The sequence below is a fragment of the Pseudomonas sp. PA-7-1E genome (assembly GCF_021605325.1).
GTDB lineage: Bacteria > Pseudomonadota > Gammaproteobacteria > Pseudomonadales > Pseudomonadaceae > Aquipseudomonas > Aquipseudomonas fluorescens_BV.
Map to the genome: position 1 here is coordinate 57672 of NZ_WKFA01000004.1, position 115343 is coordinate 173014.

Below are 115343 nucleotides of genomic sequence, written 5' to 3' on the forward strand. Positions count from 1 at the left end.
CACTGCGAAAATCCGCGAGCAGGTCCAGAGCCTTTAAACACCTGTAGGAGCGAGCTTGCTCGCGAAAAACTCACCGGCGCCGCGTTTATTCAGGAAGTACGCGTTATCGTTGACGTTTTTCGCGAGCAAGCTCGCTCCTACAGGGGGCGGCGTCGGTTCAGTTCTTGAGCGGCGCCAGATACAACCGCACCAGCCCGCGCAAGGTCTTGCGCCCCCAGAACTTCAAAGGGATCTGCTTGAGCACCTCCCGCGCCAACGGGCGGTCGCGGTCGGCGGTCTTGAGAAACATCGAGTTCAGGAAGTTGTAGCGAACCGCGTCATAGGCCGGGTGCTCGCTGAACTTGGCGTAGGTCTTGAGGATGTTCTGGATCATGTAGCGGTGGTTCTTGTACGTGTTGCTGGCGTGCTGGCGATACTTGGCCATCACCACGTCAAGGGCGTCGATGGTGTAGCCCGCCGCCGTGATCTTCAGTTGGATCAGCAAGTCTTCCAGGGGAATCTGCGGGTCGAAACCACCGACCTCCTCCAGCACTTCGCGACGAATCAGCATGGTCGGCGCCGGTGGAAACGGCTTGCGGTCCAGGAACAGGTCATCGAAGTCCAGACGGCGAAACGGCACGTCGCGACGCTGTTTCTTCTCCGGGTGCAGGTTGCCATCCCCGTCGATCAGCTCGATATTGCCAGCACACATGCCCACTTTCGGCTTGCCGTCCATATACGCCACCTGGGTGGCAATACGGTCCGGCAACATGATGTCATCCGAGCCGAACGGTGCGATCAGGCTACCCTTGGCGCGAGCGATCGCACCGTTCAAGGTCGCGCTGAGCCCTTGGTTCTGCTGCACCTGGAAATCAAAGCCGTGCTCGGCCTGCAAGCGCTGGATGCGTTCGACGCTGTCATCCTTGGAGCCGTCGTCGACTACCAACAGCTCGATATTGGGGTAGGTCTGCCCCAGCACGCTAAGAATGCTTTGCTCGATGTACTGGCCATGGTTGTAGGAAGCGATGATCACCGAGACCAGGGGTTGTTGCTGATTCATGCTCTACCTACTTCACGCAAACCGGTTTCAATCAGGGTCAGGTACTTGTGCTTGAACTCGTCGAGGGTGTGGTTGGCCTCCAGATAGCGGAACACCTCCTCCCCCTTGGCGCGCAATTGTTCATCGTTCAAGGCCAGGTAAGTGTCCAGGGCCGCAGCCAATTGTTCGACGTTGCCCGGATCATGGGACAAGCCGCCCGCACCCTGCACCAGTGGCAGCATCGCCGGGCCGTTGGAGGCGATCACCGGAAGGTGGCCGCTCATGCCTTCCAGCAAGGCCAGGCCCAGGCCTTCGAACAGCGACGGCATGGTCCAGATATCGAAGCCGCGCACGTACTTCATGCCGTCTTCGCGAAAGCCCAGCAAGTGCGCACGGCCGGTCAGGCCGAGGCGCTCGATGTCGGCACGCAGGTCGGCTTCGGCACGGCCAGAACCAATAATCCCCACCTGCGCCTCAGGGTATTTGTCCTTGAGCGTGGCGAAGGCCTGCAGCAGATGGGTATGCCCTTTGATCGGCACGAGGCGGCCCAGGGCGCCGATCATCCGTGCATCCATCGGCAGGCCCAGGGCCTTGCGTGCGTCTTCACGGGACAGCTGCAAAGCCTCTGCCTGGGGAATGTCGATCGCGTTGGTGACGTAGGTGGTGTTCTCAGGGGTGAACCCGCAATTGAGGTCTACCAGGTAGTCCTTGACCGCTTCGGACACCCCGACAAAACGCCACGCCGGGCTGACCCAGCGCTGGGTCTGACGCCGACGGTAACCACGGGCGTACTCGCCAAAGCCGTGGGAGATGCCGATGCACAGCGGGATCTTCAACCAGCGGTTGAGCGACAGCATCATGTTCACCGACTTGAAGCGGTTACAGATGACCACGTCGAACTTCTGCTCGCGGCAGTACTTGTAGATCTGCCACATGGCGCCAAAGCGAATGCCCTTGAGGGACTTCTCCGGCAGCTCGAAATAATGGGAGTGCTCGGCCACGCTCAGGGGCTGGCCGGGCAGCGGGCGCCCACTGAGAAATCCGGAGGTCACCTCGAAGCGCTCGGCCGGCAGGGATTTGACGATTTGCTCACCCAAGTCCGCGAAGTCATGGGTCTTGACGTTGTAGTCCGGCTGTAACTGCAAAACCTTGAAACGAGGCTTCATAACTCTCCATGCAGCGATCTGGCTACGGGCATGCAGCCCGGTAAAAAGGGCGACAGGCGCATAACGGCCTGCCTTCAATCGGCTCTCAGTCCTGCTTCAGGACCCACAACAGCTCGTGACGGCGCACGGCCTTGCGGAAGAATTCGTTCTCGCCATAGGGCGATGGACTACGGCCCGCCAGCAGTTGCTGCAACCACCTACGCACTCGACGCTTGAACGGCGCTGGCGGCTGCAGGTCGTGCATCATGCCCAGGGCCATGGCCTTGTCCTGCTGCTGGCTCAAGGCGAGAGCGAAACTGCACGGCACCAGTTCCACAGCACCATCGAAACGTGGCGGCAGCGCCACGCCAGCGCCGGAATCGCCCATTGGCCAGCGGTCGTTATCATGCAGGTGATTGGCGTAGCCGAGCAATGTGTCGGGCTGCCACTCCAGGCCCTGCAAGGCTTCCAGCACTGCCGCGTGGGCGCAGATATGGTCGGCGTGAGGGTCAAGCAACGGCGTGGGCAAGACGATGACCTGGGGCCGCGCCTTGAGCAGCAGCGCCCGCAGGTCGGCGATCAGGTTATGCCAGGTCGGTGCACCATCAGCATCGCCAGGCAGGGCAAAACCATTGAACTGGCGGAACAGCCGCGTATCGGCCAAACCGGCTTCGCGGGAGGCTTGAGGCTGATCTGGCGCGGCCTGCATGGCTTGCAATTGCATGCAGAAGTACCCCAACTGCACGCACTGCGCCTCGGGCACGCCCGCCCAGCGGGGCACGGAGACGCTGTCCCAGGCCCGCAAACGGCCCTTGAGGCGCGCAGCTTCAGCCTTGGGCAGGCCCATGTTCTGATAATGCTCAGCTTCGATTTCACCGGCCGTCAGCGTGACGATCCAGCTTTCAGTCGCCTGGCTGTAAAGGCTGAACGCAGCCAGCTCGGCATCGTCGGCATGGGGCGCGATCACCATCACACGTTGCTGGCGATAGTCCGGCTGGCGAAAGCGCCACAGCGTCGGCTGCCCCTTTATCCGGCAAAAACGCCCGCGCAATTCGAGCTTGCCCGCGGCCAAGGCTTCGGCGGCGCCGGTCAGGTTCAGATAACGCCGCCCAGCGACGCCGCGCTCGAAGGCTTGCCGGTCCGGGCTTTGCAGGCCCAACAGGTCCACCGCAGGGTCGAAGAAACGCCCCAGCCAGGTACTTTTCAACTCAATGCCGACGATCAGGGTTTCATCCGCCGCCAACGGCGCATCCAGCAACAGCCGGCCCGCCTCCAGGCGCAAGCCGGGCTGTTCGCTGCCGGCCGGGAACGCGTACTCATAGCTGTCTTTGGGCGAGTAAAACAGGTGATCGGCAAACCAGGCTTCATGGGCGGCCCACAGCAGCACCGCAAGGATCAGCGGCAACCACCAGGCGACCAGTACGCCGGTGGCGACCAACACCAGCACGCCGATCAATAGCGCAATACGCTTGTTACGCCGATGGCGCTTGAGCAGTTGCTGTTTACGGCTCATACACTGAACACCGGCACCGGGTTGCACCAGCGCTCCTTGTATTCACGGTCGGAACGCCCGAAGGAGAAGCGCAGCGACTTGTTCGCCACCCGCGCCTGCTCCCAGGCACCTTGGGTATTGAGAAAACTCAGCACGCTGCCGGGGCTGAATGCACGGGTTTCAGGGTCGACGCCGCCATTGACATATTCGGCACTGAACCACTCGTTGGACTGCACCTGATACACCAATTGCACTGCAATCGGCGCGTCGTTCAGAAACAGCACCGAGCCGAACAGGAATTCCTTGAGCAACTCCAGCACCTCGGCCAGACGCGCCGCGCCCGCCGCCGGGAAGCCCCAACGACGCTGGAACAGGTCGCAATAGATCGCCGCCAGTTCTACACTGGAAAACTCACTGACCGCCCTTACCAAGCCGCCCGCCTCTTCCAACAGGCGCAGTTCACGCCGCTGGTTGTAGCGAAACTTCTTCGACAGGTCTTCGGGAGTACGCGCCATGGCCAATTGCTCGGCCTGGGGCTTGAGGGTGCTCACGCGCCCTTGATTGAGCGTCGACAGGTAGCGCGCACGATGACGCAACGGCAGCTGCGCATCGGCAGCAATCGGCAGGATGATCTCGGCGTTGCCCAGGTCAAACAGGCCTTTCTTGCCGCTGCGCTTGAGCACATCCTTGGACAGCGCCAGGTCGCGTCCCCAGGTGGCGATTGCCCCCTTGAGTTCACCACCGTGCTCCCAGCCCAGGTAGCGCACAGGTATCTGCGCCAGCCCGGCCAACCGCTCAATCACCTGGGGATGGGTCGCCACACTGCCGCCGTAACGCTGCCAGGCCTGGGCGTAAACCTCGGCCTCGACAGGCGCCCAGCCACGTTCACGCCAGCCCTGGAAGCGGTTCAGCATTTAAACCACGGCGTCATAAGGGTCCACGCCATCCTTGACCACCAGGATGTCTTCCATGATCAGGTACTGCAGGTCCGAGCCGAAGAACATGTTCAGCGCGTCGGTCGGCGAGCAGATCATCGCTTCGCCACGACGGTTGAGCGAGGTGTTCAGGGACACGCCGTTACCGGTCAGCACTTCCAGCTCTTTCATCATGTCGTAGTAGCGCGGGTTGTACTCGCGCTTGAGCACCTGGGCGCGGGAAGTACCGTCTTCGTGCACGACTTCCGGTACACGGGTCTTCCACTCTTCGGCGACTTCGAAGGTGAAGGTCATGAACGGCGCCGGATGATCGACCTTGATCATCTGTGGGGCCACGGTGTCGAGCATCGACGGGCAGAAAGGCCTCCAACGCTCGCGGAACTTGATCTGGTGGTTGATGCGATCCGCCACGCCGGTCGCACTCGGGCAACCGATGATCGAACGACCGCCCAAGGCACGCGGGCCAAACTCCATGCGGCCCTGGAACCAGGCCACCGGGTTGCCGTCGACCATGATCTTGGCAATGCGCTTAGGCATGTTCTCGATCTTGCGCCAGTTCGGCTTGCTCTCGTGCTTGGCGCACGCGGCGATCACGTCTTCGTTGCTGTAGGACGGGCCGAGGTAGACGTGTTCCATCTTCTCGACCGGTACGCCACGAGCATGGGACACGTAGGCCGCCGCACCGACGGCGGTGCCGGCATCGCCGGAAGCCGGCTGTACGAACAGCTCTTTGACGTCGTCACGGGCAATGATTTTCTGGTTCAGCTTGACGTTCAGCGCACAGCCGCCGGCGAAGGCCAGCTTGCCGGTGTCCTTGAGGATGTCGCCCAGGTAGTGGTCGATCATCTGCAAGGCCAGTTTTTCGAACAGCGCCTGCATGCTGGCTGCATAGTGGATGTACGGTTCGTCGGCGATGTCGCCTTCGCGTTTCGGCCCCAGCCACTCGATCAGTTTTGGCGAGAAGTAGAAACCCTTGCCCTTCTCTTTGTAGCGGCGCAGGCCGATGACGTTGGCGTAGTCGGTGTTGATCACCAGTTCGCCGTTTTCAAAGGAGGCCAGGCGCGAGAAGTCGTATTTGCTGGCATCGCCGTACGGCGCCATGCCCATGACCTTGAACTCACCGTCGAGCATTTCGAAACCGAGGAACTCGGTGATTGCGCCGTACAGGCCGCCGAGGGAGTCCGGATCGTAGAATTCCTTGATCTTGTGGATCTTGCCGTTTTCGCCGTAGCCAAAGAAGGTAGTGGCGTACTCGCCCTTGCCGTCAATGCCCAGGATCGCGGTTTTTTCCTGGAAGCCCGAGCAGTGGTAGGCGCTGGATGCGTGAGCCAGGTGGTGTTCTACCGGTTCGATCTTGATTTTCTTCGGATCGAAGCCCAGTTGCTCCAGGCACCAGACGATCTTGTTGCGATAGCGCTTGTAGCGACGGTTGCCCATCAGGATCGCGTCAAGGGCGCGGTCCGGGGCGTACCAGTAACGCTTGGCGTAGTGCCAGCGCGCCTCGCCGAACAGGCTGATCGGGGCGAACGGGATCGCCACCACGTCAACGTCCGAAGGCTTGATGCCAGCCTGCTCCAGGCAGAACTTCGCCGACTCGTAGGGCATGCGGTTCTTTGCATGTTTGTCGCGTACGAAGCGCTCTTCTTCGGCGGCCGCAATCAGCTTGCCGTCGATATACAGGGCTGCGGAAGGATCATGGCTAAGGGCGCCGGACAGGCCAAGAATCGTCAATGCCACTGGGGTCTAGCCTCTTTTAGTCTGCATGCAGGCGCATCGCGCCTGAAAAAAGTGTGTTTCCCGCCGGGGCGGGAAACAGCTAAAGGGCGGGATTATAGCTTAAAAGCAGTAGGAAGCTGTTAGCGCAGCTCGATGCTGCCGTCCGCGCTTTGGCGGTAGATCGTGTAGGGCAGGACGAGCGTGTCCAGGACAGCAGAAACGGGCACATCAAGAATGCCCCAGGGAATACCATTCAGCGAGAGATCACTTGCGGAGTTCGGCGGTCCATGCAAGACACACAAGTCATAAACCACGCCGCTATAAACACGCGGAACAGAGTTGCAGTACGTTTTCTTCCTCTTGAGGTTCAGAACAGTGACGTCATCGCCACGCAGTACCGTGGTCGTAGTGCCGCAGCCGCCCATGAGCAACGATATTCCCAGCAATACCAGCAACCTCAGAATAGGAGTCCGCATAGTCGATTCTTCTTGTTTGTTAATAAAGACCGAAAACCTAACACCACAGAACCAAGGCTTCAGGCTTACGCAGTCGACGCTAAGCGTAGGATGCATCCCATTGCGCCCAGCGGTAAGGATTTCGGCAAATCAGAGGGCGAGTCGTTAAACTTGTAACATTTTCGCCTACGCCCCTCACTTGCGCGCTACCAACCGGCCTTTTCATGACTCCTTCTGCCCCAACCTGCCTTGCCTTACTGCTGGGCCTGTGTAACACCGCCCAGGCCGACAATACGCCCCTGATCCTGGACCCCAGCGTGGTCACCGGCTCGCGCAGCGCCAGCCCGACGTTCGATTTGCCCTATTCCGTGGACGGCATCAACCGCGAGCAGATCAGTGACGGCCAGCTCGGCATCAACGCCTCCGAAGCCCTGTCCCGCGTGCCCGGCCTGGTGGTGCAGAACCGTCAGAATTACGCGCAAGACCTGCAGATCTCGTCCCGAGGCTTCGGCGCCCGTTCAGCATTCGGCGTGCGCGGCATCAAGCTGATCGCCGACGGCATCCCCGCCAGTACCCCGGATGGCCAGGGCCAGGCCGCGACGTTCAACCTCGACACGGCCGAGCGCATCGAAGTGCTGCGCGGCCCGGCGGCGACGCTGTATGGCAGCAACGCCGGGGGCGTGATCCAGATGTTCTCCCGCGACGGTGAAGGCCCGCCGCGTATCGGCGCCGAAACCCTGGTGGGCAGCGACGGCCTGAACAAGAACCACCTCAGCGCCGAGGGCGCGGCGAATGGCGCCGGGTTTGTGCTCGACGCCTCGCGCATGGACACCAACGGCTACCGCGATCACAGCAGCGCGCGCCGCGACCAGACCTTCGCCAAGCTCAATGTCGAGCCCGATGACAACAGCAAGCTGGCATTGATCTACAGCAGCCTGGAGCAGAACGGTACGCAGGATCCGCTGGGGCAAACCTGGGCAGCGTACAAGGCAGACCCGCGCTCGGTAAGCGCCAATGCGCTGAACTACAACACGCGTAAAAGTATCGATCACCAGCAATTGGGGATGAATTACGAGCGGTATTTCGGTGGCGCGACCTTGCAGGTCAATGCCTACACCGGGCGGCGCAGTGTGATTCAGTACCTGTCGATCCCCAAGGGCACGCCCGCCAACGAACGCGGCGGTGGCGTAGTGCAATTTGATCGAAAGTTCTACGGCGGCAGCGTGCGCTGGCTGCAGCCCATCGAAAGCGCGCCTGGCGAGCTGATGATCATCACCGGCCTGGACTTCGACCAAAGCGAAGACAGCCGCCATGGCTATCAGAACTACAGCGGCAATGCCCTCGGCGTGAAAGGCCAACTACGCCGCGACGAAATCGACACGGCTCGCAGCCTCGACCCGTATATCCAAGCCAACTGGGCCCTCGACCGCTGGACCCTGCAAGCCGGCGTGCGCCACAGCACGATGCAAATGGACGTTGACGATCAGTTCCTGAGCAATGGCGACGCCAGCGGCAACAAGACCTACCAGAAAAACACCCCTTCGATGAGCGTGATGTACGCGTTCACCCCCGACTTGCACGCCTACATCAGCGCAGGCAAAGGCTTTGAAACCCCGACTCAGGCCGAGCTGGCCTATGCACCGGGCAACGCCGAGGGCTTCAACTTCGGCTTGAAGCCGTCTGAAAGCACGCAATATGAAATGGGCGTGAAAGCGCAACTGAACAACACGCGGATCAACGCCGCCATTTTCCAGATCACCACCGAGGACGAACTGGTGGTGCAGCAATCCATCGGTGGCCGTACCAGCTACCAGAACGCCGGTCGCACGTTGCGCCGCGGCTTCGAACTGGGTGTTGAAAGCCAGCTGAGCGACCACTGGAGCACCAGCCTCGCCTACACCCGCCTGCACGCAACCTACGACAGCGACTTTACCAGCGGCGCCAACACCATCGACAAAGGCAACTACCTCCCCGGCGTGCCACAAACCACCCTGTTCGCCGAACTGAACTGGAAACCACGGGACTGGGTCAGCACCGCCATCGAAGGCCTGTACCGCAGCAAGGTCTACGTAGAAGACACCAACCAGCAACACGCCGCACCGGCCTACAGCGTCTTCAACTGGCGCGCGCGGTTTGAGCAGAAGGTAGAGCACTGGACCTTTCACCAGACCTTGCGCCTGGATAACCTACTGGATCGTCAGTACGTGGGGTCGGTGATTGTGGGGGATGGCAATAACCGCTATTACGAAGCGGCGCCGGGGCGATCGTGGTATGCGGGGGCTGGGGCGCAGTACCAGTTCTGAATGCAGCGCCTGGACGGGCGCCATCGCGGGCAAGCCCGCTCCCACATTTTGACCGCGTTCACAGATCAAGCGTGGGAGCGGGCTTGCCCGCGATAGGTTTAACTGCCGACACCCGCCTCTTTGGGTAACCGCTGATCAAACACCCGATACAACGCACTGTCTTGCGGCCAATTACGCATAAACCTTGCACGGTCTTTGGCATAGGCCGGCGCAAAGCTGGCAGCGGAAGAGTGCTGGCACATCGCATCCAGATCAATCATCGCCCAGTGCCCGTCGCTCCAGAACAGGTTATGGCCTTTGAAATCCCCATGGCTGATGCGCTCGCGGATCAAGTCGGCAAACAACTGGTCCAGCGCCTGCAACTCGCTCTCGGGCGCCTCGCCGCTCTCCACATACGGCGCAAAGCGCTCGATGATGTCCGGCCCAGGCAGGTATTCGGTGACCAGGTAGGCGCGGCTGCGCAACCACAGGAATCGTTTCTCCAGCACCGCCAGCGGCTTGGGTGTGGCGAAGCCCAGGAAGGCCAGGCGGTTACCTTCGCGCCAGGAGTGCCAGGCGCGGCTCGGGCGCCAGAAGCGCTTGAGCCAATGGGCAAAACCCTTGATGTTGTAGCGCTTGATCACCAGCGGCCGGCCGGCCACGTCGACCTTGGCCACGCTCGCCGCGCCACCGGTCTTGTACAGGTGACCCTGGTCGAGCAACGCATCGGCCTGCTCAAGCACCGGCACCATGGCGGCTTCTTCTTCGCGGCGGATCGCACGCAAGCCAAAAGCGCCGCGCACCACACTGAACAGCGTGCATTCGCGGCCGGTCTTGTCCAGGTAGTCTCTCAAGCGCCAGGCGCTGACTTTACGCACCTGTTTTTCCAGGGCTTGCATTGGCAAGGCGTGTTCGCCGTTGGCCAGCAAGTAATACACCAGCAACTCCTCGGTAAAGGGCTCGAGGTTTTTCGGCAGTTGGGCGAAGAACACACCGAGGTTCTCCAGCACTCGATTGCGCGATAGCGCCTTGCCCGCCTCTTCGACACGAATGCCGGCGCCATCGATCAGATACAGCTTGCCATCCTTGCGTAGCAAGTTGTCCATGTGCAGGTCTTCTTGCCACAGGCCCTTGGCATGCATCTGGGCGATCGCGCCCAGCGCTTCGGCGAGCACAGCGGTTTGTTCGTCCGCCAACGGCGGCAGGTTTTCGACGGCGAGCCAAGCGTCGGACAGGCTTTGGGCCCCCTCGATAAATTCAAACAGCAGCCAACCACCCTCGCCGTCCTGCAAGCCATCGGCCAGCAGCAACGGCGTGGTCAGGCCTTGCTCAGCCAACAGACGCACACCCGTGAGCTCACGCTGAAAATGCCGCGCCGCCTTGCTGCCCACCAACAACTTGGCCAACACCGGGCGACCACGCCACACGGCGGCACCCACGTAGCGCTGCCCCGGCAACACCCGCAGCAGGCTCAGCAATTGCAATTGCCCAGGGCCGGCGGCATCCGCCAGGTCGAGGGTCAGTGGCAGGCTGGGGGTACGCCCAGCCGTTTTCAGCTCGGATAAACGCATCAGCGGTTCTCCTTGTGGCTGCGGCGCGCGGTCAGGCGCTGGTGCCAAGTGGACACCAGGGCACCGTCCTCGGGCTGCTCAAGGTACGCCGCCAGCAGTTGGCGCACCTGCGCATCCGACCATTGCGGCGCACGGCGCAGCAGCGGTTCCAGGTCCTTGACCCGGTCACGCCAGCCAAACAACAGCGGGCGGGTTTTCTCCAGGTCGATCAACTGTGCGGCATACCCCTCACCGGCAGGCTGCAGGAAAATATGCTTGGGGTAAAAACAGCCATGCACCTGCCCGACGCTGTGCAGATGACGCGCCAGCTTGCCGCAGGCCAACAGGATCGCACTGTGCTGGGCTGCGCTTAATTGCGCCCACTGCTCCAGCAACGAATCCAGGTCATTCCAGCCATCCAGCGCACGGGTGAGCAGCATCGCCCGGCGCTCACCCTTGACCTTGCGCTCTCCGAAGAACGCCGCTTGCAGGGCCGGGATGCCGAGCTTTCGATACAGGCTGATGTTGCGAAACTCGCGGGCAAAACTCGGCTCGCCAAACGGCCGGTGCAAGGTGCGTGTGAGGTAGTTGCTCTGGCGCTTGAGGTAGTAGCCTTGCCCCTCAAGCTCCAGGCGATACACGCTGCTCCAACCGTCGCCGCTGGTGTTCGGCTCGTCCACCGCATCCAGTTGCTTGGCCCACAGGGCGTCGAAGGTCGCCAGGCCGTTGCGCTCAAGCAGAGCGCGGTCTTCAGCCGCCAGGAAGTCACTCATTCGCGTCCCTCGAAAAACTTCACCACATGGCGAATTCGCTGTTTGTCCGACGCGGTCAGGTGCGCGCGCTGGCGATATTGCAGGTAGAAACGCAGGCGCTGGGTGGCCGACAAGTGATACTTGGCGACTTTGTCCAGGCAGGCCAAGTCCTTGGTGATGCGGTACTTGAGCCAGAAGCCGCGCCAGAAATCACCGTTGGGGCAGTCGATCAGGTACAGGGTGCGCTGATCGTCCACCAGCAGGTTGCGCCACTTCAAGTCGTTATGGGTGAAGCGGTGATCGTGCATGGTGCGCGTGTATTCGGCGAGCTGGCGGCTGATGCCATCGACCCACCGGGGGTCTTTGAGGCGCTCATCGTGACGCTCGGCCAGCACCGACAGATCTTCGGTCTTGGGCAGTTCACGGGTGATCATGGCGCCACGGTTATAGGCCAGGCCCTTGCGGTCCAGGCCCCAGGCCACCACGTCGGCGGTGGGGATGCCCCACTTGGCGAAACGCTTGAGGTTCTGCCATTCGGACTTCACCCGCGGCCGACCCAGGTAACGACGCAGGCCCTTGCCGGCACCTACGTAGCGCTTGACGTAATAATTGACCCCGTCACGCTCCACCCGAATCACTTCCGACAACGGGTCGCGGGTCAGCCGCTCGCCTTGCAAGGCGAACACCGCGTCCAGGCTTCCAAAGTCATCCGCCAGGGCGGCGTAGGCAGGTTCCAGATTCCAACCCGCCATCAGATCGCATCCCCGTATCGTTGTTTACGCGCATACAGCTTTGCTGCCATGCGTTCCAGCGCAGACAACAGCGCGGTTTGCTCCGCCAGGATCTGGCGCAGCGGCTGCTGGAAATAGGCCTTGAGAAAACGCAGCTTGTCGCGCTGGGTCAAGCCGATCTCCAACGCGGAGTAATACAGGCCGGCCAAGTCTTTGTTGCGCCAGCGCACGGGGATCGTCGCACGCACCTGGGCACGGTGCAGGTCGATCACCGACAGCTTGAGGTTGTCGACACTGATGGGCCGGTCGGTGTGCAGCAGGAAATGGCAGAGGTAGCAGTCACGGTGGTTGACGCCACCGCGGTGCATCGCGCCCACGGTACGCGCCAGTTCAAGGGTCAAGGCATGCTTGATCGCCGGTACGGGCGGTTGCTTGACCCAGTCGAGGGTCAGGTCTTCCAGGCTGATGATGGGGGTCAGTTCCTGGGTGATGATGAACGAGTGCTGGTCGGCCGGGTTGCTGCCTTTTTCACCGAACGCCACGGCGGTCATGGTCGGTACGCCAAGCGCCTGCAAGCGCTGGATCGCCACCCACTCCTGGCCCGCGCCCAACACCGGTAATTTGGCAGTGACCAGGTTCTTGAGGATTTCGCCCCAGCCGATCCCACGGTGGATCTTCACAAAATAAGGCTGGCCCTCGACCACCGTACGCAACGTACGGCGAGCGGCCAGCTCGCGGAACACCTGGCCTTCCAGCTTCTCGACCTCGGCGAACGCATCGCGTCCGGCCCAGAGGGTCTTGAAGGGTTCGGCTAGAATCAACTTCATCGGTTTGGCTCCGCCAGAATCAGGTCCGCAGCGTACTGCGGCATGCTAAAGAGGTCGGCCGTCTCGGCGAAGGCCAGACCATTGCGACTCCAGGTCGCACGCGCTTGTGGGTCGTCGAGCATATCGACCAGATACTGGTTGAGCTGGGTTTGCTCGAACGGCTCGTCCAACACCCGGCCGCTCTGGGCCTTGTCGATGTAGAACGCATAGCCGCACACCTGGCTCACCAGTACCGGGAGGCCGGCGACCACCGCTTCGACCAGCACCATGCCGGCCGCCTCGTTGTATGCGGGGTGAATCAACAGGTCCGCCCCCAGCAGGAAACGCGGAATATCATTGCGGCCCTTGAAGAACTGCACCTGGTCGCCCAGGCCCAGCGCCGCGCTCTGCAATTGGAATACTTTGGGGTCGTCCTGGCCGATTACAAATAGCCGGGTACGTTTCTTCAGCCGCGAAGGCAGGGCGGCCAGCGCCTTGAGGCTGCGGTCGACGCCCTTGGTCTTGAACCCCGAACCGATCTGCACCAACAGCAGATCATCCTCGGCCAAGCCGAATTCAGCGCGGAACTCGGCGCGGATCTCGGCAGCGTTCGGCGGCGCGCGGCGGTCGCGGGCAATACCCGGTGGCAACAGGTGAAAACGCTCGGCCTGGGTGCCGTAATATTGGGTAAACAGCTGTTGCTGATGCTCGGACAACACCATGATCTGCGTCTTGGCGTTTTTATCGAACACGGCGCGCTCGTATTCGGCAAAGTGCTTGTAGCGCCCGAACCAGCGATACATCGGGTTGCGCAGGGTCTGGGCCTTGTCCTCGAACACACCGTCGGCGGCAAAATACAGGTCCAACCCCGGCATCTTGTTGAAGCCCACCACGCGGTCCACTGGGCGCTTGGCCAGGTCGGCCTGGATCCAGGCGTAGAGCTTTTCGTTGCGGCGGTGGTTGACCAAGGCCTTGACCGGCGCCACCAGCACCTCAAAGCCTGGCGGGATATCGCCTTCCCAGATCAGGGTGTACACCCGAATGCTGTGGCCGCGCTGCTGGCATTCCAGGGCGATGCGCATGAAGTCGCGCTGCAGGCCACCGAAAGGAAAGTACTTGTACAGAACAAAAGCCAGTTGCATCAGTGCTGCTCCTCGGCCAGTAACAACGTGCTCAGCCGGCTTGCGACACGCTCAGGGTTCAAGCGCGTGAAGCACAGGGGCGACTCGCGGGCGATGTCGAACCGCCGCAGGTCGTCGGCAGTGGGTTGATAAGTGCACTGTTTTTGCAGGCAAGGCGCACACGGCCAGTCGCTGGCCAAGTGAATCTGGCCCTTGCCGTAGGCACCGGTGAGGCCTGGGTTGGTGGGGCCGAACAGGGAAATGGTCGGCACGTCCAATGCCGCCGCCAAGTGGCCAAGGCCGGTGTCGACGGCCACGCAGGCACGGGCGCTCGCCAAGACACGGGCAACGCCCGCCAGGTTGAGCTTGGGCAACACTTCGGCGTTGGGCAGGCCGAGGGCCAGGCGTTCGGCCCGCGCCTTTTCGGCGGCGTTGCCCCAAGGCAGCTTTACGTCCACGCCCAAACGGCCCATGCGTTCGGCCAGCTCGCGCCAATAGGCTTCGGGCCAGTGCTTGGTGTCCCAGGTAGTACCGTGCAGCAGCAATACGAACGGTTTTTTCGGCGGCAGGCCAAGCAGCTTTTCAACGCTCAGGCCGTAGTCGCCCGGGCGTTGGGGCAGGTCGTAGCCCAGCGCGACGGCGAACAGCTGGCGCAAGCGCTCCACCGCATGCTGCCCACGGGCCACGGCCAGGCGCCGGGAGTAAAAGCGCGCAGCCAGGGGTTCACGCGCAGAATCTTTGTCGAAGCCAGCGATGGGCGCCCGCACATAGCGCGTCAGCCAGGCGCTTTTGAGCAAGCCCTGGGCGTCGATCACCAGGTCGTATTTAGTCGACTGCACCGCCTGCTTGAAGCGCCGCCATTCACCGCTCTTGATGGTTTGCCAGAGGTTCTTGCGCCAGCGGCGAATCGCCACCGGAATCACCTTGTCGACCGCCGGGTGCCAGGTGGGGATTTCGGCAAAGCCTTCTTCCACCACCCAGTCGAACCGAATGCCGGGAATCGCCCGCGCTGCGTCGGTGAGGGCCGGCAAGGCATGGATCACGTCGCCCAGGGATGAGGTCTTGATTACCAGAACCCGCAACTCAATGAACCTCGACCACGTCGCCCTGCAAACGCTGCAGGGCATCGGTTACCGGCTGGGGCAGCAACTGGCGCAGGCAGTTGTAGTGGCCGAAGCGGCAAGTACGGTCAAAGCACGGGCTGCAATCCAGGCCCAGGCGCACCACTTCGACCTTGTCGGCCAACGGCGGAGTGAAGCCTGGGGATGTGGAGCCGTACACGGCCACCAGCGGACGATTCAGCGCCGCCGCCACATGCATCAGGCCGGAGTCGTTGGACACCACCGAGTCGGCGCACGACAACAGGTCGATGGCCTCGGCCAGGGACGTGTCGCCACTGAGGTTCACCGCCTCTTCACGCAGGCCGGGGATCAAGCGCTGACGAATGTCTTCACCCACCGAATGATCGTTCTTGGAGCCGAACAACCACACCTGCCAGCCTTCGCGGATCTTGGTTTCGGCGACTTTGGCGTAATGCTCCGACGGCCAGCGCTTGGACTCGCCAAATTCGGCGCCCGGGCACAAGGCCAATACGGGCCGATCCAGGGTCAGGCCGAACTTGGTCAGCGCCGCGTCGCGGGTCACCGGGTCGATCTGCAAGCTGGGGCGCGGGTACGGCTTGGGCAGTTCAGCACCCGGCTCGTAGGCCAAAGCCATAAAGCGTTCGATCATCAACGGGTAACGGGCTTTATCCAGGGTGCGCACGTCGTTGAGCAGCACATAGCGAAACTCGCCGCGCCAGCCGGTGCGCTTGGGGATACCGGCAAAGTACGGCACCAGCGCCGACTTCAGCGAGTTAGGCAGCAGGATCGCCTGGTCGTACTGGCCCGCCATGGACTTGCCGATGCGTCGGCGGGTCGCCAACTCCAGGGCACCGTGGCCGAGCGGGAAGCTCAAGGCCTTGCGCACCTCGGGCATGCGCTCAAGGATCGGCCGGCTCCACTCAGGGGCGAGCACGTCGATCTGGCAGTCTGGATAGCGCAGGCGCAGGCACTGAAACAGTGTCTGTGCCATCACCATGTCACCGACCCAACTGGGCCCAACGATCAGAATATTCATGTAGTTTCCACAAACGATGCGGGGAGGCCTATGCCTCCCCGCCTCGATAATGACTGTAGATCGCCGTGCGCCAGGGAGCATCTTTATGTGGGAGCTGGCTTGCCTGCGATCGCATCACCTCGGTATCCCTGATAAACCGAGGCGCCTGCATCGCGGTCAAGCCCGGCTCCCACATCAATCCGCATCCCATATAAAAATTGGCGTCGCCAATCAGTCGAGTTTCAATTTAAGCCCAGCGCCTGCCAGATTCGCATCACCTGTCGCCGCTCGTCGGCGAACTGGTCCCCGGCTACCGTACCGGCCTCGTTCTGCAAAGCCTGGCGGTGCGCGGCTGAGCGATAAGCCTTGTACACTTCACGCAGCAAATGGGCATCGGCGGCGGGCATCAGCCCGACCTGCTCCAGGCCCTCCAGAATGCGGATATTGTCGGTGTAGCGCAGCAACGATGGATGTTGCGCAGACCACGCCAAAGCCGCGTATTGCACCATAAATTCAATATCGACGATACCTCCGGCGTCCTGCTTGAGGTCGAACAGCGCCGTGGCCTCGAAGGCATTGGCGCCCCTGCCGGCCGTCGTGGCCTTGGTGCCCAGGTTGTCACGCATCTTGGCACGCATCTCGCTGACCTCCTGGCGCAGCTTCTCCAAGTCCCGCTCACGCCCCAACACGTTACCCCGTACCTGCTCGAACGCCTGGCCCACATCCTGGCTGCCCACCAGTACCCGCGCGCGGATCAGGGCCTGATGTTCCCAGGTCCAGGCTTCATTTTGTTGATAGCGATCAAACGCCCCCAGGGAACTCACCAACAAGCCCGATGCGCCGGAAGGTCGCAGGCGCATGTCCACTTCATACAGCTGGCCGGAGTTGGTCTGGGTGGTCAGCAGGTGAATGATGCGCTGGCCCAGGCGTGTAAAGAATTGCGCGCCATCGATCGGCTTGGCACCGTCCGTCTCGGCCTGGGGGTCGCCGTCATGGATAAACACCAGGTCCAGGTCCGAACCATGCCCCAGTTCGATGCCGCCCACTTTCCCATAACCGACAATGATGAACCCAGGATCGCACAGGGTGCCGTCCAGTCGCTGCGGCGAGCCGTGACGGGCGACGGTCTGGCGCCAGGCCAGGGCCAGCACTTGTTCAAGAATCGCTTCGGCCAGCCAGGTGAGGTAGTCGCTGACCTTCATCAACGGCAGGCTGCCGGCGATTTCCGAGGCGGCCACCCGCAGGCGGTGCGCCAGTTTGAAATGGCGCAAGGCTTCCATTTGCTGCTCAAGGTCATCTTCGGGAATGCGCGTGAGGCGCTCGCGCAACTCAGCGGCCAGCTCCGGCGCCAGCGGCGGCTTGAACAAGCGGCCTTCGTTGAGCAATTCATCCAGCAGCAGCGGAAAACGGGTGATCTGTTCGGCGATCCAAGGGCTGGCCGCGCACAATGTCAGCAGGCGACGCAGGGCGTCGGGGTTCTCAGTCAGCAACACCAGGTAGGCCGAACGCCGGGCCACGGCTTCCACCAGCGGCAACACGCGCTCCAGTACCAGGTCGGGGTTGGCATGTTCAACGGCCTGGGCCAGCAGGCGCGGGATAAACGCATCCAGGCGCTCACGCCCCAGGCGCTGCATGGCGCGCAACTGCGGGCTGGCACGCAGGCTGGCCAACGCCTTGAGGGCCTTGGGGGCATCGGTGAAACCACCTTCACTCAGTTGACGGCACGCCGCGTCGTCATCCTGGGATTCCTCCCACAGTGGCAACCATTCACCACCGACCACCAATTCGCTTTCTTCGCCTTCTTCCTCATCAGGGTCGGCAATCACCTGGCGAAAGTGCCAGTCCACGCGACCACGCCAGTACATCAGGCGCTCGTGGAACGCGGCCCAGTCACTGAAGCCCAGCATAAAGGCAATGCGCGCCTGGTCTTCGGGCCTGTCCGGCAGCATTTGCGTCTGGCGGTCGGCAATCGCCTGGATCGCATGCTCGGTGTAGCGCAGGAACTCGTAACCGCTGCGCAGCTCGCTGATCACCGCTGCGGGCAAATAACCCTGGCCTTCCAGCGTGCCCAGCACGTTCAACAGCGGGCGTTGCTGCAGGCTGAGGTCGCGGCCGCCATGGATCAGCTGGAATGCCTGCGCGATAAATTCCACCTCACGAATGCCGCCCGCGCCCAGCTTGATATTGTCGGCCATGCCCTTGCGCCGTACTTCCTGCTGGATCAGTTGCTTCATGGTGCGCAGCGCTTCGATGGCCGAGAAGTCCAGATAACGGCGGTAGACAAACGGGCGCAGCATGTCGAGCAGTTGCGCGCCAGCCGCCTGGTCGCCGGCCACCACCCGCGCCTTGATCATGGCGTAGCGCTCCCAGTCCCGGCCCTGGTCCTGGTAGTACTGCTCCAGCGCGTTGAAGCTCAGCACCAGGGCGCCGGCCGAACCGTAGGGGCGCAGGCGCATGTCGACGCGGAAGACAAAACCGTCGACGGTCATCGGGTCCAGGGCCTTGATCAGTTTTTGACCCAGGCGAATAAAGAACTCCTGATTATCCAGGGCGCGCTTCACGCCCACCGTCTCGCCGCCCTCGGGGTAGGCGAAGATCAGGTCGATATCCGACGACAGGTTCAGCTCCACTGCACCGAGCTTGCCCATGCCGAGGATGACCATGTGCTGCGCCTCGCCGCTGCGTGCGCCGGTCGGCGTGCCGAACTGGGCACAATGGCGCTGGTACAGCCATTGATAGGCCTGGTCGATGCAGGCGTCGGCCATGTCGGACAGGTCGCGACAGGTTTGCACCAGGTCGGCCTGGCGTGTGAGGTCGCGCCAGATGATGCGCACCTGCTGGCGCGTACGTTGGCGGCGCAGCACGCGGCCCAGTTCATCTTCTGTTTCGGCCTGTTGCACGGCACCGGCTATCTGGCTGCATAGCTCGCCGGGCGCAAAGCCGCGGTCCAGCTCGCCCCAGGCCACCAGCTCCAGCAACATCAAAGGGTCACGAACACTCTGTTCAATGACGAAATCACTGGCGGCGCACACGCGGACGAAGTCGGCCCACCGTTGCGGCGTCCACGCAGAAAGGCCATGATCGTCATCCAGCGCGGCCACCGCGTCACGAAATGACTGCTCGGCCCGGTTGGCGTAAGGCAACAGAATGGCCGGCAGTTCGGCCAGCGTTGGAAGGCTCATGGTCTATCCTTGATCGGCGTGTAAATGGCGTGTAGTTGTGAAGGCAAGAGCCATGCTCGGTGAAGGACTGTCGAACAAAGGTTAGAAATAGCTGAAATTAAATTAATCTTGGCAGGCAACATCAAAGTTTCACCTTTTCTTGTTCGCAATAGACCAACAATAACGATTATGCTCACCAGCAAGACCGAGCCATACGCTCAGTCTTGTGTAGTTTTACTACTCGTATATACATTCGAAAGGCTGAAATGGCCGACGATTTGTAGTAAAACTACAGGACGCCGAAGCAACCTTCGGCCATCCAAGAATTTATGTCGTCTGCCCACAAGGCCAGTCGCAAACTTCAGGCAACCGATTCTGGTAGCCTTTCCGCCCTGGAGCAAGCCATGCAAGACCTCGATCCCGTCGAAACCCAGGAATGGCTGGACGCCCTGGAATCAGTTCTCGACAAAGAAGGCGAAGACCGTGCTCACTACCTGATGACCCGTATGGGCGAACTCGCGACCCGTAGCGGCTCGCAACTGCCTTACGCCATCACTACGCCATACCGCAACACCATCCCCGTTACCCACGAAGCACGCATGCCTGGCGACCTGTTCATGGAACGCCGCATTCGCTCGCTGGTACGTTGGAACGCCATGGCGATGGTAATGCGCACGAACTTGAAAGATTCGGACCTGGGCGGTCACATCTCCAGCTTCGCTTCCAGCGCAACCCTGTATGACATCGGCTTCAACTACTTCTTCCAGGCCCCGACCGACGAACACGGCGGCGACCTGATCTACTTCCAGGGCCACACCTCGCCAGGCGTCTACGCCCGTGCGTTCATGGAAGGTCGCATCAGCGAAGAACAAATGAACAACTTCCGCCAGGAAGTCGACGGTCAGGGCCTGTCGTCCTACCCTCACCCTTGGCTGATGCCTGACTTCTGGCAGTTCCCGACCGTTTCCATGGGCCTTGGCCCGATCCAGGCGATCTACCAGGCACGCTTCATGAAGTACCTGGAAGCCCGTGGGTTCATCCCGGAAGGCAAGCAGAAAGTCTGGTGCTTCCTGGGCGACGGCGAGTGCGACGAACCGGAATCCCTGGGCGCCATCTCCCTGGCCGGCCGCGAGAAGCTCGACAACCTGATCTTCGTCATCAACTGCAACCTGCAGCGCCTCGACGGCCCGGTTCGCGGCAACGGCAAGATCATCCAGGAACTCGAAGGCGTGTTCCGCGGTGCTCAGTGGAACGTGACCAAAGTCATCTGGGGCCGTTTCTGGGACCCACTGCTGGCCAAGGACGTCGACGGTATCCTGCAACGTCGCATGGACGAAGTCATCGACGGCGAGTACCAGAACTACAAGGCCAAAGACGGCGCGTTCGTTCGCGAGCACTTTTTCAACACGCCTGAACTCAAGGCCATGGTTGCCGACCTGTCCGACGACGAAATCTGGAAGCTCAACCGTGGCGGCCACGACCCGTACAAGGTCTACGCGGCGTACCACGAAGCGGTCAACCACAAAGAACAACCCACCGTCATCCTGGCCAAGACCATCAAGGGTTATGGCACCGGTGCCGGCGAAGCGAAGAACACCGCGCACAACACCAAGAAAGTCGATGTCGACAGCCTGAAGTTGTTCCGCGACCGCTTCGACATCCCGGTCAAGGACGAAGAGCTGGAGAACCTGCCGTTCTTCAAGCCAGAGCCAAACAGCGCCGAAGCCCGCTACCTGAGCGAGCGTCGCAGCGCACTGGGCGGTTTCGTACCACAGCGCCGCGCCAACAGCTTCAGCGTACCGACGCCAGACCTGAGCACCCTCAAGGCTATCCTTGACGGCTCGGGCGACCGTGAAATCTCCACCACCATGGCCTTCGTGCGCATCCTGGCGCAGCTGGTCAAGGACAAGGACATCGGCCCGCGCATCGTCCCGATCATCCCGGACGAAGCCCGTACCTTCGGTATGGAAGGCATGTTCCGTCAGCTGGGCATCTACTCCTCCGTCGGCCAGCTCTACGAGCCAGTCGATAAAGACCAGGTGATGTTCTACAAGGAAGACAAGAAGGGCCAGATCCTCGAAGAAGGCATCAACGAAGCAGGCGCCATGAGTTCCTTCATCGCTGCCGGTACTTCGTACTCCAGCCACAACCAGCCAATGCTGCCGTTCTACATCTTCTACTCGATGTTCGGCTTCCAGCGTATCGGCGACCTGGCCTGGGCCGCTGGCGACAGCCGCACCCGTGGCTTCCTGATCGGCGGTACCGCCGGCCGCACCACGCTGAACGGCGAAGGCCTGCAACACGAAGACGGTCACAGCCACATCCTGGCTGCCACCATCCCGAACTGCCGCACCTTTGATCCAACCTACGGCTATGAGCTGGCGGTGATCATCCAGGACGGCATGAAGAAGATGACCGAAGAGCAGCAGGACGTTTTCTACTACATCACCGTGATGAACGAGTCCTACCAGCAGCCAGCCATGCCGGCCGGTGTGGAAGAAGGCATCATCAAGGGCATGTACCTGCTCGAAGAAGACACCAAGGAAGCGGCGCACCACGTACAGCTGATGGGCTCCGGCACTATCCTGCGTGAAGTACGTGAAGCGGCGAAGATCCTGCGCGACGAGTTCAACGTCGGTGCCGACGTATGGAGCGTCACCAGCTTCAACGAACTGCGTCGCGATGGCCTGGCCGTAGAGCGCAGCAACCGCCTGCACCCTGGCCAGAAACCAGCCAAGAGCTACGTCGAAGAGTGCCTGGCCGGCCGTAAAGGTCCAGTCATTGCCTCTACCGACTACATGAAACTGTTTGCTGAACAAATTCGCCAGTGGGTCCCGTCCAAGGAATTCAAAGTCCTGGGCACCGATGGTTTCGGCCGCAGTGACAGCCGCAAGAAGCTGCGTCACTTCTTCGAAGTCGACCGTCACTTCGTGGTGTTGGCAGCCCTGGAAGCCTTGGCTGACCGTGGTGAGATCGAACCCAAGGTGGTGGCTGACGCTATCGTCAAGTTCGGGATCAACCCGGAAAAACGCAACCCACTGGACTGCTGAGGAGATTTTTTGTGAGCGAACTCATTCGCGTACCTGACATCGGCAGCGGTGAAGGTGAAGTAATCGAGCTGTTTGTGAAGGTCGGCGACACCGTCGAAGCCGACCAGAGCATCCTGACCCTCGAGTCGGACAAGGCGAGCATGGAAATCCCTGCTCCCAAGGCCGGCGTGGTCAAAAGCCTGAAAGTGAAGCTGGGCGACCGTCTGAAAGAAGGCGACGAACTGCTGGAGCTGGAAATCGAAGGCGCTGCTGATGCAGCCCCTGCGGCCGCGGCTCCGGCCGCCGCCGCACCTGCACCTGCTGCTGAAAAGCCTGCCGCTGCCGAGGCTGCTCCAGCCCCGGCCGCTGCACCTGCCGCCGCGACCGTCCAGGACATTCACGTCCCGGACATCGGTTCGTCGGGCAAGGCCAAGATCATCGAGCTGCTGGTCAAGGTCGGCGACACCGTCGAAGCCGACCAGTCGCTGATCACCCTGGAGTCCGACAAGGCTTCCATGGAAATCCCATCGCCGGCTGCCGGCGTGGTGGAAAGCATCGCGGTCAAGCTGGAAGACGAAGTCGGCACCGGTGACTTCATCCTCAAGCTCAAAGTACAAGGTGCTGCGCCAGCCGCCGCACCAGCACCGGCTGCTGCTCCGGCTGCCAAGGCTGAAGCGGCACCTGCCGCTGCTGCCCCTGCTCCGGCCGCAAAAGCCGAAGCTGCGCCAGCCCCTGCGGCTGCTGCGCCTGCGCCAAGCGGTGCCAAGGTTCACGCCGGCCCAGCCGTGCGTCAGCTGGCCCGTGAATTTGGCGTCGAGCTGAGCGCTGTTGCAGCCAGCGGCCCTCACGGCCGTGTGCTGAAGGAAGACGTGCAGGTTTACGTCAAAGCCATGATGCAAAAAGCCAAGGAAGCTCCGGCTGCCGGCGGCGCTACCGGTGGTTCGGGCATTCCGCCGATCCGCACCGTGGATTTCAGCCGTTTCGGCGAAATCGAAGAAGTGCCGATGACCCGCCTGATGCAAATCGGCGCGGCAGGCCTGCACGCCAGCTGGCTGAACATCCCGCACGTGACTCAGTTCGACCAGGCCGATATCACCGACCTGGAAGCGTTCCGCGTTGCGCAGAAAGCCGTGGCCGAGAAGGCCGGCGTGAAGCTGACCGTGCTGCCACTGCTGCTCAAGGCCTGTGCACACCTGCTCAAGGAACTGCCGGACTTCAACAGCTCGCTGGCGCCAAGCGGCAAGGCGATCATTCGCAAGAAGTACGTGCACATCGGCTTTGCGGTCGACACCCCGGATGGCCTGCTGGTACCGGTCATCAAGAACGTCGACCAGAAGAGCCTGCTGCAACTCGCTGGCGAAGCGGCTGCGCTGGCTGCCAAGGCCCGCGACAAGAAGCTCACCCCGGACGACATGCAGGGCGCTTGCTTCACCATCTCCAGCCTCGGCCACATTGGCGGCACTGGCTTCACGCCAATCGTCAACGCGCCGGAAGTGGCGATCCTGGGTGTGTCCAAGGCCACCATCCAGCCTGTGTGGGACGGTAAAGCGTTCCAACCCAAGCTGATGCTGCCACTGTCGCTGTCCTACGATCACCGTGTGATCAACGGCGCCGCGGCTGCGCGCTTCACCCAGCGCCTGAGCCAGTTGCTGAACGACATCCGCACCATCCTGCTGTAAGTCGCAGGGCCTTCCTGTTGCCGGGAAGGCCCTTGCCACACCGATTTCCGAGCGCCACGCTCGTACCTCAACCCCGCCACTTGGCGGGGCTTTTTTTGCCTGTATTTTGTAGGAGCGAGCTTGCTGTGGCGAGGGAGCTTGCTCCCGCTGGAGTGCGAAGCGCTCCCAAGATTTTGGGGCCGCTGCGCAGCCCAGCGCAAGCAAGCTTGCTCGCCACACGCAAGCACCCTACCTGCGTCAACGCACCACCGATCACCCCAATTACAGAAATCCCTTGCGCGGCCGATAACAGGCTTATAGCACTTAGCCTTCATCCTCTCTTGTCACTGCGTCCTGCATGATGCAACCTTGCCGCAGTCGACAGTCAAGAGGGCGTGAGCCCAGCGCAGTGCGCATTTTCCCAAGCGAGTTTCCCCATGAAAAGCCAACCCGATGTCGCCCGTATGGCGGCCGAGGTAGTGACGCAATTACCGGTGCCTTCGCGCCTCGGTATGCTGCGTTTCGAGCGGCTTAATGAGGCAAGCTGGGCCCTGCTCTACCTCGATCCCAATTGCGAACGCCAGTTCGGCCTGCCGGCGGTTGAACTCTGCGCCTTGATCGGCACACCCTACGCCAGCCTGATGGAACCCCAGGCGCGCTACCAGTTGCACGATGCGATCCAGCAGCAACTGGCCCACAGCCCCCATTATCTGGTGCGCTACAACCTGCACACCCATGACGGCCCGCTGAGCGTGCTGGAGATGGGCGAGGCCTACAAACAACATAACCGCCACCTGGTGCGCGGCTACCTGATGGTGGTCGAGGGGCTGTTCAGCGAGACCAGCGCACCCGCCCCGACGGTCGACCTGGAAAACCAGAACAGCCGCCTGCAAATCGCCCTGGAGCTCAACCAGCGAGCGCAGCAGGAGCAGTTGCAACACCTGGAGCGAGTGCGCGCCCAGCAAGAACTGATCCTGCTGCTGGCGCGCCAACGCTACACAACGCCAAATTCCCTGCAAGAAGCCGCTGAACTCATCACGCGCAGCGCCTGCGACATTTACCAGATCGACTGCGCCAGCATCTGGAACCTCGAAGGCCATCATCTGGTACCGATCTCCGCCTATCACCGCGCCGATCAACAACACCATCTGCCCGAAGCCATTGATGCCAGCGGCTTCCCGGATTATCTGGAGGCCCTGCACTCCAGCCGCGCCATCGACGCCACCCACGCCCTGCGCGACCCACGCACCCGGGAAATGGCCGAAAGCCTGCGCGCCAAGGACATCCACGCGATGCTCGACGCCAGCATCCGTGTCGACGGCCAGGTCGTCGGCGTGCTGTGCCTGGAGCAAGGTGGCAGCCCGCGCGCCTGGCAGTCCGATGAGATCGCATTCGCCGGCGAGCTGGCAGACCAGTTCGCCCAGGTCATCAACAACCACAACCGCCGCACTGCCACCAGCGCCCTGCACTTGTTCCAGCGCGCCGTGGAGCAAAGCGCCAACGCGTTTTTGCTGGTCAATTGCGACGGCGTGGTGGAGTACGTCAACCCCAGCTTCACCGCGATTACCCAATACAGCGCCGAAGAAGTCCACGGCCATCGCCTGGCCCAACTGCCAGCTCTGGAGAACCTCAGCGAATTGCTGTTCGACGCGCCTTCGGCCCTGGCCAAAAGCAACAGCTGGCAAGGCGAGTTCAAGAGCCGCCGCAAGAACCTGGAACCGTACTGGGGCCAGCTGTCGATTTCCAAGGTGTATGGCGACAACCGCGAGCTGACCCACTACATCGGCATCTACGAAGACATCACCCAGACCAAGCTGGCGCAACAGCGCATCGAACGCCTGGCCTACACCGACAACCTGACCAACCTGGGCAATCGCCCCGCGTTCATTCGCAACCTCGACGAGCGCTTTGCCCGCGACAGCGACAGCCCGATCAGCCTGCTGTTGGTGGACATCGACAACTTCAAGCGCATCAACGACAGCCTCGGCCACCAGACTGGCGACAAGTTGCTGATCAGCCTGGCGCGCCGCCTGCGCAACAGCTTGAGCAGCGGCGGCAGCCTGGCGCGTTTTGCCAGTAACGAATTCGCGGTGCTGTTGGACGATGCCGACCTTGAGACCGGCCAGCAGGTGGCCAGCCAGTTGCTGACCACCCTCGACAAGCCGATGTTCGTCGACAACCAGTTGATCAGCGTAACCGGTTCCGTGGGCCTGGCCTGCGCGCCGCTGCATGGCCGCGACCCGCAGACCCTGATGCGCAACGCCGGCCTGGCCCTGCACAAGGCCAAAGCCAACGGTAAGCACCAAGTGCAAGTGTTTACCGAAGCGCTGAATGCCGAGGCCAGCTACAAGCTGTTCGTGGAAAACAACCTGCGCCGTGCCCTGACCCAGAACGAGCTGGACGTGTTCTACCAGCCCAAGCTATGCCTGCGCAGCGGTCGCCTGCTGGGCATGGAAGCACTGTTGCGCTGGAACCACCCGGAAAAAGGCATGATCCGCCCCGACCAGTTCATCAGCGTGGCTGAAGAAACCGGGCTGATTATCCCCATCGGCAAATGGATCGCGCGCCAGGCCTGCCGCATGAGCCGGCAATTGACGGCCGCAGGCCTGGGCAACTTGCAGGTGGCCATCAACCTGTCGCCCAAGCAATTTTCCGACCCGGACCTGGTGGCCTCGATTGCCACCATCCTCAAGGAGGAACAGCTGCCGGCCAACCTGCTGGAGCTGGAGCTGACCGAAGGCTTGCTGCTGGAAGCCACTGAAGATACGCGCCTGCAACTGGACCAGCTCAAGAGCTTCGGCCTGACCCTGGCGATGGACGACTTCGGTACCGGTTACTCGTCGCTGAGCTACTTGAAAAAATTCCCCATCGACATCATTAAGATTGATCGCAGCTTTATCCATGAAATCCCGGACAACCAGGACGACATGGAAATCACCTCGGCGGTGATCGCCATGGCCCACAACCTCAAACTCAAGGTCGTGGCCGAAGGCATCGAAACCGCTGAGCAGTTGGCGTTCCTGCGCCGGCACCGTTGCGACGTGGGCCAGGGCTACCTGTTCGACCGCCCGATCCCGGGTGCCGAGCTGATGCAGAGGCTTAAACGCTACCCGCGCGGGCCAATCGCCTGACAGCGCTGTAACACTCGGGCACACTGGCTGTCTGACAATTTACTGTTACTCAACCTGACGAGAGGACTGATCATGGTCTTGCGCTCGGAAATTCTGGTGAACAAAAACGTGCTGCCTACTCAAGAACAAGCGTTGCCTGGTCGTGAAACCCCGATGAAGTTGCCCGAAACGCACTTCGTCAACGGCAACCCACTGCTGGGCCCGTTCCTGGATGATGTCGGCTTTGCGATCTTCGGCCTGGGCTGCTTCTGGGGCGCAGAACGCAAGTTCTGGCAGCGCGACGGCGTGGTCAGCACCGTGGTTGGCTACGCCGGCGGCTTTACGCCCAACCCGACTTATGAAGAAGTCTGCTCGGGCCTGACCGGCCATAGCGAAGTGGTGCTCGTGGTGTATGACCAGGCCAAGGTGAAATACGAAGACCTGCTGAAAATGTTCTGGGAACTGCACAACCCGACCCAGGGCATGCGCCAGGGCAACGACATCGGCAGCCAGTACCGTTCGGTGATCTACGCCACCACGCCTGAGCAACTGGCGGCAGCCAAGGCCAGTGCCGAGGCGTATCAGCAAGAGCTGAGCAAGGCCGGCCTGGGTGAGATCACCACGGAAATCGAAGAGGCCCCGACGGTGTACTTCGCCGAGGCGTATCACCAGCAGTACCTGGCGAAGAACCCCCAGGGTTACTGCGGGATCGGCGGCACAGGCGTGACCTGCCCGATCTGACCCTTGTGCCATGATCATTCCCACGCTCCGCGTGGGAATGCCGTACTGGACGCTCCGCGTCCGCTTTTAACATCGTGACGCGGAGCGTCACAGGCTGCGTTACCACGCGGAGCGCGGGAACGATCGGTTACTCGGCGATCAGCCAATCCATCTGCCAGCCACCCTGGGTCTGGCCCAGTTGCCTGGACAACCATGGCAGCAACTCACGCAATTCCTCTTCCAGGCCCCACGGCGGGTTGGCAATCGCCAGGCCCGAGCCGGTGAGGGTATTGGGCGTGTCCAGCGGATGCACCAGCAACTCCACACGCAGCAGCTTCGGCGCACCGGTACCGGCCAGGTCCTGGTAGAAACGGCGCAACATGCGCTGGTCTTTCACCGGGTACCAGATCGCCGCCACCGTCTGGCGCATACGGCTAACAGCCTCCTTGAGGGACGCGGCGCAACGCTGCATTTCGTCGAGTTTTTCAAACGGCGGGTCGATCAGCATCAGCGCGCGCTTTTCCGGCACTGGCAGCAAGGCCCGTGGCACGTGCCAGCCTTCGCCCAGGTGCACTTTGACGCGGCGATCACCCTTCATGTTGTCCTTGAGCAGCACGCCATCTTCAGGGTGCTTCTCGTTGAGCAACACACGGTCCTGGGGCCGCGTGAGGCGGCGCGCCAGTTCCGGCGAGCCCGGGTAGTAGCGTAACTGGCCATCCGGGTTCATCTCGTGCAACACGCGCATGTAGTCGGCGGTGAGCGGCGGCAGGTCGCTTGCGCCCCACAGGCGGGCGATGCCTTCCAGGTACTCACCGGTGCGGTTGGCCTGGTCGCCCTGCAAGTCATACAAGCCAATGCCTGCGTGAGTGTCGAGGTAGGCGAACGGCTGTTCCTTGCGCGACATCAGGGCGATGAGGCGGGTCAAGGTCAGGTGTTTGAAGACATCGGCATGGTTGCCGGCGTGAAAGGCGTGACGATAATTCATGGTTGCTCCTGCGCAGGGGGCGAAGTTTACCTTCTACCGGTGCAAAGGTGCAGGGCCGCATGGCGGGCGGCACGGAAGTGACGCTATCGCCAGGGGCTCAACTGAGCTGCGAGGCAAGGTAATCAGCCAGTGCACCATGGCTGATTTGCGGCCTGCGTGCGAAGTAGGCGACTTTATGCTGCAAGGTTGCTGGCGTAAACGCGGTATAGAGGTCAGGACGCTGCTCTTGGAGCCATTGCAGCAGGTTGTCGACCAGCACCTGCGGTGACTGCTGCGCCATATGCTTGAGCAACGATTCCGGCACCTGCCACCAGGGGCTGGCTGGGGCCGCAGTGACTGGTTTGGCCGCCACCGACAGCGGCTGGCCGTTGATCAAGTAGCGCTGGAACACCGGTAGCACGCCCCCGGCCCCGTCGCCTAATGACTGCAACATCGGCAAAAGGTGCGCGCCGTCCCAGAAACGCAAAAACACCGGTTGGCTTTCCGGCAGGTACACCTGGGTCAAACCCTTCAAATGCGCGATCACCACCTCCAGCGGGCTGGACGAGACCGCCAGCCAGCCCCAATCCGGCGCTTGGGTGGTGGCTATCCAATCGAGAAAGGCACTGCTCGGCTCAACGACGCCAACGTAGGGCATGACCTCATCCCAGTCAGCGTAGGCCGTGCCCGCCCAGATCGGTCGCGGCATCTTTGCAGCGGCCGTGGCTTGCCAGGCGGCGAGCGGCTTGGCGTCGCTGGCATTGCCCAGCACGGCGTACAGCTGTTCATCAGGCTGCAACGGGTATTGCGCCAGCCAGGCATTGGGCGTCAAGAGCGCGGGCATCAGGACGCACTCCGTGTATGGGCGTCGATGTCGCACTGGCCGTTCTTGCAGCGCTCGCATTCTTCGCAGAACGGCGCGCTGCGTTTGAGGCTGAACACTTGTGCACGGCTTAACGGCGCGGGAACCGCTGCCAATACAGCCTCTTTCAACCCAGGCATTAACGGCGCCGGCGTCGGGGCAGGCGCGCTGCCGAGCTGGATCGGCACACTGCTGAAAATCCCGCCCGCTGACAATGTGATCGACTGCCCGCCCGCCTGGATCGTCACGCTGGCACCCGCATCAATGATGATGCTTTGCCCGGCCCCCAGCGCAATGATTTGCCCGGCACGCATGTGCTGCGAACCGCCAACCACCAGATGGTCATCCTGCTTGAGCTCGGTCAAACGGTTGCCGTGGGTGATGCGCTGCTCCTGGCCCTGCAACTCATGGCGCGACTCGCCGCCCACCTGCACGCGACGCTGGTTATCGACCTGTACCTGTTGGTCGTGCAACACATGCTGGGTCCAGTCCCGCTGGGCGCGCAGGTAGATTTCCTCGGCACCCTTGCGGTCCTCGATACGCAGTTCGTTGTAGCCACCACCGCCAGGGCTGCTCTGGCTACGCCAGAGACTACGGGTCTTGTCCGCGGGCAGGTCGAGGGGCACAGGCGTGGCGGCGCTGGGCAGGCACCCCACCACCAGCGGCATATCCATGTCGCCATTGACGAACCCCACCAGCACTTCCATGCCAACCCGGGGTATCAGCACCACGCCATAACGGTCATGGGCCCAGCCACTGGCGACCCGCAGCCAGCAACTGGAATGGTCGTTGTGCTCGCCGACACGATCCCAGGCCAGTTGCACCTTGACCCGGCCGTATTCGTCACAGTGAACCTCACTGTCAACCGGGCCGGTGACCACTGCACTTTGATATCCCGATACCGTCGGGCGCGGCTGCTCCGGCAAGGGCGGACGAAACACCGCATCCCATGGCGCGGCGACAAATGCGTTGCGATACCCTTGGCGCAGTTCCCCTCCGTCCTCCTCGGTGACCGCTTCCTCCAGCACCTGAGGCTGCTTGCCTTCATGGCGCACCTGCGTCACCAGCCACAGGTCGTTCCAGTCCTCACGGGGGTGCTCACGCAACTGCAGAAACCGGCCACTGGCCAACGCCGGCTCATCGCCCTGGCCATGGGCACTACGATAGTCGCTGCGGTACCGCTCCAGGCCACGCTGGGCGAGGCATCTGCCTTGGGCTCGGTCGGAAAACTTGCCGGGGTAGTGCTGCGCTTCAAGCTTGGGCAATGACTTGTCGACGGCTGCGCTTTCCAGCTCGACATGGGGTTTGCGAAAGTCGTAATCGCGAAGATTCAACGCCGTGGTGCAGGTCGCCAATTGCAAGGTGAAGCGCTTGATCGCAGGGTTAGCGGCGACCATTCCCGAACCAGGCCGGTACGGCGTGGGCTGATCTGCCTGGGCAAATACGGTCTGGTCATCGCCAAACACCAGCAGATGCCCTGCGGGGGAATGCTGGAAGTGATAGTGAATACCCAGCTCGGCACACAGGCGCTGGATGAACGCCAGGTCGCTCTCGCCGAACTGCACGCAATATTCACGCTCCGGGTAATCACCGCTCAACCGGAACTCAAAGCGATCACTGTGAATCCCCTGCCCTGCCAGCACCTGAGCAACAATCTGCGGCACCGTCTTATGCTGAAAAATGCGCTGGTGGCTGCTGTGTGCCAGGTACGCCAGATGCGGCGCAAGGCTGAGCTGGTAACGCGTCAGGCGCCGGCCCGAGTCGCCCTGGGCAACCCGATACACCAGGCCGTGAACGCCATGCCCCTGATCGTCGAAGCCCAAGTACACCTGGCGATGCAGCAAGCCCTCCAGGTCGATATCCGGCTGCTCGCTGACCAGCTCAAGTTCAAAACGATAGGACTGGCTGATGGCCTCGGTGCCGTCGAACGCGAACACCTCGAAATCACTCGGCGCCCCATCCAGGGCCAGGGTAAATGCAGGTTGGTTGGCAGGAGCGAACATCCGGTGTTTCTCTGCGAAGGGTGGGCGGTCGATTCTGCACCAGCCGTTCGCCTTGCCGAGCGCTGCCTCGGCAAATAAGTAAGGTCCTACGTGAGCACCGCTGGAACCCACGAGCATCGACGGCAATTGCACCAATCAGCCCACACAAAAAAAGGCCCAGTGTCCTTCGGACGTGGGCCTTTCTTGTTCGTTCAGTAGGCGTTAAACGCCCAGCGAATTACTTGTTCAAGTTGTAATCTTTTTCCGCAGCATCAAAACGCTCGACCATGCCCACCGTCGGTGCGCCCATCTTGCTCACGAAGTAGATCGCCAGGCTGGCGAAGATGAAGCCTGGGATGATTTCGTACAGGCCCAGCAATTCGAAGTGCTTCCACACGATCACGGTGATCGCGCCGACCAGGATGCCGGCCAGGGCGCCGTTGCGGGTCATGTGTTTCCAGATGACCGAGATCAGTACCACGGGGCCGAAGGCTGCACCGAAACCGGCCCAGGCGTAGCTGACCAGGCCCAGTACGCGGTTTTCCGGGTTGGCGGCCATGGCGATGGCGATCAAGGCCACTACCAGCACCATGATGCGACCGACCCATACCAGCTCAAGCTGGGAAGCGCCTTTGCGCAGGAACGCCTTGTAGAAGTCTTCCGTCAGGGCGCTGGAGCACACCAGCAGTTGGCAGCTCAGGGTGCTCATCACAGCCGCCAGAATGGCCGACAGCAACACACCGGCAACCCATGGATTGAACAGGATTTTGGCCAGCTCGATAAACACACGCTCTGGGTTTTCAGTCACCGGGCCCGCCACTTCCGGGTGCGCCGAGAAGTAAGCGATACCGAAGAAGCCCACCGCCACGGTGCCGCCCAAGCACAGGATCATCCAGGTCATGGAGATGCGACGCGCCTTGGCGATCGACTTAACCGAGTCCGCCGCCATGAAGCGCGCGAGGATGTGCGGCTGGCCGAAGTAGCCCAGGCCCCAGCCCATCAACGAGATAACGCCGATGAAGGTGGTGTTTTTCAGCATGTCGAAGCTGGTCGGGTCCTTGGCTTCAATGGCCAGGAAGGTGGTGTCTACGCCGCCGGTGGCCAGCAGCACGATGATCGGCGTGAGGATCAGCGCGAAGATCATCAGCGTGGCTTGCACGGTGTCGGTCCAGCTGACTGCCAGGAAACCACCGATGAAGGTGTAGGCAATAGTCGCCGCAGCACCGGCCCACAGCGCGGTCTCGTAGGACATGCCGAAGGTGCTTTCGAACAGGCGGGCGCCGGCGACGATGCCGGAGGCGCAGTAGATGGTGAAGAACACCAGGATCACCACGGCGGAGATGATCCGCAGCAGGCCGCTTTTATCTTCGAAGCGGCTGGAGAAGTAATCCGGCAGGGTCAGCGCGTCGCCGTTGTGTTCGGTCTGCACGCGCAGGCGGCCGGCCACGAACAACCAGTTGAGGTAAGCACCGACGATCAGGCCGATGGCAATCCAGCTTTCCGACAGACCGGACATGTAGATCGCGCCCGGCAAGCCCATCAACAGCCAGCCGCTCATGTCGGAAGCACCGGCGGACAAGGCTGTCACCACGCTACCGAGGCTGCGACCGCCCAGGATGTAATCGGAAAGGTTGTTGGTGGAGCGATAGGCCATCAGGCCGATCAGCACCATTGCTGCGATGTAGATCACGAACGTGATCAGGGTTGGATTACTAACGCTCATAGGAGTGACGCCCTGGCTTTGTTTTTATGTAGCGACGGTCATGGGGACGGCCACCCGTGGATAACCGGATAGACGAACCTGCATGCCGCGCATTTATGACTGGCGTTTCCCCAGGAAAGCCGCCAGCCGATGAACCCACCCAGAGAGTTGGTTGCACCTTGGTGCGCGAATGCTATTCAACAAAGCAAATAAGGTGCAACCAGTTTCTGCCGATTAAGTTGCACCCAAGTATGTTTTAGGCCAAACGCGCTTTTTTTGCTCCTTTTCGGAGCAAGAACAGCCGATCTCAGAAGCAAATGCACCAGCGTGAAGCGGATTCGGTCGTGTGTTTATTTTTTTCCGATCAAGCGTCGAACATTTAACCAACAAAAGGGTTGCACCCGGTTGCACCTCAGGATGGGCAAAGCTAATCTTGCCGCCAGCAGATGCCACTCGGTAGTGGCACCCATGAGGATAAAAAAATGGCAACGACCACCCTTGGGGTCAAACTCGACGACCCGACCCGCGAACGCCTGAAGGCCGCCGCGACCTCCATTGATCGCACGCCGCACTGGCTGATCAAGCAGGCGATTTTCAATTACCTGGAGAAACTCGAGGGTGGTGCAACCCTGTCCGAGCTCAATGGCTTGAGCACCAAGGAGGCCGATGATGCCGGCGAGGTCCAGGCCGACCACGCCCACCAGTGCTTCCTTGAGTTCGCCGAGAGCATCCTGCCGCAATCGGTATTGCGTGCCGCAATCACCGCCGCTTACCGCCGCCCCGAGCCGGAAGTGGTACCGATGCTGATCGAACAGGCGCGCCTGCCGGCACCGATGGCCGAAGCCACCAACAAGCTGGCCGCGAGCATTGCCGAAAAACTGCGCAATCAGAAGAGTGCCGGCGGCCGTGCCGGTATTGTTCAGGGCCTGCTGCAAGAATTCTCCTTGTCGTCCCAGGAAGGCGTGGCGCTGATGTGCCTGGCCGAAGCGCTGCTGCGTATCCCGGACAAAGGCACCCGCGATGCGCTGATCCGCGACAAGATCAGCACCGGCAACTGGCAGCCCCACCTGGGCAACAGCCCATCGCTGTTCGTCAACGCCGCTACCTGGGGCCTGCTGCTGACTGGCAAGCTGGTGTCCACCCACAACGAAGCAGGCCTGACCTCGTCCCTGAGCCGCATCATCGGCAAGAGCGGCGAGCCGATGATCCGCAAGGGCGTCGACATGGCCATGCGCCTGATGGGCGAGCAGTTCGTCACCGGCGAAACCATCGCCGAAGCCTTGGCCAATGCGAGCAAATTCGAAGCCAAGGGCTTCCGCTATTCCTACGACATGCTCGGTGAAGCCGCACTCACCGAACACGACGCCCAGAAGTACCTGGCCTCGTACGAACAAGCCATTCATTCCATCGGCAAAGCCTCCCATGGCCGTGGGATCTATGAAGGCCCGGGCATCTCCATCAAGCTCTCCGCCCTGCACCCGCGCTACAGCCGTGCGCAGTACGAGCGCGTGATGGACGAGTTGTACCCGCGCCTGCTGTCGCTAACCTTGCTGGCCAAGCAGTACGACATCGGCCTGAACATCGACGCCGAAGAAGCCGACCGCCTGGAGCTGTCCCTGGACCTGCTCGAACGCCTGTGCTTCGAGCCGCAATTGACCGGCTGGAACGGCATCGGCTTTGTGATCCAGGCGTACCAGAAGCGTTGCTCATATGTGATCGACTACGTCATCGACCTGGCCCGCCGCAGCCGCCATCGCCTGATGATCCGCCTGGTAAAAGGCGCGTACTGGGACAGCGAAATCAAGCGCGCCCAGGTCGAAGGCCTGGAAGGCTACCCGGTGTACACCCGTAAGGTGTACACCGACGTTTCCTACATTGCCTGCGCGCGCAAACTGCTGTCGGTGCCGGAAGTCATCTACCCGCAGTTCGCCACGCACAACGCCCACACCCTGTCGGCTATCTACCACATCGCCGGTCAGAACTATTACCCCGGCCAGTACGAGTTCCAGTGCCTGCACGGCATGGGTGAACCGCTGTACGAACAGGTTGTAGGCAAGGTTTCCGAAGGTAAGTTGAACCGTCCGTGCCGTGTGTACGCGCCGGTCGGTACCCACGAAACGCTGCTGGCCTATCTGGTACGCCGCCTGCTGGAAAACGGCGCCAACACCTCGTTCGTCAACCGCATCGCTGACCAGTCCATCTCGATCCAGGAACTGGTAGCCGACCCGGTAGCCAGCATCGAGCAAATGGCAACCCAGGAAGGCGGTTTCGGCCTGCCGCACCCGCGCATCCCTTTGCCGCGTGACCTGTACGGCAGCGACCGCGCCAACTCGGCCGGTATCGACCTGGCCAACGAACATCGCCTGGCCTCGTTGTCCTGCGCCCTGCTGGCCACTGCTCACAACAACTGGAAAGCCGCACCGATGCTCGGTTGCGCCGCCAGCAATGAAGCGGCACAACCGGTTCTGAACCCATCCGACCTGCGTGATGTGGTCGGCCAGGTACAGGAAGCCACCGTCGAAGACGTCGACAACGCCATCCAGTGCGCCATCAGCGCCGCGCCGATCTGGCAGGCCACCCCGCCCGCCGAACGCGCTGCCATCCTCGAACGCGCCGCCGACCTGATGGAAGGCGAGATCCAGCCGCTTATGGGCTTGCTGGCCCGTGAAGCCGGCAAGACCTTCGCCAACGCCATCGCCGAAGTGCGTGAAGCCGTGGACTTCCTGCGTTACTACGCGGTGCAGGCGCGCAACGACTTTACCAATGACGCCCACCGCCCATTGGGCCCGGTGGTGTGCATCAGCCCGTGGAACTTCCCGCTCGCCATCTTCAGCGGCCAGGTAGCTGCAGCGCTGGCTGCTGGTAACCCGGTGCTGGCCAAGCCTGCCGAGCAGACGCCGCTGGTGGCTGCCCAGGCCGTACGTATTCTGCTTGAAGCCGGTATTCCGGAAGGCGTGCTGCAATTGCTGCCAGGCCAGGGCGAAAGCGTCGGTGCCCGTCTGGTGGGTGATGATCGCGTCAAAGGCGTGATGTTCACCGGTTCCACCGAAGTGGCGCGCCTGCTGCAACGCAATGTCGCCGGTCGCCTGGATGCCCAGGGTCGCCCGATTCCGCTGATCGCCGAAACCGGTGGCCAGAACGCGATGATCGTCGATTCCTCGGCGCTGACCGAACAAGTGGTGATCGACGTCGTATCGTCGGCCTTCGACAGCGCCGGTCAACGTTGTTCGGCCCTGCGCGTACTGTGCCTGCAGGAAGATTCGGCAGACCGTGTGGTCGAAATGCTCAAGGGCGCCATGGCTGAATGCCGCCTGGGTAACCCGGAACGCCTGTCGGTCGACATCGGCCCGGTGATCGACGCCGAAGCCAAGGCCGGTATCGAGAAACACATCCAGGCCATGCGCGACAAAGGCCGCAACGTTTACCAGGTGGCGATTGCCGACGGTGAAGAGATCAAGCGCGGCACCTTCGTGATGCCGACCCTGATCGAGCTGGAAAGCTTCGACGAACTGCAACGCGAGATCTTCGGCCCGGTATTGCACGTAGTGCGCTACAAGCGCAAAGAGATCGACCAGCTCATCGGCCAGATCAACGCTTCCGGCTACGGCCTGACCCTGGGCGTGCACACCCGCATCGACGAGACCATCGCCAAGGTGATCGACAACGTCAATGCCGGTAACGTCTACGTCAACCGCAACATTGTTGGCGCCGTGGTCGGCGTGCAGCCGTTCGGCGGCGAAGGCCTGTCCGGCACTGGCCCGAAAGCCGGTGGCCCGCTGTACCTGTACCGCTTGCTGTCGACTCGTCCTACCGATGCGATCGAGCAATCCTTCGTACGGGGCGACAAGCTGGCCGCGCCGGATGTGCGCCTGCGTGATGCCATGAGCCAATCGCTGACCGCCCTGAAAACCTGGGCCGACGGCAATAAGTTCAGCGAACTGAGCGCGTTGTGCACGCAATTCGCCGCCCAATCGCAGAGCGGTATCACCCGCCAACTGGCCGGCCCGACTGGCGAGCGCAACAGCTACGCCATCCTGCCGCGCGAGCACGTGCTGTGCCTGGCCGAAGTGGAAGGCGACCTGCTGACCCAACTGGCGGCGGTATTGGCCGTCGGTGGTTCGGCGGTATGGCCGGAAACCGAGCTGACCAAGGCCTTGTTCCCACGCCTGCCTAAAGAGATTCAGGCGAAGATCAAGCGCGTGGCCGACTGGTCCAAGGACGACGTGGTGTTTGACGCTGTGCTGCATCACGGTGATTCCGACCAACTGCGTGCGGTGTGCCAGCAAGTGGCGCAGCGCGGTGGGGCGATTGTCGGGGTGCATGGCATGTCGCAAGGCGAAACGGCGATTGCGCTGGAGCGTCTGGTGATCGAGCGCGCGTTGAGCGTTAACACTGCTGCAGCGGGTGGTAACGCCAGCCTGATGACCATCGGCTAACTGACACAACGCGGCTGATCGCGGCTGATCGTTCCCACGCTCCGCGTGGGAATGCAGCTCAAGGACGCTCTGCGTCCAGAAGCGTGACGCGGAGCGTCAAAAGAGGCGTTCCCACGCAGAGCGTGGGAACGATCTCGATGCCTCGCCAGCGTTCTGCCCCTCTATCACTTAGATCAATCTTGCTACCCACCCTCCATTCGCGGACTTAGACTCAGGCCAATTCCTTCAAAGGTACGCCGCCATGTCCGAGACGCTGCTCAGTTCCCGCAATCTGGCTTTCGAGCTGTACGAAGTCCTCGATGCCGAGGGCCTGACCCAGCGCGAGCGGTTTGCCGAACACAACCGTGAAACCTTCGATGCCGCGATCAGCACGGCGCGCAACATCGCAGAAAAGTACTTCGCCCCTCACAACCGCAAGAACGACGAAAACGAACCGCGCTATGAAAACGGCCAGGCGATCCTGATCCCCGAGGTCAAACCCGCCGTGGACGCCTTCCTTGAAGCCGGCTTCCTCAACGCAGCACGTAGCTTTGAAGCAGGCGGCATGCAACTGCCGACCCTGTTGTCCCAGGCCTGTTTCGCGCACTTCCAATCGGCCAACGCCGCCTCGACGTCCTACCCGTTCCTGACCATGGGCGCCGCCAACCTGATCGAAAGCTTCGGCACCGAGGAGCAGAAACAACGCTTCCTGCAGCCAATGATCGACGGGCGCTTCTTCGGCACCATGGCCCTGACCGAGCCCCATGCAGGCTCCTCCCTGTCGGACATTCGTACCCGTGCAGAGCCCGCGACTGACGGCAGTTATCGGCTCAAGGGCAACAAGATCTTTATTTCCGGTGGCGACCATTCGCTATCGGAAAACATCGTGCATATGGTGCTGGCAAAATTGCCGGACGCTCCCGCAGGCGTGAAGGGCATTTCGCTGTTTATCGTGCCCAAGTTCCTGGTCAACGAGGACGGCAGCCTGGGCGCTCGCAACGATGTGCTGCTGGCAGGGCTGTTCCACAAGATGGGCTGGCGCGGCACCACGTCCACGGCGCTTAACTTTGGCGATAACGGCAACTGTGTCGGCTATCTGGTGGGCAAGCCGCACCAGGGGCTGAGCTGCATGTTCCAGATGATGAACGAGGCACGCATCGGCGTGGGCATGGGCGCGGTGATGCTCGGTTACGCCGGCTACCTCTACTCCCTGGACTACGCCCGCGAACGGCCCCAGGGGCGCCTGCCTGATAGTAAAGACCCGAGCACCGCACCGGTGGCGATCATCCAGCACGCCGACATCAAGCGCATGCTACTGACCCAGAAAGCCTATGTGGAAGGCGCCTTTGACCTCGGCCTCTACGCGGCGCGGCTATTCGACGACACCACCACCCTGCAAACCGACACCGAGCGCAAGCAAGCCCACGAACTGCTCGACCTGCTCACGCCCATCGTCAAATCCTGGCCGTCGGAGTTCTGCCTCAAGGCCAACGAGCTGGCGATCCAGATTCTCGGCGGCCACGGCTACACCCGCGAATACCCGGTGGAGCAGTACTACCGCGACAACCGCCTGAACCCCATCCATGAAGGCACCCACGGCATCCAGTCCCTGGACCTGCTCGGGCGCAAATTGGCGCAGAACGGCGGCGCCGGTTTAAAGCAGTTGATTCGCCTGATCGCCGAAACCGGAGCCCGGGCGCAAAAGCACCCTTCACTCACGGCACTGCGAGAGCCTCTGGAGCAACTGGTAAACCGGCTGCAAAGCGTCACGATTGGCCTGCTGACCGATCTCGCCCAAGGCAAGGTCAACAGCAGCCTGGCGAACTCGGCGCTGTACTTGAAAGTGTTCGGGCACACGGTGATTGGCTGGCGCTGGCTGGAACAGGCGATCCGCGCCGAAGAAGGGCTGGCCAAGGGTGACGCGGCTGACGCGGCCTTTTATAAGGGCAAGCTCCAGGCTGCCCGGTACTTCCTGACCTGGGAAGTACCGAGCTGCCATCATGAACTGGCGATTCTGGAAGCACGCGACGATACGTGCCTGGGCATGCAAGACGAGTGGTTCTAAGGCTGACCGATCACCTTGGAGATCACATCGACCGTGGCGCTGACTTGCTCTTGGTAACGGTCGAGTTCCTGCTGGTGAGCCTGTTGCATTTCAATCTGCTCGGCGCACAGGTTCAGCGCGGCCAGTACCAATAGCTTGTCACCGATCAGGGTCGGGTACTTTTTCTTGGTAACCGCCAGGGAGGCCTTGAGCATGGTCACGGCATGCATCAGGGTCTGATCTTCGCCGGCCGGTGCCTTGATCGAGTAATCCTCTCCGAGAATCGAAACGACCTTTATGCCCTCACTCATGCGCTGACAGGCCCTGCACTTACACGCTCAACCAGCGCCTGAATGCGGGCGGCGGTGGCGCCGTGCTTTTCTTCCTGTTCCATCAGGTTCAGTTGCAGGCTGTCGTTTTCGTCCTTGGCGCGGGCCAGCTCGGCCTTGAGGGATTCGTTGCTGCCCAGCAATTCTTGATTCTGCTGTACGAGGTCGCTGACCAGTTGTTCCAATTGGCTGAGGGATGCTTCTAACATTTTGATTTCTCGGGCTTTTAAAAAGGGCGGTGACGATAAAGAAAATTCACCTCGGATGCCAGGGTTATCCCTGGCCGCGCAGCCCGATGATGCAAGGCCGGGCCGCACTTTCGAGCCTTAGTGACTGCATTTACCCGATCTGGTTCCTGAACTCACCCAACCCCTGGTCCGATGCGACAAAAGCGCGCGCCCCCTTAAGACTTTAGTCGCATGGCCGATAAGGCGGGCACACCTCGTCTCATGGCCGCATGGATAGCGCCTCCCCCAGGACTCCAGCATGTCTCTTCGTAATATGAATATCGCCCCGAGGGCCTTCCTCGGCTTCGCGTTTATTGGCGCCTTGATGTTGTTGCTCGGTGTGTTCGCCCTGAACCAGATGAGCAAAATTCGTGCAGCCACCGAAGACATCACCTCGGCCAGCGTGCCCAGCATTCGCGCCCTGGATGAATTCACCCAACTGACCCTGCGCCTGCGCGTGCTGTCGTACCGCTTGCTGACCAACCGCGAGCCGGATGTACAGCAAAAGACCCTGGAAGCCTTTGAACTGCGCAATCAGCAGATTCGCACAGCCCAGGACATCTACGAAAAACTGATCACCAGCACCGAAGAGCGCAACGTCTACAACGAGTACGTGCGCCTGCTGGGCCAGTACCGCCAGATTGAAGAGCGCATGAAGAGCCTGTCTCGCGCCAATCAGGTCAACGAGCTGCGCAGCCTGCTCAACACCGAGTTGCTGGACAACTCCGAGCAGGTCAATGCGGTCTTGACCCGCTTGCTGGATATCAATAACGACGACGCCAACGCCACCAACCAGCGCGCCAAAGACCAATACGACATGGCCTTTGACCTGGTGGTAGGCCTGCTGGTGATTGCCACGGCGCTGACCTTGCTGTTTGCCTGGTTGCTGACCCGCAGCATCACCCTGCCCATCGCCCAGGCGCTAGAAGCCGCCGAAGAAGTGGCCGAAGGCAACCTGACGCGCCCGATCAGTGTGGACGGCAACGACGAAGCCGGGCGCCTGCTCGCGGCCATGGCCAAGATGCAACACAAACTGCGCGACACCCTGCAACGTATCGCCGGCTCCGCTACCCAGCTGGCGTCTGCCGCTGAAGAGCTGAATGCGGTCACCGACGAAAGCGCCCGTGGCCTGACCCAGCAGAACAACGAAATCGAACAGGCCGCCACTGCCGTCAACGAGATGACCAGCGCGGTGGAAGAAGTCGCACGCAACGCGGTGAGCACCTCCGAAGCCTCGCGCAATGCCACCACCTCCGCCGGTGACGGTCGCGACCTGGTGCAGGAAACCGTTAGCGCTATCGAACGCATGAGTACCGACGTGCAGGCCACCGCTTCCCTGATTGGCGACCTGGCCAATGAATCGAGGGATATCGGTAAAGTGCTGGACGTGATCCGTGGCCTGGCTGACCAGACCAACCTGCTGGCCCTGAACGCCGCGATCGAAGCAGCGCGAGCCGGGGAAGCCGGGCGTGGTTTCGCCGTGGTGGCCGATGAAGTGCGGGCGCTGGCCCATCGCACCCAGCAGTCCACCAGCGAAATCGAGCGCATGATCGGCAGCATCCAGACAGGCACTGAACACGCGGTGGATTCGATGCGCAACAGCACCGAGCGCGCCGAATCGACACTCAACATCGCCCGAGGCGCGGGCCTGTCGCTGGACACTATCAACACGGCGATTGTGGAGATCAACGAGCGCAACCTGGTGATCGCCAGTGCGGCGGAAGAACAGGCTCAGGTGGCGCGGGAAGTGGACCGCAACCTGGTGAATATCCGTGACCTGTCGGTGCAATCGGCAACCGGCGCCAGCCAGACCAGCGCGGCGAGCGGTGAGTTGTCGCGCTTGGCGGTGGATCTGAATGGGATGGTCGGAAGGTTCCGCCTCTGAAATAAGCCTTTGCTCACACCGCATACCTTGTGGGAGCTGGCTTGCCTGCGATAGCAATCTGTCAGCTGACGCCCATGGCGCCTGGCACACCGCAATCGCAGGCAAGCCAGCTCCCACATTTGAGCGATGTGCAGCCACAAAAGCTTTTTGACAGCGCAGCAATTCAACAGGTTAGAATCCCTGGCACGCAGACTGCATGGTCAGTTTGCGCCCTGTCTTCCCCCTGCCCTGGAGTACTGCCTTTGAATGCGACGACCATCAACAGCCTGTTCTTGATCGGCGCGTTGCTGGTGACTGCGAGCATTCTGGTGAGTTCGCTTTCGTCACGCCTGGGTATCCCTATCCTGGTGATTATCCTGGCCGTGGGCATGACCGCCGGGGTCGATGGCGGTGGCATCATTTTCGATAACTACCCCACCGCCTATCTGGTGGGCAACCTCGCCCTCGCCGTGATCCTGCTCGACGGCGGTTTGCGCACCCGGGTGGCGAGTTTCCGCGTGGCGCTGTGGCCGGCCTTGTCCCTGGCCACGGTGGGGGTGTTGATTACCACCGGCCTCACGGGCATGGCGGCGGCCTGGCTGTTCGACCTCAACATCATCCAAGGCTTGCTGATCGGCGCCATCGTCGGCTCCACGGACGCCGCGGCGGTATTCTCGCTGCTGGGCGGCAAGGGCCTCAACGAGCGGGTCAGCGCCAGCCTGGAAATCGAATCCGGCAGCAACGACCCGATGGCGGTGTTCCTCACCGTCACCCTGATCGACATGCTCGCCAGCGGCCAGACCGGCCTGCACTGGAGCCTGCTCACGCACCTGATCCGCGAATTCGGCATCGGTGGCCTGGTAGGCCTGGGCGGCGGCTGGCTGATGTTGCAGCTGGTCAACCGCATCAACCTGGCCAACGGCCTGTACCCGATCCTGGTGATCGCCGGCGGCCTGTTCGTGTTTGCCCTGACCAACGCCCTGCACGGCAGCGGCTTCCTCGCCGTGTACCTGTGCGGGCTGGTGATCGGCAACCGCCCGGTGCGCAGCCGCCATGGCATTTTGCACATGCTCGACGGCATGGCCTGGCTGGCGCAGATCGGGATGTTTTTGGTGCTGGGCCTGTTGGTCACGCCTCACGATTTGCTGCCCATCGCCCTGCCCGCCCTGGGCCTGGCGCTGTGGATGATCCTGTTTGCCCGGCCGCTGTCGGTGATGGTTGGCCTGCTGCCATTCAAGGCGTTCCACGGGCGCGAAAAAGCCTTTATAGCCTGGGTCGGCCTGCGCGGCGCGGTACCGATCATCCTCGCGGTGTTCCCGCTGATGGCCGGCCTGCCCCATGCGCAGCTGTACTTCAACCTGGCATTCTTTATCGTGCTGGTCTCGCTGTTGGTGCAGGGCACCAGCCTGCCGTGGGTGGCCAAGTTGCTCAAAGTCACCGTACCGCCAGACCCGGCACCGATCTCCCGCGCGGCCCTGGAAGTGCACGTTACCAGCGAGTGGGAGCTGTTCGTCTACCGCCTGGGCGCTGAAAAATGGTGCATCGGAGCGGCCCTGCGCGAGCTGAAAATGCCCGAAGGCACGCGCATCGCCGCGCTGTTTCGTGGCCAGCAACTGCTCCATCCGTCGGGTAGTACGGTGCTGGAAGTCGGCGATTTGCTCTGTGTGATCGGCCACGAACACAACCTGCCGGCCCTGGGCAAATTGTTCAGCCAGGCGCCGCAACGGGGCCTCGATTTGCGCTTCTTCGGTGACTTCGTACTGGAAGGCGACGCCCAGCTGGGCGCGGTTTCCGCCTTGTACGGGCTCAAGCTTGAAGGTATCGACCCGGACATGCCATTGAGCCGCTTCATTACCCAGAAGGTTGGCGGTGCACCGGTAGTCGGCGACCAGGTGGAGTGGAACAACACCATCTGGACTGTCGCCGTCATGGACGGGAACAAGATTGGCAAAGTCGGCGTCAGATTCCCCGAAGGAAGTCGCCCGGGCCCCGGACTCTTCCTCTAAACTGCGGGACAACGACGCCCCGATTCTTCACTTTGCAAGACCGGTCTCTATGCCAACCCTGCGTACTTTTCTCGCCACTGCCCTGCTGGGCCTGACCCTTTGTGTTGGCAGCGTATACGCCGCCGACCCGCCCAGCGCCGAAGCCGTCCAGCAAAGCCTGGATAAACTGCCCGACCGCAAGCTGCCTGACGCCGACATGAAGGCGCTGCAGGCGACCCTGCAACAGACCCTGACCTACCTGGGCAATCAGCAGGACTACGAGCAGCGCCTGGCCGACCTCAAGCGCCAGCTGGAAGAGGCCCCGCGCCAGACCAATGAGAACCAGCGTGAGCTGGCGCGCCTCAAGGCCACCAAAATCATTCCGGTGGCCCAACGCTACGCCAGCCTGCCGGTGCCGCAGCTTGAGCAGTTATTGGTGCAACGCAGCACCCAGCAAGGCGACCTGCAAAAAGAACTGGCCGACGCCAACAGCCTGACCATCGCCGCCCAGACCCGCCCTGAGCGCGCCCAGACCGAGATCAGCAGCAGTCAGACGCGCATCCAGCAAATCAACGCGACGCTCAAGCTTGGCAAAGACAATGGCAAACCTCTCAGCGGCGACCAGCGCAACCAGCTCAACGCCGAACTGGCGGCCCTGAATGCCTTGATTCCCCTGCGCCGCCAGGAATTGGCCGGCAACAGCCAGCTGCAAGACCTGGGCAACAGCCAGCACGACCTGATTCAGGAAAAAACCGCACGCCTGGAGCAAGAAATCCAGGACCTGCAAACCCTGATCAACCAGAAACGCCTGGCCCAGTCCCAGCAGACGGTGACCCAACAGTCCATCGAAGCGCAGAAAGCCGGCGGCAGTAGCATCCTTGCCAAGGAAAGCGCAGACAACCTGAAGCTGTCCGACTACCTGCTCAAAAGCACCGACCGCCTCAACGACCTGACCCAGAAAAACCTGCAGACCAAGCAGCAACTGGACACCGTGACCCAAAGCGATTCGGCCCTGGACGAGCAGATCAACGTGCTCAAGGGCAGCCTGCTGCTGTCCAAGATTCTCTATAAACAAAAGCAGGCCCTGCCGCGTCTCACCGTGGACAAAGACCTGGCCGACGACATCGCCAACATTCGCCTGTATCAGTTCGAGGTCAACCAACAGCGTGAGCTGATCAGTTCCCCAAGCGCCTATGTGGACAACCTGCTGGCGAACCAGCCACCGGATGAGGTCACCCCGCAACTGCGCCGCACCTTGCTGGAAGTGGCGATCACCCGCAGCGACCTGTTGGAGCGTCTGAGCCGCGAGCTGAGTGCACTGCTCAACGAATCCATCACCCTGCAACTGAACCAGAAACAACTGCTCAGCACCGCCAGCACCCTGCGGGCCACGCTCGACGAGCAAATGTTCTGGATCCCCAGCAACAAGCCGCTGGACACTGAATGGCTGGAAACCGTACCGGCGCATCTGAGCAAACAGGTCACCACCCTGCCTTGGGCGTCCAGCGTCAGTGAGCTGTATGACGGCCTGACCCAACGCCCACTGCTGTTCCTGCCGTTGCTGTTGCTGATCGGCGCGCTGTTGTGGCGACGCAATGCGCTGTATGTGCGCCTGAAAAAGGTTCACCAGGACATCGGCCACTTCAAGCGCGACAGCCAGTGGCATACGCCGCAGGCCATCCTGATCAACATCCTGCTGGCGATGCCCGTGGCCCTGGGCCTGGCGCTGTGCGGCTACGCGTTGCAGATCGACGCCCGCGGGCAAAACGCCAACCTGGGCGCGGCCTTGCTGCAGATCGCCCAAGCCTGGCTGGTGTTCTACACCGCCTACCGCATCCTCGCGCCGGGCGGCGTGGCGGAGCTGCACTTTCGCTGGGAAAGGCCGCAGGTCGAATTCCTGCAAGGCTGGATACGCAAGCTCGGGCTGGTGGTACTGGCGCTGGTGGCCGTGGTCGCAATTGCCGAACATCAACCGGCGGCGCTGGCTGACGACGTGTTGGGTATCGCCGTGGTACTGACCTGCTACGGGCTGATGGCCTGGCTGCTGGGCCGCCTGCTGCTGAACAGCCCAACCCACGAAAAGGCCTCGTTGTTTCGCAAAGCTATCGGGGTGGTGTTCACCGCGCTGCCCATCGCTCTGTTTATTGCCGTGTGCTTTGGCTATTACTACACCGCGCTGAAACTCAGCGACCGGCTGATCAATACCCTGTACCTGCTGATGTTCTGGCTGGTGATCGAGGCCACCTTCGTGCGCGGCCTGGGTGTTGCCGCAAGGCGCCTGGCCTACGCCCGGGCCCTGGCCAAACGCCAGGCAGCCAAGGAGGCCGGTGACGGCGAAGCGGTGATCGAAGAGCCGACCCTGGACATCGAGCAGGTCAACGAACAGTCCATGCGCCTGATCCGCCTGGCCCTGCTCGGCGGCTTTATCGCGGCGCTGTACTGGGTGTGGTCGGACCTGATCTCGGTATTTTCCTACCTGGACAACGTCACGCTGTACGAATACACCAGCGGTACCGGTGCGAATATCAGCATGGTGCCCATCAGCATCGGCGACCTTCTGGGCGCGTCGATTATCATCGGTATCACCTTCGCCCTGGCGCGCAACCTGCCCGGCCTGCTGGAAGTGCTGGTGCTGTCCAAGCTCGACCTGGCCCAAGGCAGCGCCTACGCCACCACCACCTTGCTGTCCTACATCATTGCCGGCGTGGGCTTTGTCACCACCCTTTCCACCCTCGGTGTGAGCTGGGACAAACTGCAATGGCTGGTGGCCGCGCTGTCGGTGGGCCTGGGTTTCGGCATGCAGGAGATCTTCGCCAACTTCATCTCCGGCATCATGATTTTGTTCGAACGCCCGGTGCGCATCGGCGACACTATTACCATCGGCAACCTGTCGGGTACGGTGAGCAAGATCCGCATTCGTGCCACCACCATCACCGACTTCGACAACAAGGACATCATCGTCCCCAACAAAACCTTCATCACCGGGCAACTGATCAACTGGTCGCTGACCGACACCATCACCCGTGTCACCCTGAAACTGGGCGTGGACTACGGCTCCGACCTGGACCTGGTGAAGGAATTGCTACTCAAGGCGGCGCGAGAAAACCCACGAGTACTCAAAGAGCCGGAACCCCACGTGTACTTCCTCAACTTCGGCGAAAGCACCCTCGACCACGAGCTGCGCATGCATGTTCGCGACCTGGGCGACCGCAACCCGGTGTTGGACGAGGTCAACCGCTATATCAATCGTGAATTCAAGAAACAGCACATCAACATCTCGTTCCGGCAGATGGAAATCTACCTGAAGAATCTTCACGGCCAGGAATACAAATTGGTGCCGGCCGAAGACGAGCGCAAGACCATCGCCGAGCCCCTCGACAAGCCCGACGCCCCCGAGCCTCCTGCAGGCAAAGTCGTGGATGCGCCAGAGCCGCCACCCAGCAAACTCGACTAAACGCCCTATCCCCAGCAGAATGCTCGGACATTCTGCTGGAGATGGCCGGTGAAAGCCCTCGACGAACTGACCTTCGACAACCGCTTCGCACGCCTGGGCGACGCATTCTCGACCCACGTACTGCCAGAGCCCCTCGACGAGCCGCGCTTGGTCGTCGCGAGCAAGGCCGCCATGGCCCTGCTCGATCTCGACCCGGCCGTGGCCGAAACCCCGGTATTTGCCGAGCTGTTCGGCGGCCACAAGCTGTGGGCCGAGGCAGAACCACGGGCGATGGTGTATTCCGGTCATCAATTCGGCGGCTACACGCCGCAACTGGGCGATGGCCGCGGGTTATTGCTGGGCGAGGTCTATAACGAGGCCGGCGAGCATTGGGATTTGCACCTCAAGGGCGCCGGGATGACGCCTTACTCGCGCATGGGCGACGGGCGTGCCGTGTTGCGCTCTTCGATTCGTGAATTCCTCGCCTCCGAGGCCCTGCATGCGCTAGGCATCCCCACCAGCCGCGCCCTGTGCGTGATCGGTTCCAGCACGCCGGTATGGCGGGAGAAACAGGAACGCGGGGCGATGGTTTTACGCCTGGCCCACAGCCATATTCGCTTCGGACACTTCGAATATTTCTACTACACCAAGAAGCCTGAGCAGCAGGCCGAACTCGCCGAGCACGTGCTGAACCTGCACTACCCCGAATGCCGCGAGCAACCCGAGCCTTACCTGGCGATGTTCCGCGAGATCGTCGAGCGCAACGCCGAAATGATCGCCAAATGGCAGGCTTATGGTTTTTGCCACGGCGTGATGAACACCGACAACATGTCGATCCTGGGCATTACCTTCGACTTCGGGCCCTTCGCGTTTCTCGATGATTTTGACGCGCACTTCATCTGCAATCATTCCGACCATGAAGGGCGCTACTCCTTCAGCAACCAGGTGCCGATCGGGCAGTGGAACCTCAGCGCCTTGGCCCAGGCGCTTACACCGTTCATCAGCGTTGACGCACTGAAAGAAGCCCTCGGCCTGTACCTGCCGCTGTATCAAGCGCACTACCTGGACCTGATGCGCCGCCGGCTGGGGCTGACCACCGCCGAAGAAGACGACCAGACGCTGGTGGAGGGTTTGCTCAAGCTGATGCAGAACAGCGGTGTGGACTACACGCTGTTCTTCCGCCGCCTGGGCGACGAATCGGCGACGTTAGCCGTGGCGCGGTTGCGTGATGACTTTGTCGACATGGCCGGGTTTGATGCCTGGGCCGAGCGGTACAAGGCCCGTGTTGCACGGGATGGGGATTACACCCAGGAACAGCGCCGTGAGCGCATGCACGCGGTCAACCCGCTATATATCCTGCGTAACTACCTGGCCCAAAACGCCATCACCGCCGCCGAATCAGGCGACTACAGCGAAGTGCGGCGGCTGCATGACGTGCTGACCAGGCCGTTTGAGGAACAAGCGGGCATGGAGCAGTACGCGCAACGGCCCCCGGATTGGGGTAAGCATTTGGAGATTAGTTGTTCGTCGTGACCCCTTAGATAAAGGTCTCCACCGACACTCCGAAACGCTCGGCCAGCCAACGAATCTGGCGCACGTTGAGCTGGCGTTTTCCGCTCAGTATCTCCGAGACAACCGATTGCGCCCCAACGCCAGGAAGGTCACTCTGGGTAAGATTGTGCTCGCGCATCATGTAGCGCAGCACATCGACCCCGCTGGCTACGGGCATTGGGCGACGCTCACGATCATAAGCTTCGATCCAGTCGCTCAGAATGTCGACCAGGCTCATCAGCGGGCTGTCCTCGTCTTCACCCACCAGACTCAATAGCTCATCCAAACCGCATACCAATGCGTCGTAGTCTGCCTCGTTTTCCGGCTTGCGCAGCACAGGCGAAACGAACTGCCAGTGCTCTGCCGCCACTCGCATAAGTGCGCTCATCTGATTTTTTCCTTCCATTTGTTTTTCTCATAATCACGGTGGTCAAGCAGGTGTTTGATGTAAACGCGCTGCATTCGATACTGCACCGACGCAATCAACCTCAGCTTGTTACCGCCAATATCAAATACATGAAATTCACCTACCTTGTCGGTGGCGGGAAACATGGCTTTCATTGCGGCAAAGTCCTTGGGGGCGTTGCGCTTGATCACGCGATACCACTGATCCAGAGCTGTTGCAGAGCGCGGCCATTTTCCTTTTGCTTCCCAGATCCTGCTTTCACTGATGACTCGCATGCAACGTCCTTATCGCATCTTGCTATGAAGGTTAAACCTGAATTCGAACTATCGCAATTTGCTATAGCCGCAAACAGACCGGTGGTGCACAACAAAAAGCCTAGCCACACCGTTCACGCTGGCGAGGACGAAAATGTGAGCGAATAAGTATCTATATCCTTGATAAACCTCTGTCTCGACACCAAATACCCAACTGGCCAAACCCCAGGAGCCTCCGATGTCCGAACCTCTTGTCATCCCCTGCCCTCATTGCAACGGCCTCAACCGCATCCCCGGCGAACGCCTGGGTGATGCGCCCAAGTGCGGGCGCTGCAAGCAGTCGGTGTTGCTGAACAAACCCTTTGATTTGAAACAGGGTGACTATGCCAACCAGATCAAGGGCGACCTGCCGCTGCTGGTCGATGTGTGGGCCGACTGGTGCGGGCCGTGCAAGTCGTTTGCGCCGGTATTCGAACAGGCAGCCGGGCAGTTGGAAGGCAAGTGCCGGCTGGCGAAGCTGGACAGCGAGGCTAACCAGCAGCTGTCGGCGCAGTTGGGGATTCGCTCGATTCCCAGTTTGATTCTGTTCAAGAACGGCCGCGAAGTGGCGCGCCAGAGCGGGGCATTCCCGTTGCCGCAGTTGATGAGTTGGTTGAGCAGCCAGGGGGTGTAAACATCCCCCTCAATCAACTCGGTCAATGTGGGAGCTGGCTTGCCTGCGATGCAGGCGACTCGGTGATTCAGGCACACCGAGTCGATATCTTCGCAGGCAAGCCAGCTCCCACAGTGTTCGGTGTTGCCTGTTGGGTCAGGCGTTTTCCAGCAGGTTATGCAGGTCCACAAACTGCTGCGTCAGCTTATGCCGTGGGTCCAGGTGGATCAGCGGCTTGCTCTCCTGGTGCGACTCGCGCATACGCACGGAGCTGGCCAGGTACACCGGCAGTACCGGGAGCCCTTCGGCAATCAACTCATCGAGAATCTGTTGCGGCAGGCTCGCCCGTGCCTGGAATTGGTTGACCACGATGCCTTCCACTTCCAGGCCTTCGTTATGGTCGTCCTTCAACTCTTCGATCTCAGCCAGCAGGCCATACAGGGCCTGGCGGGAAAAGCTGTCGCAATCGAAAGGGATCAGTACGCGATCGGCGGCAATCAGCGCTGAAACCGCGTAAAAATTCAGCGCTGGAGGCGTATCCAGGTAGATTCGGTCGTAATCTTCGCTCAGTTCATCCAGCAGCTTTCGCAACTTGTTGATCTTGTGCTTGGCCTCAAGCTTGGGCTGCAGGTCGGCCAGTTCCGGGGTGGCGGTGATCACATGCAGGTTATCGAACGGGGTTTCGTAGATATCTACCCTGTTTTTCTTCGAAAACGGCCCCGTCGACAGGGTTTGCTTGAAAAAATCCGCGATTCCCATGGGGATGTCGTCGCCCGTCAGCCCGGTGAGGTACTGAGTTGAGTTGGCCTGTGCATCGAGGTCCACCAACAGGGTTCGATAACGTTCGCTGGCGCTGACCGCCGCCAGGTTGCAGGCGATGCTGGACTTGCCCACACCGCCTTTTTGATTGAACACCACGCGCCGCATGGAAAAACCTCCGTGTATCAATGAATCCCCCGAGTGTAGAGCGCAAAAGCGCTGGTTAGCTACCTCGTTCATCCTCACGCGCTGCCTGGCTCACAAATGAATGGAAACCGCGCAACGATCGAGTCCGGCCTTCGCTCGCCGATAATCTGTAAATTCTTCCAACTTATTTGTGATCAATAGTGAACAAACTTTCACCACTATTTGCTAGAACCCCACGGCACCGGGATAATGCGCGCCATACGGCCATTGCTCCCTGTCCCGGAATCCGGGGCCATTGGCCGCACATGGAAGCCCGCAGGGGCGGGATAACTTCTCAGTGATCAACTTCAACATCGCCCAATGGCGCGCCTGGGCTCCTGGCCTTGCGAGTGCGGACGACTGGTACGCCTGGTGCCGGGACCCGGTGTTGCCGCCTGTCAGCGAAGCGTCCCCCGATGTGTCATTTTTGCCAGCCATGCAGCGCCGTCGTCTGAGCCGGCTGGCGCGCATGGCATTCAGCGTCGGCTGGCCGCTGGCAGAGGGCCTTGAAGACCTGCCACTGGTGTTTATTTCCCGCCATGGTGAAACCCCGCGCACCTTGGACATTCTCAGCGACCTGGCCAACGAGCAGCCGCTGTCGCCGACTCAGTTCAGCCTGTCGGTGCATAACGCGGTAATTGGCCTGTGGTCGATCCTGCGCAATGAAACCAGCGAGATGACCGCCCTCGCCGCCGCCGGCGATGGCCTCGAACATGGCCTGCTCGAAGCCGCCGCTCTGCTCAACGAAGGCGCCGCTGCCGTATTGCTGGTGATCACTGAAGAACAACCGCCCCACGCCTACGCCAGCTGGATTACGGATGTGCCGTTCCCCTATGCCCTCGGCCTGTTGCTCACGCCGGGCGACGAGTGGCAACTGGAACTCACCACTGGCACTGTCCAACTCACTCAAACCCAGTGGCCCCACGCCCTGAACCTGCTGCGCACCCTGCTGACCGAACAGGGCGCCTGCCAACATGCCTGGAAGAACCGAGTATGGAACTGGCAACGCAAGCCCTGACCCACAAGCCACGGCAGGCCTATTACTGGCGCCTGTTCGCCACGGCCCTCAGCTTTTGCCTGTTCGGCATCGGCGGGCTGTGCCTGCGTTTGCTGGTGTTTCCGCTGCTCAGTTGCCTGCCGGGCGACGCCACCCAGCACCAACGGCGCGCACGCCACACCATCAGTTGCCTGTTCTGGTTTTTCATTCGCCTGATGAAGGGCCTGGGCATTCTCACCTACAGCGTCGAGGGTGCCGAAAAGCTTGGCCGCCCTGGCCAGATGATCGTCGCCAACCACCCGTCACTGATCGACGTGGTGTTCCTGATCGGCCTGATGCGCCAGACCAACTGCGTGGTCAAGCAGAGCCTGTTCCAGAACCCGTTCACCCGCAGCCCGGTGCGCGATGCCGGCTATATCAGCAACGACGGCAGTGCCGACATGCTCGATGCCGCAGCCGACGCCCTGCGCGCCGGCCAGACGCTGATCATCTTTCCCGAAGGCACACGCACCACGCCGGGCGCAGCGCCGGCCTTTCATCGCGGCGGCGCGGCCATTGCGCTGCGCGGTGCGACAATCATCACGCCAGTGGTGATCAAGGTCAGCCCCACCACCCTGACCAAGGCCGAACCCTGGTATCGCATCCCCCACCGTCGATTTCACTTCAGTTTGCGCGTGGGCGCCGATATAGAGCCACAAGCGTTTGCCGCAGTCGGGCCCGCGCCCCAGGCTTCACGCAAGCTCAACGATCACCTGCATCACTATTTCATTAAGGAGCTCGCCGAAGATGAGCGACCAACACCGCCTTGAGCACGACATAAAGACGCTGATCATCGAGGCCCTGGGCCTGGAAGACATCAGCCCCGACGATATTGGCAGCGACCAGACCCTGTTTGGCGAAGGCCTGGGCCTGGATTCGGTCGATGCGCTGGAATTGGGCCTGGCGATCCAGAAAAAACACGGCATCAAAATCGATGCCGACGCCAAGGACACCCGCAATCACTTCACCAACGTGGCCAGCCTTGCGGCGTTCGTCACGGCCCGACAGGCAGCTTGAGACCGTACCATGCAAACTCGTGACGATATCTTCAACACCCTGCGCGACGCCTTGGTGGAACTGTTTGAACTGCCCCCGGAACGCGTCACCCTCGACGCCAACCTGTACCAGGACCTGGAAATCGACAGCATCGACGCCGTGGACCTGATCGACCACATCAAGCGCCAGACCGGCAAGAAAATCGCCGCCGAAGAGTTCAAGGCGGTACGCACGGTGAACGACGTGGTAGAGGCGGTGTACCGTCTGGTCCAGCCCGCCGCATGAGCCGGTTGATCGGCCTTGGCCTGTTATTGGCGGGGCTGCTGTACCCCTTCGCGGTGTATTACGGCACCGAGCATTTTGCACCTTGGCAGTTCGGCTTGCTGCTGGGCAGCCTGTGGCTGTTGCGCGCGTTCACCGCTGCGCGGCGCCCGGGCAGCCGTTGGATGGCGGTGGTGGTGATCGTGTTTTGCCTGGCACTGGCATGGTTCGATAACCCCCAGTGGCTGCGCTGGTACCCGAGCCTGGTCAGCGGATTCATGCTGGCGCTGTTCGGCCTGAGCCTGAAGTACGGCCCGCCGATAGTCGAGCGCCTGGCACGCATGACCGACCCGCACCTGCCGCCCCACGCGGTGGTGTATACCCGCCGGGTCACCCTGGTGTGGAGTGTGTTTTTTCTCTGTAATGGCCTGCTCGCCGCCGCGCTCACCCTGTGGGCGCCGCTGAGCTGGTGGACGTTGTACAACGGCCTGATCGCCTACGGGTTGATGGGCTTGTTGTTTGCCGTGGAATGGCTGGTACGACAAAGGGTTCGAGGCCGCGTATGAAAGGGTTGAAACTTGAGCACTTGCTGCTTGAGCCACTGCAAGATCGCGGGGTGACCGCCGAGCCCCTCATGAATCACGCGCAACTGTGCGAGCACTCCCTGAGCCTCGCCGCAGGCCTCAAGGCCCGGGGTATCCGGCGCCTGGCCGTGCACCTGGAAGACGCCGGCCTGCTGGCGATTGCGCTGCTGGGCGCCTGGCGGGCCGGTGCGAGCGTACTGCTGCCCGCCGACCTGCAACCCCAGACGCGCCAGCGCTGGGCCGACGCCGTGGATGCCTGGCTGGTCGAAGCCAGCGACCTGGACGCGCTGTATCAAGCGCCCTTGAGTGCCGCCGCCCTCGATCTGGACAACTGCCAACTGAGCCTGTGCACCTCCGGCTCCAGCGGCGAGCCCAAGCGCATCGACAAGTCCCTGCGCCAGTTGGCCAATGAAGTAGAGGCGCTGGAAGCCCTGTGGGGCAAAGATCTCAAGGACGCCTGCATCATCGGCAGCGTCGCTACCCAGCATATCTACGGCTTGCTGTTTCGCGTGTTGTGGCCGCTGTGTGCCGGCCGCACCTTTGTACGCAAGCAACTGGCGTTCCCCGAAGACATGCAGCGCGCCAGCCGTGAGCACCCGCAATTTGCCTGGGTGGCCAGCCCGGCGCTGCTCAAGCGCATGGGCGACAACCTCGACTGGCCGGCACTGAGCCAGGTTGCACGGGTATTTTCCTCCGGTGGCGCGTTGCCGGTTGATGCGGCCGGCAGCCTCTACGACCGTTTACAGCAATGGCCCACAGAAATCCTCGGCAGCTCGGAAACCGGCGGCATCGCCTGGCGCCAGGGTGCGCAACCCTGGCAGCCGTTTGCCGACGTGCAACTGAGCCAGGATGCCGACGGCGCTTTACGCATCGCCTCAAAGTACTTGCCCGAAGGGCATGTCGAACAGACAGCCGACGCCGTTCGCCTGCATGCCGATGGGCGCTTCGAACTGCTGGGCCGCCTGGACCGTATCGTCAAGCTGGAAGAAAAACGCATCTCCCTGCCGATGTTGGAACAAGCGCTGATCGCCCATGAATGGGTGGCCGACACCCGCCTGGGCGTGGTGCAGGAAAACCGTGCGTCCCTGGGTGCCGTGGTGGTGCTCACCGACGCGGGGCTGCATGCCCTGCGCAACCAGGGACGCCGCACGCTCACCCAGACCCTGCGCCAGCACCTGAGCCAACATTGCGAAGCCCTGGCCTTGCCACGCCGCTGGCGCTTATTGCGCCAACTGCCGCTGAACAGCCAGGGCAAATTGCCCCAGGCCGATATCGAAGCCTTGTTGCTGGCGCCTCGCCCCAAGGGGCCTGAGGTGTTGGCACAAGTCGAAACCGAAGGTGAATGGACCTTGCAACTGAGCATCCCACCGGACCTGGCCTATTTCAGCGGGCACTTCCCGGTCACCCCGGTATTGCCGGGGGTGGTGCAGGTGGAATGGGCGTTCAACCTGGGCCAACAATTGCTCGACCTGCCAACCCGGTTCGCCGGCATGGAAGTGCTCAAGTTCCAGCAACTGGTGCGCCCGGGCGATCACATCGAATTGCATCTGCGCTTTGATCGGGAGCGTAGCAAACTGTACTTCGCCTATCGCAATGGGGTTGCAGCGTGCTCAAGCGGGCGGATCGTGCTGGAGGCCGCGTATGCATAACCTGTTCTTGTGGCGAGGGAGCTTGCTCCCGCTGGAGTGCGAAGCGCTCCCAACCCAGGCATCACCCACTCCCAGGATGATCTCGGTCGCCTCCATTGGGGCTGCTTCGCAGCCCAGCGGGAGCAAGCTCCCTCGCCACGGGGTTTGCGCAGGCTTTGAATATGCATAACCCCTGCGCTTTGATCCCGGTATACAACCACGAAGCCGCCGTGCCGGCCGTGGTCCACAGTGTGCTGAAGAGCGGCCTGCCCTGCCTCTTGGTGGACGATGGCAGCAGCGCCGCGTGCGCAGCCGTGCTGGCGCAGTTGGCGACGCTGGATAACGTCACCCTGCTGACCCTGCCCAGCAACCAGGGCAAGGGCGCCGGCGTGATGGCCGGTTTTCGCGAAGCCGCGCGCCTGGGCTATACCCACGCTCTGCAAGTGGACGCCGATGGCCAGCACGACCTGCGCGAAGTCCAGACCTTTATCCACACCTCACGCCAGCACCCCGACGCCGTCATCTGCGGCTACCCGGAATACGACGACAGCGTGCCCAAGGGTCGCCTGTACGCACGTTACCTGACCCACGTGTGGGTGTGGATCAATACCCTGTCGCTTGAGATTCGCGACTCGATGTGCGGCTTTCGCGTGTACCCACTGGCGCCGACCCTGGCGCTGATGGACTCGGCCTACATTGGCACGCACATGGATTTCGACTCGGACATCCTGGTACGCCTGGCCTGGCGCAACCAGCCTATGCGCTGGCTGCCCACCCAGGTGCACTACCCCACCGACGGCCTGTCGCACTTTCGCTTGTTGCGTGACAACCTGCGCATCAGCGCCATGCACACGCGGTTGTTCTTCGGCATGCTCGTGCGCGCGCCGATGATCCTGTGGCGACGGTGGCAAGCATGAACGACAGCACCAAGCATTGGGCCGACCGCGAGGAACGCGGCAGCTTCTGGCTGATGAAATTCACCGCGGTCGCGGTCAAAGTCCTCGGCCGTCGCCTATTGAGCCCGTTGCTCTACAGCATCGTCTTTTACTTCTTCCTGTTCGGCCGCACCGCACGCCACAGCGCCTGGCAATACCAGCAGCGGCTGGCGCAATGGAGCGGGCGCAATGACTTGCTGCCGAGCCACCGCACAGTCTTTGCCCAGTTCATGGCCTTCGCCGATTCGCTGCTCGACAAGCTGGACGTGTGGAACGGCAAGCTGCGCCTGGAGCAAATCGAGATCAACGACCCGGCGCAGTTGCGCAGTCAACTGCGTGGCGAGCGCGGGCAAATGCTGGTGGGCGCGCACCTGGGTAACCTGGAAGTGTGCCGCGCCCTCGCGGAGATTGGTGAGCAGGTCACCATGAATGTGCTGGTGCACACCAAGCACGCCGAGCGTTTCAACCGTCTGCTGGGCGAGGCCGGCGCGACCCATTTGCGCCTGATCCAGGTCAGCGAATTGGACCCGGCCACCATGCTGCTGCTCAGCCAGCGCCTGGACGATGGCGAGTGGCTGGCGATTGCCGGCGACCGCATCCCGCTGCACGGCGGGCGCACGGTGCGCGTGGATTTCCTCGGACACACGGCGGCATTTCCCCAAGGCCCATGGCTGCTGGCGGGCTTGCTCAAGTGCCCGGTCAATCTGCTGATGTGTCTCAAGCACCAGGGCCGCTATCGCCTGACTATCGAGCCCTTTGCCGATTTGATCGAATGGAAGCGCAGCACCCGTGAGCAAGTCATTGCCGAATGGACCACCCGCTACGCCGCACGCCTGGGCCAGTTCTGCCTGCAAGCGCCCCAACAATGGTTCAACTTTTACCCTTTCTGGAAGACCGATGACGACGCCTCTTGAGCCCATCACCTTTGGTGAACGCCCCCTGCGCATCGAAGACGTGCTGGCCCTGGCCAACCGCCAGGTGCCCACTCGCCTGCAGGACGATGCCGCGTACCGCCAACGCATCGCCAAGGGCGCGCAGTTCCTCGACTCGCTGCTGGACAAGGAAGGCGTGATCTACGGCGTGACCACCGGCTACGGCGACTCCTGCGTAGTGGCGGTGCCGCTGGAGCACGTCGAAGCCTTGCCGCGTCATCTGTACACCTTTCACGGTTGCGGCCTGGGCAAATTGCTTGATGCCCAGGCTACTCGCGCCGTACTGGCGGCGCGTTTGCAGTCGCTGTGCCAGGGCGTGTCCGGGGTGCGTGTGGAACTGCTGGAACGCCTGCATGCCTTCCTCGAAAACGATGTGTTGCCACTGATCCCGGAAGAAGGCTCGGTCGGCGCCAGTGGTGATCTGACGCCGCTGTCCTATGTGGCTGCGACCTTGTCCGGCGAACGTGAAGTGCTATTCCGTGGCGAACGCCGCCCGGCGGCCGACGTGCACCGCGAGCTGGGTTGGGAGCCGCTGGTACTGCGGCCCAAGGAAGCCCTGGCACTGATGAACGGCACCGCGGTGATGACTGGCCTGGCCTGCCTGGCCTTTGCCCGCGCCGACTACCTGTTGCAACTGGCCACGCGCATCACCGCGCTCAACGTGGTGGCGCTGCAAGGTAACCCGGAACACTTCGACGAACGCCTGTTCGCCGCCAAGCCGCACCCTGGGCAGATGCAAGTCGCCGCGTGGCTGCGCAAGGACCTGGCCATCGACGCGCCCACCGCCCCCCTGCATCGCCTGCAAGACCGTTATTCGTTGCGCTGCGCGCCCCATGTGCTCGGTGTATTGGCGGACAGCCTGAACTGGCTGCGCTCGTTCATCGAGATCGAACTGAACAGCGCCAACGACAACCCGATCATCGACGCCGAAGAAGAACGTGTGCTGCATGGCGGGCACTTCTACGGCGGGCATATCGCCTTCGCCATGGACAGCCTCAAGACCCTGGTCGCCAACGTTGCCGACCTGCTCGACCGCCAGCTCGCACTGTTGGTGGACGTGCGCTACAACCATGGCCTGCCGAGCAACCTCTCAGGCGCCCCGGCTGACCGCGCCATGATCAACCACGGCTTCAAGGCCGTGCAGATCGGCACCAGCGCCTGGACCGCCGAAGCGCTGAAAAACACCATGCCGGCCAGCGTGTTCTCGCGCTCCACCGAGTGCCATAACCAGGACAAGGTGAGCATGGGCACCATCGCTGCCCGCGATGCGATCCGCGTGCTGGAGTTGACCGAACAGGTTGCCGCCGCGACCTTGCTCGCCGCCAACCAAGGCGTGTGGCTGCGCGCCCAGGCCGAGGATGCCCGCCCACTGCCACCAGCACTGGCCGCGATGCACGCCGAACTGGCCCAGGACTTTGCGCCGGTCATCGAAGACCGCGCCCTGGAAGGCGAACTGCGCCTGTGCCTGCAACGTATCGCCGCGCAACACTGGAGGCTGCATGCGTAGCCCCGGCGTGTTGCACAGCGACACTGAAATCCTTGTGCCTTTTTTCGACATCGACACCATGAACGTGGTGTGGCACGGGCATTACGTGAAGTACCTGGAAGTGGCGCGCTGTGCGTTGCTGGACAAGATCGGCCATAACTATACGGCGATGCTCGAAGCCGGCTACGCCTGGCCGGTGATCGACATGCAGCTACGTTATGTGCGTGGCGCGACCTTCGGCCAGACCATCAATGTGCGCGCCAGCCTGGTGGAGTGGGAGAATCGTTTGAAGGTCAATTATTTGATCACCGACCTGGCCAGCGGCGAGCGTTTGACCCGCGCCAGCACAGTGCAAGTGGCGGTGGAAATCGCCAGCCGCGAGATGCAGCTGGCCTCGCCCAAAGTCTTCACCGACGCCGTAGAGAGAGCCTTGAAATGAGATCCCCTGTGGGAGCGGGCTTGCCCGCGATGGACGTTAAAGATAACGCAGGTCGCCTGACGCTGCGCAGCGCCCTCAGGTTCTTCGCGGGCAAGCCCGCTCCCACATTGATCGCGTTGTTGCTGAGCTTCAGCGCCCATGCCTTCGACCTGCAGCAGTTGAGCGATCAGCTTGCCAAACCCTCCGTGATCCACGGCAACTTCACCCAGGAAAAGCACCTGCGCGCCCTGCCCCAGCCATTGGTGAGCAAAGGCACCTTCGTGCTCGCCAAGGATCACGGCCTGCTGTGGCTGTTGAAAACTCCGCTGCAACAGGACTACCGCATCACCTCCCAAGGCATTGCCCGCCGTGACGCCAATGGCTGGCAACTACTGCCAAACAAGAGTGCCGGCGCCGAACAGAATCGTTTGTTCCTGGCGGTACTGCAGGGCGACAGCAGTGGCCTGCAGCGCGACTTCGACCTGCAACTGCAAGGCGAGGCCCAACAATGGAAGCTCACGCTGACCCCGCGTTCGCTGCTGCTCAAGCAAGTGTTCACCCAGATCAATATCGACGGTGGCGCACTGGTGCGCACCATTGAACTGCTGGAAACCCAAGGCGACAGCACGCTGTTGCGCATGCAGGACAGTACCGCCGACCAGCCGTTGAGCAATGCGGAGCAACACGACTTTGCCCAGTGAGCGCCTGCTGCCGCGCCTGTTCCTGACCTTGCTGGTGGCCGTGCTGGCCCTGGCAGGCTGGCAGTGGCGTGACGGCGCGCCGTTGTCGGCCAACCTGATGGAACTGGTGCCCGGCAGCACGCCGGACGCCTTGGAACTGCAAGCCGAACAGCGCATGCAAGAGCCGCTCAACCGCGAAATGCTGGTACTGGTGGGGCATGCCGACCGCCAGCAAGCGGTGGCCGTGGCGCAGCAACTGGGTGAGCGTTGGCAGGCCAGCGGCCTGTTTGAAAAGGTGCAGTGGAACCTGCAAGCCGACTTGCCAGCGTTGCGCGAACAACTGCTGCGTGGGCGTTTGTCGATGCTCTCGTCCAAGGACCGCGAACAACTGATCCAGCAGCCTGAGGCGTTCATCCAGCAACGCGTGCAATCGCTGTTCGACCCCTTCACCGGTTTCAGCCTGGTGCCAAGCCAGGACGATTGGCTCGGCCTCACCGGGCGCATCCAGAACAGCCAACCGCAACACGGTGCGGTGCAAATGGACATCGGCAGCGGCGCCTTGATCGCCGATGCCGACGGCAAAAGCTGGGTGCTGCTGCGGGCCCGCACTACCGGCAACGCCTTCGACATGAAGTTGCCGCTGCAAGTGGCGGACTTGCTGAAGGCCAGCCGCGAGCAAGCCAGCGCACACGGCGCGCAGCTGCTCGCCGCCAGCGGTTTGCTCTATGCGGCCAACGGGCAACAGCAGGCCACTCGGGAAATGACCTGGGTCGGCGGCGGCGCCACCCTGGGCATCCTGTTATTACTGCTGCTGGCGTTCCGACGCTGGCGGGTGTTGCTGGCATTCGTGCCGGTACTGGTGGGCATGCTGTTTGGCGCGGTGGCATGTGTGGCGCTGTTTGGGCATATGCATGTGATGACCCTGGTGCTGGGTTCCAGCCTGATCGGCGTGGCAGTGGATTACCCGCTGCATTACCTGTCCAAAAGCTGGAGCCTGCAGCCGTGGCGCAGTTGGCCGGCGTTGCGCCTGACCCTGCCAGGGCTAAGCCTGAGCCTGGCCACCAGCGCTATCGGCTACCTGGCGCTGGCCTGGACGCCTTTCCCGGCGCTGACCCAGATTGCGGTGTTCTCGGCTGCCGGTTTGGTCGGTGCCTATTTGTGCGCCGTGTGCCTGTTGCCCGCGCTGCTCAAGGGCGTGGAACTGCGCCCGGCGCAATGGCCGCTGCGTGTCGCCCAAAGCCTATGGCAACTGCGCACGGCACTGCTCAAACGCGTACCCAGTTCGGTACTGCTGGTGTGGGTGCTGCTGTTCTGCGCTGCGGGCCTGTGGCAACTGAACACTAAAAACGATATCCGCCAATGGATCGGTGCGCCGCCGCAGTTGCTGCAGGAAGCCCAGGCCGTGGCGCGCATCACCGGGTTCCAGCCCACCAGCCAGTTTTTCCTGGTGCGAGCGGACAATCAGCAGCAGTTGCTGGAGCGCCAGGCCGCCCTGGGCAAACGCTTGGACCAGTTGGTGCAGATGGACAAGCTCCAGGGCTACCTGGCGCTCAATCAACTGGTCAACCTTCCCGGCGAGCAACAACAGCTGCGCGAGGCGCTGAACAACCTGGCGCCACACTGGAAACCGCTACTGGACCTCGGCGTGCCCCTCAGCGCCCTGCAAGCCGAAGTGGCGCAGTTGCAGGCGCTGCCCACCGCAGACATCGACGCCGCACTGCAAGGCCCGCTGGCCGAGCCTTGGCGCACGCTGTGGCTGGGCCCGGTGGATGGCGGCGTGGCGGCCATGGTCAGCCTGCAAGGCTTGAACAACCCGGCGCTGCTGCGGGTGCAGGCGCTGGACTTGCCCGGCGTGCAGTTGGTGGACCGCTTGGGTGACTTGAACCGGGTGTTTGCCGACACGCAGATCAGTGCTGCCGAATTGAAGTTGCTGTCTTGCGTGCTGATCGTGCTATTGCTGATTGCGCCCTTCGGCTTTGGCGGCGCCTTGCGTATCGTCGCCCTGCCGCTGCTGGCTGCGTTGTGCAGCCTGGCCAGCCTCGGTTGGCTGGGCCAGCCGCTGACTTTGTTCAGCCTGTTTGGCCTGCTGCTGGTCACGGCCATCAGCGTCGACTATGCGATTTTAATGCGCGAGCAGATCGGCGGCCCTGCCGTCAGCCTGTTGGGAACGCTGCTGGCGGCGCTGACGACCTGGTTGTCGTTCGGCCTGCTGGCCGTCTCTAGTACACCGGCCGTGAGCAATTTCGGCTTGTCTGTCAGCCTGGGCCTGGCGTTCAGCTTTATGCTGGCGCCCTGGGCCGGTCGGCAGAAACACGCCTTATGAATGTGATTAGCGCCCATGCGGCAAGGAGCCCTCGTGCCCACAGTTGAAATGGAACGTCGCCAGGTGGTGGTGATCGGTGCCGGGCCTTCCGGTGCCATCGCGGCCGCGCTGTTAAAGCGCAAAGGGCATGATGTATTGATCATCGAGCGCGAGCATTTCCCGCGTTTCTCGATTGGCGAAAGCCTGCTGTCGCACTGCATCGACTTCATCGAAGAAGCCGGCATGCTCGACGCTGTGCAAGCTGCAGGCTTCCAGGTAAAAACCGGCGCCGCATTCGCTTGGGGCGAGCGCTACAGTGCCTTTGATTTCAGCGACACCTTCAGCAACGGCAAGCCCACCACCTTCCAGGTGCAGCGCGGCGAGTTCGACAAATTGCTGGCCGACCAGGCGGCGTTGCAAGGCGTGGAAATCCGCTACGGCCAAACCATTGTCGGCGTGGATTTTTCTGCCGAGAGCCGGTATTTGCATGTACGCCGCCAGAATGGCAGCGAGTACCACCTCAAGGCCAGGTTCGTGCTCGATGCCAGCGGCTACGGCCGTGTGTTGCCACGCCTGCTGGACCTGGAAGCACCGTCGAATTTCCCGCTGCGCCAGGCCGTATTCACCCACGTCGAAGACCGTATCGAACACCCAGGCTTTGACCGCAGCAAAATCCTGGTGACCACTCACCCGACCAAGCGCGATATCTGGTTCTGGACCATCCCGTTCAGTAACGGCCGTTGCTCGGTAGGCGTGGTCGCAGCCAAAGAGCATTTCGAGGGTGCCGACAGCGACCTCGACGCCTGCCTGCGCGGCTTTATCGAGCAAACCCCAAGCCTGTCCGCCGTGCTGCAAAATGCCGTCTGGGATACCCCGGCGCGCACCATCGGCGGCTACTCGGCCAACGTCAAAACCCTGCACGGTCCAGGCTTTGCGCTACTGGGCAATGCGGCGGAATTCCTCGACCCGGTGTTCTCTTCCGGCGTGACCATTGCCATGCGTTCGGCCAGCATGGCCGCAGGAGTGCTGCACCGCCAATTGAGCGGAGAAACGGTGGACTGGCAAACCGAGTTCGCCGAACCGCTCAAGCGCGGTGTCGATACCTTCCGTTGCTACGTCGAGGGCTGGTACGCGGGCACGTTCCAGGACGTGATTTTCCATCCTGGCAGTTCACCGGAGATTCGCCGCATGATCAGCTCTATCCTGGCCGGTTACGCCTGGGATGAACGCAACCCGTTTGTCAGCGAGCCGAAACGGCGCTTGCGGATGTTGTCGGATATTTGTGCGAGTGAAGCGGTATGAGCAGCCCTGGCGTTGAAAAAAACTACCTGAGTCAAAACTACGTCGAAGAAACCAAGTTCGGCTTCTGGTTCCTGCGCAGCCATACCTGGCAGCATCACGTATTGCGCGTGGCGATCAATGACCTGCGCAGCCTGTTCAGCGAGCCGCTGCCGGTGGCGCCGGTGTTGCTGGATGCCGGTTGCGGCCAGGGCAAATCCTTCCAGTTGCTGCATCAGGTGTTCGCGCCTTCGCGCCTGATCGGCCTGGATGCCGACCCTCACAGCCTGGCACTGAGCCGTGAAGAAGCCGCGCGGCTGGGCCTGGACGTCGAGCTGATCGGCAGCGACTGCGCGACCCTCAACCTAGCGGATGCCAGCGTCGATATCCTGTTCTGCCACCAGACCTTCCATCATCTGGTGGAACAACATCGCGCACTCAAGGAGTTCTATCGGGTGCTCAAGCCGGGCGGCTATCTGCTGTTTGCCGAATCCACCGAAGCCTACATCGACACCTGGGTGATTCGCTGGCTGTTCCGCCACCCGATGCATGTGCAGAAAAGCGCCGAAGAGTACCTGGAGATGCTGCGCGAGCAGGGCTTTGAGTTCGCTGCTCAGAACATTTCGTACCCTTACTTGTGGTGGAGCCGTTCCAGTGACTTCGGCCTGCTGGAACGTTGGGGCCTGCGCAAGGCACCGCCGGTGGGTCAGCGCGAGGAAACCCTGGTCAACTGCGTGGCCCGTAAACCTGTGGAGAATGCGGCCCCATGATGCGCCTGCTGTTGATAAGTTGCCTGTTGCTGCTCAGCGCCTGTGCCAGCCAGGCGCCGCTGCCGGAAAAAATGCCGGCCCTGGCCTTGCCGATGCAATTGCATGTGCAGCGCCTGGCAGACGGCCAGAGCCAGGACTGGCTGCTGGTGATCCAGCGCGAAGGCCGCGCGATTCGCTGGTCGATGATGGACCCGCTGGGCATTCCGCTGGCCCGGCAAAAACTGCTTGATGGGCAGTGGCAGGCAGACGGCTTGCTGCCGCCCAACCCCCAGGCGCGCACGCTATTTGCCGCGCTGCTGTTTGCCCTGACCGCGCCTGGTGACGTACCAGCGTTGTATCCCACTGCCCAGGCCATGGACCTGACGCGCACGCTGCCGGGCCACTGGCAGATCGTCTACCAGTCTTCGGAGGTGTTCAGCGTGAACATGGCCGACCCGCCGCTGAGTTACCGCATCAGCCCGCTGAGTGTGAGCCGATGACCGCCTACCTCAATGCCCTTGGCGTGATCTGCGCCCTTGGCCGTGGCCAGGCGCAAGTCAGCCGCAACCTGTTTGCCGGCGACTGTTCGGGCATGCGTGCCGAAAGCGGCTGGGTGCCGGAACGCGTCGTGCCGGTGGCCGCCGTACACGGCGAACTGGCGAGCCTGCCCCCGGAACTGGCCCAGCAAAGCAGTCGCAATAACCAGTTGCTGCTGGAAGCGGCGCTGCAAATTGAAGATCAGATTCGTCTGGCCATCCAAACCTATGGCCATGGCCGGGTCGGGGTTGTGCTGGGCACCAGCACCTCGGGCATTGACGAAGCCAGCCGTGGTATTGCCCATTACCTGCAGAACACGCAGTTCCCCGCTGACTACGATTACCAGCAACAGGAACTCAGCGCCCCGGCCAACTTCCTCGCCGACTGGTTGAACGTGAGCGGCCCGGCCTATGTGATTTCCACCGCCTGCACCTCCAGCGCCCGTGCATTGATGAGTGCCCAGCGCCTGTTAGACCTGGGGGTGTGCGATGCGGTGATCTGCGGCGGCGTAGACAGCCTGTGCAAGCTGACGCTGAACGGGTTTACCGCGCTGGAAGCCGTGTCTGCCGAGCGCTGTAATCCGTTCTCGGTGAACCGCAACGGCATCAATATCGGTGAAGCGGCGGTGCTGTTCCTGATGAGCCGCGAGCCGGCCCCCATCGCCTTGCTGGGCAGCGGCGCCAGTTGCGACGCGCACCATATCTCTGCGCCCGAGCCCAGTGGCAAGGGCGCGTTGCTGGCCATGCGCAAGGCCTTAGCCTGCGCGAAGCTTTCGCCCGAGCAGATCGGCTACCTGAACCTGCACGGCACCGCGACCCAACACAACGACGCCATGGAAAGCCTGGCGGTCGCCAGCCTGTTTCCCGGCGGCGTCGCCTGCTCATCGACCAAGCCCATGACCGGCCACACCCTCGGCGCTGCCGGGGCCCTGGAAGCCGCGTTCTGCTGGCTGAGCCTGACCCATCGCCTGCTGCCACCCCACGTATGGGACGGCCATCCCGACCCGGCGCTGCCCGCCTTGCAATGGGTGCGCAGCGGCGACAGCTTGAAAAAACCCTGCCTGATGAGCAACTCGTTTGCATTCGGCGGAAACAATGTCAGCCTGATAATCGCAGAGGCCCCATGATCGATTGGCCACTCGCCGAACTGCTGCCCCATGCGGGCGACATGATCCTGATCGACCAGGTGCTGTCGTTCGATGAAGAGCAGATCCACACCCGCGTCACCGTCAAGCCCGGCGGCCTGTTCAACCGTGCTGACGGCAGCCTGCCAGCCTGGGTCGGCATCGAGCTGATGGCGCAAAGCGTCGCCGCGTATGCCGGTTGCCATGCACGCCAGCAAGGCAAGGCCGTGGAACTCGGTTTCCTGTTGGGCACACGTAAGTTCGAGTGCAACGTGGAGCACTTTCCGGCCGGTGCCGAGCTGCATATCCACGGCCTGCGCTCCCTGGAAGACGACAACGGCATGGGCGTTTTCGAATGCCACCTCACCGGCGACGGTATCCAGGCCAGCGCCCGCCTGAACGTATTTCGACCGCCCCAGGCGGCCAACTATTTAGATGAATCGAAGGACGAAACGCCATGACTGAATCCGTACTGGTCACCGGCTCCAGCCGTGGTATCGGCCGCGCCATTGCCCTGCGCCTGGCCCAGGCCGGCCATGACATCGTGCTGCATTGCCGCAGCGGTCGTGCCGAAGCCGACGCGGTACAGCTCGAGGTCCAAGCCCTGGGGCGCGAGGCACGCGTGCTGCAGTTCGACGTGGCGGATCGCGCTGCGTGCAAAGAGATCCTTGAGGCCGATGTGGAGCGGCATGGCGCCTATTACGGCGTGGTGCTCAATGCCGGCCTGACCCGCGACGGCGCCTTCCCTGCTCTGTCGGAAGACGACTGGGATGTGGTGATGCGCACCAACCTGGATGGTTTCTACAACGTGCTGCACCCGGTGATGATGCCGATGATTCGGCGCCGCGCCGCCGGGCGTATCGTGTGCATCACCTCGGTGTCCGGGCTGATCGGCAACCGCGGCCAGGTCAACTACAGCGCCTCCAAAGCCGGCTTGATCGGCGCGGCCAAGGCGCTGGCCATCGAATTGGGCAAGCGCAAGATCACCGTCAACTGCGTGGCGCCGGGCCTGATCGACACCGCGATGCTGGATGAAAACGTGCCGGTAGAAGAACTGATGAAAATGATCCCGGCCCAACGCATGGGCACGCCGGAAGAAGTCGCCGGCGCCGTGAACTTCCTGATGTCGGCCGAAGCCGGCTACATCACGCGTCAGGTGCTGGCCGTAAACGGGGGCCTGTGCTGATGAAGCGCGTTGTCGTCACCGGCATGGCCGGCGTGACCTCCCTGGGCAGCGACTGGGACACCATCGCCGCGAACTTTCGCGCCAACCGCAGCGGCATCCGGCGCATGGATGAGTGGGACCGTTTCACCGAATTGAACACGCGCCTGGCCGGCCCTATCGACGATTTCGTCGTGCCTGCTCACTGGACGCGCAAGCAACTGCGCAGCATGGGCCGCGTCTCGCGCCTGGCCGTGTGGGCGGCGGAGCAGGCGTTGCAAGACGCCGGCCTGCTCGGCGACGAGTCGATCAAGGACGGGCGCATGGGCGTGGCCTGTGGCTCGTCCACCGGCAGCACCGATGAGATCAAGGCGTTCGGCAATATGCTGCTCAATTCGGTGGCCGAGGGGCTCAATGCCAATTCCTATGTACGCATGATGCCCCACACCACGGCGGCAAATATCAGTATCTTCTTTGGCCTCACGGGCCGGCTGATTCCTACCTCCAGCGCCTGCACCAGCGGCAGCCAGGGCATCGGCTACGCCTATGAGGCAATCAAGTTCGGGCGCCTGCCGTTGATGCTCGCGGGCGGCGCAGAAGAACTGTGCCCCACCGAAGCCATGGTCTTCGATGCGTTGTACGCCACCAGCCTGAAAAACGATGCGCCGCAAACCAGCCCGCGCCCCTACGACAGCGGCCGCGATGGCCTGGTGATCGGTGAAGGTGGCGGAATGTTAGTGCTCGAAGAGTTGGAACACGCACTCGCGCGAGGCGCGCATATTCATGCGGAGCTGGTCGGCTTCGGCAGCAACGCCGACGGCCAGCACACCACCCGCCCGGAACAGAAAACCATGCGCCGCGCCATGGAGCTGGCCCTGGAAGACGCGGGTCTTGAACCGTCCGCCATTGGCTACGTGAACGGCCACGGCACGGCTACCGATCAGGGCGACATCGCTGAAACCCTGGCCACCAGCAGCCTGTTTGGCAGCCGCATGCCGATCAGCTCGCAGAAGAGTTTCCTCGGCCACACCTTGGGTGCCTGCGGCGCACTGGAGTCGTGGTTCAGCATCGAGATGATGAACCGCGACCAGTACGTGCACACCTTCAACCTGGACGCGGTCGACCCGCAATGCGGCGAGCTGGACTACCTGCAAGGTGGCTTTCGCCAGATGCACAACGACTACGTGATGAACAACAACTTTGCCTTCGGCGGCGTCAACACCTCGTTGATCTTCCGCCGCTGGAGCTGACTTTTTAATCGACTGGAGAAAACGGAATGTCTTCCCTGCTACGCGCTACCCTGATCACCCTGGCCCTGCTGACCACGGCTGGCTGCACCAGCAAACCGGTGCTCAACACCCAGCACGAGTTGCCGGCCACGAGCCAGGTCAGCGAAGAAAAAATGAAACAGGTGATCGTCGCCGCCCTGCAAAAACGCGAGTGGACGGTACAACGCCTGAGCCCGCAACTGGTGCAGGCCGAGATCACCGTGCGCGGCCAGTTCTACGCCGCAATCGACATCCGCTACACCCGCAACAGCTACGCCATCACCTACCGCGACAGCCGCGACCTGGGCTACAAGGACGGTAAGATCCATCGCAACTACAACCGTTGGGTGAGCATGCTGGATCGGGATATTCTGGCGGGGTTGCGTACTTACAGCGTGAATGAAGCAAATACTTCGCCCCAAAACTGACCCCCTTGCTCCCGCTGGACTGCGCAGCAGGCCCATTTTTTAGGGCCGCTACGCGACCCAGCGGGAGCAAGCTCCCTCGCCACAGGTTATTGAGCGGCCTTACGCGTCAACAACTCCACAAACCCTTTCGCCATTGGCGTTTGCGCGCCCTTGCGCTGCACCAGCCACACCGCCGTCACTGCCTGCGGGTCGAGCAAGGTGCGATAGACCACGCCATCAATGCGGATGCGCTGGTAAGACGCCGGCAGCACCGACACCCCCAACCCCGCCGCCACAAGGCCGATGATGGTCATTGCTTCCCCTGCTTCCTGAGCAAAGTGCGGGCTGAACCCGGCGTCGCGAGCGAGGTTGAGCAACTGCGCGTACAAGCCGCTGCCGTAACTGCGCGGGAAGAACACGAAAGGCTCCTCGGCCAATTGCTCCAGATGCAAGCCGCGCTCACTGCCTTGCGCCAACGGGTGGCCGGCGCTCAATACCGCGACCAAGGGTTCGCGCATCAACTCGATCACGTTCAGTGAGTCGGGCAAGGGCAAAGGCCGCATCAACCCAACCTGAATCGACTCGTCCACCAGCGACTCGGCTACTTGGGTGCTGCTCATTTCTTGCAGGTTCAGATGCACCGCCGGGAATGCCTGGCGGAAGGCGAAGATCGCCTGGGGAATGCTGGCGTTGAACGGCGCAGACGAGGTGAAGCCGATCTTCAATTCACCCAGTTCCCCCAACTGCGCACGCCGCGCCACATCTGCCGCCTTGTCGACCTGGGCCAGCACCAACCGTGCCTCTTGCAAGAACAAACGCCCGGCCTCGCTCAGCTCGACCCGACGATTGGTACGCTCGAACAAGCGTGCGCCCAGCTCGTGTTCCAGCGCCTGGATCTGCTGGCTCAGGGGCGGCTGCGAGATGCCCAGCACCTGCGCGGCGCGGCCGAAGTGCAGTTCTTCGGCAACGGCGATGAAGTAGCGCAAATGGCGAAATTCCATGCAAGCCTCATTAGGTTGTAAAAGCTATCAAACAGGTCGAACAATATATTGGAAAGAATCATTAGCCAGCTATATGCTTTTTCGTATTGTCAGTCCTGGCAGACTTTCCTCCCCGAGGTCCCTCGTGAATCCTGCTGTTGCTCCACTTGCCCAACACACCCCGCCCTCAGCCCTTGATGACGTGGTGGCGCAGCTCAACGACGCGTACATCGAAAAAGGCACGCCAATGTTCATGCGCACCGTGCTGGCGCTGTTCTCCGGCGGCTTCGCCACCTTTGCGCTGTTGTATTGCGTGCAGCCGATGATGCCGGCGCTGTCCCACGAGTTTTCCATCAATGCGGCGCAAAGCAGCCTGATTTTGTCCGTCGCGACCGCCATGCTCGCCTGCGGCCTGCTGATCACCGGGCCGATATCCGACAGGCTGGGGCGCAAGCCGGTGATGGTCGCTGCGTTGTTCTGTGCGGCGCTGGCCACCATCGCCAGCGGCTTGATGCCGAGCTGGGAGGGCATCCTGTTGATGCGTGCACTGGTGGGCTTGTCCTTGAGCGGCCTGGCCGCCGTGGCCATGACCTACCTCAGCGAAGAGATCCACCCGCAGCACATCGGCCTGGCCATGGGCCTGTACATCGGCGGCAACGCGATTGGGGGCATGAGCGGGCGCCTGATCATCGGCGTGTTGATCGACTTCGTCAGCTGGCACACCGCAATGCTGATCATCGGCGCCCTGGCGTTGATCGCTGCCACGGTGTTCTGGAAGATCCTCCCCGAATCGCGCAACTTCCGCGCCAGCAGCCTCAAGCCACGCAGCCTGGTGGACGGCTTTGTCATGCACTTCAAGGACGCCGGCCTGCCGTGGCTGTTCCTTGAAGCCTTCCTGCTGATGGGCGCGTTCGTGACGATGTTCAACTACATCGGCTATCGCCTGCTGGCCTCCCCCTACGATCTGAGCCAGGCGGTGGTCGGTTTGCTGTCAGTGGTGTACCTCTCGGGCATCTACAGCTCGGCCAAGATCGGCTCACTGGCCGACCGCCTCGGCCGCCGCCGCGTGCTATGGGGCACCATCGTGCTGATGCTCGCCGGCATGGCCCTGACGCTGTTCACGCCTTTGTGGCTGGTGGTACCGGGCATGCTGGTGTTCACCTTCGGCTTCTTCGGCGCCCACTCGGTCGCCAGCAGCTGGATCGGCCGCCGCGCAGTGAAGGCCAAGGGGCAGGCGTCGTCGCTGTACCTGTTCTGCTATTACGTCGGGTCGAGCATTGCCGGGACGGCGGGTGGGTTTTTCTGGCACTTTGCCGGGTGGAACGGGATTGGCGCGTTCATCGTCGCTCTGTTGGTTGGCGCGTTGCTGGTGGCGTTGAAGCTGGCGAAGTTGCCGCCACTGGGCCATGTGAAAGCCTGAGGCGACTGGCTTTATGTGGGAGCTGGCTTGCCTGCGATAGCGGTGTTGAATTCGCCGCCGCCATCGCAGCGATGCGGCGACCCGACAAGCCAGCTCCCACATTTTGTTTTGCGTTTTACTCGTGGTATTGCGCCGATAGTTCGTGCACTGCGCGCAAGAACGCACCCGCGTGCTCCGGGTTCACTTCCGGTGTGATGCCGTGGCCAAGGTTGAACACGTGGCCACTGCCCTTGCCATAGCTGGCCAGGATGCGTCCGACTTCGGCGCGGATCGCTTCTGGCTTGGCGTACAGCACGGTCGGGTCCATGTTGCCTTGCAGGGCAACCTGGTTGCCGACGCGACGGCGCGCTTCGCCGAGGTCGCAGGTCCAGTCCAGGCCCAATGCATCGGCGCCCGCGTCAGCGATGCTTTCCAGCCACAGGCCGCCGCCTTTGGTGAACATGATCACCGGAACCTTGCGGCCTTCGTGCTCACGGATCAGGCCGCTGACGATCTTGCGCATGTAGGCCAGGGAGAACTCCTGGTACGCCGCCGCCGACAGGTTGCCACCCCAGGTGTCGAAAATCTGTACCGCTTGGGCACCCGCCATGATCTGGCCGTTGAGGTAGGACGTGACCGACTGCGCCAGCTTGTCCAGCAACAGGTGCATGGCTTGCGGGTTGTCGTAGAGCATGGCTTTGGTCTTGCGGAAGTCTTTCGACGAGCCGCCTTCAACCATGTAGGTGGCCAGGGTCCAGGGGCTGCCGGAGAAACCGATCAGCGGCACGCGGCCGTTGAGCTCGCGGCGGATGGTGCTCACAGCATCCATCACGTAGCCCAGGTCTTTGTGTGGGTCAGGGATCGGCAGGGCTTCGATATCGGCCAGGGTGCTGACGACTTTCTTGAAGCGCGGGCCTTCGCCGGTTTCGAAGTACAGGCCTTGGCCCATGGCGTCCGGGATGGTGAGGATATCGGAGAAGAGGATGGCCGCATCCAGTTGTGGGTAGCGGTCCAGCGGCTGCATCGTGACTTCGCAGGCGAACTCCGGGTTCATGCACAGGCTCATGAAATCACCGGCGTTGGCGCGACTGGCGCGGTATTCCGGCAGATAGCGACCGGCTTGACGCATCATCCACACCGGGGTGACGTCTACGGGTTGCTTGAGCAGGGCACGAAGGAAACGGTCGTTCTTGAGGGCAGTCATGTCGGCATCCGCAAAAAAAGTGCGGGCATTTTCTCAGAGCGCGACGCAAAAGGCACGGAATGCACCGTGCCTTTTGTCTATCGGGTCAATTTGTCGCGGCAATGCCGCCGCAGGATCGCTCCCACGCTCCGCGTCATGCTGTTCGGGACGCGGAGCGTCCTGGCGGCATTCCCACGCAGAGCGTGGGAACGATCATCAGACTTGCAGGTAGTCCAGGATGCCTTCGGCGGCGTTACGGCCTTCGAAGATCGCGGTGACCACAAGGTCCGACCCACGCACCATGTCGCCACCGGCGAAGATCTTCGGGTTGCTGGTCTGGTGCTTGTACTGGCCTTGTTCCGGGGCCACGACGCGGCCCTGGCTGTCGGTCTGGATTTCGAACTGCTCGAACCACGACGCCGGGCTTGGGCGGAAACCGAAGGCGATGACCACGGCGTCGGCCGGGATGATTTCTTCGGAACCCGGGATCGGCTCGGGGCTGCGACGGCCACGGGCGTCCGGTTCGCCGAGACGGGTCTCGACCACCTTCACACCTTCCACACGGTCTTCACCGACGATGGCGATCGGCTGGCGGTTGTAGAGGAATTTCACGCCTTCTTCCTTGGCGTTCTTCACCTCTTTGCGCGAGCCGGGCATGTTGGCTTCGTCACGGCGATAAGCGCAGGTCACCGACTTGGCGCCCTGGCGGATCGAGGTGCGGTTGCAATCCATCGCGGTGTCGCCACCGCCCAGCACCACGACCTTCTTGCCCTTCATGTCGACGAAATCTTCCGGCGACTTTTCAAAGCCCAGGTTGCGGTTGACGTTGGCGATCAGGAAGTCGAGCGCGTCATACACGCCGGGCAAGTCCTCACCGGCAAAGCCGCCCTTCATGTAGGTGTAGGTGCCCATGCCCATGAACACCGCATCGTATTCGGCGAGCAGTTGCTCCATGGTGATGTCTTTGCCGATTTCGGTATTGAGGCGGAACTCGATACCCATGCCAGTGAACACTTCACGACGGTGGCTGAGTACGGTTTTTTCCAGCTTGAATTCAGGGATACCGAAGGTCAGCAGGCCACCGATTTCCGGGTTCTTGTCGAACACCACCGGAGTCACGCCGCCACGCACCAGCACGTCGGCACACCCCAGGCCAGCAGGGCCCGCGCCGATGATCGCGACGCGCTTGCCGGTTGGCTTGACCTTGGACATGTCCGGGCGCCAGCCCATGGCGAACGCCGTATCGGTGATGTACTTCTCCACCGAACCGATGGTCACCGCGCCGAAGCCGTCGTTGAGGGTGCAGGCACCTTCACACAGACGGTCTTGCGGGCACACCCGGCCGCAGACTTCCGGCAGGGTGTTGGTCTGGTGCGACAGCTCGGCGGCGGCGAGGATGTTGCCCTCGGCCACCAGTTTGAGCCAGTTGGGAATGAAGTTGTGCACCGGGCACTTCCATTCGCAATACGGGTTACCGCATCCCAGGCAGCGGTGGGCCTGGTCGGCCGAGTGCTGGGGCTTGAAGGGTTCGTAGATTTCCACGAACTCTTTCTTGCGTTGACGCAACAGTTTCTTCTTCGGATCTTTGCGCCCGACATCGATGAACTGGAAGTCGTTATTCAGACGTTCAGCCATGTTAAAACCTCATCAAACTGTTCAGGCGCATATCACTGCGGGTTGGCACGGATGCTGGAAAGCAACGATTTCAGGTTGGCAGCCTTGGGCTTGACCAGCCAGAAACGACGCAGGTAATCATCGAGGTTTTCGGCGAGGTTGCGACCCCATTCGCTGCCGGTTTCCTCGACGTACTCGTCCAGCACGTGCTGCAAGTGGTTCCGGTAGGATTCCATGGCTTCGCCGCTGATGCGCTGGATCTCGACCAACTCGTGGTTGACCTTGTCGACGAAGGTGTTGTCCTGGTCGAGCACGTAGGCGAAACCGCCGGTCATGCCCGAACCGAAGTTGTAACCGGTCTTGCCCAGTACCGCGACAAAGCCTCCGGTCATGTACTCGCAGCAGTGATCGCCAGTGCCTTCCACCACGGTGTGAGCACCGGAGTTACGCACGGCGAAACGCTCACCGGCAGTACCTGCGGCAAACAGCTTGCCACCGGTGGCGCCGTACAGGCAGGTGTTGCCGATGATGGCACTGTCCTGGGTCTTGTACACACTGCCAGCCGGCGGAACGATGACCAGTTTGCCGCCAGTCATGCCCTTGCCCACGTAGTCGTTGGCGTCGCCTTCCAGGTACATGTGCAGGCCGCCGGCGTTCCACACGCCGAAGCTCTGGCCCGCAGTGCCCTTGAAGCGGAAGGTGATCGGCGCTTTCGCCATGCCCTGGTTGCCGTGCTTGCGTGCGATTTCGCCGGAGATGCGTGCGCCGATGGAACGGTCGCAGTTGCAAATATCCAGGGCGAATTCGCCACCGCTGGCGTCGTTGATCGAGGAGCCGGCCATTTCGACCATTTTCTCGGCCAGCAGGCCTTTGTCGAACGGTGGGTTGCGGTCCACCTGGCAGAATTGTGGCTTGTCTGCCGGGATGTGATCGCTGCCCAACAGCGGCGTGAGGTCCAGATGTTGTTGCTTGGCGGTCTGGCCTTCGAGGATGTCCAACAGGTCGGTGCGACCGATCAGCTCTTCCAGCGAACGCACGCCCAATTTGGCCAGCCACTCACGGGTTTCTTCGGCGACGTAGGTGAAGAAATTCACCACCATGTCGACGGTGCCGATGTAGTGATCCTTGCGCAGTTTCTCGTTCTGAGTCGCCACGCCGGTGGCGCAGTTGTTCAGGTGGCAGATGCGCAGGTATTTGCAGCCCAGGGCGATCATAGGCGCAGTACCGAAGCCGAAACTTTCGGCGCCGAGGATCGCGGCCTTGATCACATCGAGGCCGGTTTTCAGGCCGCCGTCGGTCTGTACTCGCACCTTGCCGCGCAGGTCGTTGCCGCGCAGGGTCTGGTGGGTTTCGGCCAGGCCGAGCTCCCACGGTGCACCGGCGTACTTGATCGAGGTCAGCGGCGAAGCGCCGGTGCCGCCGTCGTAGCCGGAGATGGTGATCAGGTCGGCATAGGCCTTGGCCACACCGGCGGCGATGGTGCCGACGCCGGCTTCTGCCACCAGTTTCACCGAGACCAGGGCCTGGGGGTTGACTTGTTTCAAGTCGAAAATCAGCTGCGACAAGTCTTCAATCGAGTAAATGTCGTGGTGCGGCGGTGGCGAGATCAACGTCACGCCCGGCACCGCATAGCGCAGCTTGGCGATCAAACCGTTGACCTTGCCGCCTGGCAGTTGACCACCCTCACCCGGCTTGGCGCCTTGGGCCACCTTGATCTGCAGCACCTCGGCATTCACCAGGTACTCCGGGGTCACCCCGAAACGACCGGTGGCCACCTGCTTGATCTTCGAACTTTTGAGCGTGCCGTAGCGCGCCGGGTCTTCACCGCCTTCGCCGGAGTTGGAACGCGCACCCAGGCGGTTCATGGCTTCGGCCAGGGCTTCGTGAGCCTCGGGCGATAGGGCGCCCAGGGAAATACCGGCGGAGTCGAAGCGCTTGAGGATCGACTCCAGCGGCTCGACTTCGGCGATGTCCATCGGCGTGTCCAGAGTTTTCACCTTGAACAGATCGCGGATCATCGACACCGGGCGGTTGTCCACCAGGCTCATGTATTCCTTGAACTTGGCGTAGTCGCCCTGCTGCACAGCGGCTTGCAGGGTGTTGACCACGTCCGGGTTGTAGGCATGGTATTCGCCACCGTGCACGAACTTGAGCAGGCCACCTTGCTGGATCGGCTTACGCGCGCTCCAGGCCTCCAAGGCCAGGGCTTTTTGCTCGGCTTCGATGTCGACGAAACGCGCACCCTTGATGCGGCTCGGTACGCCACGGAAACTCAGCTCGCAGACTTCTTCGGACAGACCGATGGCTTCGAACAACTGCGCGCCACGGTAGGAGGTGACGGTGGAGATACCCATCTTCGACAGGATCTTCAGCAGGCCCTTGGTGATGCCCTTGCGGTAGTTCTTGAACACCTCATAGAGGTCGCCCAGCACTTCACCGGTACGGATCAGGTCACCCAGCACTTCGTACGCGAGGAACGGGTAAACCGCCGAAGCGCCGAAACCGATCAGCACCGCAAAGTGATGCGGGTCACGGGCAGTGGCGGTTTCCACGAGGATGTTGGAGTCGCAGCGCAGGCCTTTTTCGGTCAGGCGGTGGTGCACCGCGCCGGTCGCCAGGGACGCGTGGATCGGCAACTTGCCCGGCGCGATATGGCGGTCGGTCAGTACGATCTGGGTACGACCGGCACGCACGGCTTCTTCAGCCTGGTCAGCAACGTTACGCACTGCGGCTTCAAGGCCCAGGCTCTCGTCGTAGTTCAGGTCGATGATCTGACGATCGAAGCCCGGACGCTCAAGGGTCATCAGCGAGCGCCATTTGGCCGGGGAAATGACCGGCGAGCTGAGGATCACACGGGAGGCATGCTCAGGCGATTCCTGGAAGATGTTGCGCTCGGCGCCGAGGCACACTTCCAGGGACATCACGATGGCTTCACGCAGCGGGTCGATCGGCGGGTTGGTCACCTGGGCGAACTGCTGGCGGAAGTAGTCGTACGGCGTGCGTACGCGCTGGGACAGCACGGCCATTGGCGTGTCATCGCCCATGGAGCCGACGGCCTCGTAGCCTTGCTCACCGAGCGGACGCAGCACCTGGTCGCGCTCTTCGAACGTGACCTGGTACATCTTCATGTACTGCTTGAGCTGGTCGACGTCATAGAAAGCCGAACCGTGGTCGTTGTCTTCCATGGTCGCCTGGATGCGCAGGGCGTTCTTGCGCAGCCATTGCTTGTACGGGTGACGGGACTTCAAGCGGTTGTCGATGGCGTCGGTGTCGAGGATCTGCCCGGTCTCGGTGTCCACGGCCAGGATCTGGCCAGGGCCCACACGGCCTTTGGCGATCACGTCTTCAGGCTTGTAGTCCCACACGCCGATTTCCGAGGCGAGGGTGATGAAACCGTTGGTGGTGGTCACCCAACGCGCCGGGCGCAGGCCGTTACGGTCGAGCAGGCACACCGCATAGCGGCCGTCGGTCATGACCACGCCGGCCGGGCCGTCCCACGGTTCCATGTGCATCGAGTTGTACTCGTAGAACGCACGCAGGTCCGGGTCCATCGTCTCGACGTTCTGCCACGCTGGCGGAATGATCATGCGCACGCCACGGAACAGGTCGATGCCGCCGGTGACCATCAGTTCGAGCATGTTGTCCATGCTGGAGGAGTCGGACCCCACGCGATTGACCAGCGGGCCGAGCTCTTCGAGGTCCATCAAATCGTTGGCGAACTTGGTGCGACGGGCCTGGGCCCAGTTGCGGTTGCCAGTGATGGTATTGATCTCGCCGTTGTGGGCGAGGAAGCGGAATGGCTGGGCCAGCGGCCATTTCGGCAGGGTATTGGTGGAAAAGCGCTGGTGGAACACGCAGATTGCGGTTTGCAGGCGCTCATCGCTCAGGTCTGGATAGAAGGCGGTGAGGTCCGCCGGCATCATCAGGCCTTTATAAATGATGGTCTTGTGGGAAAAGCTGCAGATGTAATGGTCGGTGTCGGCGGCGTTGAGCACCGACGAACGACGACGGGACGTGAACAGCTTGATCGCCATGTCCTGGTCGCTCAGGCCATCGCCGGCGATGAACACTTGTTCGATCTGCGGCAGGCGCTCCAGGGCCAGGCGGCCGAGTACGCTGGTGTCGATGGGCACTTTGCGCCATCCGACGATTTGCAGGCCGGCGGCGGCGATCTCGCGGTTCATGTTCTCGCGAGCGGCTTCGGCTTTTACCGGGTCCTGGTTGAAAAACACCATGCCCACGGCGTACTGCTTGGGCAGTTCGACCGCGAATTGCTCTTTGGCGACAGCGCGCAGGAACTGGTCGGGCTTTTGAATCAGCAAGCCACAGCCGTCACCGGTCTTGCCGTCGGCGTTGATCCCACCGCGGTGGGTCATGCAGGTCAGGGCCTCGATGGCCGTTTGCAAAAGGGTATGACTGGGTTCGCCCTGCATGTGGGCTATCAGGCCGAAACCGCAGTTATCCTTGAATTCATCGGGTTGGTACAGACCTGCTTTCATAGACACTTTCTCACCAGGCTGCCTCTTTTACCGAGGCAAATTTCTTTTCAATTCAACCGGTTACCTTCCACGCCGAACGTACGCCGGCTTAGCGGGGGCAAAAGGGAGGTCATTGTACACACCGACACAGACGCTCACAAATTTAGCGACGAAATGTCGCAAATCTATGTCGCATTTATGAAAGGTTTAAAGCGATATGCTGTGCTAGTCAAAACTTTTTTAATTCTGACCGCTACGACTCAAAAGCCACTGTGACGCAGACACCACAAAGCGCGCGGTCTCGGGAGACTGCACGCACTTGCGGATTTTTTTGAGGTGCCGGGAGGGCGGCCTGGGTAAGGCCGCCGGATCTTCAGCGAGTTGCTGCCAGTTCTTGTTGAACGCTGGCAACAGTGCGAGGCCAAGGTTTACCAGCCTGAACCTTCGCTGGCAAGGCTTTGATAGCAGAATCGGCTGCGGCGCGGCTTGGGAAGCTGCCGTAGGTGATCACGTAGAGAGGCTTGCCGTTGAGCACTTTCTTGAAATAACGGTACTGGCCGCCCTGCTCTTTGACGAACGCCTGGGCGTTGGCTTCGGAGCTGGTGCCGAGGATCTGTACCACGAAGTTACCGGTAGGCTGGCTGCTGTACCAGCTGCTGCCAGCAGCGCCGGCCTTGGCAACGATGGCGGCTGGTTTTTCCGCTGGCTTGGCGGCAGGGGCTGGTTTGGCGGCTGGCGCTGGTGCGACAGGCTTGGTCACCGGAGCAGGCTTGGCGGTAGCAACGGTGGGCGCCGGCGTCGGAGTCGGCTTGGCGACCGGAGCAACCGGCGTCGCTGGCACACCGGCCGGTACGCCTGCAGGTGGCGCGGTGGTGGTCACGGTCGGCGGCGTGGCGCTGGAGCCTTCCACCGGCACACCGTCGTCACCTTCGGAGATGCCACCGGCTTCTTCTGCCAGAGGGCCGCGCATCACAGGTTGGCCGACCATCGGCAGGTTGGTCGGTTGGCCGGAGTTGGCAAATTCGACGTTTGGCGTGGGCTTGCCCAGCGGCAACTGCGCCTGTTCGGTTGGCGCGCCAGTGGTTGTCGGTGCTTTGTTGCGGCCCGGGATCAACCAGGCGGCGGCAACAGCGACCACGACAACGGCGGAAATAGCCAATACGTGCTTCTTAGGCATAGTGAACCCCATCTTTGGACGCTTGACCGCAGAGCGGCTGGCAATCATGGCTTCGATCATGGCATCGCGGGCAACCTGGTTGATGTTTCCAGGCCAGCCATCGGAGCTTTCGTGAATATCAGAGATCTGCGCAGCGGTGAAAAGTTCGATACCCGCCCCTGCGCCTTCAAGACGTTGTGCAAGGTATTCGCGGGTTTCTTCCTCTTCGTACGGCTGCAACTCGATGACGTGAAACAGCTCCTGCTCACCGCTGATCTGCTCCAGATCGGCGATCAACGACGACTCACCGAACAGGAACACATGCGGGCGACCTTCCGGCGTACCCGCTGCCAGCGCCAGCAAGGCTTCCAGGGCCGATTCGTCGAGCTGCTCGGCGTCGTCTACCAGCAGGTAGACTTCCTGGCCGGTCAGGCCCAATTGCACCACCTGCTTGAGAATCGCGTTCGGCTCGGCGTTGGAGACGTTCAACGCTTGCGCCACCTCGCGCAGTACGCCAGCCGCATCACCGGCACCGCGGGCAGATACCACCACGCTCTGCACCGATTGTTTGTTGGTGCTGGCCACCAGCGCCTGGCGCAGCAAGGTCTTGCCGCTGCCCAGAGGGCCGGTCACCACCAGCAGCAACTGGCTGTAGCGCGCAAGGTGATGCAACTGCCCAAGTACCGGCTTGCGCTGGGCGGGGAAGAACTTGAAACCCGGCACCCGTGGTGCGAAGGGGTCGTGGCTCAAGTGATAATGGCCGAGGAACGCCTCGTCGGCATGCAAACTAGTCATCGGGTCTTATTAACCTTTGAGCTGGGCCAGGGCGCGGTAATCCGCTCCCAGCGTGGCCTGTAGAATCTCTTTTGGATAATCGTCGGTCACCACGGCATCGCCGATGTGGCGCAGCAGTACCAGTCGAAGTCGACCGTCGATCACTTTCTTGTCTATCGCCATATGTTCAAGGAAATCCGCCTCGGTCATCTCCGTGGGCGGAACAACCGGCAAACCGGCGCGCTGGAACAGGCGGATACCGCGATCGCGCTCTTGGGCGCTGATCCAGCCCAGGCGCTGCGACATGTCCAATGCCATCACGGTGCCAGCCGCTACGGCTTCCCCATGCAACCACACACCATAGCCCATGTGCGTTTCGATCGCATGGCCGAAGGTGTGGCCCAGGTTCAGCGTGGCCCGCACGCCGGACTCGCGCTCGTCGGCATTGACCACCAGCGCCTTGGCCGCGCAAGAGCGGGAGATCGCTTCGGTCAGGGCTACCTGATCGAGGGCGCGCAAGGCGTCCATGTGTTCTTCCAGCCAGGTCAGGAACGGCTCATCGCAGATCAGCCCGTACTTGATGACTTCCGCCAGGCCCGCCGACAACTCGCGCGGCGGCAAGGTGTTGAGGGTAGCGGTGTCGATCAGCACAGCCTGAGGCTGGTAGAACGCGCCGACCATGTTCTTGCCCAGCGGGTGGTTGATGCCGGTCTTGCCGCCCACCGACGAATCGACCTGGGACAGCAAGGTGGTCGGCACCTGGATGAAATCCACGCCGCGCTGGTAGCAGGCCGCGGCAAACCCGGCCATGTCGCCAATCACACCGCCGCCCAGGGCGACCACAGTGGTTCGACGGTCATGGCGCGCAGTCAGCAGGCCATCAAAGATCAGTTGCAGGGTTTCCCAGTTTTTGTGGGCTTCGCCGTCAGGCAACACCACGGAGATCACCGAGTACGCCGCCAGGCTGCGGCTCAGACGCTCAAGGTACAGCGGCGCGACCGTTTCGTTGGAGATGATTGCCACCTGTCGGCCGGCAATATGCGGCGCAAGCAGTTCGGGCTGGTCCAACAGACCTGCGCCAATGTGGATCGGGTAGCTGCGCTCGCCTAGATCGACCTTAAGTGTCTGCATGTGTCCCCGCGTTGAAGATGTATTAACGACCGGCACTGTCGACATCTCGACACCGCCTGGTGGCTCTACGCCATACCTTATAAGGTCATGGCGCGCCGCCAAGAATAGCGCATTTCGGGCCAGGCTTTAACGGGGTGGCAACCGTTGCAGGCGCTCAAGGATGTCAAGTACGACCATCCGAGGTGGCCGCTCATCGGTTTCCACCACCAGATCGGCGATTTCCCGATACAGCGGATCGCGCAGCGCCAGCAGGTCCCGCAGGGTTTTCGCCGGGTCGGCGGTGCGCAGCAACGGGCGATTGCGATCACGGGCGGTACGGCCCACCTGCTGTTCGACCGACGCGTGCAAATACACCACCCGACCACCGGCATGCAGCGCCCGACGGTTTTCATCGCGCATGACGGCGCCACCGCCGGTCGCCAATACCACGCCATCGCAGCCGCACAGCTCGGCAATCATCGCCTGCTCGCGGTCACGAAAGCCCAGCTCGCCTTCTTTATCGAAGATCCATGGGATATTGGCACCCGTGCGCAATTCAATTTCCTTGTCGGAATCTTTGAACGGCAGGCGCAGCTCTTTGGCCAGCAAACGGCCGATGGTGCTTTTTCCAGCCCCCATCGGCCCTACAAGAATCAAATTTCGCACAGAATCAACGACTCACAGCAATCGCCTGGTTATTCATGATACGCGGAGTCAGGAACACCAGCAGCTCGGATTTTTTCTCCGCCAGCACATCGCGCCGGAAAAGGCGGCCAAGATACGGCACATCGCCCAAAAATGGCACTTTATCTACCACTTTGCTTTGGGTGTTGGAGAAAACCCCGCCAATGACGATGGTCTCGCCATCCCTGACCAGAACCTTGGCGTTGACCTCGTTTTTCTTGATCGGCGGCACGTCATTGAGTCGGTTCAGGTAGTCGGGCTCATCCTTGGTGACCTTGACCGCCATGATCACATGGTCGTCGGGAGTGATTTGCGGCGTGACTTCAAGCGACAGCGAGGCCTCTTTGAACGACACCGAGGTGGCACCCTGGGAGGTGGATTCCTGATAAGGAATCTCGGTGCCTTTGAGGATGCGTGCAGTCTCTTTGTCGGAGGTGACGACCTTGGGCTGCGAGACGATCTCACCGTTGCCGGTTTTTTCCATGGCGGTCAGCTCAAGGTCCAGCAACAGGTTGTCGGTGATATAGGCGATCCCCAGGCCCGAGGTTCCGGCCAGCGACCCCAAGTCGACAAAGGGTGAACTGGGTGGGTTTTGCGGCGGCTCGGCACCCTCCGCCAGCGGCTTGCCAATACCGCCAACCCCGCTGTTGCCACGGGTGAGCCGCCCACCCCAGCGCACACCCAGGCTTTTGTCGTAGTCGACATTGGCCTCCACAATCCGCGCCTCGATCATGACCTGGCGTACCGGGATATCCAGTTGCGCCACGATGCGCCGCAGCTCTTCGAGCCGCTCGCCAGTCTGGTAGGCGATGATGTTGTTGGTGCGGTCATCCACCGCCACCGAACCGCGCTCATCGGTGGCGCCCTCAAAGCCGGTCACCGACTGAAACAGCTTGGCCAGGTCGGCGGCCTTGGCGTAATTGACCTGCAGCAGCTCCCGACGCAAGGGCGCCAGCTCGGCCATCTGCTTGCGCGACTCCAGCATCAACAGCTCGCGAGCAGCCAATTCATCGGCGGGCGCCACCAGCAACACGCCCGCCTTGACTCGCTTGTCCAAGCCCTTGGTTTGCAGTACCAGGTCCAGAGCCTGGTCCCAGGGCACATCCTTGAGCCGCAGGGTGATCGAGCCCTGCACCTCATCGCTGGTCACCAGGTTGAGCCCGGCGACATCGGCAATTTGCTGCAAGACCGCACGCAGGTCGATGTCCTGGAAATTCAGGGTCAGCTTGGCGCCTGTATAGCTGACCGGCTGGGCACTGTCGGGCGGCGGCAGTTGGATAAGGTCCAGGCGATTGGGCACAGCAGCAGCCATCGGTGCCGTGAACGCTATCCATAGCGCCACACCGAAGGACGAGAAGGTCCTTTTCATTGTTTGATTCCGTTATGAGTTGACGTTCAGCACAAGGGTTCGCGGGCGTTCCAGCCAGGCGCCCTGTCCATCGGGAAACAGCTCCACCAGCTCGACAGCAGCGTCTTGAATGGCCGTGACCTGGCCATGGTCCGGCCCCAGGTAATCACCCACCGCCAGCCGATACACCCTGGCCCCAGCCCGCAACAAGGCAAAGGCCTGCGCACCACGGGACAACGTACCGACCATTTCGAACTGATCGAGGCGCATACCCTCCAACAGTCCCCGTGGCCGGGTGAAATCCGGGGCAAGGGCCGGGCGGCCCGGAACGTGCGGTGCCTGCAAGGCGGGCGGCGTGAACGGGTCGCGCAAGGACGAGGGTTCGTAGACAAATTGCGGCCCTGGGTCGAGCACCTGACGGGCCTTGCCGTTTTGCAGGGTGCTGCGATAGGTCTTGGCGAGCATGTTCAGACGCAACAAGGCGCCCTGATGCCCGAGCGCAATATCCTGCACGGTAACGACCCGTGGCAACCCACCCAAGGCACTGACAAACGTCGCCAGGTCGTGGTAAACCCCGGACGCGCTTATCTGCATGGGTTGTTCGATATAAAGCTGCCGAGGCGCTTCATCCAGCACGGTGATGCCTTCGACCCACACCCCATGGGCAGACGCCAGCCGGGCGATGTCTTCCAGCACGGCAGGCAGCTCGGACTCGCCGGGCAATTGCCCTAGAAGGCTGGCGAGATTGTCTTCCATGCTCCGGACTTGCCGGGTGCGCACCTCAAGGCTCGCGGCCAGGCCGGTCTTTTCTGTGAGTTGCTGCTGCAGCGCCTGCTCCCGCGCCTCAAGCCCGTGCAATCGCTCCCGCTGCGGCCCCCCATGCGAAACCTCGCCCAGCACCAGCACCAGGCCGGCCAGCACACAGCCAAGCAGCACCTTGCCCGGCAGGGACCATTTGGCAGCGTTGTAAGAGAGCGTGGAAAAATCGAGCCTGGGCAGGCTCATGGTTGCGCCTCGCTGGACTCTCCCTGGCGCACCATCAGCTGGAATTCACTTTCGCCGCGTGCACCTTCGGTTTGCACGCGCTGCAGACGGGTCGAACTGGAGCCGTGGATTGGCTTGAGTTGCTGCATCAAACGGGCGATATCCTGGTTGCTTTCTGCCGTGCCGCGAATGCTGATGGTGTCGCCGTTCGCAACCACCTCATGCAGATGGACACCTTCAGGCACCGAGCGAGCCAATTGCTCGAACAATCGGGCACCGGAAGAGCGGGCATCGTGCAGGTCCTGAACCACCTTCATGCGTTCGGCCAGTTGCTGGCTTCGCGCCTGCAAGTCGTCGATAGTCCTGATCCGCGAGTCCTGGGTAGCGATGTGCTCTTCCAGGCGGCTGTTGCGGCTTACCTGCCGGTCTATCGCCTGGTCGATCACTTGATCAGCCAACCACAGTGCCGCGAGCGCCACGCAGGCAAACGCCAGCAATAGCACCAACAGGTATTTGCGCCTGCGCTCCGCGAGGGCCTGGCGCCAAGGCAAAAGATTGATTCGTGTCATCCAGCGAAACTCCTAAGGGCCAGCCCGCAAGCCACTCCCATCCCTTGGGCATCCAAGGCCCATTGTGCACCATCGACTCTATGACCCGGCGTGAAGCTGGCAAAATCCTGAAGGCAAGCGCGCTCCAATGCAAACCCTTCTACATCGACCACCCGCGGCACCAGCCCCGCCAGGGCCAAAACCGCCTCGCGCGCTTCGACCTGCTCACGCAGGCACGCCGCCAGCATCACCTCTACCCACTGCGGGCCTTGAGCCGATGGCCCTTGAACCTGAAAGTCGATGGCCACCTCGTCCAATGGATAGGGGATGAACTGGTCGGCTTCCATCTGGATCTTCCAGGCCATTTCCTCATCACTGAGGCCGGCGTCCATGTCAATCAGCCGGGTAATTACCGACGGGCCCGCAACCGCCACGGCGGCGTACCGGGCCGAGGTACCCAGGCGCGACAGTGCCTGTTGCAACATACGGCCCACACCCTCAAGATCCAGCAAGGTACCGTCCACCACCGCCTGGGGCGGCAGCATTTGCATAACGTAGCCCTGGACGCTGAAACCGCCTGATGAACGGCCCAGTTCGATCAGCTTGATGCCGCTGTCATTGATATCGACCCCCAACACCGTGTCGACTTTTCGCCTGAAAAATCCCTTTCCCATAAAACTCCCCAAAACTTTCTCTGTCATACCGGCTGTCATCTCGCCTGATTGCTGCCAGGCACCTTGCATTCGGTCGGCTTGTTCAAGGCTCGCGAATGACGCCCCAAGCTGAAAAATGCTTTAATGCCCAGCGTTTTTTCCCGCTTTTTATCTGCTGCCCGGGTCGATCCATCGTTTGCCATGCATCCCCGACGCGTAACTCATTCTTTTCTCTGGAAATCCAAAAGCCTTGATTCGTCTGCTGAAGTTTTTCGGGTACTCCATTGTCGCCATCGTTTGCGGGCTGCTGCTCGTACTCAGCGGGGCCTACCTCTACCTTAGTCCGGGTTTGCCCTCCGTAGAGGCCCTCAGAAGTATCCAGTTGCAGATTCCTTTGCGGGTCTACAGCAGCGATGAAAAACTGATCGCGGAGTTCGGCGAAATGCGCCGCACACCGATCCGTTTCGCCGACATTCCACCCAATTTCATCAGCGCTTTGTTGTCTGCCGAAGACGATAATTTCGCCAACCACTACGGCGTAGACCCCAGCAGCCTGGTGCGTGCAGCCACGCAATTGGTAAAAAGTGGACACATTCAATCGGGTGGCAGCACCATCACCATGCAGGTGGCGAAGAACTTCTTCCTCACCAGCGAACGCAGCTTTTCCCGCAAGGCCACCGAAATCCTGCTGGCGCTGCAGATCGAACGCCAGTTGACCAAGGATGAAATCCTCGAGCTGTACGTCAACAAGATCTACTTGGGCAACCGCGCCTACGGCATCGAGGCCGCGTCCCAGGTCTACTATGGCAAGTCGATTCGTGACGCCAGCCTGGCGCAAATGGCGATGATCGCCGGCCTGCCCAAGGCACCGTCGCGCTTCAACCCGCTGGCCAACCCGGCGCGCAGTAAAGAACGCCGTGACTGGATCCTGGGCCGCATGTACAAACTGGGCAAGATCGACCAGGCCGCTTATGAAAGTGCCGTAGCCGAGCCGCTGAACGCCAGCTATCACGTGCCGACCCCAGAAGTGAATGCACCCTATATCGCCGAAATGGCCCGCGCCGAGATGGTTGGCCGTTATGGCAGCGAGGCCTACACCGAAGGTTTCCGCGTCACCACGACGGTGCCGAGCAACTTGCAGGAAATCGCCAACCATTCGGTACATGAAGGCCTGATCACTTATGACCAGCGTCACGGCTACCGTGGCCCCGAGTCGCGCCTGCCGGGCAAGACCCTGAGTGCCTGGACCACCGAATTGGGCAAACAGCGTTCGATCAGCGGCCTGGACCCGGCCATCGTCACCCAGGTAACCAAGGACGGCATCCAAGTGCTGACCCGCTCTGGCGAAGCCCATGTAGCCTGGGACAGCATGAAGTGGGCACGCCCGTTCCTGAACACCAACAGCATGGGCCCGATGCCCAAGCAGCCATCCGACGTGGCCCAGGTGGGTGATTTGATCCGCGTGCAACGCCAAAAGGATGACAGCCTCAAATTCAGCCAGGTGCCGCTCGCCCAGGGCGCCCTGGTGTCCCTGGACCCGCAGAACGGTGCGATCCGCGCACTGGTCGGCGGCTTTGCCTTCGAGCAGAGCAACTACAACCGCGCTACCCAGGCCAAGCGCCAGCCGGGCTCCAGTTTCAAGCCGTTTGTCTACAGTGCCGCGCTGGACAACGGCTACACCGCCGCCAGCCTGGTCAACGACGCGCCAATCGTGTTTGTCGATGAATATCTGGACAAGGTCTGGCGCCCGAAGAATGACACCAACACGTTCCTCGGCCCGATCCGTATCCGCGAGGCGCTGTACAAGTCACGCAACCTGGTGTCGATCCGCCTGTTGCAGGCGATGGGCGTAGGCAAGACCATCGACTATATGACGCGCTTTGGCTTCGCCAAGTCGGACCTGCCGCCAAACCTGTCCCTGGCCCTGGGTACCGCGACCCTCACGCCGATGGAAATCGCCACCGGCTGGAGCACCTTTGCCAACGGCGGCTACAAGATCGCGCCGTACCTGATCGACAAGATCGAAAGCCGCAATGGCGACACCCTGTTCACCGCCAACCCGCCACGGGTACCCGGCGATGTGGTCAATGGTGTGGCCGCGACCGACGGGCTTGCGGTACCGAGCAACGGCGGTATCACCATCGAGGCGACGCCAGGCACACCGTCGGCCGCAAACGCCGGCGCACCGGCCGAACCGCAAGCGCCAGCGGTTGCCGAGCGCATCGTGGACGGCCGCACTACCTACATCCTCAACAGCATCCTGCAAGACGTGATCAAGAAGGGCACCGGCCGCCGCGCACTGGCTCTGGGCCGTGCGGATATCGCTGGCAAGACCGGTACCACCAACGAGTCCAAGGACGCGTGGTTCTCCGGCTACAACGGCGACTACGTGACCACCGTGTGGACCGGCTATGACCAGCCTGAAAGCCTGGGCCGCCGCGAGTTTGGTGGCACCGTCGCCCTGCCGATCTGGATGAGCTACATGGGCGCAGCGCTCAAGGACAAGCCGCTGCACACCCAGCCAGAGCCAGAAGGCATCCTCAGCCTGCGCATCGACCCGATCAGTGGCCGCGCAGCTTCACCGAGCACGCCGAATGCGTACTTCGAGCTGTTCAAGAGCGAAGACACACCGCCATCGGTCAACGAACTGGGCAACGGCGCAGTGCCGGGCAGCCCGCTGCCGGCGGATGAAGGCGCGCCGATCGATTTGTTCTGACCTGATCACGCTGATCGGCCGATCGTTCCCACGCTCCGCGTGGGAATGCATCCTGTGACGCTCTGCGTCACGATCTTAAAAGCAGACGCGGAGCGTCCAGGTGGGCATTCCCACGCAGAGCGTGGGAAAGATCAGCCACGGGACATCAGCCACAAAAAAGCCCCGACTGATCACTCAGGCGGGGCTTTTTTTGCGGGTGTGTCTACAACGGCTTAGCCGTTGAACACATCATCCACGCTTTGCAGCGGGTAGTTCTTTGGATACGGCAGGGTAGCCACACCAGTCTCGATAGCGGCCTTGGCCACGGCATCGGAGATCAGGGTGATCAGGCGCTTGTCCATTGGTTTCGGAATGATGTACTCACGACCGAATTCCAGCTTGGCGCCACCGTAGGCGTCACACACATCCTGAGGTACCGGCAGCTTGGCCAGTTCACGCAGGGCGTTGGCAGCGGCCACTTTCATTTCTTCGTTGATGCGCTTGGCGCGAACGTCCAGGGCACCACGGAAGATGAACGGGAAGCCCAATACGTTGTTGACCTGGTTCGGGTAGTCCGAACGGCCGGTGGCCATGATCACGTCGCTGCGAGTGGCGTGGGCCAGTTCTGGAGAGATTTCCGGATCCGGGTTGGAGCAGGCGAACACGATAGGGTTCGGCGCCATGGATTTGAGGCCTTCAGCGCTCAGCAGGTTCGGGCCGGACAGGCCAACGAACACGTCGGCACCGTCGAGGGCGTCAGCCAGGGTGCGCTTGGAGGACGGATGGGCAAACATCGCCTTGTACTGGTTCAGGTCGGTGCGCTCGGACTGAATCACGCCCTTGCTGTCGACCATGTAGATGTTTTCCAGCTTAGCGCCCATGCTGATGATCAGCTTCATGCAGGAAATGGCCGCGGCACCGGCGCCCAGGCAGACGATTTTCGCCTCGCCCAGGGTTTTGCCAGCAATTTCCAGGGCGTTGATCATGCCGGCTGCGGTAACGATCGCGGTGCCGTGTTGGTCATCGTGGAATACCGGAATGTCGCACTGCTCGATCAGGGCCTTTTCGATCTCGAAGCACTCAGGTGCCTTGATGTCTTCCAGGTTGATGCCACCGAACGTGATGGAAATGCGCTTGACGGTGTCGATGAACGCCTGCGGGCTTTCGGAATCGACTTCGATGTCGAAAACGTCGATGCCGGCAAAGCGCTTGAACAGCACGCCCTTGCCTTCCATGACTGGCTTGGAAGCCAATGGGCCGAGGTTACCCAGGCCCAGAATCGCGGTGCCATCGGAAATCACTGCAACCAGGTTGCCTTTGCCGGTGTACTTGTACGCCAGCTCTGGGTCACGGGCGATTTCACGTACGGGTTCGGCAACACCAGGGCTGTAGGCCAGCGACAGGTCGCGGGCAGTGGCAGTGGCTTTGGTGAGCTCTACACTCAGCTTTCCTGGACGAGGATGGGCATGGTATTCGAGAGCGGCAGTTTTCAAATCAGACATATCGGCATTCCGCTTTTACTGTTGGTCGACGGACCGCCGAGGATACGCGTGTCGTAAAGTCCCTACAAGACTGGGCAGTCACAGGTGTCAAGGGCCCTGCGCTACGACTTTTGGCCAAGAGCCACGGGATACAAGGGCTCAACTGTTCACAATCGAAATAAAAAATGTCTACAATTTTTTATTCAAAGCGCCGATTTCAGCATGCCGGGGTCGGTTATCGGCAACAGCCAGCGCGCTTGGCCTTTTTTCAGGCCGCCACGGCGGGCTCGATCCTGCACCCAACCGCGCGCCTCAATGGTGCGGCCTTGCAGACCATCGAGCATGGCCGTATCGAACTGGCTGATCAGCTCGGGCGCAATACGCAATACCAGTGAACCCTGCAGTTCAATCCAGATTCCACCGCGATTGCGCTCGATCTTGCTGACCCGACCGGCCACCAGGGCAAACCCGGAGCGCTTGAGATTCGCCACGCTGTGCACTGGCGATTGGCGCCACAGGCCGAGCCGTGCCTGGCGGGCGCTGTTTTCGGCCGCCTGCTGGCAGGCCATCAGGTCGACATTCGGCGCGACGCCCACTTGGTACCCCAAACCCTCGGCCAGCAGTTGCGCCTCCAGATTCTCGCCATTGGCGCCGTAGAGGTGAGCCAGGGTGCGCCCGTAATGATCTTTGCCTTCGCGCCCCGCCACCAGGCCGACACGCCCATCGCTGGCCTTGACCAACGCCTGCAGGCGCTGACGGGCGGCGACAGCGAATGGCTCGTCAGGGCGACCCTTCTTGCCGGTTTCCGGCGCGTTGAGGCCGATCATGCGCACGCTGCGACCGTCCTTGAGGCGCACCGTGTCGCCATCCACCACACGCTGTACCTCCACACGCACGATGGCCGCCGGGGCGGGGCAGAAGGGGTTGGCCTGAGCGGTCGCCAGCCAAATCCCAGGCACAAAAAAGGCGCCCACAAGGGACGCCTTTTTCAACAGCGGGTAAAAGCCCATAAGGCTCTTGAACCTTACTCTGCTGGAGTAGCAGCAGGCTTCTTGCCGAAAGCACCAAAGCGATCTGCGAAGCGCTGTACGCGGCCGCCGGTGTCCAGAGTTTTCTGCTTACCGGTGTAGAACGGGTGGCACTCGTTGCATACGTCAGTACCCAGTGGCTTGCACAGGTTCGAACGAGTTTCGAACTTGTTGCCGCAGCTGCAGGTGACTTCGATGGTTTCGTACGCTGGATGGATATCGGCTTTCATGGCACTTCCTCGGGCTAGCGTGCCGCCACTCGACACTATTATCGAATACCGCACGTAATTAGGCCGCGGATTCTACCAGACCTTTTTAATCACGCAAGCGGCGGGAATGGTCGAAAACTTCCTTTCATCAGATATTCCTCACACACCGCCGTCAATGTGGGAGCCGGGCTTGCCCGCGAAGGCGGTGTGTCAGTCACTGCATCTGTTACTGCACTAGCGCTTTCGCAGGCAAGCCAGCTCCCACAAGATCCGATTCCAGTACTGGAGACGGGACACCCCCGGTCTGCTAGGCTCGCGCCCCTGCGCCACCGCTTGCCTTTATTGATGAGAATCCTCGCGTGCCCGACGCCATTTTGCGCCTAGCCCTGCCCTCGCCCCTGCGCCGCCTGTTCGATTACCGGGCCCCGCCCGGCGTGTCGCGTGCGCAGTTGCAACCGGGCATGCGCGTGCGCGTGCCGTTCGGGCGCCGGGAAATGATCGGCATTCTGGTGGAAGTCACCGACCACAGCGAAGTGCCTGCCGAAAAGCTCAAGCCGGCAATTGCCCTGCTCGACGCCACACCACCGCTGCCGCCCGCGCTGTTCAAGCTGTGCCTGTGGACCGCGCAGTATTACCAACACAGCCTGGGCGATACCTTGAGCTGGGCGCTGCCTGTGCTGCTGCGCCAGGGCGAACTGGCCGAAGCGCGCCAGGAGCGTTTCTGGTCGATGGTGCCCGGCGCACGCCTCGACGACCCGCGCATCGCCCGCGCTCCGCGCCAGCGTGAGGCCCTGGCCACCTTGGCACAACACCCACACGGCGTGGCCCATCAGCTATTAAGCAAGCTGATGCTGAGCAAAGACAGCCTCGACCTGCTGCTGGCCAAGGGCCTGGTGCAGGTGGAAATCCGCAAACACGCCCCGGACCCGCGCCACGAACACTGGCTGGCCCAGCCGGAGTTGCCGCTGAACCCCGAGCAACGCGCCGCGTATGAGGCGATTCGCGCCGGTTTCGACAGTTTCCACGCGTTCCTGCTGGCCGGCGTCACTGGCAGCGGCAAGACCGAGGTCTATTTGCAGCTGATCCGCGAAACCCTGCAGGCGGGCAAGCAGGCACTGGTGCTGATCCCCGAGATCAACCTGGGCCCGCAGACCGTGGCGCGTTTCGAGCAACGCTTCAATGCCCGGATCGCCTTGGTGCACTCGGCAGTCAATGACCGTGAACGCCTGGAGTCGTGGCTCGCGGCGCGGGATGGCGAGGCCGACATTATTATCGGCACGCGCTCAGCACTGTTCACGCCGATGAAAAACCCCGGGCTGATCATCGTCGACGAGGAGCACGATGGCTCCTATAAACAGCAGGAAGGTTTGCGCTACCACGCCCGCGACCTCGCGCTGATACGCGCCCGCCAGGAAGACATCCCGATTGTGCTGGGCTCGGCCACGCCGTCCCTGGAAAGCCTGCACAACGCCTACACCGGCCGTTACGGGCTGCTGCGCCTGAACGAGCGTGCTGGCGGCGCCAAACAACCGCGCTTCCTGCGCCTGGACGTGAAAAGCCGCCCGCTGGACAGCGGTATTTCCGGCCCGATGCAACAGGCCATTGGCCAGACCCTGGCCGCCGGCCAGCAAGTATTGGTATTTCTCAACCGCCGCGGCTTTGCCCCGACGTTGCTGTGCCATGACTGCGGCTGGATGTCCGGCTGCGAGCGCTGCGATGCGCGCATGACGGTGCATCAGCGCCACGGCGAGTTACGCTGCCATCACTGCGGCCATGTGGAACGGGTACCGCGCCATTGCCCGCAGTGCGGCAAGGTGGACCTGCGGCCCGTGGGCGCCGGCACCGAGCGCGCCGAAGAACGCCTCGGCATTCTGTTCCCGGACTACCCGGTGCTACGGGTGGACCGCGACAGCACGTCGCGCAAAGACGCCATGAACCAACTGTTCGCCACCATCCACAAAGGCCAACCGTGCATCCTGGTGGGCACGCAGATGCTTGCCAAGGGGCATCACTTCCCACGGGTGACCCTGGTGTCGATCCTGGATGCCGATGGCGGGTTGTTCTCCGGGGATTTTCGCGCCAGCGAACGCATGGCGCAGTTGATCGTGCAGGTGGCAGGACGCGCCGGTCGGGCCGAAGAGCCAGGCAGGGTGATTATCCAGACGCACCTAGCCGACCACCCGCTGCTGATTCAACTGACGGAACAAGGCTACTTTGCCTTCGCCGAACAGGCCTTGAGCGAACGCCGCGCCGCCGGCCTCCCGCCCTTTGCGCACCTGGCGCTGCTGCGTGCCGAAGCCCACAAACCCGGGCAGGCCGAAGGCTTTCTTGATGAGGCCTGCAGCGCCGCCGAACGTTTATTGGGCGAACTGACCCTCAGTGGCATCGAACTACTCGGCCCGGTGCCAGCGCCCATGGAGCGGCGCGCCGGACGTTATCGCGCTCAGCTACTCTTGCAGGCAACCTCCCGCGCCCCGCTGCATCGGCTATTAAGTCGCTGGATGCTTGAGCTGGAGCAACTGCCCAGCGGTCGGCAAGTGCGATGGTCGTTGGATGTAGACCCGGTAGATTTGTATTGAGGGTAATTACGTCATCGCAGGCAAGCCAGCTCGCACATTATGAAATGTGAATACCCTTAAATGTGGGAGCGGGCTTGCCCGCGAAGAGGCCCGCAGGTCCGCCATATAGTCTGAACGGTTGGCAAGCCCGCCCTCGCCACGGATAATGCCCAGTTTTTCCACCTGCGCATCGCGCGCCGCCGCTTGCGGTCGAAAGAGAACACCATGAAAGACACCATTCGCCAGCTGATCCAACAAGCCCTCACCCAACTCGTCAACGAAGGTGTGTTGCCTGAAGGCCTGTCGCCGGCGATCCAGGTGGAGAACACCCGCGACAAGACCCATGGCGACTTCGCCAGCAACATCGCGATGATGCTGTCCAAGCCGGCCGGCATGAAGCCGCGTGACCTGGCAGAAAAAATCATCGCAGCCCTGCCGGCTGACGCCAGTGTCACCAAGGCCGAAATTGCCGGCCCAGGCTTTATCAACTTCTTCCAGAACACCCAGGCCCTGGCGTCGCGCCTGGATGCCGCCCTGGCAGATGCGCGCATCGGTGCACGCAAGGCCGGCGACAGCCAGCGCGTGGTCATCGACCTGTCGGCACCGAACCTGGCCAAGGAAATGCACGTGGGCCACCTGCGCTCCACCATCATTGGCGATGGCGTGGCACGGGTGCTGGAATTCCTCGGCGACACCGTGATCCGCCAGAACCACGTGGGCGACTGGGGTACCCAGTTCGGCATGCTGATGGCCTACCTGCAGGAAAACCCGATCACCAGCAACGAGCTGGCCGACCTGGAAAACTTCTACCGCGCCGCCAAAAAGCGGTTTGACGAGTCTGAAGAGTTCGCCGACCGCGCACGGGGCCTGGTGGTCAAGCTGCAAGCCGGCGACGAAGAGTGCCTGGCGCTGTGGAACCGCTTCCGTGAAATTTCCCTGTCCCATTGCCAGGAAATCTACGAACTGCTCAACGTGAAACTGACCATGGCCGACGTGATGGGCGAAAGCGCCTACAACGACGACCTGATCAACGTGGTCAACGATCTCAAGGCCAAGGGCCTGCTGGTCGAAAGCAACGGCGCCCAGTGCGTGTTCCTCGAAGAATTCAAGACCGCCGACGGCGAGCCGCTGCCGGTGATCATCGTCAAGGCCGATGGCGGCTACCTCTACGCCACCACCGACCTGGCCGCCGTGCGTTACCGCAGTGGCGTGCTCAAGGCTGACCGTGCGCTGTACTTCGTCGACCAGCGCCAGGCCCTGCACTTCCAGCAGGTGTTCGAAGTGGCGCGTCGCGCCGGTTTCGTCACCCACCCGATGCACATGGAGCACATGGGCTTTGGCACCATGAACGGCGCCGATGGCCGCCCCTTCAAGACCCGCGACGGCGGCACCGTGAAGCTGATCGACCTGCTGACCGAAGCCCAGGAACGTGCCTACAACCTGGTGAAGGAAAAGAACCCGGAGCTGGCCGAGGCCGACCTGCGCAACATCGCCCGTGTGGTGGGCATTGGCGCGGTGAAATACGCCGATCTGTCCAAGCACCGCACCAGCGACTACAGCTTCAACTTCGACCTGATGCTCAACTTCGAAGGCAACACCGCGCCGTACCTGCTGTACGCCTACACTCGCGTGGCCGGGGTATTCCGCAAGCTGGGCAAGGACTTCAGCGAAGTCGAAGGCCAGATCGCGCTGGACGCCGTCCACGAACAGGAACTGGCGGCCAAGCTCGCGCAATTTGGCGAAGTGCTCAACAGCGTTGGCGAAAAAGGCACGCCGCACATCCTGTGCACCTATTTGTACGAAGTGGCCGGCCTGTTCTCCAGTTTCTACGAGAACTGCCCGATCCTGACCGCCGACGACGAAGCCCAGAAACAAAGTCGCCTGCGCCTTGCCGCCTTGGCTGGACGCACCCTCAAGCAAGGCCTGGAACTCTTGGGCCTGGAAACTCTGGAGCGTATGTAAGTTGGCTGCCAAGAAAAAACCTGCACCCAAGCGCGGCGCCAGCCGCTACCAGGCCCCGGCGAAGCAACCGATTCCGGGTTGGCTGTGGATGGCCATCGGCCTGACGGTCGGCGCATTTATCGTGTTTCTGATGAAGCTGGAGCCCGGTCAGGGCGATGACGTCAAGCGCGTCAAACAGGAGCAGCAAAAGGCCACGAAAATCGCCGAAGCCAACAAGACCGCGCCGAGCCCGACCGCACCGGTAAAGCCCAAGTACGACTTCTACACGCTGCTGCCGGAATCGGAAGTGATCGTGCCGCCTGACGCCGTGCCGGAAAAAACCCTGCCGACGCCACAAGTGCCGACCACGCCGGTAACCCCAGCGGAAGCGGCAAAAATCGACACGGCGCGCGCCCAGGCCGCGCTGGCCGGTATCACGCCGCCGCCAGCACCGCCAGTGGCAGCCACCAAGGCTGCGCCGGTGACCAAGTTCTTCCTGCAAGCGGGCTCGTTCCCGAAACAGGCGGATGCGGACCGTGTACGCGCACAGATCATTCTGTTGGGCCAATCGGTATCGGTTGAGTCCGGCACGGTGAAGGACGCGACCTGGTATCGCGTATTGGTGGGGCCGTTCAGCAACCGCGAACAGCTGACCGTGGCGCAAAAGCAATTGGCCGGCGCCGGGTTTAGCAACCTGTTGTTACAACAACGTCAGAGCCGCTGACTCATACTCACTGATCGTTCCCACGCTCCGCGTGGGAACGTGTCCCTTGACGCTCTGCGTCACAGAGCAGGCGCAGAGCGTCAAGGCGGCATTACCACGCGGAGCGTGGGAACGATCACCACTCGTCTGCCCTGCCTTCCTACGGTTGAAATCCCCCTCGCCACCCCCATATGAGTTTCCATCAGGGCATTTTCGCCCCGCTGCGTGGAGACTCTCCCCTTGACCACCATCGTTTCAGTACGTCGCCACGGCAAAGTTGTCATGGGCGGCGACGGCCAGGTTTCCCTGGGCAACACCGTGATGAAAGGCAACGCCAAGAAAGTGCGCCGCCTGTACCACGGCCAGGTGCTTGCCGGCTTCGCAGGCGCAACCGCCGACGCCTTTACCCTGTTCGAGCGTTTCGAAGGCCAGCTTGAGAAACACCAGGGCCACCTGGTGCGCGCCGCTGTGGAACTTGCCAAAGAATGGCGCACCGACCGCTCCCTCAGCCGCCTGGAGGCCATGCTCGCGGTTGCGAACAAAGACGCTTCCCTGATCATCACCGGCAACGGCGACGTGGTTGAACCCGAGCATGGCCTGATCGCCATGGGTTCAGGTGGCGGCTACGCCCAGGCTGCGGCCAGCGCGCTGCTGAAGAAAACCGACCTGTCAGCCCGTGAAATCGTCGAGACCGCCCTGGGTATCGCTGGCGATATCTGCGTGTTCACCAACCACAATCAGACCATTGAGGAGCAGGACCTCGCCGAATAAGCCCTGGGCTTATTCAGGCTTGAGGCCGCCAAACACTATGTCCATGACTCCCCGCGAAATCGTCCATGAACTCAACCGCCATATCATCGGCCAGGACGATGCCAAGCGCGCCGTTGCCATTGCGCTGCGTAACCGCTGGCGCCGGATGCAACTGCCGGAAGAACTGCGCGTTGAAGTAACGCCCAAGAACATCCTGATGATCGGCCCTACCGGCGTCGGCAAGACCGAGATCGCCCGTCGCCTGGCCAAATTGGCCAATGCCCCGTTCATCAAGGTCGAAGCGACCAAATTCACCGAAGTCGGTTATGTGGGCCGCGATGTCGAGTCGATCATTCGTGACCTGGCTGACGCCGCCCTGAAGATGCTGCGCGAACAGGAAGTGACCAAGGTCAGCCATCGCGCCGAAGACGCCGCTGAAGAGCGCATCCTCGACGCCCTGCTGCCACCGGCACGCATGGGTTTCAACGAAGACGCCGCACCTTCATCGGATTCCAACACCCGTCAGCTGTTCCGCAAGCGCCTGCGTGAAGGCCAGCTGGATGACAAGGAAATCGAGATCGAAGTGGCCGAAGTGTCCGGCGTGGATATCTCTGCCCCGCCTGGCATGGAAGAAATGACCAGCCAGTTGCAAAACCTGTTCGCCAACATGGGCAAGGGCAAGAAGAAAAGCCGCAAGCTCAAGGTCAAGGATGCGCTCAAGCTGGTGCGCGACGAAGAAGCCGGGCGCCTGGTCAATGAGGAAGAACTCAAGGCCAAGGCCCTGGAAGCGGTCGAGCAACATGGCATTGTGTTTATCGATGAGATCGACAAGGTGGCCAAGCGTGGCAACTCCGGCGGCGTGGATGTCTCCCGCGAAGGCGTGCAGCGCGATCTGCTGCCGCTGATCGAAGGGTGCACGGTCAACACCAAGCTGGGCATGGTCAAGACTGACCACATCCTGTTTATCGCCTCCGGTGCCTTCCACCTGAGCAAGCCGAGCGACCTGGTGCCCGAGCTGCAAGGCCGCCTGCCGATTCGGGTGGAGCTCAAGGCACTGACGCCGGGCGACTTCGAGCGCATCCTCAGCGAACCGCATGCCTCGCTCACCGAGCAGTACCGCGAGCTGCTGAAAACCGAAGGGCTGGGTATCGAATTCCAGGCTGACGGTATCAAGCGTCTGGCGGAGATCGCCTGGCAGGTCAACGAGAAGACCGAGAACATCGGTGCCCGTCGCCTGCATACCTTGCTTGAGCGCCTGCTTGAGGAAGTGTCTTTCAGCGCCGGCGACATGGCCGGTGCGCAGAATGGCGAAGCGATCAAGATCGATGCTGACTACGTCAACAGCCACTTGGGCGAATTGGCGCAGAACGAAGACTTGTCTCGTTATATCCTGTAAGCCTTAACGCGAAACCGCTTCGCTTAAATGTGGGAGCGGGCTTGCTCGCGAAAGCGGTATATCAGTACCAGATATGCTGGCTGACACACCGCTTTCGCGAGCAAGCTCGCTCCCACAGGGTTGAAGCCGGTTCCTTCAGGATTATCTCCAATGGCCAAGTTTCCGACTGCTGTAAACCTGCATAAAACCTCCAATACACTCGGCCTGACCTACGGGCCAGACGAAACCTACCAGTTGCCCGCCGAATTCCTGCGGGTGCACTCCCCTTCCGCCGAGGTCCAGGGCCACGGCAAACCCATCCTGCAATTCGGCAAGCTCAACGTCCGGTTGATCAAGCTGGAACCCGCCGGCCAGTACGCACTGAAATTGACCTTCGACGACGGTCATGACAGCGGACTGTTCACCTGGGACTATCTCTATCAGCTGGCCGTACGTCAGGACGCTCTATGGGCCAACTACCTGGACGAGCTCAAAGCCGCTGGAAAAACCCGCGATCCGAGTGAGTCGGTCGTGCGGCTGATGCTCTAGCACAGGGGTCTTGCTGTTTAGAGCGCATTTTCTAATTTCATCTGCTTGAATGCCCTGTCGCGTGGCCAACGATTGGCCTGCTTGCGAAAAAAAATAAACTCGGGTAACCAATGGAGCTGGCAAGTTCCCTGCATTTGACGATGCGGTATCAACGGTCACCCGAGTCGCAGTACCAGGCTGGTGTCGTGTATCGAAATTGGGTGCGCAGCAATCGCCGGTACTCGTCTTTCGGACAATGGAGCGTCGTAGATGAGTAACAAGAATAACGATGACTTGAAACGCCAGGCCTCGGAAAACACCCTGGGGTTGAACCCGATCATCGCGTTACGCAAAAAGGATTTATTGGCCTCGGCCAAGATGGTGCTGACCCAAGCCATCAAGCAACCGTTGCACAGCGTCAAGCACGTCGCCCACTTTGGCGTTGAATTGAAGAATGTGATGTTCGGCAAATCCGCGCTGGTGCCCGAGGGCGACGACCGTCGCTTCAACGACCCAGCCTGGAGCCAGAACCCGCTCTACAAACGTTATTTGCAGACTTACCTGGCGTGGCGCAAGGAGCTTCACGACTGGATCGACGACAGCAACCTGTCGGCACAAGACATCAGCCGCGGCCACTTCGTGATCAACCTGATGACCGAAGCCATGGCCCCCACCAACAGCGCGGCCAACCCGGCGGCGGTCAAACGCTTCTTTGAAACCGGCGGCAAAAGCCTGCTCGACGGCCTTTCCCACCTGGCCAAGGACATGGTGCACAACGGCGGTATGCCCAGCCAGGTCAACATGGGCGCCTTTGAAGTCGGCAAGACCCTGGGCACCAGCGAAGGCGCGGTGGTGTTTCGCAACGATGTGCTGGAGCTGATCCAGTACAAGCCCATTACCGAGCAGGTGCATGAGCGCCCGCTGCTGGTGGTGCCGCCGCAGATCAACAAATTCTACGTCTTCGACCTGTGCCCGGATAAAAGCCTGGCGCGCTTCTGCCTGCGCAATGGCCAGCAGACCTTTATCGTCAGTTGGCGCAACCCCACCAAGGCCCAACGCGAATGGGGCCTGTCGACTTATATCGAGGCGCTCAAGGAAGCAGTGGATGTGGTCACGGCGATTACGGGCAGCAAGGATGTGAATATGCTCGGTGCCTGCTCCGGCGGCATCACCTGCACCGCACTGTTGGGCCACTACGCGGCGCTGGGCGAGAAGAAAGTCAACGCCCTGACGCTGCTGGTGAGCGTGCTGGATACCACCCTGGACACCCAGGTGGCGCTGTTTGTCGACGAGCAGACTCTGGAAGCGGCCAAGCGTCACTCCTATCAGGCCGGCGTGCTGGAAGGCCGCGACATGGCCAAGGTCTTTGCCTGGATGCGCCCCAACGATCTGATCTGGAACTATTGGGTCAACAACTACCTGCTGGGCAACGAGCCGCCGGTGTTCGACATCCTGTTCTGGAACAACGACACCACACGCTTGCCGGCCGCGTTCCATGGCGACCTGATCGAACTGTTCAAGAACAACCCACTGGTACGCGCCAACGCCCTGGAAGTGTGCGGCACGCCCATCGACCTCAAGCAGGTCACTGCTGACATCTACTCCCTGGCCGGCACCAACGACCACATCACGCCGTGGCAGTCCTGCTACAAGTCAGCGCAGTTGTTCGGCGGCAAGGTCGAGTTTGTGCTGTCCAGCAGCGGGCATATCCAGAGCATCCTCAACCCGCCGGGCAACCCCAAGGCACGCTACCAGACCAGCGAGGGCCTGGCCGGCAGTGCGTTGGAGTGGCAGGAGAATGCTACCAAGCACACCGATTCGTGGTGGCTGCACTGGCAGGTTTGGCAGGCGGAGCGGGCGGGAAAACTGAAAAAAGCCCCGACGACATTAGGCAATAAAACCTATGCAGCCGCTGAAGCGGCGCCGGGTACCTATGTACATGAACGCTAGGCATTCTTGTGATTGAAATGAGATCAGATGTGGGAGCTGGCTTGCCTGCGATAGCGATGGGCCTGCTCACTAATCGCGGCCTGAAAGAATGCCATCGCAGGCAAGCCAGCTCCCACACTGACCGAGTTCCTACAGACCAATAGCACCACTTCACAGGGCTTGAGCATGGCGCAACCGTTCATCTTCCGTACCATCGACCTGGATGGCCAGACCATCCGCACGGCGGTACGCCCGGGCAAGCCGCACTTGACCCCGCTGCTGATCTTCAACGGCATCGGCGCCAACCTTGAGCTGGTGTTTCCGTTCGTCCAGGCCCTGGACCCGGACCTGGAAGTGATCGCCTTCGACGTGCCCGGCGTGGGCGGCTCCTCGACGCCGAACCGACCCTATCGCTTCCCCGGTCTGGCCAAACTCACCGCGCGTATGCTCGATTACCTCGACTATGGCCAAGTGAACGCCGTGGGCGTGTCCTGGGGCGGAGCGCTGGCCCAGCAATTTGCGTATGACTACCCCGAGCGCTGCAAGAAATTGATCCTCGCGGCCACCGCGGCCGGGGCCTTCATGGTGCCGGGCAAACCGAAGGTCTTGTGGCTGATGGCAAGCCCCAGGCGTTATATCCAGCCGTCCCACGTGGTGCGCATTGCACCGATGATTTATGGCGGTTCGTTCCGCCGTGATTCCAAACTGGCCGCCGAGCACGCCAGCAAAGTGCGCTCGGCCGGCAAGCTGGGCTACTACTGGCAACTGTTTGCCGGGCTGGGCTGGACCAGCATTCATTGGCTGCACAAGATCCGCCAGCCCACCCTGGTGCTGGCCGGGGACGATGACCCGCTGATCCCGCTGGTCAACATGCGCATGCTCGCCTGGCGCATCCCTAATGCACAGTTGCACATCATCGATGACGGCCACCTGTTCCTGATTACCCGGGCCGAAGCCGTGGCGCCGATCATCATGAAGTTTCTGGAGGAGGAGCGCCTGCGCGCCGTGATACATCCGCGACCGGCGGTGTGAAGGAACACACCACCGCGCAACTTGCCAGGAACCGACTATGGTTCTGGATTGGCGTGCCTGCTTGATGACTTGACGAAGGAGTGTTGGCTCATGCGAGAAAGACCCGTGACGAACCCGGCGCCCACCCCCGCTGCGTTCATCAACGCGCAAAATGCGATCACCGGCCTGCGCGGCCGGGACTTGCTGTCAACCCTGCGTACCGTCGCCGCACACGGCCTGCGCAACCCGGTGCACACTGCCCGCCACGCCCTGGCGCTGGGCGGCCAACTGGGCCGTGTGCTGCTGGGTGAAACCGTGCACGAGCCCAACCCCAGAGACAATCGCTTCAGCGACCCCACCTGGAAGCTCAACCCGCTGTACCGACGCAGCTTGCAAGCGTATCTGAGCTGGCAGAAACAGACGCGCCACTGGATCGATGACAGCAACCTCAGTGACGATGATCGCGCCCGCGCGCAGTTCGCCTTCGCCCTACTCAACGATGCTGTCTCCCCTTCCAACACCCTGCTCAACCCGCTGGCGATCAAGGAGCTGCTCAACTCTGGCGGCAACAGCGTGGTGCGCGGCGTGAGCAACTTGTTCGAAGACCTGCTGCACAACAACGGTTTGCCGCGCCAGGTCAGCAAGCACGCCTTTGAAGTGGGCAAGACCGTGGCGACCACGCCCGGTTCGGTGGTGTTTCGCAACGAACTGCTGGAGCTGATCCAGTACAAGCCCATGAGCGAAAAACAATACGCCAAGCCGCTGCTGGTAGTGCCGCCGCAAATCAACAAGTACTACATCTTCGACCTGAGCCCGGCCAACAGCTTTGTGCAATACGCACTGAAAAACGGCCTGCAGACCTTTATGGTCAGCTGGCGCAACCCGGACGTGCGGCATCGCGAATGGGGCCTGTCCACCTACGTGGCGGCGCTGGAAGAAGCGCTCAACGTATGCCGGGCCATCACTGGCGCCCGCGAGGTCAACCTGATGGGCGCCTGCGCCGGCGGCCTGACCATCGCCGCGCTGCAAGGCCACCTGCAAGCCAAGCGCCAGTTGCGGCGCATCTCCAGCGCCAGTTACCTGGTAAGCCTGCTGGACAGCCAGATCGACAGCCCCGCAACATTGTTCGCTGATGAACAAACCCTGGAAGCCGCCAAGCGCCGCTCCTACCAGCAAGGCGTGCTGGATGGCCGCGACATGGCCAAGATATTTGCCTGGATGCGCCCCAACGACCTGATCTGGAATTACTGGATCAATAATTACCTGCTGGGCAAGGAACCGCCGGCGTTCGACATCCTGTACTGGAACAACGACAACACGCGTCTGCCCGCCGCCCTGCACGGCGACCTGCTGGACTTCTTCAAGCACAACCCCCTGAGCCATCCCGGTGGGCTGGAGGTATGCGGCACGCCCATCGACTTGCGCAAGGTCTCGGTGGACAGCTTCAGCGTGGCCGGCATCAATGACCACATCACGCCGTGGGACGCGGTGTACCGCTCCACGCAACTGCTGGGCGGCGAGCGACGCTTTGTGCTCTCCAACAACGGGCATATCCAGAGCATCCTCAACCCACCGGGCAACCCCAAGGCCAACTACGTCGAGAACCTCAAGCTGAGCAGCGACCCGCGCGCCTGGTATTACGACGCCCAGCACGTCGAAGGCAGTTGGTGGCCACAATGGCTGGAGTGGGTACAAAAACGCTCCGGCGTACAACGCGAAACCCTCACCGCCCTGGGCAACCAGAATTACCCACCGATGGAAGCGGCGCCGGGTACTTACGTGCGTGTGCGCTGAGCTCAGCAATCAACTTTAAGAAGACTGGATGAAGACCCGCGACCGTATCCTTGAATGCGCCCTGCAGTTGTTCAACCACAAGGGCGAACCGAACGTATCGACCATGGAGGTGGCCAATGAAATGGGGATCAGCCCCGGCAACCTCTACTATCACTTCCACGGCAAGGAGCCGTTGGTGCTGGGGCTGTTCGAGCGCTTTCAGTGTGAGCTGGCGCCACTGCTGGACCCGCCTGCCGATGCGCAACTGGAAGCTGAGGACTACTGGCTGTTTTTGCACCTGATTGTCGAGCGCATGGCCCACTATCGGTTCCTGTTCCAGGACTTGTCGAACCTGGCGGGGCGCTTGCCCAAGCTGGCCAAGGGGATCCGTCACCTGCTCACGGCGCTCAAGCGCACCTTGGCGTCATTGCTTGCGCGGCTGAAGGCGGCAGGGCAACTGGTTAGCGATACCCAGGCGTTGGGGCAACTGGTGGAGCAGATCACCCTGACATTGCTGTTTTCGTTGGATTATCAACGGATTCTGGACCGTGAAGGTGAGGTACGGGTGGTGGTGTACCAGATCATGATGCTGGTGGCGCCGCATCTGCTGCCAACGGCGCGGCAGGCGACCGAGCGGTTCGCCTTGAAGTACCTGGATGACACCGATTAAACATGTAGGAGCGAGCTTGCTCGCGAAAAACGTCAACGATAACGAGTGCCTCCTGAATAAACGCGGCGTCTTTGAGTTTTTCGCGAGCAAGCTCGCTCCTACAAAATGGGGAATGCGGCGTTTTTGAGGCTTGCATAAAAAACGCCCAATCTTCGCAGACCGGGCGTTTTATGTGTCCCGTAAAAATCAGGACTGACTGGATGGCGTCGGGGTAACCGGCGTTGCAGTCGGGGTAGCAGCCGCATGCGTCGGCGCGGACACCGAATTGGCGGTAGAAGCAGCCGGTGCTGGTGCCGTGGCTGGCTTGGCCGCCGCGGCAGGCTTTGCGGCTGCCGGTTTTTTCGCTACCGCAGGCTTTTTGGCCGCTGCAGGCTTGGCAGCTGGTTTCGCAGCGGCGGGCTTGGCAGCAGGTTTAGCGGCAGCGGTTTTAGCCGCAGGTTTGGCAGCCGGTTTAGCCGCAGGTTTCGCGGCGGCTTTAGCGGCCACTGGCTTAGCGGCAGGCTTGGTAGCCGGTTTGGCGGCAGCAGTTTTAGCCGCTGGCTTGGCCGCAGGTTTCGCCGCGGCTTTGGCCGGCGCTTTGGCAGCGGGTTTGGCAGCTGGCTTGGCGGCGGCTTTAACCAGAGGCTTGGCGGCAGTTTTGGCGGTGGGTTTTGCAGCGGCGGTTTTAGCCGCAGGTTTGGCCGCCGGTTTTGCTGCAGGCTTGGCCGCGGCGGTCTTGGCGGGAGCCGCTTTGGCGCCGGTGAGCTTTTCGATTTGCTTGGTCAAGGTATCAACCTTGCTATGCAGCGCCTTCAACTCAGCCTTGCTCGGTACGCCCAGTCGCGAAATAGCACTGTTGAGGCGCTTGTCGAACGTTTCTTCCAACTTGCCCCAGGTATCCGAAATACTCGATTTGGCGGAACCCGCACTCGCCTTGGCAGCGTCGACTTTTTTACCGACCGTGCTCTTGGTCAACTTCTCGGCCTTCTCGCCGTCTTTGACCAAGGTCTCGAAGAGTTTGCTGCCGTCACTGTCGATCTTCGAGTACACGCCTAAACCAGCGAGCCAGATTTTGCGGGAATATTCTTCAACTTTCCCGACCCACGAGCTGCCTTCTTTCTGAGTAGTCTTTTTAACAGCCATCCCGATGTCTCCTTAGTGTTTACGCGCGACACGTTCGAGCAATGCCGTCAGCTCTTCGAGCTTAGCAGAGAGTGTCTCCACGTCATGTTTAGACGCAATGCCGATCCGATTCAAGGCACTGCCGACACGAGTATCAAAAGCTTTTTCAACTTTATCCAGTTGAACTTCGACCAGGCCTTTGACGCCGGAGACGTTACTCTTTACTTGGTCAATCTGACTGTTGGCGGCATCAAGTTGTTCAACTACAACTTTTTTACCTTTACTTTCAACACGTTGACCGCTTCTAACGAGTTCCTTGAAGTACTCGCCGCCTTCGCTGCCGACCTTGGCATAGGCGCCAAGACCCGCCAGCCAGATCTTGCGGGCGTAGCTTTTAACATCACTCAGGGGGGTGGTCTGAACGTCGATTTTTTTCTTCAAAATAACTTTGGCCATGGTGCACCTCACACAGAATTGGGTGGCGGACGGCCCGCAAGAGTTGAGGGCTTGGGCACAAAGTAAGGTTTAAAATTAGAATCGGCACCCTAAGCACAGCCGTATCAAGCCAGGGCCTTATCCAGGGCCTTTTCGATTTCGGACTTGATCGTGCCACTCATGGCCGACATCAGCAGGCCAAGTTCCACATCAATGCGCAGCGAATCATCGGCCACCAATACCGTGCCTTTTACCCCGGAGCGCTTGAGCTTCAGGGTGTCGCCAGCCCACGAAGACTCCACCCCATATTTATCCTCGAGTTTGCGCGCCAATTGCTCCGCCTTGGCCCGCGCCTGTTCTTTTCCCAGGGTATGTTCACGCTCAACGGTAATACGGGCCATTGCAATGACTCCTCTTTATAACGACTCAGAACACCCGCCATGCGGCAAAAGGTCTCGATGAGCGTCTATCTTACCTGCAGCCTTGCCAAGACAAAGCAGGCCTTGGGGATTATCATGTCCCGCATTCTCTTTTGGTGACAGCGATATGACTGATCAGCGCAAAGGCAGCGATGCCGAACCCACCACTCACTTCGGCTTCAAGAACGTCCCGGAAAGCCAAAAGGCGGAAAAAGTCGCTGAGGTGTTCCACTCCGTGGCAGCCAAGTACGACCTGATGAACGACGTGCTCTCCGGCGGCATGCACCGCCTGTGGAAGCGCTTCACCATCGAGTTGTCGGGCGTACGCACCGGCAACCGGGTGCTGGACATCGCCGGTGGCACAGGCGACCTGGCGGCCAAGTTCTCCAAGCTGGTTGGCCCCACCGGCCAGGTGGTATTGGCCGATATCAACGGCTCGATGCTCAAGGTTGGCCGCGACCGACTGCTCGACAAAGGCGTGGCCGGCAATATCGAGTTCGTCCAGGCCGATGCCGAGAAGCTGCCGTTCCCCGACAACCATTTCGACTGCGTGACCATCGCGTTCGGCCTGCGTAACGTGACTCACAAGGAAGACGCGATCCGCTCGATGCTGCGCGTACTCAAGCCGGGTGGCCGCCTGCTGGTGCTGGAATTCTCCAAGCCGACCAACGCGCTGATGTCCAAGGTCTACGACACCTATTCGTTCGCCTTCATGCCACTGATGGGCAAGCTGATCACCAACGACGCCGAGAGCTACCGCTACCTGGCCGAGTCGATCCGCATGCACCCGGACCAGGAAACCCTGAAGTCGATGATGGTGGAGGCCGGTTTCGACCGCGTGACCTACCACAACATGACGTCCGGCATCGTTGCCCTACACCGCGGCATCAAGCCCTGATGCTGCTGCAAGGTCTTCTCGCCAGCGTTGAGCACGGTATCAACCGTGTACTGCGCCTGGACAGCACCGCCCTGGCGCGGCTCGCGCACCTGACCGGCAAAGTCATTGCCGTTGATTGCCGCAGCCCCGCCGTGCAGCTGTTTATCCTGCCCAGCGATGAAGGCCTGCTGCTCGCCACCCAATGGGCCGCTGAAGCCGACTGCACCCTGCGTGCACCAGCCTCAAGCCTGTTGCACCTGGCACTGAGCCGCAACAAGACCGCCATCCTCCACAGCCCCGAGGTGGAGCTGGAAGGCGACAGTGCGGTGCTGATGGACTTGGCCGCCGTGCTGCAAGACCTGGAGCTGGACTGGGAATATGAACTGTCGCGCTGGATCGGCCCCGTCGCCACCCAGTTGATCAGCGGGCACCTGCGCAGCCGCTCGCGCTGGTACCAGCAAGGGTTCGCCAGCCTCAACCAGAACCTTGCCGAATACCTGAGCGAAGAATCGCGCACCCTGGTCGGGCAACGGGAAGCGCAAGCGCGCTTTCGCGAGCTCGACAAGGCCAAAATCGACCTGGAACGCCTCGAGGCCCGCTTCGAGCGCTTGAGCCGTTCCCTTGATCCAAGCGATAACGCATGAAGCTGCTCGCCGTCCGCCGTTTGTTTCGTATCCAGCGCGTCGTAATCCGCTACCGTCTTGATGACCTGCTGTTTGCCCTGCCCTTGCCGTGGTTCCTGCTAGCGGTGCGTTATGTGCTGCCGTGGCGCTGGTTGCCCCGCAAGCCGTCGCCGTTGAGCCGTGGCGCCAGCCTGCGCTTGGCGTTGCAGGATTTGGGGCCTATCTTCATCAAGTTCGGGCAGATCCTCTCCACCCGCCGCGACCTGTTGCCCGAAGACATCGCCGACGAGCTGATGCTGCTGCAGGACCGCGTGCCGCCGTTCGATTCGCAGCAGTCGATGGCGCTGATCGAAGAACAGCTGGGCCAGAAGATCAGCGAGGTGTTCAGCCGCTTCGACGTCGAGCCCCTGGCCTCGGCCTCGGTCGCGCAGGTTCACGCCGCGCAGCTCAAGACCGGCGAAGAAGTGGTGGTGAAAGTCATTCGCCCAGGCCTCAAGCCGATCATCGGCCAGGACCTGGCATGGCTGTTTATCCTCGCCCGCGCCGCCGAACGCTTCTCCGCCGATGCGCGCCTGCTGCACCCGGTGGACGTGGTCGCCGACTACGAAAAAACCATCTACGACGAACTCGACCTGCTGCGCGAAGCGGCCAATGCCAGCCAATTGCGACGCAACTTCGAAGGCTCGCAACTGCTGTATGTGCCGCAGGTGTATTGGGACTGGTGCCGGCCAAAAGTGCTGGTGATGGAGCGCATCTACGGCGTGCAGGTTACCGACCTCGCGACCCTGGCCGACCAGCGCACCGACATGAAGATGTTGGCAGAACGCGGTGTGGAGATTTTCTTCACCCAAGTGTTCCGCGACAGTTTCTTCCACGCCGACATGCACCCGGGCAACATCTTCGTCAGCACCGTCAACCCGTGGAGCCCGCAGTACATCGCCATCGACTGCGGTATCGTCGGCAGCCTCACCCCGGAAGACCAGGATTACCTGGCGCGCAACCTGTTTGCCTTCTTCAAGCGCGACTATCGCCGTGTGGCGCAGTTGCACATTGATTCGGGTTGGGTGCCAGCGGAAACCAAACTCAACGAATTCGAAGCGGCGATCCGCACCGTGTGCGAGCCGATCTTCGAAAAACCGTTAAAGGATATTTCGTTCGGCCAAGTGCTGATGCGCCTGTTCCAGACCGCGCGGCGCTTCAATATGGAAGTGCAGCCGCAACTGGTGCTGTTGCAGAAGACCCTGCTGAACATCGAAGGCCTGGGCCGCCAGCTCTACCCGGACCTCGACTTGTGGAACACTGCGCAACCCTTCCTGGAACGCTGGATGCGCGAGCGCATGAGCCCGAAAACCATGCTGGGCAACCTGCACAGCCAGTTCGAGCAACTGCCGCACCTGGCCAACATGACCCGCGACCTGCTGGAGCGCATGTCCCAGCCCCATGCCAAGGACCCTGAGCCACCGTGGCGCAAGCGCAAGGACGACTGGTTCCTGCGCCTACTCGGCGCCGCGCACCTGGTGGGCGGCGTGATGCTGGCGATTGGTGGGCCATTGAACCCACTAGGCCACTGGCCAGCGGGCATCATGGTCGCCGTGGGCGTTTATCTGATCGTGCGTCGATAGCCCATCCGGTTATACACTGTCGCAAATTGCCGGAGCCGAACATGAAAGACTGGCTGGATGAGATCAAATGGGACAGTGACGGCCTGGTGCCGGCCATTGCCCAGGACTACAAGACCGGGCGCGTGCTGATGATGGCCTGGATGAACCGCGAGGCCCTGAGCCTCACCGCCGCCGAGCAGCGCGCCATCTACTGGTCACGTTCACGTGGCAAACTGTGGCGCAAGGGCGAAGAGTCCGGGCACGTGCAGACCCTGCACGAGCTGCGCCTGGACTGCGATGCCGACGTGGTAATCCTCAAGGTCGAGCAGATCGGCGGCATTGCCTGCCACACTGGCCGCCACAGTTGCTTCTATCGCGTGTTCGAGAATGGCGAATGGAAGGTTGTGGAGCCGGTGCTCAAAGACCCGCACGCCATCTACCCAGCAGGACACTGAACATGAGCGATACCCTGAACCGTGTGGCCCAGGTGCTGGAAGACCGCAAAGGCGCGGATGCCGACAGCTCCTACGTCGCCAGCCTGTACCACAAGGGCCTGAACAAGATTCTGGAAAAACTCGGCGAAGAATCCGTCGAGACCATCATTGCGGCCAAGGACGCGCAAATCAGCGGTGATTACAGCGATGTAATCTATGAGACCGCAGACTTGTGGTTCCATAGCCTGGTGATGCTCGCCCAACTGGGGCAGCACCCACAGGCCGTGCTGGATGAACTGGACCGTCGCTTCGGCTTGTCCGGGCACGCCGAGAAGGCCTCGCGCCCGTCCGCCTGAATAACTGAGACTTGAGGATTTGAAGCATGGGCATTTTTGACTGGAAACACTGGATCGTCATTCTGGTGGTAGTGGTATTGGTGTTCGGCACCAAGAAGCTCAAGAACCTGGGCACCGATGTGGGCGAGTCGATCAAGGGCTTTCGCAAAGCCATGAACGATGATGAAAAGCCGGCCGAGCCAAGCGCCAATCCGGTGCCACCGGCCCAGCCTGTTCACCCGCAGGCCACCCAGCCGATCACCGAGCGCCGTACCTTCGACGTGCAGGCTGAAAAGGTCCAAGAGCCGACCCGCAAAGACTCGTGAGCACTGACTAATGTTTGGTATCAGCTTCTCTGAACTGCTGCTCGTCGGCCTGGTGGCCCTGCTGGTACTGGGGCCGGAACGCCTGCCCGGTGCCGCACGCACCGCCGGCTTGTGGATCGGGCGCCTCAAGCGCAGTTTCAACGCGATCAAACAGGAAGTTGAACGGGAAATCGGTGCCGACGAAATCCGTCGGCAATTGCACAACGAGCACATCCTCTCGTTGGAGCAGGAAGCCCGCAAGATTCTTTCCCCGGTGCAAGAGCCGGCCAAGCCGGTAACGCCGGTGGCCGAGCACAGCATCGCGCCAGCCCCTGTGGCCGACGCCACACCGGCAGCGCCCGCCCCACCGACGCCTGCGCCGACGCCCGTCGCGTCGCCCGCGCCCCATGACCCTACATTGCCGCCGCGAGCCCCATGAGCGCTGATAAACCGGAAAACGACCAGCACATGCCGCTGGTCTCGCACCTCACCGAGTTGCGAACCCGCCTGCTGCGTTGCGTGGCGGCGATCTTCATCATCTTTGCCGGGCTGTTCGCCTTTACCCAGCAGATCTACACCTTCGTCTCGACGCCCCTGCGCCAGTACCTGCCGGCCGGCGCGACGATGATCGCCACCGATGTGTCGTCGCCGTTCCTGACCCCCTTGAAGCTGACCATGATGGTCTCACTGTTCCTGGCGATCCCGGTGATCCTGCATCAGATCTGGGGCTTTATCGCGCCGGGCCTGTACAAGCACGAGAAGCGCATCGCTGTGCCATTGCTGGTGTCGAGCATCTTGCTCTTCTACACCGGCATGGCCTTCGCCTACTTCCTGGTGTTCCCGCTGATCTTCAAGTTCTTCGCTGCCGCCACCCCGGCCGGCGTGGAGATGATGACCGATATCACCAGCTACCTCGATTTCGTGATGACGCTGTTCTTCGCCTTTGGCGTGGCATTCGAAATTCCGGTAGCGGTAGTGTTGCTGGTGTGGATCGGCGTGGTCGACGTCAAGTACCTGAAAAAGATCCGCCCGTACGTGATCATCGGCTGCTTCGTGGTCGGCATGATCCTCACGCCACCGGACATCTTCTCCCAGACCTTGCTGGCCGTGCCGATGTGGATGCTGTTCGAAGTGGGCATCCTGTTCAGCGGCCTGATCAGCAAGCGTGGCGAACACCCGGATGACGCGCCTGCCGACGACGACCAACCGCCAGCGACCCAGCCGTGAACCTGCTGCTGCTCGAAGAGGCCGACTTTATCGCGGCCGACCGCGTAGTGCTGCGTGATCGTCGCCTGGTGCATATGCAGGAGGTTCACCGCGCCGCCGTCGGTGACACCCTGCGTGTGGGCCGCATTGGCGGGCTGATGGGCAATGCCCAACTGCTGCGCCTGGAAGCCACTGAAGCCGAACTGCAAGTGAGCTTCGACCAACCGCCACCGAGCAAACTACCCCTGACCTTGCTGCTGGCCCTGCCCCGCCCGAAGATGCTGCGCCGGGTGCTGCAAACCGTGGCGGCCATGGGCGTGCCCAAGGTGGTACTGGTCAACAGCTACCGCGTGGAAAAAAGCTTCTGGCAAACCCCGTTCCTGGAGCCGGAAGCGGTGCGCGAGCAACTGATTCTCGGCCTGGAACAAGCGCGGGACACGGTGCTGCCCGAGATCATTATCGAGAAACGCTTCAAGCCGTTTGTGGAAGATCGTCTGCCGGCCATGGCGGCTGGCACCTTGGGCCTGATCGGCCATCCGGGCGATTACCCGGCCTGCCCCCGAGCCCTCGAGGAACCGGTGACCCTCGCGATCGGCCCGGAAGGCGGCTGGATTCCCTATGAAGTGGACCTGCTGGCCAAGGCTGGTTTACAGCCGGTGCAACTGGGTGCACGTATTTTACGCGTCGAAACCGCCGTAACGGCCCTGCTCGCCCGTCTGTTCTAACCCCCGACTGATCGTTCCCATGCTCTGCGTGGGAATGCCGCTCAGGACGCTCTGCGTCCGCCCTTGTGACGCAGAGCGTCACGCCATTCATTCCCACGCAGAGCGTGGGAACGATCAAGTATCCCCGTGCGTTGCCGATAGCCTTTGAATAAGTCCAAGCCTTGTTCCAGGGGAGTTCGCAGCATGTATCGTTGGTTAGCCGAGAAGTTGGGGAATGTAAGCGTCAACCGCAAGCTGAGCGTGGGCTTTGGCCTGGTGTTGCTCCTGACGCTGTTGATCACCTTTACCGGCTGGACCGGCCTGGGGGATGTGATCAGTCGCGGCGACAAGCTGGGCTTCATTTCCAGCCTCAATGGCCTGACCAAAGACCTGCGCCTGGCACGCCTGGACTTCGATATGCGCCGTGGCGAGCAAGGCACGGACAAGGTCGACGGCCTGCTCGCCCACCTCGACAGCGGCCTGAAGACCGCCGCCGAGCTGATCGAGCAACCTGACGACAAAGCCCTGGTCGAGCAACAGCAGGAAGCCTTGAACCAATACAAAAAGGCCTTCGCCGCCATGGTCCAGGCGGGCCTCAAACGTGAGGGCGCCCGCAGCAAGCTCGGAGACACCGCCGACAATGCCGTCGCCAAGATCAACGAAATCGAAAAAGCCCTGCTGCAAGGTGACAGCGTCGCCCAGTTCAACAGCGTGGTCGAGCAGAGCAAGCTGATCCAGCAATCGCGCTTCCAGGTACGCGGCTACACCTACAGCGGCAAGGTCGAAGCCGAGCAACCGGCCCTGGATGCCATCGACAACGCCCTGAAAAAAATCACCGAACTGCAAGGCCAGTTGCCTGCGCAATACCAGGCCAACCTGCAAGAAGCCGGGGCTTCACTGCAAGCCTACCGCGCCGCCGTCAGCCAGTATCGCGATTCCCAGGTCGCCAGCGCAGCAGCGCTGAAAACCATGATCGCCCAGGGCGACATCCTGCTGGGCCACAGTGAAAAACTCACCGTCTCCCAGACCGCCGTGCGTGACGCAGATGCCGCGCAGGCCAAATACCTGTTGCTGCTTGCCACCGTACTGGCGCTGATCGTCGGCGTCTTCGCGGCCTGGGCCATCACCCGCCAGATCGTCATCCCCCTGAACCAGACCCTCGAAGTCGCCGAGCGTGTGGCCTCCGGCGATCTGAGCCACAACCTGGAATCGGGCCGCCAGGACGAACTGGGCCAATTGCAGCGTGCCATGCAAAGCATGACCGTGGGCCTGCGCGAGTTGATCGGCGGGATCAGCGACGGGGTCACCCAGATCGCCAGCGCCGCTGAGCAGTTGTCAGCCGTGACCGAACAAACCAGCGCCGGGGTCAACAGCCAGAAGGTCGAGACCGACCAGGTGGCCACCGCCATGAACGAGATGGCGGCCACCGTGCAGGAAGTGGCGCGCAACGCCGAAGAGGCCTCGGAAGCCGCCGTGGCTGCCGACCAGCAAGCCCGTGAAGGCGACCAGGTGGTGGGTGAAGCCATCGCCCAGATCGAGCGCTTGGCCACCGAAGTGGGTAATTCCACGGTGGCCATGGGTGAACTCAAGCGCGAAAGCGACAAGATCGGCAGTGTGCTCGACGTGATCAAATCCGTGGCCCAGCAAACCAACCTGCTGGCCCTTAACGCCGCCATTGAGGCGGCGCGTGCCGGTGAGGCCGGGCGCGGCTTTGCCGTGGTGGCCGACGAGGTGCGCAGCCTGGCCCAGCGCACGCAGAAGTCCACTGAAGAGATCGAAGAGCTGATCGTCGGCCTGCAAAGTGGTACCCAGCAGGTGGCAACCATCATGGACAACAGCCGCGGGCTGACCGAGAGCAGTGTTGAGCTGACGCGCCGGGCCGGCCACGCGCTGGGCAATATCACCCGTACCGTCTCGACCATCCAGGCCATGAACTCACAGATCGCCACCGCCGCCGAGCAGCAAAGCGCCGTGGCTGAAGAGATCAACCGCAGCGTGCTGAATGTGCGCGACATCTCCGAGCAAACCTCGTCGGCCAGCGAAGAAACTGCGTCCTCCAGTGCCGAACTGGCGCGCCTGGGGATCTACCTGCAGACCCTCGTCGGGCGCTTCCGAGTCTGAATTACCCTACACGGCGGCTTACCAAAGCCGCCGCAACTTGTGAAATCTCCTACACAGTTATCAGCCCTCCACGGTCCCGAATCGAATTAGCGTTTCATGTGTCGCGAAACGCTTTCTCTGATTCGGAGGTTCACCATGTTTCTTCGGCTGACCCGCGTGCTGGTCAATGCCAGCGTCCGCCTCAAGCTAGCCCTGGGTTTTGGCCAAGTGCTGATCCTCAGTTTCCTGATCGCAGCCACGGGCTGGCAAGCCTTGAGCGCCGTGCTTTACCGATCCGACAGCCTGACGGTCCTGGGCCATCTGGCTGTCGAAGCCGAGGCCATGCGCGCCGACCGCATCGTGTACCGCACGCTGATGGACAGCAACAGCCTGGACAAGATGAACCAAAGGATTGAACAGATCGACCAGTATCTGACCGGCCTTTCGAGCCGCTTGCGAGCCGCCA

Annotated in this window: 94 protein-coding genes and 4 pseudogenes (2 of these 98 cut by a window edge); 58 read left to right on the forward strand and 40 right to left on the reverse strand. The window is 61.7% G+C overall.

Features of this window, described 5'->3' with window-relative positions; translation table 11 throughout:
• Positions 1 to 37, forward strand: partial view of an O-antigen ligase family protein gene (locus GIW79_RS03910; RefSeq protein ID WP_054918873.1) — the end only. It extends 1805 nt beyond the left edge of the window; only the last 37 of its 1842 coding nucleotides appear in the window; its start codon lies beyond the left edge, outside the window; the stop codon is at positions 35 to 37.
• 120 nt (positions 38 to 157) lie between these two features.
• Here GIW79_RS03910 and GIW79_RS03915 read toward each other — a convergent pair whose 3' ends face one another.
• The 6 genes from GIW79_RS03915 to GIW79_RS03940 form a co-directional block, all read right to left on the reverse strand.
• The gene (locus GIW79_RS03915; protein WP_034125626.1) at positions 158 to 1039 is read right to left on the reverse strand and encodes a glycosyltransferase; all 882 of its coding nucleotides are present in this window, start codon (positions 1037 to 1039) and stop codon (positions 158 to 160) included.
• On the reverse strand, positions 1036 to 2184 hold the full coding sequence (locus GIW79_RS03920) for a glycosyltransferase family 4 protein (RefSeq protein WP_054918876.1): 1149 nt from the start codon (positions 2182 to 2184) through the stop codon (positions 1036 to 1038). The genes GIW79_RS03915 and GIW79_RS03920 overlap by 4 nt, the downstream gene beginning before the upstream one ends.
• An 85-nt stretch (positions 2185 to 2269) precedes the next feature.
• Complete coding sequence (locus GIW79_RS03925; RefSeq protein WP_236452571.1) at positions 2270 to 3676, reverse strand: PIG-L deacetylase family protein; 1407 nt, start codon at positions 3674 to 3676, stop codon at positions 2270 to 2272.
• Positions 3673 to 4569, reverse strand: a complete 897-nt coding sequence (locus GIW79_RS03930; RefSeq protein WP_236279521.1) for a GNAT family N-acetyltransferase — start codon at positions 4567 to 4569, stop codon at positions 3673 to 3675. Before GIW79_RS03930 ends, GIW79_RS03925 begins: the two co-directional genes overlap by 4 nt.
• The gene (locus GIW79_RS03935; RefSeq protein WP_014716634.1) at positions 4570 to 6327 is read right to left on the reverse strand and encodes a carbamoyltransferase family protein; all 1758 of its coding nucleotides are present in this window, start codon (positions 6325 to 6327) and stop codon (positions 4570 to 4572) included. It abuts the gene before it with no gap.
• A gap of 119 nt (positions 6328 to 6446) precedes the next feature.
• Positions 6447 to 6782, reverse strand: a complete 336-nt coding sequence (locus tag GIW79_RS03940) for a YceK/YidQ family lipoprotein (protein ID WP_054896243.1) — start codon at positions 6780 to 6782, stop codon at positions 6447 to 6449.
• A 203-nt stretch (positions 6783 to 6985) separates the two neighbouring features.
• On the opposite strand from GIW79_RS03940, the gene GIW79_RS03945 reads away from it, so the two are divergent.
• Positions 6986 to 9064, forward strand: coding sequence for a TonB-dependent receptor family protein (locus GIW79_RS03945; RefSeq protein WP_236452572.1), 2079 nt, complete (start codon positions 6986 to 6988; stop codon positions 9062 to 9064).
• A 98-nt stretch (positions 9065 to 9162) separates the two neighbouring features.
• On the opposite strand, the gene GIW79_RS03950 is transcribed toward GIW79_RS03945, so the two are convergent.
• The 8 genes from GIW79_RS03950 to glnE form a co-directional block, all read right to left on the reverse strand.
• Positions 9163 to 10614: a lipopolysaccharide kinase InaA family protein gene (locus GIW79_RS03950; RefSeq protein ID WP_236452573.1), complete on the reverse strand. Its 1452-nt coding sequence runs from the start codon at positions 10612 to 10614 to the stop codon at positions 9163 to 9165.
• A complete protein-coding gene (locus GIW79_RS03955) occupies positions 10614 to 11366 on the reverse strand; it encodes a lipopolysaccharide kinase InaA family protein (RefSeq protein WP_034125618.1) in 753 nt (250 codons plus the stop codon). Before GIW79_RS03955 ends, GIW79_RS03950 begins: the two co-directional genes overlap by 1 nt.
• Entirely contained in the window at positions 11363 to 12097 is a 735-nt protein-coding gene (locus tag GIW79_RS03960; RefSeq protein WP_054896240.1) for a lipopolysaccharide kinase InaA family protein, read from the reverse strand. Before GIW79_RS03960 ends, GIW79_RS03955 begins: the two co-directional genes overlap by 4 nt.
• Positions 12097 to 12903 (reverse strand): lipopolysaccharide core heptose(I) kinase RfaP, encoded by an 807-nt coding sequence (gene rfaP, locus GIW79_RS03965; protein WP_014716628.1) that lies wholly within the window; start codon positions 12901 to 12903, stop codon positions 12097 to 12099. Before rfaP ends, GIW79_RS03960 begins: the two co-directional genes overlap by 1 nt.
• A complete protein-coding gene (locus GIW79_RS03970) occupies positions 12900 to 14024 on the reverse strand; it encodes a glycosyltransferase family 4 protein (RefSeq protein ID WP_014716627.1) in 1125 nt (374 codons plus the stop codon). Before GIW79_RS03970 ends, rfaP begins: the two co-directional genes overlap by 4 nt.
• Complete coding sequence (waaC, locus tag GIW79_RS03975; RefSeq protein ID WP_181124053.1) at positions 14024 to 15085, reverse strand: lipopolysaccharide heptosyltransferase I; 1062 nt, start codon at positions 15083 to 15085, stop codon at positions 14024 to 14026. Before waaC ends, GIW79_RS03970 begins: the two co-directional genes overlap by 1 nt.
• Before the next feature lies 1 nt (position 15086).
• On the reverse strand, positions 15087 to 16121 hold the full coding sequence (gene waaF, locus GIW79_RS03980; RefSeq protein ID WP_089042109.1) for a lipopolysaccharide heptosyltransferase II: 1035 nt from the start codon (positions 16119 to 16121) through the stop codon (positions 15087 to 15089).
• Between the two features lie 221 nt (positions 16122 to 16342).
• Positions 16343 to 19282, reverse strand: coding sequence for a bifunctional [glutamate--ammonia ligase]-adenylyl-L-tyrosine phosphorylase/[glutamate--ammonia-ligase] adenylyltransferase (gene glnE / locus GIW79_RS03985; RefSeq protein WP_236452575.1), 2940 nt, complete (start codon positions 19280 to 19282; stop codon positions 16343 to 16345).
• 383 nt (positions 19283 to 19665) lie between these two features.
• On the opposite strand from glnE, the gene aceE reads away from it, so the two are divergent.
• From aceE to msrA, 4 genes are all read left to right on the forward strand, one after another.
• The gene (aceE, locus tag GIW79_RS03990) at positions 19666 to 22311 is read left to right on the forward strand and encodes a pyruvate dehydrogenase (acetyl-transferring), homodimeric type (protein WP_003187985.1); all 2646 of its coding nucleotides are present in this window, start codon (positions 19666 to 19668) and stop codon (positions 22309 to 22311) included.
• 11 nt (positions 22312 to 22322) lie between these two features.
• Complete coding sequence (gene aceF, locus GIW79_RS03995; RefSeq protein ID WP_054918893.1) at positions 22323 to 23969, forward strand: dihydrolipoyllysine-residue acetyltransferase; 1647 nt, start codon at positions 22323 to 22325, stop codon at positions 23967 to 23969.
• A 416-nt stretch (positions 23970 to 24385) separates the two neighbouring features.
• Positions 24386 to 27079, forward strand: a complete 2694-nt coding sequence (locus tag GIW79_RS04000) for a putative bifunctional diguanylate cyclase/phosphodiesterase (protein WP_034125612.1) — start codon at positions 24386 to 24388, stop codon at positions 27077 to 27079.
• A 72-nt stretch (positions 27080 to 27151) separates the two neighbouring features.
• Positions 27152 to 27799, forward strand: a complete 648-nt coding sequence (gene msrA, locus GIW79_RS04005) for a peptide-methionine (S)-S-oxide reductase MsrA (RefSeq protein WP_014716620.1) — start codon at positions 27152 to 27154, stop codon at positions 27797 to 27799.
• A gap of 127 nt (positions 27800 to 27926) precedes the next feature.
• Here the strand turns inward: msrA and GIW79_RS04010 are convergent, their stop codons facing one another.
• The 4 genes from GIW79_RS04010 to putP form a co-directional block, all read right to left on the reverse strand.
• A complete protein-coding gene (locus GIW79_RS04010) occupies positions 27927 to 28763 on the reverse strand; it encodes a 23S rRNA (adenine(2030)-N(6))-methyltransferase RlmJ (RefSeq protein WP_057975420.1) in 837 nt (278 codons plus the stop codon).
• Between the two features lie 97 nt (positions 28764 to 28860).
• Entirely contained in the window at positions 28861 to 29586 is a 726-nt protein-coding gene (locus GIW79_RS04015) for a DUF4123 domain-containing protein (RefSeq protein ID WP_236452576.1), read from the reverse strand.
• The gene (gene tssI / locus GIW79_RS04020; RefSeq protein WP_236452578.1) at positions 29586 to 31607 is read right to left on the reverse strand and encodes a type VI secretion system tip protein TssI/VgrG; all 2022 of its coding nucleotides are present in this window, start codon (positions 31605 to 31607) and stop codon (positions 29586 to 29588) included. The genes GIW79_RS04015 and tssI overlap by 1 nt, the downstream gene beginning before the upstream one ends.
• A 217-nt stretch (positions 31608 to 31824) precedes the next feature.
• The gene (putP, locus tag GIW79_RS04025; RefSeq protein WP_034125609.1) at positions 31825 to 33309 is read right to left on the reverse strand and encodes a sodium/proline symporter PutP; all 1485 of its coding nucleotides are present in this window, start codon (positions 33307 to 33309) and stop codon (positions 31825 to 31827) included.
• A gap of 461 nt (positions 33310 to 33770) precedes the next feature.
• On the opposite strand from putP, the gene putA reads away from it, so the two are divergent.
• Positions 33771 to 37724: a trifunctional transcriptional regulator/proline dehydrogenase/L-glutamate gamma-semialdehyde dehydrogenase gene (gene putA / locus GIW79_RS04030; RefSeq protein WP_236452582.1), complete on the forward strand. Its 3954-nt coding sequence runs from the start codon at positions 33771 to 33773 to the stop codon at positions 37722 to 37724.
• 241 nt (positions 37725 to 37965) lie between these two features.
• Positions 37966 to 39768, forward strand: a complete 1803-nt coding sequence (locus GIW79_RS04035) for an acyl-CoA dehydrogenase (protein WP_236452583.1) — start codon at positions 37966 to 37968, stop codon at positions 39766 to 39768.
• Here GIW79_RS04035 and GIW79_RS04040 read toward each other — a convergent pair.
• Positions 39765 to 40058 carry a cell division protein ZapA gene (locus GIW79_RS04040; protein WP_003187971.1) on the reverse strand — a complete coding sequence of 98 codons (294 nt, stop codon included), beginning with the start codon at positions 40056 to 40058 and terminating at the stop codon, positions 39765 to 39767. The genes GIW79_RS04035 and GIW79_RS04040 overlap by 4 nt on opposite strands.
• The gene (locus tag GIW79_RS04045) at positions 40055 to 40285 is read right to left on the reverse strand and encodes a hypothetical protein (RefSeq protein ID WP_003187970.1); all 231 of its coding nucleotides are present in this window, start codon (positions 40283 to 40285) and stop codon (positions 40055 to 40057) included. Before GIW79_RS04045 ends, GIW79_RS04040 begins: the two co-directional genes overlap by 4 nt.
• Before the next feature lie 343 nt (positions 40286 to 40628).
• On the opposite strand from GIW79_RS04045, the pseudogene GIW79_RS29745 reads away from it, so the two are divergent.
• The 5 genes and pseudogenes from GIW79_RS29745 to selO form a co-directional block, all read left to right on the forward strand.
• Positions 40629 to 41285 (forward strand): annotated as a pseudogene (locus tag GIW79_RS29745) (MCP four helix bundle domain-containing protein); the annotation flags it as partial.
• 303 nt (positions 41286 to 41588) lie between these two features.
• Positions 41589 to 42188, forward strand: a pseudogene (locus GIW79_RS29750) (methyl-accepting chemotaxis protein); the annotation flags it as partial.
• Positions 42189 to 42430: 242 nt separating this feature from the next.
• Positions 42431 to 44173, forward strand: a complete 1743-nt coding sequence (locus GIW79_RS04055; protein WP_057975415.1) for a potassium/proton antiporter — start codon at positions 42431 to 42433, stop codon at positions 44171 to 44173.
• A 49-nt stretch (positions 44174 to 44222) separates the two neighbouring features.
• Positions 44223 to 47606, forward strand: a complete 3384-nt coding sequence (gene mscK / locus GIW79_RS04060) for a mechanosensitive channel MscK (protein WP_054896228.1) — start codon at positions 44223 to 44225, stop codon at positions 47604 to 47606.
• Positions 47607 to 47654: 48 nt separating this feature from the next.
• Positions 47655 to 49118 (forward strand): protein adenylyltransferase SelO, encoded by a 1464-nt coding sequence (gene selO, locus GIW79_RS04065; RefSeq protein WP_054918905.1) that lies wholly within the window; start codon positions 47655 to 47657, stop codon positions 49116 to 49118.
• Between the two features lie 4 nt (positions 49119 to 49122).
• Here selO and GIW79_RS04070 read toward each other — a convergent pair whose 3' ends face one another.
• Together GIW79_RS04070 and GIW79_RS04075 are read right to left on the reverse strand one after the other, a co-directional pair.
• Positions 49123 to 49524 (reverse strand): helix-turn-helix domain-containing protein, encoded by a 402-nt coding sequence (locus GIW79_RS04070; protein WP_236452584.1) that lies wholly within the window; start codon positions 49522 to 49524, stop codon positions 49123 to 49125.
• The gene (locus GIW79_RS04075) at positions 49521 to 49817 is read right to left on the reverse strand and encodes a type II toxin-antitoxin system HigB family toxin (RefSeq protein ID WP_003187960.1); all 297 of its coding nucleotides are present in this window, start codon (positions 49815 to 49817) and stop codon (positions 49521 to 49523) included. Before GIW79_RS04075 ends, GIW79_RS04070 begins: the two co-directional genes overlap by 4 nt.
• 217 nt (positions 49818 to 50034) lie before the next feature.
• Between GIW79_RS04075 and trxC the strand changes: the two genes are divergently transcribed.
• Positions 50035 to 50469, forward strand: coding sequence for a thioredoxin TrxC (gene trxC / locus GIW79_RS04080; RefSeq protein WP_034125600.1), 435 nt, complete (start codon positions 50035 to 50037; stop codon positions 50467 to 50469).
• Positions 50470 to 50604: 135 nt separating this feature from the next.
• Here the strand turns inward: trxC and GIW79_RS04085 are convergent, their stop codons facing one another.
• Entirely contained in the window at positions 50605 to 51375 is a 771-nt protein-coding gene (locus GIW79_RS04085) for a ParA family protein (RefSeq protein ID WP_236452586.1), read from the reverse strand.
• A 316-nt stretch (positions 51376 to 51691) separates the two neighbouring features.
• On the opposite strand from GIW79_RS04085, the gene GIW79_RS04090 reads away from it, so the two are divergent.
• From GIW79_RS04090 to GIW79_RS04185, 20 genes are all read left to right on the forward strand, one after another.
• Positions 51692 to 52411, forward strand: a complete 720-nt coding sequence (locus tag GIW79_RS04090; protein WP_054896224.1) for a beta-ketoacyl synthase chain length factor — start codon at positions 51692 to 51694, stop codon at positions 52409 to 52411.
• Positions 52387 to 53199: a lysophospholipid acyltransferase family protein gene (locus GIW79_RS04095; protein WP_054896223.1), complete on the forward strand. Its 813-nt coding sequence runs from the start codon at positions 52387 to 52389 to the stop codon at positions 53197 to 53199. Before GIW79_RS04090 ends, GIW79_RS04095 begins: the two co-directional genes overlap by 25 nt.
• Complete coding sequence (locus GIW79_RS04100) at positions 53177 to 53446, forward strand: phosphopantetheine-binding protein (RefSeq protein WP_236452587.1); 270 nt, start codon at positions 53177 to 53179, stop codon at positions 53444 to 53446. The genes GIW79_RS04095 and GIW79_RS04100 overlap by 23 nt, the downstream gene beginning before the upstream one ends.
• 9 nt (positions 53447 to 53455) lie before the next feature.
• Positions 53456 to 53710 carry an acyl carrier protein gene (locus tag GIW79_RS04105; protein WP_003187949.1) on the forward strand — a complete coding sequence of 85 codons (255 nt, stop codon included), beginning with the start codon at positions 53456 to 53458 and terminating at the stop codon, positions 53708 to 53710.
• Positions 53707 to 54252, forward strand: a complete 546-nt coding sequence (locus tag GIW79_RS04110) for a hypothetical protein (RefSeq protein ID WP_057975408.1) — start codon at positions 53707 to 53709, stop codon at positions 54250 to 54252. Before GIW79_RS04105 ends, GIW79_RS04110 begins: the two co-directional genes overlap by 4 nt.
• Positions 54249 to 55919, forward strand: coding sequence for an ApeI family dehydratase (locus GIW79_RS04115; RefSeq protein ID WP_236452588.1), 1671 nt, complete (start codon positions 54249 to 54251; stop codon positions 55917 to 55919). Before GIW79_RS04110 ends, GIW79_RS04115 begins: the two co-directional genes overlap by 4 nt.
• Positions 55920 to 56080: 161 nt before the next feature.
• Positions 56081 to 56815: a glycosyltransferase family 2 protein gene (locus GIW79_RS04120; protein WP_236452589.1), complete on the forward strand. Its 735-nt coding sequence runs from the start codon at positions 56081 to 56083 to the stop codon at positions 56813 to 56815.
• Positions 56812 to 57747 carry an LpxL/LpxP family acyltransferase gene (locus GIW79_RS04125; RefSeq protein WP_054896220.1) on the forward strand — a complete coding sequence of 312 codons (936 nt, stop codon included), beginning with the start codon at positions 56812 to 56814 and terminating at the stop codon, positions 57745 to 57747. The genes GIW79_RS04120 and GIW79_RS04125 overlap by 4 nt, the downstream gene beginning before the upstream one ends.
• Positions 57731 to 59272 carry an HAL/PAL/TAL family ammonia-lyase gene (locus tag GIW79_RS04130; protein ID WP_236452590.1) on the forward strand — a complete coding sequence of 514 codons (1542 nt, stop codon included), beginning with the start codon at positions 57731 to 57733 and terminating at the stop codon, positions 59270 to 59272. The genes GIW79_RS04125 and GIW79_RS04130 overlap by 17 nt, the downstream gene beginning before the upstream one ends.
• Positions 59265 to 59690: an acyl-CoA thioesterase gene (locus GIW79_RS04135; protein WP_003187940.1), complete on the forward strand. Its 426-nt coding sequence runs from the start codon at positions 59265 to 59267 to the stop codon at positions 59688 to 59690. Before GIW79_RS04130 ends, GIW79_RS04135 begins: the two co-directional genes overlap by 8 nt.
• Positions 59687 to 60370 (forward strand): outer membrane lipoprotein carrier protein LolA, encoded by a 684-nt coding sequence (locus GIW79_RS04140; RefSeq protein ID WP_236452591.1) that lies wholly within the window; start codon positions 59687 to 59689, stop codon positions 60368 to 60370. Before GIW79_RS04135 ends, GIW79_RS04140 begins: the two co-directional genes overlap by 4 nt.
• Positions 60342 to 62672: an MMPL family transporter gene (locus GIW79_RS04145; protein WP_236452594.1), complete on the forward strand. Its 2331-nt coding sequence runs from the start codon at positions 60342 to 60344 to the stop codon at positions 62670 to 62672. The genes GIW79_RS04140 and GIW79_RS04145 overlap by 29 nt, the downstream gene beginning before the upstream one ends.
• Before the next feature lie 33 nt (positions 62673 to 62705).
• Positions 62706 to 63953 (forward strand): NAD(P)/FAD-dependent oxidoreductase, encoded by a 1248-nt coding sequence (locus GIW79_RS04150; protein ID WP_034125588.1) that lies wholly within the window; start codon positions 62706 to 62708, stop codon positions 63951 to 63953.
• Positions 63950 to 64699: a class I SAM-dependent methyltransferase gene (locus GIW79_RS04155; protein ID WP_014716593.1), complete on the forward strand. Its 750-nt coding sequence runs from the start codon at positions 63950 to 63952 to the stop codon at positions 64697 to 64699. The genes GIW79_RS04150 and GIW79_RS04155 overlap by 4 nt, the downstream gene beginning before the upstream one ends.
• Positions 64696 to 65178, forward strand: coding sequence for a hypothetical protein (locus GIW79_RS04160; protein ID WP_057975402.1), 483 nt, complete (start codon positions 64696 to 64698; stop codon positions 65176 to 65178). Before GIW79_RS04155 ends, GIW79_RS04160 begins: the two co-directional genes overlap by 4 nt.
• Complete coding sequence (locus tag GIW79_RS04165; protein WP_236452595.1) at positions 65175 to 66341, forward strand: beta-ketoacyl-[acyl-carrier-protein] synthase family protein; 1167 nt, start codon at positions 65175 to 65177, stop codon at positions 66339 to 66341. Before GIW79_RS04160 ends, GIW79_RS04165 begins: the two co-directional genes overlap by 4 nt.
• Positions 66338 to 66799, forward strand: a complete 462-nt coding sequence (locus GIW79_RS04170; RefSeq protein ID WP_054896211.1) for a hotdog family protein — start codon at positions 66338 to 66340, stop codon at positions 66797 to 66799. Before GIW79_RS04165 ends, GIW79_RS04170 begins: the two co-directional genes overlap by 4 nt.
• Positions 66796 to 67524, forward strand: a complete 729-nt coding sequence (gene fabG / locus GIW79_RS04175; RefSeq protein ID WP_057975401.1) for a 3-oxoacyl-ACP reductase FabG — start codon at positions 66796 to 66798, stop codon at positions 67522 to 67524. The genes GIW79_RS04170 and fabG overlap by 4 nt, the downstream gene beginning before the upstream one ends.
• Positions 67524 to 68750 (forward strand): beta-ketoacyl-ACP synthase, encoded by a 1227-nt coding sequence (locus tag GIW79_RS04180; protein ID WP_032893933.1) that lies wholly within the window; start codon positions 67524 to 67526, stop codon positions 68748 to 68750. The genes fabG and GIW79_RS04180 overlap by 1 nt, the downstream gene beginning before the upstream one ends.
• 26 nt (positions 68751 to 68776) lie before the next feature.
• Entirely contained in the window at positions 68777 to 69196 is a 420-nt protein-coding gene (locus GIW79_RS04185) for a hypothetical protein (RefSeq protein ID WP_003187927.1), read from the forward strand.
• 86 nt (positions 69197 to 69282) lie between these two features.
• Here the strand turns inward: GIW79_RS04185 and GIW79_RS04190 are convergent, their stop codons facing one another.
• The gene (locus tag GIW79_RS04190; protein ID WP_034125583.1) at positions 69283 to 70176 is read right to left on the reverse strand and encodes a LysR family transcriptional regulator; all 894 of its coding nucleotides are present in this window, start codon (positions 70174 to 70176) and stop codon (positions 69283 to 69285) included.
• A 124-nt stretch (positions 70177 to 70300) separates the two neighbouring features.
• Between GIW79_RS04190 and GIW79_RS04195 the strand changes: the two genes are divergently transcribed.
• Positions 70301 to 71575, forward strand: coding sequence for an MFS transporter (locus GIW79_RS04195; protein ID WP_236452596.1), 1275 nt, complete (start codon positions 70301 to 70303; stop codon positions 71573 to 71575).
• A 115-nt stretch (positions 71576 to 71690) separates the two neighbouring features.
• Here GIW79_RS04195 and hemE read toward each other — a convergent pair whose 3' ends face one another.
• The 10 genes and pseudogenes from hemE to pilM form a co-directional block, all read right to left on the reverse strand.
• The gene (hemE, locus tag GIW79_RS04200; protein WP_003187922.1) at positions 71691 to 72758 is read right to left on the reverse strand and encodes a uroporphyrinogen decarboxylase; all 1068 of its coding nucleotides are present in this window, start codon (positions 72756 to 72758) and stop codon (positions 71691 to 71693) included.
• Between the two features lie 195 nt (positions 72759 to 72953).
• Positions 72954 to 74372, reverse strand: a complete 1419-nt coding sequence (locus GIW79_RS04205) for an FAD-dependent oxidoreductase (protein WP_046070563.1) — start codon at positions 74370 to 74372, stop codon at positions 72954 to 72956.
• 32 nt (positions 74373 to 74404) lie between these two features.
• Positions 74405 to 78850 carry a glutamate synthase large subunit gene (gene gltB, locus GIW79_RS04210; protein WP_236452597.1) on the reverse strand — a complete coding sequence of 1482 codons (4446 nt, stop codon included), beginning with the start codon at positions 78848 to 78850 and terminating at the stop codon, positions 74405 to 74407.
• 352 nt (positions 78851 to 79202) lie between these two features.
• The gene (locus tag GIW79_RS04215; protein WP_127880487.1) at positions 79203 to 80780 is read right to left on the reverse strand and encodes an SPOR domain-containing protein; all 1578 of its coding nucleotides are present in this window, start codon (positions 80778 to 80780) and stop codon (positions 79203 to 79205) included.
• A 9-nt stretch (positions 80781 to 80789) separates the two neighbouring features.
• Positions 80790 to 81890: a 3-dehydroquinate synthase gene (aroB, locus tag GIW79_RS04220; protein ID WP_054919444.1), complete on the reverse strand. Its 1101-nt coding sequence runs from the start codon at positions 81888 to 81890 to the stop codon at positions 80790 to 80792.
• Positions 81891 to 82016: 126 nt separating this feature from the next.
• On the reverse strand, positions 82017 to 82535 hold the full coding sequence (gene aroK, locus GIW79_RS04225; RefSeq protein WP_003187914.1) for a shikimate kinase AroK: 519 nt from the start codon (positions 82533 to 82535) through the stop codon (positions 82017 to 82019).
• A gap of 4 nt (positions 82536 to 82539) precedes the next feature.
• Positions 82540 to 83796, reverse strand: a pseudogene (locus GIW79_RS04230) (type IV pilus secretin PilQ); the annotation flags it as partial.
• Positions 83797 to 83934: 138 nt separating this feature from the next.
• The gene (locus GIW79_RS04235) at positions 83935 to 84906 is read right to left on the reverse strand and encodes a pilus assembly protein PilP (RefSeq protein ID WP_236452602.1); all 972 of its coding nucleotides are present in this window, start codon (positions 84904 to 84906) and stop codon (positions 83935 to 83937) included.
• Positions 84903 to 85454 carry a PilN domain-containing protein gene (locus GIW79_RS04240; protein WP_127880489.1) on the reverse strand — a complete coding sequence of 184 codons (552 nt, stop codon included), beginning with the start codon at positions 85452 to 85454 and terminating at the stop codon, positions 84903 to 84905. The genes GIW79_RS04235 and GIW79_RS04240 overlap by 4 nt, the downstream gene beginning before the upstream one ends.
• The gene (gene pilM, locus GIW79_RS04245) at positions 85451 to 86107 is read right to left on the reverse strand and encodes a type IV pilus biogenesis protein PilM (RefSeq protein ID WP_034125864.1); all 657 of its coding nucleotides are present in this window, start codon (positions 86105 to 86107) and stop codon (positions 85451 to 85453) included. Before pilM ends, GIW79_RS04240 begins: the two co-directional genes overlap by 4 nt.
• Positions 86108 to 86339: 232 nt before the next feature.
• Between pilM and GIW79_RS04250 the strand changes: the two genes are divergently transcribed.
• Positions 86340 to 88802, forward strand: a complete 2463-nt coding sequence (locus tag GIW79_RS04250) for a penicillin-binding protein 1A (RefSeq protein ID WP_371262626.1) — start codon at positions 86340 to 86342, stop codon at positions 88800 to 88802.
• A 212-nt stretch (positions 88803 to 89014) separates the two neighbouring features.
• Here the strand turns inward: GIW79_RS04250 and GIW79_RS04255 are convergent, their stop codons facing one another.
• The 3 genes from GIW79_RS04255 to rpmE form a co-directional block, all read right to left on the reverse strand.
• Positions 89015 to 90283 carry a malic enzyme-like NAD(P)-binding protein gene (locus GIW79_RS04255; protein ID WP_005784034.1) on the reverse strand — a complete coding sequence of 423 codons (1269 nt, stop codon included), beginning with the start codon at positions 90281 to 90283 and terminating at the stop codon, positions 89015 to 89017.
• 182 nt (positions 90284 to 90465) lie between these two features.
• Positions 90466 to 91272: a thermonuclease family protein gene (locus GIW79_RS04260; RefSeq protein WP_181124062.1), complete on the reverse strand. Its 807-nt coding sequence runs from the start codon at positions 91270 to 91272 to the stop codon at positions 90466 to 90468.
• 14 nt (positions 91273 to 91286) lie between these two features.
• The gene (rpmE, locus tag GIW79_RS04265; RefSeq protein WP_005784030.1) at positions 91287 to 91520 is read right to left on the reverse strand and encodes a 50S ribosomal protein L31; all 234 of its coding nucleotides are present in this window, start codon (positions 91518 to 91520) and stop codon (positions 91287 to 91289) included.
• Positions 91521 to 91858: 338 nt separating this feature from the next.
• Here rpmE and GIW79_RS04270 point away from each other — a divergent pair, with 338 nt between their 5' ends.
• From GIW79_RS04270 to GIW79_RS04315, 10 genes are all read left to right on the forward strand, one after another.
• The gene (locus GIW79_RS04270; RefSeq protein ID WP_236452603.1) at positions 91859 to 94078 is read left to right on the forward strand and encodes a primosomal protein N'; all 2220 of its coding nucleotides are present in this window, start codon (positions 91859 to 91861) and stop codon (positions 94076 to 94078) included.
• A 204-nt stretch (positions 94079 to 94282) separates the two neighbouring features.
• Positions 94283 to 96019, forward strand: coding sequence for an arginine--tRNA ligase (gene argS, locus GIW79_RS04275; RefSeq protein ID WP_034125570.1), 1737 nt, complete (start codon positions 94283 to 94285; stop codon positions 96017 to 96019).
• A 1-nt stretch (position 96020) separates the two neighbouring features.
• The gene (locus GIW79_RS04280; RefSeq protein ID WP_003187899.1) at positions 96021 to 96722 is read left to right on the forward strand and encodes an SPOR domain-containing protein; all 702 of its coding nucleotides are present in this window, start codon (positions 96021 to 96023) and stop codon (positions 96720 to 96722) included.
• Between the two features lie 219 nt (positions 96723 to 96941).
• Positions 96942 to 97472 (forward strand): ATP-dependent protease subunit HslV, encoded by a 531-nt coding sequence (gene hslV, locus GIW79_RS04285; protein ID WP_003171209.1) that lies wholly within the window; start codon positions 96942 to 96944, stop codon positions 97470 to 97472.
• Between the two features lie 37 nt (positions 97473 to 97509).
• Entirely contained in the window at positions 97510 to 98847 is a 1338-nt protein-coding gene (gene hslU, locus GIW79_RS04290) for an ATP-dependent protease ATPase subunit HslU (RefSeq protein ID WP_044270712.1), read from the forward strand.
• A 150-nt stretch (positions 98848 to 98997) separates the two neighbouring features.
• Positions 98998 to 99375 (forward strand): gamma-butyrobetaine hydroxylase-like domain-containing protein, encoded by a 378-nt coding sequence (locus GIW79_RS04295; protein WP_236452605.1) that lies wholly within the window; start codon positions 98998 to 99000, stop codon positions 99373 to 99375.
• A 249-nt stretch (positions 99376 to 99624) separates the two neighbouring features.
• Positions 99625 to 101304, forward strand: a complete 1680-nt coding sequence (phaC, locus tag GIW79_RS04300) for a class II poly(R)-hydroxyalkanoic acid synthase (RefSeq protein ID WP_054896198.1) — start codon at positions 99625 to 99627, stop codon at positions 101302 to 101304.
• A gap of 165 nt (positions 101305 to 101469) precedes the next feature.
• The gene (gene phaZ / locus GIW79_RS04305; RefSeq protein ID WP_019820034.1) at positions 101470 to 102315 is read left to right on the forward strand and encodes a poly(3-hydroxyalkanoate) depolymerase; all 846 of its coding nucleotides are present in this window, start codon (positions 101470 to 101472) and stop codon (positions 102313 to 102315) included.
• A gap of 90 nt (positions 102316 to 102405) precedes the next feature.
• Positions 102406 to 104088, forward strand: coding sequence for a class II poly(R)-hydroxyalkanoic acid synthase (phaC, locus tag GIW79_RS04310; protein ID WP_236452606.1), 1683 nt, complete (start codon positions 102406 to 102408; stop codon positions 104086 to 104088).
• A gap of 28 nt (positions 104089 to 104116) precedes the next feature.
• On the forward strand, positions 104117 to 104737 hold the full coding sequence (locus GIW79_RS04315) for a TetR/AcrR family transcriptional regulator (RefSeq protein ID WP_054919462.1): 621 nt from the start codon (positions 104117 to 104119) through the stop codon (positions 104735 to 104737).
• Between the two features lie 186 nt (positions 104738 to 104923).
• Here GIW79_RS04315 and GIW79_RS04320 read toward each other — a convergent pair whose 3' ends face one another.
• From GIW79_RS04320 to GIW79_RS04330, 3 genes are all read right to left on the reverse strand, one after another.
• Positions 104924 to 105859, reverse strand: coding sequence for a phasin family protein (locus GIW79_RS04320; protein WP_236477358.1), 936 nt, complete (start codon positions 105857 to 105859; stop codon positions 104924 to 104926).
• Between the two features lie 12 nt (positions 105860 to 105871).
• Positions 105872 to 106294, reverse strand: coding sequence for a phasin family protein (locus tag GIW79_RS04325; protein ID WP_236456389.1), 423 nt, complete (start codon positions 106292 to 106294; stop codon positions 105872 to 105874).
• A gap of 104 nt (positions 106295 to 106398) precedes the next feature.
• Positions 106399 to 106674 carry a polyhydroxyalkanoic acid system family protein gene (locus GIW79_RS04330; RefSeq protein WP_034125562.1) on the reverse strand — a complete coding sequence of 92 codons (276 nt, stop codon included), beginning with the start codon at positions 106672 to 106674 and terminating at the stop codon, positions 106399 to 106401.
• Positions 106675 to 106819: 145 nt separating this feature from the next.
• Here GIW79_RS04330 and ubiE point away from each other — a divergent pair, with 145 nt between their 5' ends.
• From ubiE to GIW79_RS04385, 12 genes and pseudogenes are all read left to right on the forward strand, one after another.
• On the forward strand, positions 106820 to 107590 hold the full coding sequence (gene ubiE / locus GIW79_RS04335; protein ID WP_003171186.1) for a bifunctional demethylmenaquinone methyltransferase/2-methoxy-6-polyprenyl-1,4-benzoquinol methylase UbiE: 771 nt from the start codon (positions 106820 to 106822) through the stop codon (positions 107588 to 107590).
• The gene (locus GIW79_RS04340; protein WP_054919467.1) at positions 107590 to 108213 is read left to right on the forward strand and encodes a ubiquinone biosynthesis accessory factor UbiJ; all 624 of its coding nucleotides are present in this window, start codon (positions 107590 to 107592) and stop codon (positions 108211 to 108213) included. Before ubiE ends, GIW79_RS04340 begins: the two co-directional genes overlap by 1 nt.
• The gene (ubiB, locus tag GIW79_RS04345) at positions 108210 to 109814 is read left to right on the forward strand and encodes a ubiquinone biosynthesis regulatory protein kinase UbiB (protein ID WP_236456423.1); all 1605 of its coding nucleotides are present in this window, start codon (positions 108210 to 108212) and stop codon (positions 109812 to 109814) included. The genes GIW79_RS04340 and ubiB overlap by 4 nt, the downstream gene beginning before the upstream one ends.
• 41 nt (positions 109815 to 109855) lie before the next feature.
• A complete protein-coding gene (gene hisI / locus GIW79_RS04350) occupies positions 109856 to 110248 on the forward strand; it encodes a phosphoribosyl-AMP cyclohydrolase (RefSeq protein WP_003187884.1) in 393 nt (130 codons plus the stop codon).
• A gap of 2 nt (positions 110249 to 110250) precedes the next feature.
• Entirely contained in the window at positions 110251 to 110583 is a 333-nt protein-coding gene (locus tag GIW79_RS04355) for a phosphoribosyl-ATP diphosphatase (RefSeq protein ID WP_003187881.1), read from the forward strand.
• Between the two features lie 26 nt (positions 110584 to 110609).
• Positions 110610 to 110888: a twin-arginine translocase TatA/TatE family subunit gene (locus tag GIW79_RS04360; RefSeq protein ID WP_003187877.1), complete on the forward strand. Its 279-nt coding sequence runs from the start codon at positions 110610 to 110612 to the stop codon at positions 110886 to 110888.
• 10 nt (positions 110889 to 110898) lie between these two features.
• On the forward strand, positions 110899 to 111306 hold the full coding sequence (tatB, locus tag GIW79_RS04365) for a Sec-independent protein translocase protein TatB (protein WP_054897529.1): 408 nt from the start codon (positions 110899 to 110901) through the stop codon (positions 111304 to 111306).
• Positions 111303 to 112094 (forward strand): twin-arginine translocase subunit TatC, encoded by a 792-nt coding sequence (tatC, locus tag GIW79_RS04370; protein ID WP_034125559.1) that lies wholly within the window; start codon positions 111303 to 111305, stop codon positions 112092 to 112094. The genes tatB and tatC overlap by 4 nt, the downstream gene beginning before the upstream one ends.
• Positions 112091 to 112798: a 16S rRNA (uracil(1498)-N(3))-methyltransferase gene (locus GIW79_RS04375; protein ID WP_054897530.1), complete on the forward strand. Its 708-nt coding sequence runs from the start codon at positions 112091 to 112093 to the stop codon at positions 112796 to 112798. Before tatC ends, GIW79_RS04375 begins: the two co-directional genes overlap by 4 nt.
• Positions 112799 to 112981: 183 nt before the next feature.
• A pseudogene (locus tag GIW79_RS29755) lies at positions 112982 to 114040 on the forward strand (methyl-accepting chemotaxis protein); the annotation flags it as partial.
• Between the two features lie 144 nt (positions 114041 to 114184).
• On the forward strand, positions 114185 to 114898 hold the full coding sequence (locus tag GIW79_RS29760; protein WP_370712509.1) for a methyl-accepting chemotaxis protein: 714 nt from the start codon (positions 114185 to 114187) through the stop codon (positions 114896 to 114898).
• Between the two features lie 135 nt (positions 114899 to 115033).
• On the forward strand, positions 115034 to 115343 hold the beginning of the coding sequence (locus tag GIW79_RS04385; protein WP_054897531.1) for a methyl-accepting chemotaxis protein. The gene runs 1598 nt beyond the window's last position; the window shows 310 of its 1908 coding nt (coding positions 1-310); the start codon lies at positions 115034 to 115036; its stop codon lies off the right edge, out of view.

What these genes read in the sequence shown, in the direction of transcription:
- GIW79_RS04085 (WP_236452586.1), bottom strand. Translation starts at nt 51,375, where the DNA reads ATGCGGCGCGTGGTGTTCAATCAAAAAGGCGGTGTGGGCAAGTCCAGC.
- GIW79_RS04360 (WP_003187877.1), top strand. Translation starts at nt 110,610, where the DNA reads ATGGGCATTTTTGACTGGAAACACTGGATCGTCATTCTGGTGGTAGTG.
- GIW79_RS03960 (WP_054896240.1), bottom strand. Translation starts at nt 12,097, where the DNA reads ATGGCGGGTTGGAATCTGGAACCTGCCTACGCCGCCCTGGCGGATGAC.
- gltB (WP_236452597.1), bottom strand. Translation starts at nt 78,850, where the DNA reads ATGAAAGCAGGTCTGTACCAACCCGATGAATTCAAGGATAACTGCGGT.
- GIW79_RS04000 (WP_034125612.1), top strand. Translation starts at nt 24,386, where the DNA reads ATGAAAAGCCAACCCGATGTCGCCCGTATGGCGGCCGAGGTAGTGACG.
- GIW79_RS04330 (WP_034125562.1), bottom strand. Translation starts at nt 106,674, where the DNA reads ATGGCCCGTATTACCGTTGAGCGTGAACATACCCTGGGAAAAGAACAG.
- GIW79_RS04340 (WP_054919467.1), top strand. Translation starts at nt 107,590, where the DNA reads ATGCTGCTGCAAGGTCTTCTCGCCAGCGTTGAGCACGGTATCAACCGT.
- GIW79_RS04035 (WP_236452583.1), top strand. Translation starts at nt 37,966, where the DNA reads ATGTCCGAGACGCTGCTCAGTTCCCGCAATCTGGCTTTCGAGCTGTAC.
- GIW79_RS04075 (WP_003187960.1), bottom strand. Translation starts at nt 49,817, where the DNA reads ATGCGAGTCATCAGTGAAAGCAGGATCTGGGAAGCAAAAGGAAAATGG.
- GIW79_RS04130 (WP_236452590.1), top strand. Translation starts at nt 57,731, where the DNA reads ATGACGACGCCTCTTGAGCCCATCACCTTTGGTGAACGCCCCCTGCGC.
- mscK (WP_054896228.1), top strand. Translation starts at nt 44,223, where the DNA reads ATGCCAACCCTGCGTACTTTTCTCGCCACTGCCCTGCTGGGCCTGACC.
- GIW79_RS04190 (WP_034125583.1), bottom strand. Translation starts at nt 70,176, where the DNA reads ATGGAATTTCGCCATTTGCGCTACTTCATCGCCGTTGCCGAAGAACTG.
- GIW79_RS04015 (WP_236452576.1), bottom strand. Translation starts at nt 29,586, where the DNA reads ATGCCCGCGCTCTTGACGCCCAATGCCTGGCTGGCGCAATACCCGTTG.
- GIW79_RS04140 (WP_236452591.1), top strand. Translation starts at nt 59,687, where the DNA reads ATGAGATCCCCTGTGGGAGCGGGCTTGCCCGCGATGGACGTTAAAGAT.
- GIW79_RS03915 (WP_034125626.1), bottom strand. Translation starts at nt 1,039, where the DNA reads ATGAATCAGCAACAACCCCTGGTCTCGGTGATCATCGCTTCCTACAAC.
- GIW79_RS03950 (WP_236452573.1), bottom strand. Translation starts at nt 10,614, where the DNA reads ATGCGTTTATCCGAGCTGAAAACGGCTGGGCGTACCCCCAGCCTGCCA.
- GIW79_RS04355 (WP_003187881.1), top strand. Translation starts at nt 110,251, where the DNA reads ATGAGCGATACCCTGAACCGTGTGGCCCAGGTGCTGGAAGACCGCAAA.
- GIW79_RS04145 (WP_236452594.1), top strand. Translation starts at nt 60,342, where the DNA reads ATGCGGAGCAACACGACTTTGCCCAGTGAGCGCCTGCTGCCGCGCCTG.
- glnE (WP_236452575.1), bottom strand. Translation starts at nt 19,282, where the DNA reads ATGAGCCTTCCAACGCTGGCCGAACTGCCGGCCATTCTGTTGCCTTAC.
- GIW79_RS04205 (WP_046070563.1), bottom strand. Translation starts at nt 74,372, where the DNA reads ATGGCTGAACGTCTGAATAACGACTTCCAGTTCATCGATGTCGGGCGC.
- GIW79_RS03940 (WP_054896243.1), bottom strand. Translation starts at nt 6,782, where the DNA reads ATGCGGACTCCTATTCTGAGGTTGCTGGTATTGCTGGGAATATCGTTG.
- GIW79_RS04170 (WP_054896211.1), top strand. Translation starts at nt 66,338, where the DNA reads ATGATCGATTGGCCACTCGCCGAACTGCTGCCCCATGCGGGCGACATG.
- GIW79_RS04010 (WP_057975420.1), bottom strand. Translation starts at nt 28,763, where the DNA reads ATGAATTATCGTCACGCCTTTCACGCCGGCAACCATGCCGATGTCTTC.
- GIW79_RS04260 (WP_181124062.1), bottom strand. Translation starts at nt 91,272, where the DNA reads ATGGGCTTTTACCCGCTGTTGAAAAAGGCGTCCCTTGTGGGCGCCTTT.
- GIW79_RS04125 (WP_054896220.1), top strand. Translation starts at nt 56,812, where the DNA reads ATGAACGACAGCACCAAGCATTGGGCCGACCGCGAGGAACGCGGCAGC.
- GIW79_RS04255 (WP_005784034.1), bottom strand. Translation starts at nt 90,283, where the DNA reads ATGTCTGATTTGAAAACTGCCGCTCTCGAATACCATGCCCATCCTCGT.
- argS (WP_034125570.1), top strand. Translation starts at nt 94,283, where the DNA reads ATGAAAGACACCATTCGCCAGCTGATCCAACAAGCCCTCACCCAACTC.
- waaF (WP_089042109.1), bottom strand. Translation starts at nt 16,121, where the DNA reads ATGAATATTCTGATCGTTGGGCCCAGTTGGGTCGGTGACATGGTGATG.
- tatB (WP_054897529.1), top strand. Translation starts at nt 110,899, where the DNA reads ATGTTTGGTATCAGCTTCTCTGAACTGCTGCTCGTCGGCCTGGTGGCC.
- GIW79_RS04165 (WP_236452595.1), top strand. Translation starts at nt 65,175, where the DNA reads ATGACCGCCTACCTCAATGCCCTTGGCGTGATCTGCGCCCTTGGCCGT.
- hemE (WP_003187922.1), bottom strand. Translation starts at nt 72,758, where the DNA reads ATGACTGCCCTCAAGAACGACCGTTTCCTTCGTGCCCTGCTCAAGCAA.
- ubiE (WP_003171186.1), top strand. Translation starts at nt 106,820, where the DNA reads ATGACTGATCAGCGCAAAGGCAGCGATGCCGAACCCACCACTCACTTC.
- GIW79_RS03930 (WP_236279521.1), bottom strand. Translation starts at nt 4,569, where the DNA reads ATGCTGAACCGCTTCCAGGGCTGGCGTGAACGTGGCTGGGCGCCTGTC.
- GIW79_RS04185 (WP_003187927.1), top strand. Translation starts at nt 68,777, where the DNA reads ATGTCTTCCCTGCTACGCGCTACCCTGATCACCCTGGCCCTGCTGACC.
- GIW79_RS29760 (WP_370712509.1), top strand. Translation starts at nt 114,185, where the DNA reads ATGAACGAGATGGCGGCCACCGTGCAGGAAGTGGCGCGCAACGCCGAA.
- GIW79_RS04115 (WP_236452588.1), top strand. Translation starts at nt 54,249, where the DNA reads ATGAAAGGGTTGAAACTTGAGCACTTGCTGCTTGAGCCACTGCAAGAT.
- fabG (WP_057975401.1), top strand. Translation starts at nt 66,796, where the DNA reads ATGACTGAATCCGTACTGGTCACCGGCTCCAGCCGTGGTATCGGCCGC.
- GIW79_RS04095 (WP_054896223.1), top strand. Translation starts at nt 52,387, where the DNA reads ATGGAACTGGCAACGCAAGCCCTGACCCACAAGCCACGGCAGGCCTAT.
- tatC (WP_034125559.1), top strand. Translation starts at nt 111,303, where the DNA reads ATGAGCGCTGATAAACCGGAAAACGACCAGCACATGCCGCTGGTCTCG.
- GIW79_RS04240 (WP_127880489.1), bottom strand. Translation starts at nt 85,454, where the DNA reads ATGACACGAATCAATCTTTTGCCTTGGCGCCAGGCCCTCGCGGAGCGC.
- GIW79_RS03920 (WP_054918876.1), bottom strand. Translation starts at nt 2,184, where the DNA reads ATGAAGCCTCGTTTCAAGGTTTTGCAGTTACAGCCGGACTACAACGTC.
- GIW79_RS03925 (WP_236452571.1), bottom strand. Translation starts at nt 3,676, where the DNA reads ATGAGCCGTAAACAGCAACTGCTCAAGCGCCATCGGCGTAACAAGCGT.
- GIW79_RS04215 (WP_127880487.1), bottom strand. Translation starts at nt 80,780, where the DNA reads ATGACTAGTTTGCATGCCGACGAGGCGTTCCTCGGCCATTATCACTTG.
- GIW79_RS04045 (WP_003187970.1), bottom strand. Translation starts at nt 40,285, where the DNA reads ATGTTAGAAGCATCCCTCAGCCAATTGGAACAACTGGTCAGCGACCTC.
- GIW79_RS04325 (WP_236456389.1), bottom strand. Translation starts at nt 106,294, where the DNA reads ATGGCCAAAGTTATTTTGAAGAAAAAAATCGACGTTCAGACCACCCCC.
- GIW79_RS04105 (WP_003187949.1), top strand. Translation starts at nt 53,456, where the DNA reads ATGCAAACTCGTGACGATATCTTCAACACCCTGCGCGACGCCTTGGTG.
- phaC (WP_054896198.1), top strand. Translation starts at nt 99,625, where the DNA reads ATGAGTAACAAGAATAACGATGACTTGAAACGCCAGGCCTCGGAAAAC.
- GIW79_RS04110 (WP_057975408.1), top strand. Translation starts at nt 53,707, where the DNA reads ATGAGCCGGTTGATCGGCCTTGGCCTGTTATTGGCGGGGCTGCTGTAC.
- putA (WP_236452582.1), top strand. Translation starts at nt 33,771, where the DNA reads ATGGCAACGACCACCCTTGGGGTCAAACTCGACGACCCGACCCGCGAA.
- GIW79_RS04320 (WP_236477358.1), bottom strand. Translation starts at nt 105,859, where the DNA reads ATGGCTGTTAAAAAGACTACTCAGAAAGAAGGCAGCTCGTGGGTCGGG.
- msrA (WP_014716620.1), top strand. Translation starts at nt 27,152, where the DNA reads ATGGTCTTGCGCTCGGAAATTCTGGTGAACAAAAACGTGCTGCCTACT.
- rpmE (WP_005784030.1), bottom strand. Translation starts at nt 91,520, where the DNA reads ATGAAAGCCGATATCCATCCAGCGTACGAAACCATCGAAGTCACCTGC.
- GIW79_RS03945 (WP_236452572.1), top strand. Translation starts at nt 6,986, where the DNA reads ATGACTCCTTCTGCCCCAACCTGCCTTGCCTTACTGCTGGGCCTGTGT.
- pilM (WP_034125864.1), bottom strand. Translation starts at nt 86,107, where the DNA reads ATGGGAAAGGGATTTTTCAGGCGAAAAGTCGACACGGTGTTGGGGGTC.
- GIW79_RS04180 (WP_032893933.1), top strand. Translation starts at nt 67,524, where the DNA reads ATGAAGCGCGTTGTCGTCACCGGCATGGCCGGCGTGACCTCCCTGGGC.
- aroB (WP_054919444.1), bottom strand. Translation starts at nt 81,890, where the DNA reads ATGCAGACACTTAAGGTCGATCTAGGCGAGCGCAGCTACCCGATCCAC.
- GIW79_RS04040 (WP_003187971.1), bottom strand. Translation starts at nt 40,058, where the DNA reads ATGAGTGAGGGCATAAAGGTCGTTTCGATTCTCGGAGAGGATTACTCG.
- GIW79_RS04235 (WP_236452602.1), bottom strand. Translation starts at nt 84,906, where the DNA reads ATGAGCCTGCCCAGGCTCGATTTTTCCACGCTCTCTTACAACGCTGCC.
- GIW79_RS04295 (WP_236452605.1), top strand. Translation starts at nt 98,998, where the DNA reads ATGGCCAAGTTTCCGACTGCTGTAAACCTGCATAAAACCTCCAATACA.
- phaZ (WP_019820034.1), top strand. Translation starts at nt 101,470, where the DNA reads ATGGCGCAACCGTTCATCTTCCGTACCATCGACCTGGATGGCCAGACC.
- GIW79_RS04160 (WP_057975402.1), top strand. Translation starts at nt 64,696, where the DNA reads ATGATGCGCCTGCTGTTGATAAGTTGCCTGTTGCTGCTCAGCGCCTGT.
- tssI (WP_236452578.1), bottom strand. Translation starts at nt 31,607, where the DNA reads ATGTTCGCTCCTGCCAACCAACCTGCATTTACCCTGGCCCTGGATGGG.
- GIW79_RS03970 (WP_014716627.1), bottom strand. Translation starts at nt 14,024, where the DNA reads ATGCAACTGGCTTTTGTTCTGTACAAGTACTTTCCTTTCGGTGGCCTG.
- GIW79_RS04120 (WP_236452589.1), top strand. Translation starts at nt 56,081, where the DNA reads ATGCATAACCCCTGCGCTTTGATCCCGGTATACAACCACGAAGCCGCC.
- GIW79_RS04070 (WP_236452584.1), bottom strand. Translation starts at nt 49,524, where the DNA reads ATGAGCGCACTTATGCGAGTGGCGGCAGAGCACTGGCAGTTCGTTTCG.
- hslU (WP_044270712.1), top strand. Translation starts at nt 97,510, where the DNA reads ATGTCCATGACTCCCCGCGAAATCGTCCATGAACTCAACCGCCATATC.
- ubiB (WP_236456423.1), top strand. Translation starts at nt 108,210, where the DNA reads ATGAAGCTGCTCGCCGTCCGCCGTTTGTTTCGTATCCAGCGCGTCGTA.
- aceE (WP_003187985.1), top strand. Translation starts at nt 19,666, where the DNA reads ATGCAAGACCTCGATCCCGTCGAAACCCAGGAATGGCTGGACGCCCTG.
- GIW79_RS04315 (WP_054919462.1), top strand. Translation starts at nt 104,117, where the DNA reads ATGAAGACCCGCGACCGTATCCTTGAATGCGCCCTGCAGTTGTTCAAC.
- GIW79_RS04135 (WP_003187940.1), top strand. Translation starts at nt 59,265, where the DNA reads ATGCGTAGCCCCGGCGTGTTGCACAGCGACACTGAAATCCTTGTGCCT.
- GIW79_RS03955 (WP_034125618.1), bottom strand. Translation starts at nt 11,366, where the DNA reads ATGAGTGACTTCCTGGCGGCTGAAGACCGCGCTCTGCTTGAGCGCAAC.
- GIW79_RS04155 (WP_014716593.1), top strand. Translation starts at nt 63,950, where the DNA reads ATGAGCAGCCCTGGCGTTGAAAAAAACTACCTGAGTCAAAACTACGTC.
- phaC (WP_236452606.1), top strand. Translation starts at nt 102,406, where the DNA reads ATGCGAGAAAGACCCGTGACGAACCCGGCGCCCACCCCCGCTGCGTTC.
- trxC (WP_034125600.1), top strand. Translation starts at nt 50,035, where the DNA reads ATGTCCGAACCTCTTGTCATCCCCTGCCCTCATTGCAACGGCCTCAAC.
- rfaP (WP_014716628.1), bottom strand. Translation starts at nt 12,903, where the DNA reads ATGAAGTTGATTCTAGCCGAACCCTTCAAGACCCTCTGGGCCGGACGC.
- GIW79_RS04100 (WP_236452587.1), top strand. Translation starts at nt 53,177, where the DNA reads ATGAGCGACCAACACCGCCTTGAGCACGACATAAAGACGCTGATCATC.
- putP (WP_034125609.1), bottom strand. Translation starts at nt 33,309, where the DNA reads ATGAGCGTTAGTAATCCAACCCTGATCACGTTCGTGATCTACATCGCA.
- hisI (WP_003187884.1), top strand. Translation starts at nt 109,856, where the DNA reads ATGAAAGACTGGCTGGATGAGATCAAATGGGACAGTGACGGCCTGGTG.